74 protein-coding genes and 9 pseudogenes (1 of these 83 running past the window's edge) are annotated in these 115,343 nt (G+C 70.2%); 42 read left to right on the plus strand and 41 right to left on the minus strand.

The window, feature by feature from the left end; translation table 11 throughout:
• The 3 genes from araB to araD form a co-directional block, all read left to right on the plus strand.
• Positions 1–1,033 carry the 3' portion of a ribulokinase gene (araB, locus tag OG514_RS30395; RefSeq protein ID WP_266900174.1) on the plus strand. It extends 674 nt beyond the left edge of the window, so the window shows 1,033 of its 1,707 coding nt (coding positions 675–1,707); its start codon lies off the left edge, out of view; its stop codon occupies positions 1,031–1,033.
• 65 nt (positions 1,034–1,098) lie between these two features.
• Positions 1,099–2,607 (plus strand): L-arabinose isomerase, encoded by a 1,509-nt coding sequence (araA, locus tag OG514_RS30400; protein ID WP_266900175.1) that lies wholly within the window; start codon positions 1,099–1,101, stop codon positions 2,605–2,607.
• Between the two features lie 76 nt (positions 2,608–2,683).
• Complete coding sequence (gene araD, locus OG514_RS30405) at positions 2,684–3,397, plus strand: L-ribulose-5-phosphate 4-epimerase AraD (RefSeq protein ID WP_266900176.1); 714 nt, start codon at positions 2,684–2,686, stop codon at positions 3,395–3,397.
• Between the two features lie 54 nt (positions 3,398–3,451).
• Here araD and OG514_RS30410 read toward each other — a convergent pair whose 3' ends face one another.
• The 4 genes from OG514_RS30410 to OG514_RS30425 form a co-directional block, all read right to left on the minus strand.
• On the minus strand, positions 3,452–4,906 hold the full coding sequence (locus OG514_RS30410) for an endo-1,4-beta-xylanase (RefSeq protein WP_266900177.1): 1,455 nt from the start codon (positions 4,904–4,906) through the stop codon (positions 3,452–3,454).
• A gap of 286 nt (positions 4,907–5,192) precedes the next feature.
• Positions 5,193–6,662: a glycoside hydrolase family 43 protein gene (locus OG514_RS30415; RefSeq protein WP_266900178.1), complete on the minus strand. Its 1,470-nt coding sequence runs from the start codon at positions 6,660–6,662 to the stop codon at positions 5,193–5,195.
• On the minus strand, positions 6,659–8,878 hold the full coding sequence (locus tag OG514_RS30420; protein ID WP_266900179.1) for a glycoside hydrolase family 3 N-terminal domain-containing protein: 2,220 nt from the start codon (positions 8,876–8,878) through the stop codon (positions 6,659–6,661). The genes OG514_RS30415 and OG514_RS30420 overlap by 4 nt, the downstream gene beginning before the upstream one ends.
• A gap of 9 nt (positions 8,879–8,887) precedes the next feature.
• The gene (locus OG514_RS30425) at positions 8,888–9,901 is read right to left on the minus strand and encodes a LacI family DNA-binding transcriptional regulator (protein ID WP_266900180.1); all 1,014 of its coding nucleotides are present in this window, start codon (positions 9,899–9,901) and stop codon (positions 8,888–8,890) included.
• Between the two features lie 234 nt (positions 9,902–10,135).
• On the opposite strand from OG514_RS30425, the gene OG514_RS30430 reads away from it, so the two are divergent.
• The 9 genes from OG514_RS30430 (at position 10,136) to OG514_RS30470 (ending at position 19,888) form a co-directional block, all read left to right on the plus strand.
• Positions 10,136–11,428 (plus strand): extracellular solute-binding protein, encoded by a 1,293-nt coding sequence (locus OG514_RS30430; RefSeq protein WP_266900181.1) that lies wholly within the window; start codon positions 10,136–10,138, stop codon positions 11,426–11,428.
• Positions 11,429–11,555: 127 nt separating this feature from the next.
• Positions 11,556–12,461, plus strand: coding sequence for a carbohydrate ABC transporter permease (locus OG514_RS30435; RefSeq protein WP_266901016.1), 906 nt, complete (start codon positions 11,556–11,558; stop codon positions 12,459–12,461).
• Complete coding sequence (locus OG514_RS30440) at positions 12,458–13,288, plus strand: carbohydrate ABC transporter permease (protein ID WP_266900183.1); 831 nt, start codon at positions 12,458–12,460, stop codon at positions 13,286–13,288. The genes OG514_RS30435 and OG514_RS30440 overlap by 4 nt, the downstream gene beginning before the upstream one ends.
• Before the next feature lie 68 nt (positions 13,289–13,356).
• Complete coding sequence (locus tag OG514_RS30445; protein WP_266900185.1) at positions 13,357–14,742, plus strand: glycoside hydrolase; 1,386 nt, start codon at positions 13,357–13,359, stop codon at positions 14,740–14,742.
• Positions 14,743–14,768: 26 nt separating this feature from the next.
• Positions 14,769–15,827, plus strand: a complete 1,059-nt coding sequence (locus OG514_RS30450; RefSeq protein WP_266900187.1) for an endo-1,4-beta-xylanase — start codon at positions 14,769–14,771, stop codon at positions 15,825–15,827.
• Entirely contained in the window at positions 15,824–16,828 is a 1,005-nt protein-coding gene (locus OG514_RS30455; protein WP_266900189.1) for a Gfo/Idh/MocA family protein, read from the plus strand. Before OG514_RS30450 ends, OG514_RS30455 begins: the two co-directional genes overlap by 4 nt.
• On the plus strand, positions 16,825–17,685 hold the full coding sequence (locus OG514_RS30460) for a PmoA family protein (RefSeq protein ID WP_266900191.1): 861 nt from the start codon (positions 16,825–16,827) through the stop codon (positions 17,683–17,685). Before OG514_RS30455 ends, OG514_RS30460 begins: the two co-directional genes overlap by 4 nt.
• A complete protein-coding gene (locus OG514_RS30465) occupies positions 17,637–18,416 on the plus strand; it encodes a cupin domain-containing protein (RefSeq protein ID WP_266900193.1) in 780 nt (259 codons plus the stop codon). Before OG514_RS30460 ends, OG514_RS30465 begins: the two co-directional genes overlap by 49 nt.
• On the plus strand, positions 18,416–19,888 hold the full coding sequence (locus tag OG514_RS30470) for a non-reducing end alpha-L-arabinofuranosidase family hydrolase (RefSeq protein WP_266900195.1): 1,473 nt from the start codon (positions 18,416–18,418) through the stop codon (positions 19,886–19,888). Before OG514_RS30465 ends, OG514_RS30470 begins: the two co-directional genes overlap by 1 nt.
• Positions 19,889–20,055: 167 nt before the next feature.
• Here the strand turns inward: OG514_RS30470 and OG514_RS30475 are convergent, their stop codons facing one another.
• A complete protein-coding gene (locus OG514_RS30475; protein WP_323181637.1) occupies positions 20,056–20,439 on the minus strand; it encodes a beta-galactosidase trimerization domain-containing protein in 384 nt (127 codons plus the stop codon).
• A pseudogene (locus tag OG514_RS30480) lies at positions 20,388–20,609 on the minus strand (beta-galactosidase); the annotation flags it as partial. The pseudogene OG514_RS30480 and the gene OG514_RS30475, both read right to left, overlap by 52 nt.
• Between OG514_RS30480 and OG514_RS30485 the strand changes: the two are divergent.
• Positions 20,502–20,846, plus strand: a complete 345-nt coding sequence (locus tag OG514_RS30485; RefSeq protein WP_266900199.1) for a hypothetical protein — start codon at positions 20,502–20,504, stop codon at positions 20,844–20,846. The pseudogene OG514_RS30480 and the gene OG514_RS30485 overlap by 108 nt on opposite strands.
• 383 nt (positions 20,847–21,229) lie before the next feature.
• The gene (locus OG514_RS30490; RefSeq protein WP_266900201.1) at positions 21,230–24,721 is read left to right on the plus strand and encodes a ricin-type beta-trefoil lectin domain protein; all 3,492 of its coding nucleotides are present in this window, start codon (positions 21,230–21,232) and stop codon (positions 24,719–24,721) included.
• A 348-nt stretch (positions 24,722–25,069) separates the two neighbouring features.
• Here OG514_RS30490 and OG514_RS30495 read toward each other — a convergent pair whose 3' ends face one another.
• From OG514_RS30495 to OG514_RS30505, 3 genes are all read right to left on the minus strand, one after another.
• Positions 25,070–25,840 (minus strand): hypothetical protein, encoded by a 771-nt coding sequence (locus OG514_RS30495; protein WP_266900203.1) that lies wholly within the window; start codon positions 25,838–25,840, stop codon positions 25,070–25,072.
• A gap of 359 nt (positions 25,841–26,199) precedes the next feature.
• Positions 26,200–26,817: a response regulator transcription factor gene (locus OG514_RS30500; protein WP_323181639.1), complete on the minus strand. Its 618-nt coding sequence runs from the start codon at positions 26,815–26,817 to the stop codon at positions 26,200–26,202.
• A 34-nt stretch (positions 26,818–26,851) separates the two neighbouring features.
• Positions 26,852–27,994 (minus strand): sensor histidine kinase, encoded by a 1,143-nt coding sequence (locus OG514_RS30505; RefSeq protein ID WP_266900205.1) that lies wholly within the window; start codon positions 27,992–27,994, stop codon positions 26,852–26,854.
• A gap of 162 nt (positions 27,995–28,156) precedes the next feature.
• Between OG514_RS30505 and OG514_RS30510 the strand changes: the two genes are divergently transcribed.
• Positions 28,157–28,648 (plus strand): DUF6326 family protein, encoded by a 492-nt coding sequence (locus OG514_RS30510; RefSeq protein WP_266900207.1) that lies wholly within the window; start codon positions 28,157–28,159, stop codon positions 28,646–28,648.
• A 769-nt stretch (positions 28,649–29,417) separates the two neighbouring features.
• Here the strand turns inward: OG514_RS30510 and OG514_RS30515 are convergent.
• On the minus strand, positions 29,418–30,539 hold the full coding sequence (locus OG514_RS30515) for an MFS transporter (RefSeq protein ID WP_266901017.1): 1,122 nt from the start codon (positions 30,537–30,539) through the stop codon (positions 29,418–29,420).
• Here OG514_RS30515 and OG514_RS30520 point away from each other — a divergent pair.
• Complete coding sequence (locus tag OG514_RS30520; protein ID WP_266901036.1) at positions 30,436–30,654, plus strand: hypothetical protein; 219 nt, start codon at positions 30,436–30,438, stop codon at positions 30,652–30,654. The two genes, OG514_RS30515 and OG514_RS30520, sit on opposite strands and share 104 nt — an antisense overlap.
• A gap of 192 nt (positions 30,655–30,846) precedes the next feature.
• Here the strand turns inward: OG514_RS30520 and OG514_RS30525 are convergent.
• A pseudogene (locus tag OG514_RS30525) lies at positions 30,847–31,341 on the minus strand (transposase); the annotation flags it as partial.
• A gap of 200 nt (positions 31,342–31,541) precedes the next feature.
• Between OG514_RS30525 and OG514_RS30530 the strand changes: the two are divergent.
• The 8 genes and pseudogenes from OG514_RS30530 to OG514_RS30565 all read left to right on the plus strand — a co-directional run bounded on the left by OG514_RS30530 (position 31,542) and on the right by OG514_RS30565 (position 53,589).
• Entirely contained in the window at positions 31,542–31,874 is a 333-nt protein-coding gene (locus tag OG514_RS30530) for a hypothetical protein (protein ID WP_266900209.1), read from the plus strand.
• Positions 31,875–31,990: 116 nt separating this feature from the next.
• Positions 31,991–32,137 (plus strand): annotated as a pseudogene (locus OG514_RS30535) (IS110 family transposase); the annotation flags it as partial.
• Positions 32,138–33,204: 1,067 nt separating this feature from the next.
• Complete coding sequence (locus tag OG514_RS30540; RefSeq protein WP_266900211.1) at positions 33,205–33,525, plus strand: hypothetical protein; 321 nt, start codon at positions 33,205–33,207, stop codon at positions 33,523–33,525.
• Between the two features lie 65 nt (positions 33,526–33,590).
• Complete coding sequence (locus tag OG514_RS30545; RefSeq protein WP_266900213.1) at positions 33,591–36,809, plus strand: hypothetical protein; 3,219 nt, start codon at positions 33,591–33,593, stop codon at positions 36,807–36,809.
• Positions 36,806–40,327, plus strand: a complete 3,522-nt coding sequence (locus tag OG514_RS30550) for a hypothetical protein (RefSeq protein WP_266900215.1) — start codon at positions 36,806–36,808, stop codon at positions 40,325–40,327. The genes OG514_RS30545 and OG514_RS30550 overlap by 4 nt, the downstream gene beginning before the upstream one ends.
• Positions 40,324–41,361 carry a hypothetical protein gene (locus tag OG514_RS30555; protein ID WP_266900217.1) on the plus strand — a complete coding sequence of 346 codons (1,038 nt, stop codon included), beginning with the start codon at positions 40,324–40,326 and terminating at the stop codon, positions 41,359–41,361. The genes OG514_RS30550 and OG514_RS30555 overlap by 4 nt, the downstream gene beginning before the upstream one ends.
• A gap of 8 nt (positions 41,362–41,369) precedes the next feature.
• Complete coding sequence (locus OG514_RS30560; RefSeq protein WP_266900219.1) at positions 41,370–52,781, plus strand: LysM domain-containing protein; 11,412 nt, start codon at positions 41,370–41,372, stop codon at positions 52,779–52,781.
• Between the two features lie 67 nt (positions 52,782–52,848).
• Complete coding sequence (locus tag OG514_RS30565) at positions 52,849–53,589, plus strand: G1 family glutamic endopeptidase (protein ID WP_266900221.1); 741 nt, start codon at positions 52,849–52,851, stop codon at positions 53,587–53,589.
• A gap of 277 nt (positions 53,590–53,866) precedes the next feature.
• Here the strand turns inward: OG514_RS30565 and OG514_RS30570 are convergent, their stop codons facing one another.
• The 6 genes and pseudogenes from OG514_RS30570 to OG514_RS30595 form a co-directional block, all read right to left on the minus strand.
• Positions 53,867–54,421 carry an HNH endonuclease signature motif containing protein gene (locus OG514_RS30570; protein ID WP_323181640.1) on the minus strand — a complete coding sequence of 185 codons (555 nt, stop codon included), beginning with the start codon at positions 54,419–54,421 and terminating at the stop codon, positions 53,867–53,869.
• 438 nt (positions 54,422–54,859) lie between these two features.
• Positions 54,860–55,023 (minus strand): annotated as a pseudogene (locus OG514_RS30575) (SARP family transcriptional regulator); the annotation flags it as partial.
• Positions 55,024–55,030: 7 nt separating this feature from the next.
• Positions 55,031–55,906, minus strand: coding sequence for a hypothetical protein (locus tag OG514_RS30580; protein ID WP_266901037.1), 876 nt, complete (start codon positions 55,904–55,906; stop codon positions 55,031–55,033).
• An 879-nt stretch (positions 55,907–56,785) separates the two neighbouring features.
• The gene (locus OG514_RS30585; protein ID WP_266900223.1) at positions 56,786–57,865 is read right to left on the minus strand and encodes a ferritin-like protein; all 1,080 of its coding nucleotides are present in this window, start codon (positions 57,863–57,865) and stop codon (positions 56,786–56,788) included.
• A 56-nt stretch (positions 57,866–57,921) separates the two neighbouring features.
• Positions 57,922–58,077: a hypothetical protein gene (locus OG514_RS30590; RefSeq protein WP_266900225.1), complete on the minus strand. Its 156-nt coding sequence runs from the start codon at positions 58,075–58,077 to the stop codon at positions 57,922–57,924.
• Positions 58,078–59,044: 967 nt separating this feature from the next.
• Entirely contained in the window at positions 59,045–59,503 is a 459-nt protein-coding gene (locus OG514_RS30595; RefSeq protein ID WP_266900227.1) for a hypothetical protein, read from the minus strand.
• Between the two features lie 70 nt (positions 59,504–59,573).
• Between OG514_RS30595 and OG514_RS30600 the strand changes: the two are divergent.
• Positions 59,574–60,470 (plus strand): annotated as a pseudogene (locus OG514_RS30600) (protein kinase family protein); the annotation flags it as partial.
• Between the two features lie 78 nt (positions 60,471–60,548).
• On the opposite strand, the gene OG514_RS30605 reads toward OG514_RS30600, so the two are convergent.
• Together OG514_RS30605 and OG514_RS30610 are read right to left on the minus strand one after the other, a co-directional pair.
• A complete protein-coding gene (locus OG514_RS30605) occupies positions 60,549–60,803 on the minus strand; it encodes a hypothetical protein (RefSeq protein ID WP_266900229.1) in 255 nt (84 codons plus the stop codon).
• A gap of 584 nt (positions 60,804–61,387) precedes the next feature.
• Positions 61,388–62,710, minus strand: a complete 1,323-nt coding sequence (locus OG514_RS30610) for a DUF2254 domain-containing protein (RefSeq protein ID WP_266900231.1) — start codon at positions 62,708–62,710, stop codon at positions 61,388–61,390.
• Between the two features lie 318 nt (positions 62,711–63,028).
• Here OG514_RS30610 and OG514_RS30615 point away from each other — a divergent pair, with 318 nt between their 5' ends.
• Positions 63,029–63,904 carry a universal stress protein gene (locus tag OG514_RS30615; RefSeq protein ID WP_266900233.1) on the plus strand — a complete coding sequence of 292 codons (876 nt, stop codon included), beginning with the start codon at positions 63,029–63,031 and terminating at the stop codon, positions 63,902–63,904.
• A gap of 88 nt (positions 63,905–63,992) precedes the next feature.
• The gene (locus OG514_RS30620; RefSeq protein WP_266900235.1) at positions 63,993–64,835 is read left to right on the plus strand and encodes a hypothetical protein; all 843 of its coding nucleotides are present in this window, start codon (positions 63,993–63,995) and stop codon (positions 64,833–64,835) included.
• A 26-nt stretch (positions 64,836–64,861) separates the two neighbouring features.
• On the opposite strand, the pseudogene OG514_RS30625 reads toward OG514_RS30620, so the two are convergent.
• Both OG514_RS30625 and OG514_RS30630 read right to left on the minus strand, forming a co-directional pair.
• Positions 64,862–65,181 (minus strand): annotated as a pseudogene (locus OG514_RS30625) (hypothetical protein); the annotation flags it as partial.
• 33 nt (positions 65,182–65,214) lie between these two features.
• A complete protein-coding gene (locus OG514_RS30630) occupies positions 65,215–65,787 on the minus strand; it encodes a potassium channel family protein (protein WP_266900237.1) in 573 nt (190 codons plus the stop codon).
• A 743-nt stretch (positions 65,788–66,530) separates the two neighbouring features.
• Here OG514_RS30630 and OG514_RS30635 point away from each other — a divergent pair.
• Complete coding sequence (locus tag OG514_RS30635) at positions 66,531–68,381, plus strand: glycoside hydrolase family 15 protein (RefSeq protein WP_266900239.1); 1,851 nt, start codon at positions 66,531–66,533, stop codon at positions 68,379–68,381.
• 12 nt (positions 68,382–68,393) lie between these two features.
• On the opposite strand, the gene OG514_RS30640 is transcribed toward OG514_RS30635, so the two are convergent.
• From OG514_RS30640 to OG514_RS30675, 8 genes are all read right to left on the minus strand, one after another.
• On the minus strand, positions 68,394–70,169 hold the full coding sequence (locus OG514_RS30640; RefSeq protein ID WP_266900241.1) for a sodium:proton antiporter: 1,776 nt from the start codon (positions 70,167–70,169) through the stop codon (positions 68,394–68,396).
• Positions 70,170–70,230: 61 nt separating this feature from the next.
• Positions 70,231–71,289: a cytochrome d ubiquinol oxidase subunit II gene (locus tag OG514_RS30645; protein WP_266900243.1), complete on the minus strand. Its 1,059-nt coding sequence runs from the start codon at positions 71,287–71,289 to the stop codon at positions 70,231–70,233.
• Positions 71,286–72,764 carry a cytochrome ubiquinol oxidase subunit I gene (locus tag OG514_RS30650; protein WP_266900245.1) on the minus strand — a complete coding sequence of 493 codons (1,479 nt, stop codon included), beginning with the start codon at positions 72,762–72,764 and terminating at the stop codon, positions 71,286–71,288. The genes OG514_RS30645 and OG514_RS30650 overlap by 4 nt, the downstream gene beginning before the upstream one ends.
• A gap of 42 nt (positions 72,765–72,806) precedes the next feature.
• Positions 72,807–73,646 carry an SDR family oxidoreductase gene (locus OG514_RS30655; protein ID WP_266900247.1) on the minus strand — a complete coding sequence of 280 codons (840 nt, stop codon included), beginning with the start codon at positions 73,644–73,646 and terminating at the stop codon, positions 72,807–72,809.
• Positions 73,647–73,812: 166 nt separating this feature from the next.
• Positions 73,813–75,393 (minus strand): GMC oxidoreductase, encoded by a 1,581-nt coding sequence (locus tag OG514_RS30660; RefSeq protein ID WP_266900249.1) that lies wholly within the window; start codon positions 75,391–75,393, stop codon positions 73,813–73,815.
• A 187-nt stretch (positions 75,394–75,580) separates the two neighbouring features.
• The gene (locus OG514_RS30665; protein ID WP_266900251.1) at positions 75,581–76,498 is read right to left on the minus strand and encodes a cyclase family protein; all 918 of its coding nucleotides are present in this window, start codon (positions 76,496–76,498) and stop codon (positions 75,581–75,583) included.
• A gap of 32 nt (positions 76,499–76,530) precedes the next feature.
• Positions 76,531–78,060, minus strand: coding sequence for a gluconokinase, GntK/IdnK-type (locus OG514_RS30670; RefSeq protein WP_266900253.1), 1,530 nt, complete (start codon positions 78,058–78,060; stop codon positions 76,531–76,533).
• 365 nt (positions 78,061–78,425) lie between these two features.
• Entirely contained in the window at positions 78,426–79,739 is a 1,314-nt protein-coding gene (locus tag OG514_RS30675; protein WP_266900255.1) for a sodium:proton antiporter, read from the minus strand.
• A 290-nt stretch (positions 79,740–80,029) separates the two neighbouring features.
• On the opposite strand from OG514_RS30675, the gene OG514_RS30680 reads away from it, so the two are divergent.
• Entirely contained in the window at positions 80,030–80,218 is a 189-nt protein-coding gene (locus tag OG514_RS30680; RefSeq protein ID WP_266900257.1) for a hypothetical protein, read from the plus strand.
• A 28-nt stretch (positions 80,219–80,246) separates the two neighbouring features.
• Here the strand turns inward: OG514_RS30680 and OG514_RS30685 are convergent, their stop codons facing one another.
• The 3 genes from OG514_RS30685 to OG514_RS30695 all read right to left on the minus strand — a co-directional run bounded on the left by OG514_RS30685 (position 80,247) and on the right by OG514_RS30695 (position 83,275).
• Positions 80,247–81,683, minus strand: a complete 1,437-nt coding sequence (locus OG514_RS30685; RefSeq protein WP_266900259.1) for a DUF2252 domain-containing protein — start codon at positions 81,681–81,683, stop codon at positions 80,247–80,249.
• A 321-nt stretch (positions 81,684–82,004) separates the two neighbouring features.
• Positions 82,005–82,247 carry a hypothetical protein gene (locus OG514_RS30690; RefSeq protein WP_266900261.1) on the minus strand — a complete coding sequence of 81 codons (243 nt, stop codon included), beginning with the start codon at positions 82,245–82,247 and terminating at the stop codon, positions 82,005–82,007.
• A 53-nt stretch (positions 82,248–82,300) separates the two neighbouring features.
• Positions 82,301–83,275 carry a hypothetical protein gene (locus tag OG514_RS30695; protein ID WP_266900263.1) on the minus strand — a complete coding sequence of 325 codons (975 nt, stop codon included), beginning with the start codon at positions 83,273–83,275 and terminating at the stop codon, positions 82,301–82,303.
• A 476-nt stretch (positions 83,276–83,751) separates the two neighbouring features.
• On the opposite strand from OG514_RS30695, the gene OG514_RS30700 reads away from it, so the two are divergent.
• Complete coding sequence (locus OG514_RS30700) at positions 83,752–84,081, plus strand: hypothetical protein (RefSeq protein WP_266900265.1); 330 nt, start codon at positions 83,752–83,754, stop codon at positions 84,079–84,081.
• 200 nt (positions 84,082–84,281) lie between these two features.
• On the opposite strand, the gene OG514_RS30705 is transcribed toward OG514_RS30700, so the two are convergent.
• Positions 84,282–85,640: a chloride channel protein gene (locus OG514_RS30705; RefSeq protein ID WP_266900267.1), complete on the minus strand. Its 1,359-nt coding sequence runs from the start codon at positions 85,638–85,640 to the stop codon at positions 84,282–84,284.
• Between the two features lie 652 nt (positions 85,641–86,292).
• Here OG514_RS30705 and OG514_RS30710 point away from each other — a divergent pair.
• The 6 genes from OG514_RS30710 (at position 86,293) to OG514_RS30735 (ending at position 96,956) form a co-directional block, all read left to right on the plus strand.
• Positions 86,293–90,027 (plus strand): S8 family serine peptidase, encoded by a 3,735-nt coding sequence (locus OG514_RS30710; protein WP_266900269.1) that lies wholly within the window; start codon positions 86,293–86,295, stop codon positions 90,025–90,027.
• Positions 90,028–90,164: 137 nt separating this feature from the next.
• Positions 90,165–91,163, plus strand: a complete 999-nt coding sequence (locus OG514_RS30715) for a helix-turn-helix domain-containing protein (RefSeq protein WP_266900271.1) — start codon at positions 90,165–90,167, stop codon at positions 91,161–91,163.
• Between the two features lie 422 nt (positions 91,164–91,585).
• A complete protein-coding gene (locus OG514_RS30720) occupies positions 91,586–92,935 on the plus strand; it encodes an MFS transporter (protein ID WP_266900273.1) in 1,350 nt (449 codons plus the stop codon).
• 51 nt (positions 92,936–92,986) lie between these two features.
• A complete protein-coding gene (locus tag OG514_RS30725) occupies positions 92,987–94,318 on the plus strand; it encodes a hydantoinase/oxoprolinase family protein (RefSeq protein ID WP_266900275.1) in 1,332 nt (443 codons plus the stop codon).
• The gene (locus OG514_RS30730; RefSeq protein WP_266900277.1) at positions 94,315–95,451 is read left to right on the plus strand and encodes a DUF917 domain-containing protein; all 1,137 of its coding nucleotides are present in this window, start codon (positions 94,315–94,317) and stop codon (positions 95,449–95,451) included. The genes OG514_RS30725 and OG514_RS30730 overlap by 4 nt, the downstream gene beginning before the upstream one ends.
• On the plus strand, positions 95,448–96,956 hold the full coding sequence (locus OG514_RS30735) for a CdaR family transcriptional regulator (protein ID WP_266900279.1): 1,509 nt from the start codon (positions 95,448–95,450) through the stop codon (positions 96,954–96,956). The genes OG514_RS30730 and OG514_RS30735 overlap by 4 nt, the downstream gene beginning before the upstream one ends.
• A gap of 102 nt (positions 96,957–97,058) precedes the next feature.
• Here OG514_RS30735 and OG514_RS30740 read toward each other — a convergent pair whose 3' ends face one another.
• From OG514_RS30740 to OG514_RS30750, 3 genes are all read right to left on the minus strand, one after another.
• Complete coding sequence (locus OG514_RS30740) at positions 97,059–98,753, minus strand: hydantoinase B/oxoprolinase family protein (protein WP_266900281.1); 1,695 nt, start codon at positions 98,751–98,753, stop codon at positions 97,059–97,061.
• Entirely contained in the window at positions 98,750–100,774 is a 2,025-nt protein-coding gene (locus OG514_RS30745; protein WP_266900283.1) for a hydantoinase/oxoprolinase family protein, read from the minus strand. The genes OG514_RS30740 and OG514_RS30745 overlap by 4 nt, the downstream gene beginning before the upstream one ends.
• 128 nt (positions 100,775–100,902) lie before the next feature.
• On the minus strand, positions 100,903–101,379 hold the full coding sequence (locus OG514_RS30750) for a DUF4440 domain-containing protein (RefSeq protein WP_266900285.1): 477 nt from the start codon (positions 101,377–101,379) through the stop codon (positions 100,903–100,905).
• Between the two features lie 980 nt (positions 101,380–102,359).
• Here OG514_RS30750 and OG514_RS39415 point away from each other — a divergent pair.
• Positions 102,360–102,740: pseudogene (locus OG514_RS39415) on the plus strand (IS630 family transposase); the annotation flags it as partial.
• A gap of 10 nt (positions 102,741–102,750) precedes the next feature.
• Here OG514_RS39415 and OG514_RS30755 read toward each other — a convergent pair.
• Positions 102,751–103,263: a DinB family protein gene (locus OG514_RS30755; protein ID WP_266900287.1), complete on the minus strand. Its 513-nt coding sequence runs from the start codon at positions 103,261–103,263 to the stop codon at positions 102,751–102,753.
• A gap of 80 nt (positions 103,264–103,343) precedes the next feature.
• Between OG514_RS30755 and OG514_RS39480 the strand changes: the two genes are divergently transcribed.
• Entirely contained in the window at positions 103,344–103,610 is a 267-nt protein-coding gene (locus tag OG514_RS39480; protein WP_353962710.1) for a WbqC family protein, read from the plus strand.
• Positions 103,611–104,432: 822 nt separating this feature from the next.
• Positions 104,433–104,550: pseudogene (locus OG514_RS30760) on the plus strand (TIGR03842 family LLM class F420-dependent oxidoreductase); the annotation flags it as partial.
• A 558-nt stretch (positions 104,551–105,108) separates the two neighbouring features.
• On the opposite strand, the gene OG514_RS30765 reads toward OG514_RS30760, so the two are convergent.
• Both OG514_RS30765 and OG514_RS30770 read right to left on the minus strand, forming a co-directional pair.
• Positions 105,109–106,470, minus strand: a complete 1,362-nt coding sequence (locus tag OG514_RS30765) for an erythromycin esterase family protein (RefSeq protein WP_266900289.1) — start codon at positions 106,468–106,470, stop codon at positions 105,109–105,111.
• 372 nt (positions 106,471–106,842) lie between these two features.
• The gene (locus OG514_RS30770; protein ID WP_266900291.1) at positions 106,843–109,080 is read right to left on the minus strand and encodes an MMPL family transporter; all 2,238 of its coding nucleotides are present in this window, start codon (positions 109,078–109,080) and stop codon (positions 106,843–106,845) included.
• A gap of 263 nt (positions 109,081–109,343) precedes the next feature.
• Here OG514_RS30770 and OG514_RS30775 point away from each other — a divergent pair, with 263 nt between their 5' ends.
• The gene (locus OG514_RS30775) at positions 109,344–110,585 is read left to right on the plus strand and encodes a sensor histidine kinase (RefSeq protein ID WP_266900293.1); all 1,242 of its coding nucleotides are present in this window, start codon (positions 109,344–109,346) and stop codon (positions 110,583–110,585) included.
• Between the two features lie 38 nt (positions 110,586–110,623).
• Positions 110,624–111,310, plus strand: a complete 687-nt coding sequence (locus OG514_RS30780; protein ID WP_266901019.1) for a response regulator transcription factor — start codon at positions 110,624–110,626, stop codon at positions 111,308–111,310.
• Positions 111,311–111,789: 479 nt separating this feature from the next.
• Here OG514_RS30780 and OG514_RS30785 read toward each other — a convergent pair whose 3' ends face one another.
• Positions 111,790–113,037 carry a triacylglycerol lipase gene (locus OG514_RS30785; protein ID WP_266900295.1) on the minus strand — a complete coding sequence of 416 codons (1,248 nt, stop codon included), beginning with the start codon at positions 113,035–113,037 and terminating at the stop codon, positions 111,790–111,792.
• 693 nt (positions 113,038–113,730) lie between these two features.
• Between OG514_RS30785 and OG514_RS39485 the strand changes: the two are divergent.
• A pseudogene (locus tag OG514_RS39485) lies at positions 113,731–113,829 on the plus strand (hypothetical protein); the annotation flags it as partial.
• Positions 113,830–114,101: 272 nt separating this feature from the next.
• Here OG514_RS39485 and OG514_RS30790 read toward each other — a convergent pair.
• Positions 114,102–115,298, minus strand: a complete 1,197-nt coding sequence (locus OG514_RS30790) for a hypothetical protein (RefSeq protein ID WP_266900297.1) — start codon at positions 115,296–115,298, stop codon at positions 114,102–114,104.
• Positions 115,299–115,343 lie beyond the last annotated feature (45 nt).

A 115,343-nucleotide genomic window follows, 5' to 3' on the forward strand; every position in this document is an offset into this window, starting at 1 on the left:
CGGCGCCTACCCCTCGCCAGGCTTCCTCGCCGGACTCCACCCGGAATTCGCCGACTTCCCCGCCACGCGCCTGGAGCACCCCCTGTCACCCCTGGGCTCCCGTGCCGGTGGACTGAGCGGCCGGGCCGCGCACTGGACCGGCCTCCCCGAGGGCATCGCCGTCGCCGTCGGCAACGTCGACGCCCACGTGGCCGCGCCCGCGGCGGGCGCCGTCGAGAACGGCCGGATGCTCGCCATCATGGGCACCTCCACCTGCCACGTCCTCAACGGCGCCACCCTCGCCGAGGTCCCCGGCATCTGCGGGGTCGTCGACGGAGGCATCGTCAAGGGTGCCTACGGCTACGAGGCCGGCCAGAGCGCGGTCGGTGACATCTTCGCCTGGTGGCTCCGCCAGGGCGTCCCGGACCCTTACCGCGTCGAGGCGGAGGCGGCGGGCGAGGACCTGCACCAACTCCTGACCCGCAAGGCCGCCGACCAGCCGGTCGGCGCGCACGGTCTGGTCGCCCTGGACTGGATGAACGGCAACCGTTCCCCTCTGGTCGACCACCACCTCTCCGGAGTCATCGCGGGCCTCACCCTCGACACCCGCCCCGAGGACGTCTACCGGGCCCTGCTCGAATCCACCGCCTACGGCACCCGGATGATCGTCGAGACCTTCGAGGACGGCGGCATCCCCGTCGAGGAGTTCATCGTCACCGGGGGCCTGAAGAAGAACGCGCTGCTCATGCAGATATACGCCGACGTGCTCCGCCGCCCCGTCTCCCTCGGCACATCCGAGCAGGGGCCGGCGCTCGGATCGGCCATCCACGCCGCCGTCGCCGCAGGCGCCTACCCCGACGTCCGCTCCGCCGCCTCCGTCATGGGAAGCGTCCAGCGCCACGCATACGTGCCCGACCCCGCACGGGCCGACGCCTACGACGCGCTGTTCCACGAGTACCGCGCCCTCCACGAGCACTTCGGCACAGGCGCGGACCTCCTCCTGCACCGCCTGCGACGGATGCGCAACACCGCACGCGCCGCCAGCACCGACTGACCGGGCCCGCCTCCCTCCCCGTAAGGCCCGACCTCTCCCCAGCACCTCCGAGGAGCACACCCGACATGACGCTCGCCCAGCCCGACCGCGAGATCTGGTTTCTCACCGGCAGCCAGGCCCTCTACGGCGACGACACCCTGGCCCAGGTCGCCGACCAGTCCCGCGCCATCCGCGACACCCTCGCCGACCAGCCCCAGATGACCGTCCGCCTCGTGTGGAAGCCGGTCCTCACCGACGCGGCCGCCATCCGCGCGGTCTGCCTGGAGGCCAACGCCGACGACCGCTGCATCGGCCTGATCGCCTGGATGCACACCTTCTCCCCGGCCAAGATGTGGATCGCCGGCCTCGACGCCCTGAGCAAGCCCTTGCTGCACCTGCATACCCAGTCCAACCTCCGACTGCCCTGGTCCACCATCGACATGGACTTCATGAACCTGAACCAGGCCGCCCACGGCGACCGCGAGTTCGGCTTCGTCCAGACCCGGCTCGGTGTCCCGCGCAAGACCGTGGCCGGCCATGTCTCCACCTCCGACGTCGTCGACCGCATCGCCGGATGGGCCCGCGCCGCCGTCGGCCGATCCGAACTCACCACCCTCAAACTCGCGCGGTTCGGCGACAACATGCGCGACGTGGCCGTCACCGAAGGCGACAAGGTCGAGGCACAGCTGCGGTTCGGGGTCTCGGTCAACACCTACGGCGTCAACGACCTCGTCGCCGCGGTCGACGCCGCCCCCGACGACACCGTCACCGCCCTCGTCAAGGAGTACCAGGACCTCTACGCCCTCGCGCCCGAGCTGCGGCCCGGCGGCGAGCGCCACGACTCCCTGCGCTACGCCGCTCGCATCGAAGCCGGCCTGCGTACCTTCCTCACGGAAGGCGGGTTCCGCGCCTTCACCACCAACTTCGAGGACCTCGGCGGCCTGCGCCAGCTGCCCGGCCTCGCCGTGCAGCGACTGATGGCGGACGGCTACGGCTTCGGCGGCGAAGGGGACTGGAAGACCTCCACCCTGCTGCGCACACTGAAGGCGATGGCCCACGGGCTGCCCGGCGGCACCTCCTTCATGGAGGACTACACCTACGACCTCACGCCCGGCCAGGAGCTCATCCTCGGCGCCCACATGCTCGAGGTCTGCCCCTCCCTCACGACGGCCGCGCCCACCTGCGAGATCCATCCGCTCGGCATCGGCGGACGCGAGGACCCGGTCCGCCTCGTCTTCGACGCGGACCCCGGTCCGGCCGTCGTCGTCGGTCTCGCCGACATGGGCGACCGGTTCCGCCTCGTCGCCAACCACATCGACGTCGTCGCCCCGCCCGAGCCGCTTCCCCGGCTTCCCGTCGCCCGCGCCGTCTGGCGACCCCGCCCCGACCTCCGTACCTCCACCGAGGCCTGGCTGACGGCCGGAGCACCGCACCACACCGTCCTGACCACCGCTCTCGGCGGGGAGGAGCTCGAAGACCTCGCCGAGATGCTGCGGACCGAACTCGCCGTCATCGACGAGGACACCACCATCCGGCGCTTCACGCGCGAGCTGCGCTGGAACCAGGCCTACCACCGTCTGGCCCAGAGCCTGTGAACACCCCGACCGCCACCGCCTCAGCCCGGCAAGGGCGCCCGTGACCGCCTCCACTCCCACCAGGACGGAGTCCTCCGTGAGCACGACCGTTTCCAAGGAACTGCGCCGGGAGGTACTGGAGGCCAACCTCCGCATCCCCCGAGCCGGGCTCGCCACCCTCACCTGGGGCAACGTGAGCGGTGTGGACCGACAAGCCGGCGTCTTCGTCATCAAGCCCTCGGGTGTGGCCTACGACGTCCTGAGGGAGGAGGACCTGGTCGTCGTCTCCCTGTCCGACGGGAGCGTCGTGGACGGCCACCTGCGTCCGTCCACCGACACGGAGACGCACCGCAGTCTCTACCTGGCCTTCCCCTCCATAGGAGGCGTGACCCACACGCATTCCACCCACGCCGTCGCCTTCGCCCAGGCCCGGCGTGCGATACCGGTGCTCGGTACGACCCACGCGGACACCTTCAACGGCCCCGTCCCCGTCACCGCGGCCCTCACCCCCCAGCAGTGCGCCACGGACTACGAGTACAACACCGGCCAGGTCATCGTGGACCTGCTGGGCCATGACGACACCCTGGCCAGGGAAGTCCCCGGCGCCCTGGTCGCCCATCACGGCCCCTTCACCTGGGGCATCGACGCCACCACGTCCCTGGAGCACGCCATCATCTGCGAGGCGGTGGCCGAGATGGCTCTCCACACCATCGCCCTGGGCACGGTCGAACCCCCGCAGCACGTCCTGGACCGCCACTTCACCCGGAAGCACGGCCCGGACGCGTACTACGGCAACGGTCCCTCCGCCTGACGCGTCGGAGGGGAGCCAGGATCATCCTGGCTCCCCTCCGTCAACGGTACGAGGTCAGCTGCGGGTCCAGCGCTGGTTGGTGCCGTTCCAGCAGGTGTAGAGCTGGATCAGGGTGCCGTTGGCGGTGCCGTTGGCTGCGGCGTCGAGGCAGAGGCCGGACTGGACGCCGACGATGGATCCGTCGGAGTCGAGGCGCCACTTCTGGTTGTCGGCTCCCCAGCAGCTGTAGATCTGGACCTTGGCGCCGTTGCCGGTTCCGGCCGCGTCCAGGCACTTGTCGCCGTAGACCCTGAGTTCACCGGCGGCGGTGTAGGTCCACTGCTGGTTGGTGCGGTTGTTGCAGTCCCACAGCTGGACCTGGGTGCCGTCGGTCGTGCTGGACGCCGGCACGTCCAGGCAGCGGCCCGAGGCCACTCCCTTGATCGGTCCGGAGCCGGGGGAGGGGGTCGGAGTGGGCGTGGGCGTGGGCGTCGGGGAGGCGGCGTTGAGTGCGTTGAGTACGGAGGTATAGGCGGGCTTCTTGCTGCCGTCGCCGTTGAAGAGCAGCGGCGTGTGCTCCGCTCGCCACGAATCGGTGTCGCGCACCCCCCACACGGTGATGCCGAGGCAGCGCGGGACGGCCAGGCAGTCGTTGGTCACGTTGGCGTAGGTCGTGGCCGAGGCGCCCTGGATGTCGAGTTCGGTGATGGCCACATCGACGCCGAGGGAGGCGAAGTTCTGGAGGGTGGTGCGGAAGTTGCTGTTGTAGGGGCTGTCGCTGTTGAAGTGCGACTGGAAGCCGACGCAGTCGATGGGCACGCCGCGCTGCTTGAAGTCCCGGACCATGGCGTACATGGCCTGGGTCTTGGCCCAGGTCCAGTTCTCGACGTTGTAGTCGTTGTAGCAGAGCTTGGCGGCCGGGTCGGCGGCGCGTGCGGCGCGGAAGGCGACCTCGATCCAGTCGTTGCCGGTGCGCTGCAGGTTGGAGTCGCGCCGGGCTCCTGAACTGCCGTCGACGAAGGCCTCGTTCACGACGTCCCACTGGCCGATCTTGCCCTTGTAGTGGGCCATCACGCCGTCGATGTGGTTGGTCATCGCCTGGCGCAGCGCGCTCCCGCTGAGGCTCTGCATCCAGCCGGGCTGCTGGGAGTGCCAGGCCAGGGTGTGGCCGCGCACCTGCTTGCCGTTCTGCACCGCCCAGTTGTAGACGCGGTCGGCGGCGGTGAAGTTGAACTGTCCCTGCTGCGGTTCGGTGGCGTCGATCTTCATCTCGTTCTCGGCCGTCACCGAATTGAACTCGCGGCCGGCGATCGTCGTATACGCCGAGTCGTTGAGCCTGCCCGAGGCGATGGCGGTGCCGAAGTACCGGCCGCTCTGCTTCGCCGCGCTGCCGAGCGTGCTCTCGGCGGCTTGTGACGTCAGTGGCGCCACCAGCACGGTGGCGGAACCGAGGACGCCGACGATCAGCGCCGCGCAGAGGCCGCCGATTTTCCGGCGGACCGTGGACGGGGGAATGGCGGGTGAATGCATTACTGAACCTCCAGGATGGAAATCGCGGAAGGAAGTGAGGGCGGCAGAACGAATCCGCGTCGGTGACGTATCTGTCGAATCGACAAATGACGCGCGCCATCAGGGCTTACCGGAAAGGGGAGACGCCGCCTCGGGATTCAGTGTGGAAAAGCGACAGGTACATGTCAAGAGTTTCGAAACGATTTCGATAATGCGGTCCGCGTCGAAATTCTTTCGATGCGGACCGCCCTTGATCTGCGTCTATCGTCGAGCGTCGAGCGTCGAGCGTCGAGGCGAAAGCCTGCACTCACGGCGAGAAATCCGGGCCTGGCGCGGATGTACGCGGATACGCGAGGTCGAACCACGTGAAAAGGGCCTGGTTGGTGGACGGGCGACCGTTGGAGGTGGCGTAGAGGCCGAGCTGGACGCTGGTGAACTGAGGGGTGAGAAAGGCCGCTTCGACGGTGGTCAGCTCCTGCCAGGCACCGCCGGGTGCCGCGTGGGCGAAGGTGTGGCGGAAACCGCGGATACGGACGCCCAGGCGGATCGGGCCCGGGGGAACGGGTACGCCGGCCAGGACCTCGGGTCCGTGACGGAGGCTGAGCCCTTCCGCGGTGCGAAGGAGGAGGAGGTGCCTGTCGTCGTCGAGGACCACGGCGAGGCCCGCCTCCTCACCCCGCGCCGCGGGAGTGAAGTGCAGCTCGGTGGAGACGTCGCAGTCGGGCTGCTCCTGAGGGCGGGCCACGAGGGACGGGGAGGTGCGCTCGCCGAGGCGTTCGGGGCGGAGCCGGAGGCGGAGCCCGTCGCCGGTGGTCCAGAAACGCGCGGGTGGGGTGCGCAGGGTGCTCCAGTCGGCGGAGAGGGTGGCGAAGTCGTCGTGGAGAGGGCCGTGACGCCCGGTGTGGACGACGGGGGTGAAGACCGGCCAGCCGTCGTCCCAGATGATTCGGCAGAGGAACGTCTCGCGGCCGATGGCGGAGCCCGGACGGACGCCCAGCAGGACGGCCCGCCAGTCGCCGTCCGGGGTCTGGACGAGGTCGGCGTGCCCGGTGCAGGTGACCGGGCCCTCGGCGGGTGGGAGCACCGGGTTGCCGGGGGCGCCCTTGTAGGGGCCGGTCACGAGGTCGGCGCGGGCGGCCACCACGCTGTGGTCCACATCGGTGCCGCCCTCGGCGGTGAGCAGAAGATAGGTGCCGTCGATCTTGTAGAGGTGCGGAGCTTCCGGCCATCGGGCGCCCGGACGGCTTCCCGACCACAGGACGTGCTCGGGTCCGGTGAGCCGTCGTTCACGGGGAAGGTACTCACGCATCCAGATCTCGGTGCGACCGGCGGCCTCGTCCAGTACGCGGGCGGCGGTGAACCAGGCCCGGCCGTCGCCGTCGTCCGGCGCGTCGTCGAAGAACAGCGACGGGTCGAAGCCCTCGCCGTCCAGCCAGTGCGGCTCCGACCACGGCCCCGCCGGGTCGGTCGCCGTGACGACGAAATGGCCGGGGCCGTCCATCAGCGTGCAGACGAGATGGAAGACCCCGTCATGGTGCCGGATCGTCGGTGCGAACAGGCCCCGTGAGGGCCCGCACCCGTCGAGGTCGAGCTGAGACGCCCGGTCGAGCGCGGAGCCGAGGCGCCGCCAGTTCACCAGATCGCGGCTGTGGAACACGGGAAGGCCCGGGAACCATTCGAAGCTGGACGTCACCAAGTAGTAGTCCGCTCCCACTCGGCAGACGGACGGGTCGGGCCGGAACCCCGGCAGCACGGGATCGCCGAACCACGCGGTCATGGCACGGGGACGATCTCGACCGGCACGGACAGCACTCGGTCGGTCCCCGGGTGACGTACGGGGCCGCGCAGAGTGAAGGAGCCCCGAAGCGGAAGATCGCCGCTGGACCGTCCGACGGCCACGCCGATCTCCCCGGGCTCCACTCTCCTCCGCAGGTCGATCCCGGTGAAAGAGGTCCGGTCGGCATGGACGGAGAAGGTGATCCGGGCGGCCGCGCCCGGCTCCAGCTCGACCCTGCCGAATCCGGCGAGCCACCGCTCCGGCCGGACGACGGACGCCTCGGGGTCCGAGAGGTACAGCTGCACCACCTCCGTTCCGGCCACCTCGCCGACGTTCCGTACGGTGACCGAGACGAAGACGGCTCCGTCCGTCGCGGCGACGGGATCCACCGAGAGTTCCGAGCAGGTGAAGCTGGTCCAGCTCAGCCCGTGTCCGAAGGGGAACAACGGCGTCGGGTCCACCGAGCTCCAGTCGGTGCGCCCGCCGAGCCTGGAGTGCAGATAGGTCCCGGGCTGGCCGCCGGCCTGGCGGGGAAGGGAGACGGGCAGTCGCCCGGAGGGTTCCGCGGCTCCGCTGATGATCCGGGCAAGCGCCGTCCCGCCTTCCTCGCCCGGGAAGAAGGCCTGCACCACGGCCGATGCGCGCTCCGCCAGTGTGCCGAGCGCGTACGGCCGTCCGGAGACGAGGACCAGGACGGTCGGCACCCCGGAGTCCAGGACGGCGGAGGCGAGTGCGGCCTGGTCGCCCGGCAGGTCGAGAGTCTCGGCGTCGCAGCCCTCTCCGGAGGTGCCCCGGCCGAACATGCCGGCCCGGTCCCCGAGGACCAGCACGTTCACGTCCGGATCGTCGGCGGTGACCGTGAACCCGGCAGCGGTGAGCGCCTCGCCGAGCGTCGGGATCTCCAGCCCGAGGTCGCCGGGCAGGGCGACGTGGTTGGGGAAGGAGTAGCAGCCGAGGAAGGACTGGGGGTCGTCGGCGTACGGCCCGCTGACCGCGACCCGGCACGGCCGCAGCGGCAGGGTGCCGTCGTTGGCGAGCAGCACGGTGGACCGTTCGGCCAGGAGCCTGGCCAGAGCCCGGTTCTCCGGCGGGTCGAGGTCGACCGGCTCGGGCTTGACGGGCTCCCAGCCGGGGTCGAGCAGGCCGAGTTCGGCCTTCTGCAGCAGGACCCGCTCCGCGGCCCGGTCGATGAGCTCCTCCGGTACGGTTCCTGCCCGTACGAGTTCGGTCAGCGGCTCGCCGTAGCAGCGGGCCGTGGGCAGCTCGACGTCGATTCCGGCGGTCAGTGCCAGCGCGCCGGCCGCGCCGCGCGATCCGGCGACGCCGTGCCGGGTCTCCAGGAAGGAGACGGCGTAGTAGTCGGCGACGACCACACCGCTGAAACCGAGCTCACCTCTGAGCAGTTCGGTCAGCAGCCGTTCGTCGGCGGCCACCGGGACACCGTCCACGTCGGTGTAGCTGTTCATCACCGACCGTGCACCCCCTTCTCGCAGTGCCCCTACGAAAGGCTCGACCAGCACGTCGGCGAACTCGCGCGGCCCCGAGGAGACGGGAGCCATGTTCCGGCCGCCGCGCGAGGCCGAGTACCCGGCGAAGTGCTTGAGCGTCGCCACGATCCCGGCGCCTTCCAAGCCCTGCACATAGGCGGTACCGATCGTTCCGACGAGATAGGGATCCTCGCCGATGCACTCCTCGGTCCTGCCCCACCGGTAGTCCCGGACCACGTCGAGCACCGGAGCCAGCCCTTGGTGGACGCCGACCCGCCGCATCCCCGCGCCGATGGCGGCGGCCATCCGGCGCACGAGCCCGGGATCGAAGGACGCACCCCAGGCGAGCGGCCCGGGGAAGACCGTCGCCCCGAACGTCATGAACCCCGTCAGGCACTCCTCGTGAGCGACCGCCGGGATCCCGAACCGGCCGGATCCGGTCACCTGCCGCTGGAGCGAGGCGAGCCGCTCCATCCCGGCTTCGGCGGTGATCGGCGCGGTGCCGTACACCCGGGTGAGCTGGCCGAGCCCGTGGGCCACGATGTCGCCGAAGCCGGGCGCGGACTCGCCGGAATCGTCCTCCATCGGCGCGACAGGCGCTCCCGGATTCGAGGGCAGCGCCCAGAAGCCGGCGAGCTGCCCCGCCTTCTCCTCCACCGTCATCCGTTTCAGCAGATCGGAGACTCGCACGGACGCGGGCAGGAGGGGGTCACGCCAGGGCTCGGTCAAGGGGTTCTCCTAAGAGCGGGGCGGGGCGGTGGAGAGGCGGACCTTGAGCTCGGTCGCGAGCTCCATCCGGGGGCTGACCAGGGGCTGGTCCTCCAGAAGCTGGAACAGTGTGCGGGCGGCGAGCCGGCCCATCTCCTCCAGCGGTTGACGGACCGTCGTCAGCGGCGGCGACAGCCAGTCGCACATCGGCAGGTCGTCGAAGCCGACCACGCTGAGGTCCTCCGGGATGCTCAACCCGGCCTGCCGGGCGGCTTCGTAGACGCCCATCGCCTGCTGGTCACTACCGGCGAAGACGGCCGTCGGCGGGTCGGGGAGGGCGAGCAGTTCCTGGGCGCGCCGGAACCCGCCCTCGTGCTGGAAGTCGCCGAACCGGATCAGGTCGCGGTCGACCTCGACCCCGGCCCGCTCCAGCGCTGCCCGGTACCCGTCGATCCGGGCCTGGCTGCAGAGCATCTCCCTGCGCCCGCCGATCGCGGCGATCCGGCGGTGCCCCATATCCAGCAGGTGCTCGGTGGCGGCGAGGCCGCCGGCCCAGTTGGTCGCGCCGATGCTCGGCACACCGTTGCCCGGCAGGTCGATCGGGTCGATGACGACCAGCGCCACCCCGGCCCGTTCGACCTGGGCGCGCTGGGCCTGGGTGACCGAGGCGGTGACGAGGATGACGCCGTCGCTGTGGTGCAGGACCGGCAGTGCGGCCCAGCTCGACGGTGTGGCCTCGCCCGGCGGGACGAGCGACACGACGGTGCCGACGCCCCGCTGGGCGCACTCGGCCTCGACGCCGCGCAGTATCTCCACCGCCCACGCGCTGTCCAGACCGCCGATGATCAAATCGACCAGGCCCGACCTGCGGGCACGGCCCTGCCGGCCGGGGGGAAGGTAGTTGTGGGATCGCAGCAGGGCTTCGATCCGCTCGCGTGTCGACGGCGCGACATCGGAGCGACCGTTGATCACCTTGGACACAGTGGCCTGGGAGACGCCTGCCTCCGCGGCGATGACGGCCAGGGTCGGGCGCTGCTCGCTCAACTTCTCTCCTCTGCGCGGACGCCACCGGCCGGCGACACGTACCGCAAACGTTTCGAAGAGTTTCGGATCCGTGTGACCGGCTTGTCAACCCTGTAAATCGCCGTTGTTTCAAGCAAGTTCGGCGAGAAGTCTTGACCGGGAAGCCGCACGTTCCTAGTTTGTGGCAGCACAGAATTCGAGAGTTTTACGAAAAGTTTTCGGGCTCGAATCGGCATTCCTCACCCCGGAGGTCCCATGGCCAGCATCCCCCCGAGCCGACGAAGCTTCCTTGCCCTCTCGGGCCTGACGGCACTGTCCGTCTCGCTGACCGCGGCCTGCGGCGGTGGCGACTCCGGCGGCGGGCCGGCGGCCGACGGCAAGGTGACGTTCGCGTGGTGGAACATCGCCACGACGGAACCGGGCAAGTCCCTCTTCCCGCAGATCGCCTCGGCGTTCATGGCCGCTCACCCGAACATCAGGATCGAGACGACCTCGTTGGAGAACGAGGCGTTCAAGTCCAAGCTGACCGCCACCACCTCGTCCGGCAAGCTCCCCGACGTCTTCCAGACCTGGGGCGGCGGAGTGCTGCGGCAGCAGGTCGACGCGGGTCTTGTCGAAGACCTCACCGACGCGTTGGGCTGGTCGTCCGAGCTCACCCCGGTGTCGCTGCAGGCCTATCAGATCGAGGGCCGGACCTACGGCGTTCCTTACGACATCGGAATGGTCGGCTTCTGGTACAACAAGAAGCTCTTCGCCAAGGCCGGGGTCACCGCGCCGCCGGCCACCTGGGCCGGGTTCCTCGATGTCGTCAAGAAGCTCAAGGCGGCCGGCGTCACCCCGATCGCCCTCGCGGGCAAGGAGAAGTGGCCGGGCCACTACTACTGGGCCTACCTCGCGATGCGCGTCGCCGGCCTCCCTGCCCTGCAACAGGCCGCGACCAGTAAGGACTTCACCGGCCCCGGCTTCGTCCAGGCCGGTGTCCACCTCAAGGAGCTGGTGGACCTCCAGCCGTTCCAGGAGGCCTTCCTCGGGGCCGGTTACGCCACCCCGGGCGGTCAGGCCGCGACCATGGGCAACGGCAAGGCCGCCATGGAGTTGATGGGGCAGTGGGCGCCGTCCGTGCAGAAGGACGCGGGCGCCGACCTCGGCGCGGACCTGGGCTTCTTCCCCTTCCCGACGGTCGACGGCGGAGTCGGCAAGGCCGGCGAGGTGTTCGGCGGCGGCGGCGGCTTCGCGCTGCGCAAGGGCGCCCCGAAGGAGGCGCTGGACTTCCTGAAGTTCTTCGTTCTGGAGAACGAGTCCAAGCTGCTAGCGTCCAACGGCTACCTGCCGGTGGTCAAGGGTGCGGAGAGCCGGCTCACCGACGCCAACAAGAAGGTGGTGGCCGGCAGTCTGGTCAAGGCGACGGGCTTCCAGCTCTTCCTCGACCAGGCCTATCCGCCGGCGGTCGGCCAGGAGGTCAACGACAGCGTCGCCGACCTCATCGCGGGCAAGAAGACGCCCGAGCAGGTCACCCAGTCGATCACCGAGGCTGCGAAGGGTGCCTAGCTCCGTGGCTACCACGACCAAGGGCCGGGGCAAGGGCCCGGGCGAGGACCGGGCCGACGAGCGGACGGGGGGCGAGCGGGCGGCGGACGCCGTACCGGTGCGCCCGCCCACCCCGGCCCGGTCGCTCCTGCACGGGCTGGGCTCCTGGGCGTCGATCGCCTGGTTCCTCGTCCCGGCTCTGGTCCTCTTCCTCGTCTTCGTCCTCGCCCCGATCGTCGTCGCCGTCCACACCAGCTTCTTCAAGTGGGGCGGGGTCGGCCCCATGGACGACTTCGTCGGCTTCGACAACTACGTCAGGCTCTTCGCCGATCAGGTCTTCCTCGGCGACATGGGGCGCGGGCTGTACCTGATCATCCTGTCGGTCACGGTGCAGCTGCCCTTCGCGCTGTTCACCGCGGTCCTGCTCAACCAGAAGCTGCGCGGCCGGGCCGTCTACCGAATGCTGTTCTTCGCGCCGTACATCCTGTCCGAGGTGGTCACGGCGGTCCTCTTCACCATGATCTTCCTTCCCGGCGACGGCATGGCCGACCATCTCGCCGGCGCCCTCGGCCTGGAGGGCCTGGAGGGCAAGTGGCTCGCCGACCCCTCGACGGTCATGCCGACCCTGTTCGTGGTCATGACCTGGAAGTACTTCGGCTTCCACATGATGCTCTTCCTCGCCGGGCTGCAGAGCATCCCGCGTGAGATCCTCGATGCCGCCGCCATCGACGGCGCCGGCGCCTGGCAGCGCTTCCGGTACGTGACGCTGCCGCTGCTCGGCCCGACGATCCGGATCAGCGTCTTCCTTTCGGTCATCGGGGCCATCCAGCTCTTCGACCTCGTCTGGGTCATGACCGCGGGCGGCCCCAACCACTCCTCCGAGACGATGGCGATCTCGATGTTCCAGTTCGGGTTCAAGCGATACCAGGTCGGCTACGCCAGTGCGATCAGCGTGGTGCTGTTCATGATCAGCCTGGTCTTCTCCCTCTTCTACCAGCGCTACGTGCTCCGCCGCGACCTGAGCGGGGCCGTCACCACGGGAGGTGGTCGATGAACGCCCGCAGGGCGGCACGTGGCCTGTCGCTGCACGCCGTGGTCTGGCTGATCGGCGCGTTCGTCGTCGTACCGCTGATCTACGCGGTGATCTCCGGGTTCAAGAGCACCGGCGAGCTGACGACCAATCCGTTCGGGCTGCCTGAGCACTGGAAGACCGGCAACTACACCGGCATCCTCGGCGACGGAATGTTCTGGCGGCAGATCGCCAACAGCGCCGGCATCGCGATCGGCACGACGATCTGCACGGTGGCGGCCTCCGCCATGGCGGCGTTCGCGCTGGCTCGCTACGCCTTCCGGGGCAGGGAGCTGTTCTACATGCTCTTCACGATCGGGCTGATGTTCCCGTTCGCGGTGGCGGTCCTGCCGCTGTTCCTGCTGCTGCGCACCTTCGACCTGCTCGACAACCCGCTGGGGGTGATCCTCCCGCAGGCCGCCTTCGGGCTCCCCATGACGATCATCATTCTCCGCGGATTCTTCCGGACCATCCCGGCGGAGGTCGAGGAGGCGGCCATCATGGACGGCTGCGGCAAGTTCCGCTTCTTCTGGAAGATCCTGCTGCCGATGGCGCGCCCGGCGCTCGGTACGGTCTCGGTGCTGGCGATCGTCGCGAGCTGGAACAACTTCTTCCTGCCGCTGCTGGTGTTCAACGATCCGAAATGGCAGACGATCCCGGTCGGCGTCCAGCAGTTCCAGGGCCAGTACTCGACCGACTACGCGCTCGTCCTCGCCTACATCGTGCTCGCCATGGTCCCCGCCCTGGCCTTCTACGCCGTTGCCGAGCGCCAGCTGATCGGCGGCCTCACCGCGGGCGCCACCAAGGGCTGACCCGCCCCGCGTTACGTCCATCCCGAGGAGACCCTGTGAAACGCCTGACCGCACTGACAGCCGTCATGATGTTAGCGCTCACATCGCACGCCGCGGCCGACCCTCCGCGACCCGCGGCCGACCCTCCGCGACCCGCGGCCGCCCCCGAACGACCCGTCATCGACTTCCGCACCGCCCTCCAGCCGATCGACGGATTCGGCTTCTCGATGGCCTTCCAGCGGGCCGACCTGCTGCACGGCGCGCGCGGCCTCAGCCCGGCCAAGCAGCGCGAGGTGCTCGACCTGCTGCTCAGCAAGGAGAAGGGCGCGGGGCTCTCGATCCTGCGCCTGGGCATCGGGTCGTCGACCGACAGGGTCTACGACCACATGCCGACGATCCTGCCGGCCGATCCCGGCGGCCCGGACGCCACGCCGACGTACTCCTGGGACGGCTGGGACGGCGGCCAGGTCTGGCTCGCCAAGGAGGCCAAGGCCTATGGCGTCAAACGGTTCTTCGCCGACGCGTGGAGCGCCCCGGCCTTCATGAAGACCAACGGAAGCGAGAACGACGGCGGCGAGCTCCGGCCCGAATGGTGTCAGGCCTACGCGAACTACCTCGTCCAGTACGCGAAGTTCTACCGGCAGGAAGGCATCGGGATCACCGACCTGGGGTTCACCAACGAACCCGACTGGACGGCGACCTACGCCTCGATGCGGTTCACCCCGCAGCAGGCCGTCGACTTCCTCAAGGTGCTCGGGCCGACCGTCCGCGCAGCCGGATTGAAGACCGGAGTGGTCTGCTGCGACGCCGCCGGCTGGGACCGCCAGGTCGCCTACACCCGGGCCATCGAGGCGGACCCCGCGGCCGACAAGGCCGTACGGACCATCACCGGCCACCGCTACAGCGGTCCGACCGATGTCCCGCAGCCGACCGACAAGCGCGTGTGGATGTCGGAATGGTCACCGGACGGCTCCACCTGGAACGAGAACTGGGACGACGGCAGCGGCTACGACGGTCTCACCGTCGCGGCCGACATCCAGAACACCCTGACCGTCGGCAACGCCAACGCCTACGTCTACTGGACCGGCGCGTCCCTCGGCGCGACCCGAGGGCTCATCCAGCTCGCCAACCCCGGCGACGACTACCGGGTGTCCAAGCGCTACTGGGCGCTGGCCGCCTTCAGCCGGTTCATCCGCCCCGGCGCGGTCCGCGTGCCGGTCACGAACGCCGACCCGGCACTGCGGATCACCGCTTTCCGGAACACCGACGGCAGTCGCGTGATCGAGATCCTCAACACCGCGACCACCGAAAGCTCCGCCGCCTTCACCCTTCGCGGCGGGCACGACCGGCACCCCGGCGCCTACGTCACCGACGAGACCCGCTCGATCACCCCGGCCGACATCGTGTCCACCCACGGCACGACCCTCACCGCCAAGCTCGCCCCGCGCGCGCTCACCACGATCGTCCTCGACTGAACCGCCCATCCCACGAGGAGTCCGCCATGTCCAAGTCCCGGATTCTCACCGCGTCCAGGGTTCTCACCGCCCTGTCCGCGGCCGCCTGCCTCGCGGCCGGCCTCGCCGCCGCGCCCGCCGCCGCCGACCCCCGCCCCAGGACGCTCGGCGAACTGGCCAAGAAGCACCACAAGTACTTCGGCTCCGCCACCGACAACCCCGAGTTCACCGACGCTGCCTATCTGAAGCTCCTCGGCAGCGAGTTCGGGCAGACCACCCCCGGCAACGCCATGAAGTGGTACGCCACCGAGCCCGAGCGCGGCGTCTTCGACTTCACCGCCGCCGACGAGGTCGTCTCCTTCGCCAAGGCCCACCACCAGAAGGTCCGCGGCCACACGCTCCTCTGGCACAACCAGCTCCCAGCCTGGCTCACCGAGGGCACCTGGACCGCCGACGAGCTGCGCGCCATCCTCAAGAACCACATCCAGACGGTGGTCCGACACTTCAAGGGCCAGGTGATCCACTGGGACGTCGTCAACGAGGCCTTCAACGAGGACGGTACCTATCGCGAGTCGCTCTTCTACAAGACGCTCGGCCCCGGCTACATCGCCGACGCCCTGCGCTGGGCGCACGAGGCCGACCGCCACGCCAAGCTGTACCTCAACGACTACAACGTCGACGGGATCGGCCCCAAGAGCGATGCCTACTACACCCTGATCAAGCAGCTGAAGGCGGACGGCGTCCCGGTGGAGGGCTTCGGCATCCAGGGCCACCTGGCGCTCCAGTACGGCTTCCCCGCCGACGTCCAGCAGAACATGCAGCGCTTCGCCGACCTCGGGGTCGAGGTCGCGGTCACCGAGCTCGACATCCGGATGACCCTCCCCGCGACCCCGGAGCAGCTCGCCACCCAGGCCACCTGGTACGCGGACTACGTCAAGGCCTGCCTGGCGGTCGAGAAGTGCGTCGGCATCACCATCTGGGACTACACGGACAAGTACTCGTGGATCCCCTCCGTCTTCCCCGGTGAGGGCGCGGCGCTGCCTTACGACGAGAACCTGCGGCCCAAGCCGGCCTATCACTCGATCAGGGCGGTGCTGGGCGGATGATCCGAACGGCGATCGTCGGTGCGGGCGGGATCGCGGGGATCTGCCACGTTCCCGCCCTCCGAGCCCAGGCACACCGGGCCGAGATCGTGGCGGCCGTCGACGTGGACGCCGCGCGCGCCCAGGCGTTCGCGGCCGAGCACGGCATTCCCGAGGTCTACACCGACCTCCACACGATGCTCGACGAGCAGAGGCCGGACCTGGTGCACCTGTGCACACCTCCGTTCCTCCACGCCGACCAGGCGGTGGCCTGCCTGGGGGCGGGGGCGTGGGTGTGGTGCGAGAAGCCGGTGGCGCTTTCGCTGGCCGAGCTCGACCGGATCCGTGCCGCCGAGGGGCGCGCCGTCGCGGGCGCGGTGTTCCAGCACCGGTACGGCACGGGGGCCCGGTACCTGCGCGACCGGATCGCGGCCGGGACGCTGGGCCGCCCGCTGGTCGCGCAGTGCGTCACGGCGTGGTACCGCGACGACGCCTACTACGACGTGCCCTGGCGCGGCACATGGGAGAGCGAGGGCGGGGGTCCGACGCTGGGCCACGGCATCCATCAGATGGACCTGATGCTCGCGGTGCTCGGCGAATGGTCCGAGGTACGCGCGATGGCAGGCCGCCTGGAGCGCGATGTCCAGACCGAGGACGTGTCCACGGCCCTGGTCCGGTTCGAGAACGGAGCCATCGCCACCGTCGTCAACAGCGTCCTCTCCCCACGCGAGGAGAGCTACCTGCGGTTCGATCTCACCGAGGCCACGGTGGAGCTGCGTCATCTGTACGGCTACTCCAACGCGGACTGGACGTTCACCACCAGGTCGCACACCGCCCAGCTCGCGGACTTCCTCGACGGCTACGAGGCGGGTATCCGGCCCGACCTCGGCAGGTCCACCATGGAACTGGTGACCGCCCTGTACAAGGCCGCGATCACCGGACTGCCGGTCCGGCGCGGGGAGATCGACGCGGCCGACCCGTTCTACGGCGCGCTCAACGGAGGGCTGCCGGGGGTGTTCCGATGACGTTCGAACTCCTTGAGAACGAGGACTCGTTGATCGTCCACGCCCGCGGCATCGACCTCTTCCGGTACGTGCACCGGCCGGTCATGGACCCCTTCGAGGCGCCGAAGCCCTATCTGCATCCGGTACGCACGCTCGCCGGCGACGTGGTCACCGGGTACCGGCCGCACGACCACCGCTGGCACAAGGGGCTCCAGATCACGGCGTCGTGGGTGTCGGGGCAGAACTTCTGGGGCGGCGGCACCTATCTGCGCGGCCAGGGCTACGTCGACCTGCCGAACCTCGGCACGATGCGCAGCCTCGCCGTATCCGCCGGAACGGGCCATGGCCGCGCCGTGATCACCGAGGACCTGGCCTGGCACACGATGGCGGGGGAGCACTGGATCGACGAGCGCCGCACGCTGACCGCGCGCGACGTCGAGTCCGACTCCTGGACCCTGGACGTCACCACCGCACTGACCAACGTCCACGACACCACCTTGATGTTCGGCAGCCCGGGCACACAGGGCAGAGAGCTCGCCGGGTACTCCGGCCTCTTCTGGCGTGGCCCGCGCGACTTCACCGGCGGCGATGTGATCGGCCCCGCGATGGGGGAGAAGGGCGACTGGCTGGCCTTCGTCGGCAGGCACGACGAGGTCGACCGTTCCTCCACGCTCCTGTTCCTGGACGATCCGGAGGCCCCCTGCCACTGGTTCGTCCGCAGGGAGCCCTTCCCCGCCGTCAACCCTTCCCTGGCGTTCGACGAGGAACTGCCGCTGGCCCCGGGCGACACCCTGTCGCGCCGCTACCGGATCACCGTCGCCGACGGCGCATGGACCCCCGAGCGTCTCTCCCGCCACGTCGAGGAACACCCGTGGTGACTCCGTTCCCCGGTGGCGTGGGGATCTCCGGAGTGACCGTTTACGACGAAGAGACCGCCGACGGACTGTGCGGGGGAACACCCCACATGCACCTCGTCTGCTCGGAGGCGTACGTCGTCATCGGCGGCGCGGGCAGCGTCCAGACCCTCACCACCACCGGCTTCGCCGAGACCCCGCTGCACCCCGGCGACGTTGTCTGGTTCACTCCCGGCACGATCCACCGCCTCGTCAACGCCGGCGGCCTGCGCCTCGTGGTGCTCATGGCGAACAGCGGACTCCCCGAGGCGGGCGACGCCGTCTTCACCTTCCCCGCTCCCGTCCTTGCCGACCCACAGGCCTACCAGGCGGCGGCCGCTCTGACCGGCGACCATGCCGTGGCGGCGCGCCGCCGCCGCGACCTGGCGCTCCAGGGATTCCTGGCCTTGCGGGAAGGCGGGCTGCGGGAGTTCCACATCGCGGCCCAGCGCCTGAAGAGCGAGCTCCTGGACGACTGGGAGATCCGCTGGCGTGACGGCCCCTTGGCCGCGGCCCTCACGACCGGCCGCCAGCTGGAACGGCTGAAGGCGGGAGACCTCTCCCACCTCGGTCACGGCGAAGTGTCGCGACTGGAGCGCCCGGAGCACCCGATCTTCGGCATGTGCGGCCACCTTCACCCTTACCCCCTCCCGACCAGGCCGCTCGGCGGCCCGTCGGGGTCACTCCACCTCCCTCCCCCGAAGGAACTCTCCTGATGCGCTTCCGTCATCCACCTCTGGTCCTGAGTCTCGTACTCGCGGTCCTGTCGTCCTTGCTGCTCGGCGCTACGATCCTTGGTGCCCCGCCCGCCGCCGCGGCGACCGTCGACCCCGGCGCCGCGTATGTGCTGGTCAATCGCAGCAGCGGCAAGGCCCTCGACGTGTACAACCTGTCGACCAACGACGGCGCCCGCATCACCCAGTGGGCCAGGAACGACCAGAACCAGCAGCAGTGGCAGTTCGTCGACTCCGGCGGCGGCTACTACCGCGTCATGTCCCGCCACTCCGGCAAGGTGCTGGACGTCCAGGGCGGGTCGACCGCCAACGGCGGCCCGATCGTCCAGTGGGCCGACGCGAACAGCACCAACCAGCAGTGGCGGCTCGCCGACAGCCCCGACGGACACGTGCGGCTCATCGCGCGCCACAGCAACAAGGCCCTCGAAGTGCAGGGCGCTTCCACGGCCGACGGCGCGAACATCGTCCAGTACGACGACTGGGGCGGTGCCAACCAGCAGTGGCAGCTCGTCAAGGTCAGCGGCGGCACCCCCGGCACGTGCGCGCTTCCGTCGACGTACCGCTGGACCTCGACGGGCGCGCTGGCGCAGCCCAAGGCGGGATGGGCCTCGCTCAAGGACTTCACGATCGCCCCGTACAACGGCAAGCATCTCGTCTACGCGACGACGCACGGCGCCGCGGGAACGGGAGTGGGATGGGGTTCGATGAACTTCACCCCGTTCACCAACTGGTCGGAGATGGCCTCGACCGGCCAGAACACGATGTCGAGTTCCGTCGTCGCACCCACGCTCTTCTTCTTCGCGCCGAAGAACATCTGGGTGCTCGCCTACCAGTGGGGCAGGACCGCCTTCTCGTACCGGACCTCGACCGACCCCACCAACCCGAACGGCTGGTCCGCGGAGCAGGAGCTCTTCTCCGGCAGCATCGCCGGCTCCGGAACCGGCCCCATCGACCAGACGCTCATCGGTGACGGGACGAACATGTACCTGTTCTTCGCCGGTGACAACGGCAAGATCTACCGGGCCGGCATGCCGATCGGGAACTTCCCGGGCAGTTTCGGCACGGCCTCGACCGTCGTGATGAGCGACACGACGAACAACCTGTTCGAAGCCCCGCAGGTCTACAAGCTCCAGGGCCAGGACCGCTACCTCATGATCGTCGAGGCGATCGGCTCACAGGGTCGGTACTTCCGCTCGTTCACGGCTACCAGCCTGAACGGCGCATGGACACCCCAGGCCGCGACCGAGAGCAACCCCTTCGCAGGCAAGGCCAACAGCGGTGCCACCTGGACCAACGACATCAGCCATGGCGAACTGATCCGCGCCACCTCCGACCAGACCATGACCGTCGATCCGTGCAACCTGCGGTTCCTCTACCAGGGGCGCGACCCCAACTCCGGCGGTGACTACGGCCAGTGGCCCTACCGGCCGGGTCTGCTGACGCTGCAGCGCTGACAAAGTGACACCGGATGATCTCCTCATCCCGCCGCAGCGGGCGGTACTCCTCGACCCGAATGCCCAAGGCCTCACGGAGCGGCGCGGCAGGGTAGCCGCCGAGCCTGGCGTGGAGGCGCTCGTCGACGGTGCCGCTGAACGGCTGGACGAGGAGGTTCCGCCGTCGGCTACGTAGCGGCACAGGTTCGTGGCGCCCGCGTCGGAGAGCAGGGACAGGGCCGGGGCGAGGACGAGCCGGTAGCGGCCCAGGTCGTGCTCGGGGTGGGGAAGTCGACCGTGACGCCGGCGTCCCACAGGGCCCGGTAGGCGCGGCGCAGCGTGGAGTGATAGTCGAGTCCGGCCGAGGGCAGCCCGTCGACTTCAAGGGCCCACCAGACGTCGGAGTCGTGCAGGACGGCGACCTCGAACGGACGGTGGAGCCCGCGAGCTCGCCGAGGAGGGCGATGTTCTCCCCGACGGTCGTGACCTCCCGGAAGAGGCGGGAGTCCGGGCCGGCGTGCGGGACCATCGCCGAGTGCCACTGCTCCGCGCCCGCCCGGGACTGGCGCCACTGGAAGAACAAGGTGCCGTCCGCGCCGCGGGCGATGTGCCCCAGGGTCCCAGCGCGTGGTCCATGGACTTCCGGCTGACGTTCCGCACTCTGGAGGGCAAGCCGGTCTTCGGCATGCTGGTCGCCGCCGACAACAAACGCTCCGACGAGCGCGAGGAACGCCTCACCCAGGCGAGCGCGATCATTCCCGGCACCATCTTCTGGTTCCTGCTCGCCGCCCTCTTCATCACTGTGATGAGCCCTCGGCATCTGCCTGCTCCGGAGGAACAACCGCGGCCAGCTGGTCACCCTGGCGGTGATCACCGCATTGCCGACGACGATGTCGGTCATCATCCGGGACGTCGACCGGCCCTTCGGCGGCATCATCGACGTGGAGCCGACCGCGAACAGCGAGGCCATGGGGCGTAGTCGGCGCGGCGAGAACCTGCTGCACCGGGCCGAACCGGGGAGCTGGCCGAACAGCCCAAGTGTGGGGTCCTTAGCGGAGATCTCCCGGCCATAGGTAGGCGCGAATCAGGCAACTTTCATACTGCAACTATCATTTGTGTTCACTACGCACCAATGTTGCGTGGCTGGCTCACCATTCCGGCACATACGAGTTCGCTATATGCCTTCAACTGTCAGAAGGAAAAATGGCTTTAACTAGTTCACGGTCTCTGCCGCACGACGGCGGACGTCGGACTCCTCTCAGAGATCTCGCACTGGTCGTGACCTGCGCACTGCTGGCTTCCTTAGCCCCCCTGCTCACCGCAGGGCAAGCGCAGGCGGCGCCCAAGGCTGATCTCCGCGCGGTGACATGGAACGCCCAGGGTGGAAACAAGTGGGAGCACGTCAGGTCCTACCTTCTCAAGGACGCCGACATTCTGGCCCTGCAGGAAGTCAACACCCCGCCCGTGGACTTCGTCACGCACGATGAGATGACACGGCTGAGTAATACGGGCGACACCTCCACGACACCCGGCGGTCTGCCAAGCCTCAAGTACAGGGTCTTCACCAAGAGCTATGCCTCGGGCGGCACCGCCGGCAACGTCGTCGGCCAGATGTTCTACGTGGACATCCTCGACAAGAACCTGTGGGGCTCCGGAGGCACCGGGGACGACGAGGACCCGGACACTCAGAAGAACACCCAGAAGTCCATGGCCGTGTGGGTGAACAAGGACGTAGCCGCGGACTTCGACGCACTCAAGGACATCAAGATCGTCACCCCTCGCGCGCGCGAGGACAACGACAAGTGGATACGCTCCCGTCCGGCCGTGGGAGTGCGCGTCAAGGGCACCTGGTACTTCAACATCCACGCCGCGTCCATCCGTTCCGGTTCGAAACCCAACCCGCACGCGAAGGCGCTGACACAGGCGGTCGCCGAAGCCGTGGGCAACGAACCGTGGCGGATCCTGGGAGACTTCAACTCCGATGCCCAGACCTTCCGCAGCCAGGTCAGGGACAGCACCTACTACGCGACCCGGAACGGCAAGCCGGACGGAATCCCCGTGCCGACCCAACAGTCCGGGTACTGGCTCGACTTCATTACCTCCAGCGAGAAGCTGACCGACCTCGCCGTGTCCATCAGCAGCCGGGGCGGATCTGACCACTGGCCTGTGAGGTTCGCGCCCGCGGGCATGCGCGAGTGCATGTCCGGCTGGGACAGCCGGACCGTCTACAACCTCACCACTCTGGCCGCCCGAGCGGTGCAGGACGGTGACGTGTGCGTCGGCAACGACGCGGTGGTCTCCATGGGTGACAGCTACATCTCCGGTGAGGGAGGGCGCTGGCAGGGCAACGGCGCCGGCGAGCTGTCCTACCGCAGCCGCCAGGGCTCCGCCTTCGGCACCGACCGGGCGGCGTACGACTGCACCGGCACCGGCAAGGACGAGGTCTGCGAGCACGAACCGAAGCGGGTATACGGCGAGACCGCGTCCGGCAAGGAGATGTGCCACCGCTCCGATCTCGCCCCGATCAAGAGCATCGGCGACGTGCTCGGCATCCCGGCCGAGCGCCGGTTCAACATCGCCTGCTCGGGGGCGACCACGACGGACGTCACGGACAACACCTTCAAGGGTGAAGAGCCCCAGGTGAAACAGCTCGCCAAGATCGCGGCCGAGAACAACGTGAAGTACGTGGTGCTCTCGATCGGCGGCAACGACCTCGGATTCTCCGACATCGGCTTCAACTGCGTCGTGGGTTACGTCGGCAACAAGCCGTGCAGCACCGATGGCCGGGGCGACGTCTACAAGAAGACGGCGACCATCCGGGAGAAGGTCAGCAACACGATCGCGAAGATCAGGGCCACCATGAGCGAGGCGGGGCAGGAGAACCCGAAGATCATCCTGCAGGCGTATCCGAATCCGGTGTCCTCGGTGGAGAACAACCGGTACCCGTCCAAGGCGCTGAGCTGGGCCCGCATGATGACCGGCGGATGCGCTCTGCTGGACCCGGACGTCGACTGGCTGCACTACGAGGTCGTCCCGCGCCTGAACGAGGCCCTCGCCGACGCGGCGCACGAGCAGGAGGCCATCTTCCTCAACACCCAGAACGCCTTCGCGGGCCACGAGCTGTGCGCCAAGGCGTCCTCCCAGGCATCCGAACTCAACTCGCTGGGCAACCCGCCGCAGGCCAAGAGCTCCGAATGGGTACGCTGGATTCCCGGCCTCGCCAACTGGCTCCCCTACACCCAGGGGGACAAGCAGGAAGCCATCCACCCCAACGCCTTTGGCCAGCAGGCGCTGGGCACCTGTGTGGCGAAGACCATCGCGGCCACCAGCTGGCAGTCGCAGGGCTACTTCACCTGCGCCGGATCGGCCGGTGCCACCCCCGAGCAGATGGAGGTCACCCAGAAGGGGGAGGACTCCCTCTGGCCGGGCGGCTCGACGGGCCCGGTGAGTAGGAACATGCAGCTGCGCAACGCGTCCTCCGGCGACCTGGCCGACGCCGACTGGGGCGGCGACGGAGCCTGGGGCAAAGCGACGGGCGCGGACGGTTCCGCCCGCCAGCTGTGGCACGTGGACGACTCCCAGAAGCTGGACGGAGACCTGGTCCCGGCCCTTCCGGTCCGCGCGGTCGCCACGATCAAATACGGTGACAACTTCCTGCACACGGACGACGGCCCCAACTGGGCGAAGATCGTCTCGGGGAGGAGCGGAAAGCCCGTGTCCTGGGCGGTGGCCCACACGCTGTACAACGGCTCCTCGCAGCTCGTCGCGTACGAGAGCAACGGGAAGGGCGGGTACGACATCACCGGGTGTCTGACCCAGAACCCGGGCCGGATCGGCAAGGACCACCAGAGCTGGCTGAGCGTCGAGACCTGCACCAACATCATGTACCAGCAGTGGTGGTTCGAAGACCCCGGCACCGTGGGGGCGCAGCCCAACGCGGACGGCTGGGCCGCCCTTTCGACCGGACAGCTCATGTCGTCCGCCGCCCAGACCTGCGTCAGCGGTGGCCAGGTGGACCAGGTCGGGCTCGCGCAGTGCGGGGACGGCAAGGAGCAGCAGTGGCAGGCCCGCGCATCGGTGACCGCCCCCTCCAGCGGTATGTCCGCGTCATCGGCCGCCGCGACGGCTGTGCCGGGCAGCCATGCCGCCGCTGTCCGCAGCGGCCGGGTAAGCCTCGCGTCCGATCCGGCCGGAGACCCCCATGGGGCGTTCTTCTTCGTCAACCAGAGTTCCGGGCAGTGCCTGGACTACGACCGGACGAACGACGAAGTCCTGCAGTGGGAGTGCAACGGCGGAGACAACCAGCAGTGGTACCACTACGGTGACACCCTGCGCTCCGTCTACAACGGACAGTGCCTGAAGCCGGGCGAGAACGACACCCTGGTCGCGACCGAGTGCTCCACCGCTCCCGAGGAGTGGGAGGGCGGCATCGAGCCCAAGGACAACGACCGTGTGTCCCTCCAGTCCGCGACAGGGCTGGCCATGGACCTGACCGCCGGGGACACTTCAGCCGGAACCAAGATCCTCGGCTGGACGCCCTGCAGGTGCAAGAACAACCAGATCTGGGATCTGCACGCCGATGCCCAGGGCATCTGGCGGATGGCCCCCATGGCGCTCGACTCCCGGCACGTGTCCTACGACGCGCAGGACAGGACCGTCACCCTGATGGACGCGGTTGCCGACAACAAGGGCGAGCAGTGGCGCCTCGAAGCGGTCGGAGGCGGCTGGTACCGCATCGTCAGCACTCTGGACGGAGCGATGGTGACCGCCATCGAGGAAGGCGCGCCACTGGCACTCAGGGAGCCGTCGAACGACCTGGGCCAGCTCTGGAAGATCACACTGAACAACCGGTAAGCACGACACACCCCTGACACCACGGTGCTTACCAAGCCGTAACCGCTCTACCGGGTCCCCCTCGCGCTGAGGGGGACCCGGTAGTCCAACAGACATCACCGACTACGGATCGTCGGAATACTGCCGGACCGTCAAGGCCGGCCAGCGAACCCGGGGCAGCCCGCGCGAAGGCAGGTGGCGTGAGCGGCGGACCGGACCGAGTTCGCCACGTGGGCGGCGACAACCCTGCCACCCACCTCGTCGGCGCGCGCCGCCTGCTGCCGTGTCCAGCCCCCGCCGCTGGAGGGGGCTCTCCTGCAGGCCATCGAGTGCTGCCCCTCCTCCGTCCAGCCCGGCCCCTCCTTGGGATCAGGCCGGGTACGTGATCGAGCCCAGCGGAGGGCAGGGGGCGAGGAGGGACGACCCGGCGCTGGGGCGTTCGACGAAGGCCCGGGCCTGGGCGGCCCGCTGGCGCCGGGTGTCCGACGCGTCGGCGTGCCAGGCGTCGAACCTGGCCCTGGGGTGGTCCCATGAGCCGTCGATGAGATCGAGGCTGGTGTTGCCGGAGCTGCGCTGGAACTCCGCCTTCAGGGCGGCCCGCTGGAGCGCGGTCTGGAGCGCGGCGAGATCGACGCGGGTGGCCAGGACGCCTTGGGTGTGCGGCTCGCGGGTGGGCAGCGGGGCCTGGGGGAGCGGGGACACCCCGGTGTCGAGGCGCCCGATGTTGTCGACCGTCGCGTCCTGCGCCTCCCTCACCGCGGTCCGCATCTCCTGGTGCAGCCAGATCAGTTCGTCGAAGTCGTCCTGGGTGATGCGCATGCGCTGGTAGAGGGCCCGGAAGCGGGGACCCTGGTGCAGCGGGAGCGAGGGGCCGGCGTGCAGCGCCACGCAGTCGTTGTAGCCGGCCGCCACTGCGGCTTCGAGGTGGGCGACCGCACGGTCCGCCTGCCCGCCCAAGAGGGCCATGCCGCTGAGGTTCGCGTGACCCGCGGCGACGATCCACGCCCCGTCGGGTCCGAGCGCCGCGCCCCGCGCCACGACGTCGTGGAGGCCAGGGGCGATGTCGGCGCCCCCGTCCGTCAGGTGCGTCACGAGCAGCTCGTGAAGGCGGGCGATCAGCGAGTGGACGGTGTCGGCCATGGATCTCCTCGGACCTGGACGGTGAGAGCGGAGGCGGCCGCCACGTCGGTGCGGGAGCGGCCCGTCGAGAGATGACGGGCGGATGGGAGGAACGGTTCCTTCCGGCTTCGGTGGTGTGCCGCCGGTGCTGGTGAAGGGGCGGTATTCCGACCTTGCACAATTCCCAGCCGGGGTTCGTCTGCGTGAGGCTGTGCCTTTGCCGGTTCAGGGTGCGGGACTTGGTCGGGTCGTAGCTTTGTGTGCGTGTTGCCCACGCCGCGACCCCGTGTGTGGTCGCCTGGGCGGCCAGGGTCAGTCCGAGGACCGCGTACGGGGCCGGTCGGGTTTGCGTGGCCAACTAGAGCGCGGTGGATCCAGGTTCAGGACCCCACCCGGCCGGTGTCGTACGCCCACATCGCGATCTCGACCCTGTTTCGGGCGCCGATTTTGGTCAGCAGGCTGGCGACGTGGGTCTTGGCGGTCGTCAAGCCGATGAACAGCTCGGCGGCGATCTCGGCGTTCGTGCGGCCATGGGCGACCAGCGTCAGCACCTCCTCCTCGCGTTCGGTGAGCGGCTCGATCGGTTGGGTCCGTCGGCTCGACGGTTCCCTGGCGGCGAGGGTGGCCAGCAGCCGCCGGGTGATGTTCGGCGCGATCAGGGCATCGCCGACGGCGGCGGCATGGACGGCCTGGACGAGCAGCGCCGGCCCGGCGTCCTTGAGCAGAAAGCCTCGGGCGCCGGCCCGGAGCGCGCCGTGGACGTACTCGTCGAGGTCGAATGTCGTGATCACCACCACCGCGATCGGGTCCGGGACGCCCCGACCTGCGAGGAGCTTGGTCACCTCGATGCCGTCGAGCCCGGGCATCTGGATGTCGACCAGGCACACGTCGGGGCGTAGCCGATGCGCCAGCTCGACGGCGGCGTGGCCGTCGGCGGCCTGGCCGACGACCTCGATGTCGGGCTGCGCGTCAAGGATCATCGACAGGCCGGTGCGCACCAGATCTTGGTCGTCGCCACCAGCACGCGTACCGTCATCGGCGTACCTTCGTCGGCATCTCGGCGTCGACCGTCCACCCGCCCTCGGGCGCCGGCCCGGCACGCAGCGTGCCGCCGAGCAGCTGCACGCGCTCGGTCATCCCCAGCAGCCCGAAGCCGTGGTTCACCGACCGTGCCGGGTCGATCTGTCCGTCGTCGGTCACGCGTAGTCGCAGCCTTCCCGCGCCCTCTACGACCCGGATCTCCACACGCGAGGCGTTACGGGCGTGCCGCAGGGCGTTGGTCAGCGCCTCTTGCGCCAGCCGGTAGACCGCCGCGTCGACCTGGGGCGGAAGTTCGTCCATGTCATCTGGCAACTCTACGTCGATGACCGGGACCGGGGCGCGTCGGGCGAGGGACACCAGGTCGGCAACGCCGGGCTGGGGGGCGCACTCCGCCGGCGCTCCGTCGCGCAGCACCCGGACCATCGCCCGCATCTCCGCGAGCGTCCGCGACGCTTCCCCTTCGATGACCACCAGCGCCTCGAGTGCCGCTTCAGGTCGCTGCCCGGCCATCGCCCGGCCCGCCTGCGCCTGCACAGCGATCGCCGAGACGTGGTGGCCGACGATGTCGTGCAGCTCGCGCGCGAGGCCGACCCGCTCCTGGCTGCGGCTCTGGTCCAACGCCCGGCGCCAGCTCTCGGCGCGGTAGCGGAACGCCGCTCCGCCCGCCGCCGCCGCCGCCAGGACGGCGAACCCGCCGATGACGTTCGCCGGCCCGGTGTAGTCGGCGACCGTACCGATTCCCGCAGCGACCGACACCACCGCCAACCCGATCACGATCTCGCGCCCTGAGCCCCAGCGGACCAGCGCGTAGACGAGCACCAGGAAGTAGAACATCGTGTCGAGGCCCACGCTCGGGGCCCCGCCCAGCAGGCGAGCCAGTCCCAACGCCATCGCGGTGCCGAAGGCCACCACGACACAGGCCAACGGGTGGGTACGCCGCCACAGCAGCACCGGCGCAAGTCCGACCGCCACGATCGTCGCAAACGGCCGCCAGGCGACGTCGTCCCGGAGGACTCCTTCCAGCAGCGCCGTCACCATCAACACCCCGACCAGCACCCAGTCGCGCCGCACCCGTTCGGGAGCGTCCGTGGCGCGGGGCTCGGCCCGCAGCGAGCTCAGGGCGTTGGTGGTCACACACCCAGCCTACGGACCGCCGAGGCGTCGGGGACCGACCGAAAGAACGACCCGCCGCTCCTCCCAACGACCGAGGCGGGTCCGGCCTCGACGTCGATGTGCCCGCCGCCGGGCCCAGCGATCGTGGGCCTACCAGTCCTCACCACAACAACGGAGCCTACGATGAGAACGCGTCGACCCACCACGACCGCACTGGAAAACCAGCGGATCCCGGTGAGAGCCAAGCTCGCCGCAGCGTGGACAAGCTTCATGTTCCTGTACGTCTACGTGGACATTCTCGCCTTCTTCAAGCCCGGCGTCATCGATGACATCGAGGGCGGCATCGTCTGGGAGTTCAACATCAGCCAGACGTTGTTGACCGCCTTCCTCGCGCTCATGGCGATCCCGATCCTCATGGTCGTGCTGTCTATGGCGCTGCCCGCCCGGGCGAACCGCATCACGAACCTCATCGTGGCCTCGGTACAGGTCCCCTTCGCGGCATTCAACGCGGTGGGCGAGTCCTGGACGTACTTCTACGGCCTTGGCGTCGCACTGGAGGTGATCGTTCTCGCCCTCATCCTGCGGTGGGCCTGGACCTGGCCCCGCACCACACCGTCGGCGACCATGGCGACCAGCCCGGACCGTGAAACCGTTCGCGCTCAGCAGCAAGCGTGAACCCAAGAGCAGTCCCGGTCCTGTTCGGAGCCATCTGCCTCGGTGCCGCGTGGGGGCCGCCTGGCGGCGGGACACCAACTACCACGGGCACGTCGCGTAGGGGCCTTCCCGAGGCCCCTACCGGCAGGTCAGGTCATCGGATGCGCACACAGGCCCACCGCATCGTCGACACGCGACGACGAGCCGACGTATCAGGTCCGCCAGTCCCCACCGAACACCCCGGTCATGATCCAGGCGCACCAGCTCACCAAGCGCTACGGCGACAAGACCACCGCTTCTGGTCTGTCGCGTCGGCGTACGGGTTCAAGGACGCGGACGTAGAGGAGCTGACCGCCGGCCGGGACTGGTGAGCGAGAACTGGGAGTCGAAGTGCATGACGCAGATCGCTGTTGATCGGAGCGCCATAGGGCGCCTGCCAGGCGAACTCCCGGGTCAGGCGCCCTGTTTCGTGCTGCGAGAAGAAGCCGATCTTCTTCGGCGAGTAAGACACCAGCAGGTGTTTCGTGTGCTGGTGGTACAGCAGTTGCACCCGGGCTGACCAGTGAAACGACAGTTGGTGCGTTTCTTTGGCCTGGCTTGGACCGGAAAGGGTCCGGATCGTGGTCCGAGCATCCTGACACGGAGGGGATGGGAGGGGGCGAGGTGGTCCGCGTGAGGGAGGTGGAGGCACCGCTTGCCGGGTCGGCCCACGGGTGCGGGCGCGGCCGGGCGAGAGGGGGAAACGGTGGGGCGGGCGCCGAGGCGGACGGCCGCCCCGGTCACGGCGGGGCTAGGAGGCCTTCGGCCACGTGAGCCTTCCCGCCCAGTGGGCCCAGGCCACGAGGGCCATGAAGACGGCTGCCAGCCCGCCCAGCACCATGACGGTGGAGGGCGAGGAACGGTCGAGGACGGCTCCTCCGACCAGGGCCCCGATGGAGATGGTGGCCTGGAAGGAAGCGGTGAAGAGGACGGAGGACGCCTCGGGGGAGTCGGGGGCGGCCTTGGAGAACCATGTCTGGGAGCAGACCGGGACGGCACCGTAGGCGACGCCCCAGACGACCAGCAGCGCCACCGCGCCGGCGTCCGACTGTCCCAGGACGGGCAGAAGCAGGGTCGCGGCGGCGATCAGGGCCGCCGCCGCGGCGAAGGTGGACCGCGGATGGCGACCCACCATGGATCCGCCGAGGAAGTTGCCGGCGATGCCGGCCGCTCCGTAGATGAGCAGGTAGACCGTGATGAGACCCGAGCTGATGTGGGTCACCTGCTCAAGGAAGGGGGTGACGTACGTGTACGCGCCGAAGTGGGCGAGCACGACGAGGAAAGTCATGACCAGGGCGAAGCGGGTGTTGACCCTCCGGAGCATGCTGCCGAGGACATCGAGGCGCGTCGCCTGGTCCGAAGGGAGGGGCGGGACGACTGCGAGAAGCAGCACGAGGACGGCCAGCGTGAAGCCGCCCATGACGAGGAACGCCGTCCGCCAGCCTGCGATGTCACCGATGAACGTGCCCAGCGGTACTCCGAGTACGGAGCCGAGCGGTACGGCGGAGAAGATCACCGCGGTCGCGCGGCCCACGGACTTCGCGGGAACCAGCTGACCGGCGAGTCCGGCCCCGATGGACCAGAAGCCGCCGATGGTGACGCCCACCATGACGCGGGAGATCAGGACCAGCCAGTAGCTCGACGCGGCGGAGGCAAGGAAGTTGGCCAGCGACAGCAGAAGGATGAACACGCCCAGCATGACCCGCCGGTCGATACGTCCTGTGGCCACCGTGACGACAGGGGCCGAGACCGCGGCGAGGAATCCTGGCATGGTCATCATGAGACCAGCCATTCCGTCCGAAATGGTGAAACTCGATCCGATCGAAGTGAGAAGGCCGATCGGAAGAATTTCGGTCGTGACGATGGAGAAGATTCCCAGCATTACCGAAATGACGGCCAGCCAGGAGATGAAGGGCGAGCGGTCAGGCGATGCGGGAGATTGGACAGAAGGGGTGGTTGCTGTGGACATGAATCCCGTCCTGAGTTGAACATCACATGGAGAGTGTGACCTCTAGTGCAGCAGGACCGGGCGCCATCTTCTGGCAGATTCCCGACGTCAACAACCGACCCCATGCCATGCCGAGAGCGGCCAGGGCGCGCACGCGGAGTCACCTAAGGGCTGTCCCGTAAATGATCTCCGGGTCGCCCTGGCAGGGCTGACCGCCGTGCCTCCTGCTCGCCTATCCGGCGAGGGCGAGTTTGTGTATCCGGGCGATGCCGAGCATGGCGTGGTGGACGCCATCGCCTTTGAGGCGGCAGTCTCGGAGGATTTTCCAGGTCTTCATGCGGGCGAAGACGTGCTCGACGCGGGCTCGTACCTGCTTGTGGGACTTGTTGTGTTCCTCTTTCCAGGCCGGGAGTTCGGTCTGGCCTCGCTCGCGGCGGTGTGGGATGTCGAGTCCGGTGCCCGGGTAGCCGCCGTCGGCGATCGTTGGGGTCTTGCCGACGGCGGCCTTGGCGCCGGACTCCTCCCACGCCTTGCAGTCATTGCGGTTGCCGGCGAGCGGCCGGCCGACCACGACGACCAGGCGGGTATCGGCATCGATGACGACCTGGTGGTTGGTGGAGTACCGATAGTTCTTCGACCGCTCGGCGATGACGTGGTCGCGGGTGGGGACCAGGGTGCCGTCGACGATGGGCACGGTGTCCTTGGCGAACCGCTTGCGGGGCTGGAGCCGCACCTGTCCGTCGCCTACACCACCGCCGGCGCCGAGCACGTCGACCCCATCGCGCTCAAGGCGGCCCTGGCCGACATCGACCGCCCGCTCTCCGCAACCGTCCTCGCCGACCGGGTCCACCTCGTCGAGCAATGGCACGACGGCGCGCACATTCGGTGGGAACCGATCGCCGAGGTGCCGCTGAAGGGAGCAGGGGCATGAGCGGATTCCCCGGACCGCGCCCGATTCACGGTGACGCCGTCCATAACACCGTCGGCACCGACCTTCTGATCTTCGGTGGGAAGATCAGCACCCGGGGCATCCTGTGGGACGGCCAGGGCTACGCGGAGCTCGTCCTGCCGTACGCCGACCCACAGCAGTGGCGCGACCTGGAGCGCGCGGGGCGCTACGCGTACACGCTGTACTTCGACGGCGAAGAGCGCTACGTCTCGCCGGGACTGGTCCTCCGCGAGATCCGGCGGGACGGCGACGGCACCCCCAGCACTGCACGGTCTCCGGTCCACTGCGCGATCCCGGCCCGGAGTAGGTAGCCGTCGGCGAGGTCACTGCCGCCGCCGGCTACAGGTGTCGTCGTAGGGGCGCTCACCGTGACCGTTCAGACCTTCGTCGTCTAAAAGCCTGATGCCCTGCCCAAGGTGCATTCCTCCAGCTGGAAGCTGCATGCACCGCCGCCGGCAGCCTCGCCCAGTCGCTCGAGGAGGCCTTTTCCCAGCACGAGGACGCCGAGGTCATCCTCAGCTTCTCCGGACTCGGCTGCCAGCTCGGCGCCCGGGTCCTGGCCGAGATCACCGATGGGTGGAGATCCTGGAGCGGCACTTCCCACCTCACCTGCCGGACCCCGACGACGTGGCCGAGTAGCCCGGCCCTCACCACAAGACATCCTGCACGCCGCGATCCGCCCCGAGAGAGGCTCGGATGCGGGCCTGCTGCCGCCCGGTGAAGCAGCGGGCTGCCGCTCGTTGACCAGACGCTGGGCCAGCGCAGCTCCCCGACGGCGCCCGCCCTTGAGGTAGACGCGCGCACGCCGACGGGTGTCGTCGGACCACGACGCTAGCGACATCAGGTGCTCGACAACGATGCTGGCGGCCGTGAACGGGTCTGCCAGGTATGGCACGATCACGTCGCGATGCCGGGTCGGTCGCAGCGGCTCCTCACGTACCCGCACCACTGTCCAACCGGGCCGGTGATGTTCTACGGCCTCCGCCTTGAGCCGGTCCCGCTCTTCAGCGTCGCGATGATCGACCGCGCGGATGAGAGTACCGCCGTGGACAAACTTCGAGACGAAGCACTCCGCGGGCGCCCCGCGTTGTGGATCCGCTGGCACGGAGCGCTTCGTGCCGAGGTCCCGGCCGGTGCAGCCCGTCTCCACCTGCCTACGCGGTCCACCAAATCGCCTCTCCGGTACTCGCTGGCCCCAGTGGCTGGCACCGAGGCGATCACCCTCGGTCCAACCGTCACACCGGACGCCCGAGCGGGCGCTCTGCGGCGAGACCAGCAGCGGATCGCGGACGAGAAACGCGCCGCTGCCCGCCCTCAGGAACCAGGCCCCACTCGCTGCTACGGATGAACCCCGGCCTTCACGATGAGCAAGCCGAGATGAGATGACTACGTTGCGTGATCTTGCCTGGCGGCTCGGTGCCGGGGGGTGGTGAAGTGTGGCGGGGGAGCTGCAGCCAGGCGGGGATGGCGCGAGGCCAGTCTTCGAGAACATTCCGGAGCCGGCCTCGCCTCCGGTGGTGGTCACCGCTCCGCAGGGCGCTCGCGTACGCACCCGCTGCCCCGCACGGGTGCGCGCACCGCCGACCGCCCCCTTGACCAGGTTCGTCCCGGTGGGATTCGTAGCCATGGCGCGCACTATGAGTGCAGCAGATCAAGGTGAAGACGGCCGAGAAGATCGCCAAGATCCAGGACCCGGAACAGCAGAAGGCCCTTGCCGCTGAGGAGTTGCGCAAGGCCCAGGAGCCGAAGGTCCCGAGGAAGCGCGCAGCCGACAGGCCGCCGAGCCCTCAGGCGGAACCCGACGGTTTCCGTCCCTGCCCCGCCGTTGCCCCAGCCGGGCGGACTGCGCCGCCGGTTGCGCGAAACGGCATGTCGTCGAAGTGGGTCGCCTGCGTGGTGCTGGTACAACGGCCTTCCGACCAGAGCTGGGGCGACGTCGCTCAGGGTGTTCTTCGCCGGTGAGGGCCCTCGGCCGCGTCCACGGCCGGTGCGTGCCCGCTGCCGGCGTTGGCGGACGGAGGCGGTTCATGGGTGGATCGGGCGGCACGCAGGTGAGCACAGGGCCGGTGATCAGGCGGCTGGAATACGACGGCGGCGTCCTGACCGTTTTCTGGGACGGGCCCGTGGACCCGACTTCCCCGCCGAAATACGCGGTGAACGTGTCGAGCGGCAACCTCGATGTCGGAAAGGTCTGGGCCGGGGCGGAGACCAGCACCTCACTGATCCTCGACGTGACGCCCGATCAGGTCCACCGCGTCCGAATCGCCATGTACACCGCCGGTCCCCTACCGACGTACTCCCCGAAGGTCGCCGTCGTCACCGGCACCTCCACGGTCGAGCAGGCCGGGAGGGACCCGGTGAGCGGTGCCCTGACATTGTCCTGGAAAGCCGCGGACACCGATGAGTTCCTGCTCCGGCTCGTGGTCAACGGCGCCGCGCCGGATCCGGAGGTCCTGGTCTCCGGCGGATCGTTCGTCTTCGAGCAGCCACCGGAGACGGGCTCGATCGTGGCGGCCACGCTCACCCGCGTCCGGACCGACGGGGACGTGATGTCCATCGGTCCGGTCGGTCCCGGGTTCGCGGTACCGACGGAACGGCCCGAGTTGCTCGACGTCGCGTACGACTCCGGCCTGCTCTCGACGGCCTGGACCGCCGTCCCCGCCGCGGACGCCTACCGGATCAGCGTGCTGGGGGACGACGGGGTGTTCTCCCCGGCCGTCGAGGTGCCCGCGCCCGCGACGACGGTCGATCTGGACCCCGGCATCACTGACAACGGCACGTACCGCGTCGTCGTCCAGGCCGTCACCGAGGCCGGCTCCGGGCCGCCGTCGGCTCCGCTCCCGCTCCGGCTCACGTCGCCGGAGGTCACACAGGTGACGTCGGACGGCGTGGCGGTCCTGATCGACGTGGTCCCGCCGGATGACACACCCACCGCGTACGACGCCGTGCTGTTCCGCGAGGGTGTCCCGGTTCGCCGGGAGACCGTGAGCCCCGCACCGACGCTGTCGCTCGCCGTTCCCGAGCCGCCGCTGCGCGGCGCGGCGTACACGGTGTCGGTCCGCGGGCGGGCCGGGCGCTCGGCCGGCCCGACAGTGACGGCCCCAGTCGTGCCGGCGACGCCGACCGTCACGTCGGTGGTCTGCGACGCGGACCTCGTCGTGGCCGCGAGGGCAGGCGAGCTGCCCGAGGGGGTACCGATCGAGGCGTTGCTGTACGTGGACGGGGTCCCGGGCGCACCCCAGCAGGTGGACTCGGACGGTACGGCCGTGTTCGACGTGCCGGACGGCGCCGTCGCCGTCGCTGTCCGCGGGGTCGACGGCGTGGCGACCGGGCCGTGGTCCGTGCCACTCCCGGTGCTCACCGAGCCGGCCGAGCTCACCCTCGCCCGCGCCGACGGCGGACGGGTCTCCCTCGCCTGGGGCGGGCCGTCGGACGGGACGTTCCGTGCCGCTGTCGGCGATACCGCTCTCCTGGTGCACGGCCGGGCCGCCGACCTGCCGCTCACCGCCGGCATCGCCACGGTCACCCAGATCGCTGGCGTGGTGACGGGTCCGGTGACCTCGCTCGACCTGGTCACGGCCGGTCCACGGCTCACGGGGGTGACCGTCGGCACCGGTCGGACGGTGTCCCTCGTCTGGACGTCGCCGCGGTCACCGTCGCTGACCGGCGTTCAGCCCGTGGTGCGCTGGGACGGCACCGAGGTCGAGTTCGAGGTCCAGCCGGCCGCCGACGAACCGATCGTCCTGACGCTGCCGGACAGCACGCCCGCCACCGCCACGATCGCCCTGCGGGGACTGGCCGGGGCCGCCGTCGGTCCACCCGGCGAAGCCGCCGTACTGCTCACTGCCGCACCGACCGGGGTCAGAGTGGACTACGACGGCGCCGACCTGCGGGTGTCCTGGGACGCGCTGCCCTCCCCGCTCGTCGACGGGTACCGGGTCGGCACGGTGGTCGACGGGACGCTGACCCCACTCGGGGACGCGGCGGCGACCTCGGGCTGCTGGCAGGTGGAGATCGCGGACGCCTCCACCACGGTCGTCGTCCGAGCGCTCGCGGGTCCGGCGGTCGGTGCACCGTCGGAGCCCGTCCCGGTCTTCACCGAAGCCCTGTTCGTCGGCCCTTCGTACGTCGCGCCGCAGCGGGGCCCCGTCCTGACGGCGACCGACATCACCCTCGGCCTGCCGGAGCTGTTCACGACCCCCCAGACCGACGGGGCCGACCTGCCGCTCGGCCTCATCCTGTCGCAGACCGACGGCGGGCCGTACGCGTACACGTTGCTGATCCCGGCGACCAGCCCGGTGTGGAGCTTCACCGACCGCACCGACGTGATCGCCGAGTGGGCCGCGCTGCTCGCCCGACTGCAGCCGCTCGGCATCACCCCCTACGGTGTCGCGGCACTCACCGAGGCGGTGTCGCGGTCGATGCCGCAGACGTTCGACGAAACGCTGTACTTCGCGTACGGGCTGCGGTTCGACCGCGGCTACTTCGACCTGCGCCCCGGCATCGTGCTGCGCGTCGAGTACGAGGGCTACCAGATTGCGCCGGGCGCCCAGGGCAGCCCTCTGTCCGGGTTCGTCACGGCGGGCGTCGCCGACTACGAGGTGGCGTCCTACGACAACTCCGGCACCTGGACCAACAGCCCGGACGCGTTCCTCGCAGGGCTCACGCAGCGCAACGGCGTCGACGTGCCGAACCCGTCGGGCCCGGACAAAGGGCAGTTGTACGGGGGTGGAGGCGTGTTCGACCTGTTCGCGAAGGCACTGCGGTTGCCGTACGCGCGCCTTGTCTACCCGAGGGCGCTGCTGCCGACGACCACGCCGGGTTCGGTGTGGCCCCAGCAGAACGCCGTCCTGCTGGCGGCCGCCACGCTCGGTGCGCTGGACGCGGCCACCGAGAACGTCCGCCGGCAGGACCCGCCGGGCGGTGGCGTCGCCGCCGCCTACCTGCGCGGTCGCGCGGTGGTCCGCGCGATGGTGCGGATCAGTGTGAACGGCGCATCCCGCCTGGTGCCGGTGGGGACGACGCTCGGCAACGTACTCGCGGGCGAGGGCCGTCGGCCTGCGGCCGTCGCCGTGCCGCTGAGCGGCGTGCGGATGCACCGGCCCCGGACGGCGGCGGCGTCCTTCGACGGGCCGCCCGGCGACCGGCCGGTCGTGCCGGGCTGGAACCCGCGCGACCCGGCCGCGCTCGACCTGCCCCTTCTGCACGGCGATCGCATCGACCTCGCCACTGGCCCAGGTCGATGACCGAGCCCACGTTCACCCGCGCCGGGGACACGCCGCTCTACTGGACGGATCCGGCGGACCGCGTGGCGGCCTTCCTCGCCTCCGACCCGGGAGCGCTCGGCGACCGGCCGACGCTGACGGAGACATGGGCGGACGACCGCGGCGCCTACGTCTTCCTCGGGGTACCGGCCGCGGACTCGGCGGAGTTCCTGGCAGCGCTGCGGACCTGGATCGACCACTACGCGCCCGAGGGCCCACCGCGCTTCCTCTGGGTCCCCGAACCGACGGCGCCGCCGACCGCGTGGGTGACGACCGTGCTGATCTGCCGGAGGGACCCGGGCGGGGCGTGGGTGGCGGACGGGGCGACCTTCCTGCTCGCCGACTACGAGCTCGTGACGGCCGGGGGCGGGGTGATCGCTCCCGCCGGCACCGAGGCGGGCTGGGGCTTCGCCGTCGCCGACGGCGCCGACCGGTCCGCCGCCACGTTGTACTCGCCGTCCGCCAGGTTCCCCGCGCGACGTACGACCACGCTGCTGGGCATGGAGGCGGGACACACCGGTGCGTGGCGGTTCGTCATCGACGCACCGGCCGGCGACGGCGACGTGTTCGCCGGGCTCGGCGCCGGGATGCGCTTCTTCACAGCAGGGGACGACGGCGTCGTCAGGACCGTCCGGTTCGGCGTCGTCCGCCAGCCGGAGGACGTCGGCCTGGAGTTCCACGCGCAGATCGATCCGCTGCGGCCGCTGGACGGTGAGCGCACCTCGCTGGGCTTCTTCGCCTGCACGACGGGCGAGGGCGATCCTCCGGCGCTGCCCTCCGGGTACGCCACGGTGCTCGGCCACGGCGTGGACCTGCGTCCGCTCAGCGCCGGAGGGAACACCGCGAGCCCGGCCCGGCTCGTGTTCGGCCTTGCGCCGTACTTCTGCCACGAGGAGGCGAACGCCGGCTACCACCTCGTCCCGGACGGGCCGTTCGCCGTCGAGGGAGCCACCGGGGCGCCCCGCGTCATCTGCGGCATGTCCGGTCTGGAATACCTCGGCCTGCCCGCCGAGGGCTGCACGCTGACGTTCCTGCCCGGACAGCCGGCCTACGCGCCGCTCGGCCCGGAACGGACCGGTACCGCCTCGCTCACGCCGCACGGGACCACGTCGTGGGTCTCGGTCGGGCCTGGCGCGGAGACCGGCGCCGTCACGTACTACAGCCAGCCGGAGGACGCACCGCTCTACACGGCCGGGGAGGCGACGGCGGCCGGCGGTGTCGACCTGCTGGACTTCTGCGAGGTGCCGGCCGCGACACCGGCCCGAACGCCCTTCCCGATGGCGCCGTTCCACGCACTCGCCGAAGGCGCGGTCGCGGCCGCGACCGAGGTCGAGCAACTGGCGATCGCGCCGACCCGACGTGCGCTGCTGCTACCGGGGGAGCGCAGCGTGCCGGCGGCGGACGCGGGGGAGACCGTCGCCGTGACGCCGCAGGGACTGGCCGTCGGGCTGGCACCCGACTCCAGCTGGAGCTGGCTCGGCATCGGCCACGACGGCGACGCGGCAGCCAGGCCGGACCTGCGGTTCACCGGGGTCACCGGTCCGTTCCGGCAGGCAATGCAGACCAACAACCTCTTCCTGGTCCTCGGCGACCCGGAGGAGTTCAACCGGTTCGGCTCGGTCGCGTACGAGCTCACCACGGCGACGCTCGGCGTCATCGCCACCATCCCCGCGGATCAGGGCGGCGTGCCGGAGAACGTCCTCGACGCGGTACGCGACGCGATGCACGACACCGAGTACGACACGCGAGCCGGGTTCGCCGCCGCGCTGGTCGAGGCGTGCCCCGGAATCACCGACGCGGAGCGGCGAGTCTTCCTCCGGTACGGTGGCCGGCTCACCCCGGTCGCCGGGGGCTGGCCGTTCCGGCTCTCCCCGGACAACTGGCGGGAGTCGACCTTCCTCATCGTCAAGTTCGCGCTGGGCCGCAGCATCGCCGAGCTGGCCGCGGACGTGTCGACCTGGGCGTGGCCCTCGGCCGCCTCGCGCACCGGCCGGCCGGCCGACGCCCAGGCGGCGATCCGCGGCGTCGTCGAGGAGGCACGCAAGGCGCCGGCCGGGTCGCCCTACGCGTCGTTCCTCCAGGTCGTGGACGACCCGGACTGGACCGGAGTGCTGGCCCTGTCGGCGGAGGTCCCGCTCGACCAGCTCCCCGACGAGCTCCAGGTGCTCGCGTCCGGCATCGACCCGGCGCGGTTCGCCGCGCACCACTTCGGACTGACGCTCACACCGTTCCGGTGCGAGGACGGGCGGCTGCTCTTCGAACGCTCGGCGATGTTCGGGCTGATCGACTACCAGAACCCCGAGGACCAGTACTCCAGCGAGAACATCCCCTACGCCTTCCGCGTCCTGCAGTTGACGGTAGGCGTGCGCAACTCCGTCGTCACGACGTTCACCAGCAGGGCCGAACTGCTCGTCAACCGCCTGTTCGGTGCGCCCGCCCAGTTGCTGCCGACCACCCACGGGAACAACATCCTCCTCGACGGCGCGCTCCAGCGCCAGCAGCTGCCCGACGGCACGACGCACGACACGTACGTGTTCTCGACGGCCGAGCAGAACACCTTCCTGCTCGACGGACCGGTGCTCGGGAGCGTCGAGCTGCTGTCGACCCAGCTCGTCACCGCGAGGGCGTCCGACCCGGGGTCGGGCAGGGCGACCGTCGACGCCGTCTTCCGGCTGGCGGGCAACCTGCGGTTCTACGAGCCGGAGCGGTTCGACCCGTTCTGCTGGGGCGTGGACGCGGCGGGGCAGGACGGCTACCTGCGTTTCGGTGGCCTGGCGATCACCATGTCGTTCGACCTCGGCGATCCGGCCGGGACGACCCGGTTCGCACTGCAGGACGGCAACCTGTCGTTCGACGCGGCGAACAGCAGGCCGCGCGACCGGTCGCTGGCCGCCCGCTTCCCGATCCGGCTGAACGGACTCGTCGCCACACCCGATCCGGAACTCGTCACGGGCGCGCCGCCACTGCCGCAGACGCCCGCCGACCTGGGGTACGTCTCCGCCACCGCGCCGCTCGACCAGGCGGTACTCGCCCAGCCCTGGTACGGCCTGGACTACACCGTCGACCTCGGCACACTCGGCGCGCTCGCCGGGAGCAGGGCGCTCGCCGTCCAGGTTCTCGTCGCCTGGAGCCCGGGTGCCGGCGACACCGCTCCGGGTCTCTATCTGGGTGTGCGGCTGCCCGGTGCCGACGGGCTGCTCGGGGCCGGCCTGTCGTTGCAGGGCGTCGTCACCATGGGCTTCCGCTCGGTCGAGTTCCTCGTCGCCGAGGAGCCGGACGAGCGGACGTACACGCTCCGGCTGCGGGACTTCGCGCTGCGGCTGTTCGGTCTGGCGTTCCCGCCCGGGCACAACGACGTGATCCTGTTCGGGAACCCCGACCAGGGCGGCGCCTCGAAGGTCGGCTGGTACCTCGCGTACGCGTCGGCCGCCGACCCGAAGCGCCCGCCGCCACCGCCGGTCCGGGCGGAGCTGCGCGCCGGCGGGAAGGGACGACCATGAGGATGCCATCGCTGGCAGAGGTCCAGAATCCCCTGACCGTGGTGCAGCTGCTGTGGTGCGGCCAGGGGATGACCGCGCTGATCGAGATCTACAACGACGGCGTGGCGAAGGCGGAGGCCGACTTCCTCGGGCTGGTCAACTGCGGCGGTGACAGCGTGGACGCGCAACAGGCGCTGGACTACATCACCGCCAAGGTCGCGGCCAGGCACCTCCGGCTTCTCAACCTCGTCGTCCTCACACGGCTGGACGCGTCCCACATCAGCCTGCTCGGCGAGCTCGGCGACCGCCTGCAGAGCATCGGTGCCCGGGTGATGGACGTCTTCAGCGCCGGAGGCAGGAACGACATTCCGGACTCCGTCAGGAAGTTCCTCGCGAGTCTCAGGTACCAGCCGCAGGGTGTCGCGTTCGTCTCCGAGGGGCAGTCCAGCTACAGCAGACCGGGCCTTCTCAGCTGGATCTCCGAGCACAACGGCACCTACTTCCGCATCCTGGCATCGAACCGGGACTCGTTCGTACTGGTCGTGGAGACCTACAGGTTCTCCGTCGTCATGCCGGGTGAACTGACGCCCGGAATCATGGAGGACACCAGGAAGCTCGGCAGCCTGAAGGGCCTCCTGCCGCCGGTCGTGGCCCTCGTGCTCCCGCAGGACACGGCGCTCGCCACCGCGGTCAGGAACCACCTGTCGAGCGGGTCCGCGGCGGGCGATGCCGAGTGGGAACTCATCACGTGGTTCGCGGGAGAGATCAGCCCGGCCAACATCGGGGTGAGCGCCGGCCCGCAGAACGCCTTCCACCATCCGATCGCGCAAGTCATCGAGCTGTTCTCGGCCAACCTCCAGAAGGAAGCGCCGCACACCTACGTGACGTACGTCCTGCCGACGCGGGGCGACAGCGCGAAGAACTTCTCCGGGTGGATCGCCAAGCCGACGGAGTACGGGATCAGGAGCACCGTCGCGGAGCTCGGGGGGCAGGCCACCTACCTCCCGATCGAGTACAAGTTCACGCTGCGTCCGGCGCCGATCGAGGAAGCGTAGGAGGTGCCGTGTCCGTCGAGGAGATCCATCGCGCGTTCCAGGCCGCCGTGTCGGACGGAGCGCTCAGGAGCGCCGCGCCGCCCCCCGGGCTCGCCGACCTGCTGCACTCGCTCGGCGTCGACAGCCTCGCGGTCCGCGACGGCACCGCGTCCCTCGGGCCGCAGAGCGCGCTGCTCACCGGGGCCACGACCTACCTCCGCACCCCGTGGACGATGCGGCTCACCGGCACTCCGCAGGCCGGCACCGACCGGGCGACGCTGGTGCTGGAGCTCGGCAGTACGGCGCCGACCGCGTCGTGGACGTTCCAGCAGGCGTTCGGCACACTGCCGGACAGCAGGCGCCAGGACGAGGGCGGACGCGACGGGCTCGTCGTCGGGCCCAGTGTCGTCGGCCCGCTCGTCCTCGACCAGCCCACCGTCACGGCCGGCAACGAGCCGGCCGGCACACCGCCCCGGCTGTCCGGCACCCTGCTGATGCTCGGCAGTCGCACGGAGGCCGGCAGCGACATCCTCGCCCCGTACGCGGACTTCCTCGGCGACCGCCTCCTTGTCGACGGGCCCCTCGCGTTTCCGGCGGACGCGCCCCCGGTCATCGAGCTCCGCGCCGTCGCGCCGGGCGTGCGTCTGAAACTCGCGGAGCTGGAGGTCTCGGAGGTCGGTCTCCTGCTGACCACCGACCACCCGGACCCGTACGCGCTGCCCGAGGCGGGCGCACGCCGTTCGGCCGTCCTGCTGTTCGCCGAGGCGACACTGCCGACCGAACCCCAGGAGACGGTCACCATCAGCGGGCCCCTGCTGACCGGGGACTCCGTATGGCCGATGGCCGTCGCACTGGATCCCCCGCTCGGCCTCGCGGGCGCGGGCCGGGCGCTGAGCGCGATGACCGGTGGAACGGCGGGCGACTTCACCCTGCCGAACGGCATCGCGGCGATCGACCGCTTCCGCCTCCAGGACCTCGGATTCGGCATCGTTCCGGTCGCTCTCGGCGGGCCGGCGGTGTCGTACGTCGAGGTCGGGATCGTGTCGAGCGAGCCCTGGGATCCACCGGTGCCCTACCTGACCCTCGACCAGGTCGGCACCCGCTGGATGTTCAGTTCCGGCCAGGACGGCTCCACGCTGGTCACCGGGACGGTCTTCGGGACCATGCGGTTCGGTCGGAAGACCGCGTCCTCCCTCGGCTCCCACGCACCGGTCGCCCACCGCGCCGAACGGGGACCGCTGCCGCGTTCCGGCGCCGACGACGTCCTCGTGACGGTCCGGCTGTCCCTGCCCGGCCTCGGATTCTCGGCTTTCACCCAGGCGCCGTTCGCCCTTCCGATCTCGGAGGCGTTCCGGGCGTTCTTCGGGGGCGCCGCCCCGCCCGTCGGCACCGGTCTGACCTGTGAGTCGTTGAACATCGACGCCTCCCTGCTGCAGAAGGAACTCGCGGCCGGTCTGACCGTGAGCGGCTCGTGGTCCATCCGGGCCGGGCTCGTCACCCTCGCGCTGACCGGGCTGCAGATGCAGGCACAGGTCTCGCAGAGCAGCGTCTCCGGTCTGCTGATCGGCAAGGGCGAGATCGCGGTTCCGGGCTCCGCCCCGATCGAGCTGCTCGCGCAGGCACAGTACCCGGGCACAGGCGCATGGGAGTTCGCGGCGATCATGGCCGGTTCGCTGGACCTGCCACGGCTGGTCTACGGCCTGACGGGTGAACCGCCGCCGGCCTGGGTGAACAAGAGCGCCATCGAACTCGCCGACCTGAGGGTCCGGTTCAGCACGGCTCCCGGGAACCCGTACTCCGCCGCCGGCACCCTGCGGCTCCGGGTCGGCGAGGAGCTCCTGGGGGTGAAAGTCCAGTTGACGCTCACCGCGACCATCGAACGGGCGCTGCGCAGCACGCCCGCCGAGGAACACCTGGCGGTCGCGCTGCGCGACACCACGCAGGTGGAGCCCTTGACGGTGCTGACCGGCAGCCTGTCCGGCAGCTTCGTGATCAACAGCTTCGAGGTCGGTGCGTCGGTCTCGGTCACCGACGCCGGCAAGGACTACACCTTCCGGATCGCCTACCGCGACGTCTCCCTGAGCGCGGCGACGTCCTGGACCGGCCAGGGCGCCGACCGGCACCAGGTCCTCACCGTCCGTCTCACCGGCACCCTCGGTGAGCTGATCACCTCCCTCGTCGCGCTGGTCAACCCGAACGCGACCTTCCGGCTCGACCCCCCGTGGGACTTCCTCGGCGGCATCGACCTCACCGGTCTCGAGCTGACCGTCGACCCGACCGGCCTGACGGTCACCGTCAGACACGACCTGAAGCTGGACCTCGGATTCGTCAAGATCCGTGCCGTGGGACTGAGTTACGACCGTTCGGCCGGCAGCCCGGCGGTGAACATCGTGCTCGACGCCCAGATGCTCGGGGACAGCACCGGCAAACCGCTCGCCTGGGACCCGGTCACCCAGGCGCCGCCTCAACCCGCCGGCCTGGGACAGAAGTTGTTCTCCCTGCGCTACCTCGGCGTGGGGCAGCACGTCTCGGTGAAGGGCCTCACCCGGTACACGAGCATCTCCGACGTCGTCGACGCGATGGTCGCGGCGATGCGCCCGGTCGATCCCGCCCTCGGGCGGCCGCCGATCGACCCGGCGACGATGGTGTTCGACGCGGCCGGCCAATGGCTGTTCGGCGTCGACGCGACGTTCATGGGCACGGTCGCGGTCAAGCTGGTGATGCACGACCCCGACCTCTACGGTGTCCTGCTGGCGCTGGGCGGGCCGCGGGCGGGCTCGCTCGCCGGGCTCAACGTCGAGCTGCTCTACAAGAAGGTCACCGACGACATCGGGGTGTTCCACGCCCGTCTCCAGATCCCCGACGCCTACCGGAAGCTGCAGTTCGGAGCGGTGGCCGTGACGCTCGGCGTGATCACCGTCGACATCTTCACCAACGGCAACTTCCGGGTCGACCTCGGGTTCCCGAAGGGCCGCGACTTCACCGACTCGTTCGCGATCGAGGCAGGTATCTTCAACGGGCGGGGCGGCCTCTACTTCGGCGTCCTGAACGGCGCGACCTCCACCCGGGTTCCGCGCATCACCGACGGGACGTTCAGCCCGGTCCTCGAACTCGGCGTCGGTCTGTCCATCGGTGTCGGACGCACCTTCCAACGCGGCCCGCTCAAGGCCGAGATGCTCGTCAACCTCGTGGTGATCTTCGAGGGCGCACTGGCCTGGTTCCACCCCGACGAGGAGGGTCGGAACACCGAGCTCTACTACGCCTGCCGGGGCACGGTGGGCATCGTCGGGCGACTGAACGCGATCGTCGACTTCAAGGTCGTCCGTATCGACCTCGACCTGCAGATCTCCGCGATGGCGACCGTCGAGCTGGCCGCGTACCGGGCGACCGTCGTGTCACTGAACCTCTCGGTGCGAGCCAACGCCAGCGTGAAGATCCTGTTCGTCAAGGTGTCGTTCTCGTTCTCGCTGACGCTGGAGACCTCGTTCACGATCGGCACCGACAGCACGCCGCCGTGGCGGATCGCCCCCGGCGCCGCCCGCCGCGGCCTCACGGCCCCGCGCGCACGCACGGCGGCCGCGCAAGCGGAACAGCCCTCGTACCGGCTGCACTTCGACCCGGGCGCGCACGTCTTCCCCGACGGCCGGGCACGGACGGTGCACCTCACACTGATCCCCGCCTACACGATCGCGAACGTGCCCGTCGACTGGAGCGGTCGGACGCCGCCACGGAATGACGAGCCCGACCACCGCCTGGTCGTCATGCTGCTCGCCGACAACGCCGTCCCGGTCGACGCCGTCACCATCGCCCGGACCGAGCGGCCCGACGTGTCGCGCAACCCGCACGCCGGCGAACCCGCCGACACGTCGTTCAACCGGCTGGCCGAAGGCCTGCTGCGCTGGTCCCTCGACGCGCTCGGCGTCACCTCGCCGACCGTCACGGCCGGCGAACTGCTGCAACTGGTCGAACAGCTGGCCCTGGACGAGGCCGAGACCGCGGGCTTCACCTGGGACAACATCCAGGGCTTCCTGACCAACAACCTCCACCTCGTGGTCAGCGGCACCCCGACCGGCGACGACGACACGCTCGACGACGTCTCCGGGACCCCGTTCCCGATGCTCCCGGTACTGAAGTGGACCTCGACCGGCCTGCCGGACCCGGCGGACCGGGACCGCGACTTCGCGACCTACCGGCAGATCGACGCGACGTACGAAGCCGAGGCGATCGCGTACTTCGCCGAACTGGACCAGGCCCCTCCGGTCTGCCGCCCCTCATCCCACGCCGCGACGGACGAGCCCAGCGAGTCCATGGCGACGTTCGTCCTGCGCGACTACCTGCGGATGGTCGCACGCGCCACCGCGCAGGCCGCCGTGAACCTGCTGACCGCGTACCCCCACGAGGTGACGGACTCGGATTCGCTCCGGTCCGTCGCGGAAGGCTTCGGGACGACCACCACACCGTACGAGGTCGTCCCCCGGGACACCGTGGACCACCTAGCCTCCTCCCTCGGCCTCTCGGCGGCCGAGCTGCTGGCGCTGAACCCCGGCCTGCCGGACCTGCTGACCGCCGCCCGGGCCGGCGACACCCTCACGGTCTCGCTCGGCGTCACGCCCCAGTCGATCGCCGTCGCCAACCCCGACTGGCCCGTCGCCGACGACACCCCGGTCACCCTGGGCACGCTGCCGGTGCAGCTCGGCGCCGGCCAGTCGCTCGGTCGGCTGGCCGACGACTACCGGACCGACCGGTCGGCCCTCCTGGACCACCTGCGCGACACCACCCCGCTGCTGCGCGCCGGCGCGACCGTGCCGCTGCCCGGGTTCACGCACCCGGGGCTGTCCGTCGACGACACGGCGGCGGTCTTCTACGTCCGGCTCGCGCTGGCGCAGCCGATCGAGGTGCCGTTCGCCGACTGGTACCAGCAGGCGATCGACCGGCTCAACGACAACCCGGGGTACCCGCTGCCCGCCACCCTCCTGGTGCCCGACGGCTACCAGAGCGCCACCACCGTCACCTGGACCACCCTGCCGGGCGACACCGTCCTCGACGTCGCCGCGTACACGGCGCTGGTCCAGAACGTCGTCCCCGGCACGCCCTTCGCCGACTGGCTCGAAGCGGTGCGTGAGGCGAACGAGCAGCTGGACCCGGAGGGCGTCCGTCTTCCGGCCGACGCCGCGGCCGTGGTCCTGCCGAACGACACGCTCCGCTCGCTCCAGGACCGGCTCCTGCTTTCCGTGCAGCGGTTCGACGCCTACGCCGCCGCAGCGGACGCGCTCGTCCCGCTGATCACCGTCGAGGTGCCGGGCGCGCTGGGCACGACGGCCTCCGGACTCACCCTGCTGACGCTCGCCCAGAAGTACGGGCTCGGGATCGAGGACCTCGCCGGGAGGATCGCCGACGACGCGGGAGTGCTGGCCACCGGGCCCGGACTGGTCGTGCCCGACGTGCCCGCGACGGCACTGGCCGGACTTGTCGCCGCGCTGCACGAGGGCCCGGCGATCGCGACCGTGAGCGGCCAGGTCGCGCGCTTCATGCTGGGCGGACTGCGCCTGCCCGCGCCGGTCCCGGTCGACGGCGTGTACCACGCGACCGGCCCGATGACCGGCGTCTACGAGCTGATCGGCCAGCAGGTCACCGGACCACCGCCGACTCCGGCCGGAGCCGACGACCCGGTCGTGACCATCACCGTCGGCAAGGCACTGCCCGCCGACTGGCTGACCTTCGCCGAGGCGGAGGTGCGCGACGGTGCGATCCGGCTCACAGCCGCCGACGCCGCCGACGCCGCCGACGCCGCCGACGCCGACGACGCCGACGACGCCGACGACGCCGACGACGCGGTCGTCGCGATCACCGCCGCCGACCTGCGGGACAACTACCCCGCCACCGGCCTGACGCCGGTCGTCCAGAGCTCGCTCGCGGCCCTGTCGCCGGCGCACGACGTCGGCGCGCGCCACCCCGTCACCCAGGTCGTCCCGTGGCAGACGACCACGGACGTCCGGCTGCCCACCGTCCCCTCGGGCCCGCCCTCGCTGTGGCCGCTGCCTGGCGAACTGATCGAGCGGGCCGGATCGGACCGCAGCACCTCGGAGTTCCTGCTGGAGCAGACGACACCGCAGACCGGCGCGGACGCCCGCTACAGCGAGCTCGGCTGCTACGCGTGGGCGACGCTGGTCTCCTTCGCCGTGCGCCGCATCCCGGGCCTCCCGAGGACGGTCGAGGTACTGGGCGCGGACTCCACCGACCGGCAGCGGATCGCGCAGATCCTGGAGTACCTGCGGACCGTCCCCGGAACATCCGCGACCACCGACTACCCGCCGTCGCCACCCGGCGAGAGCCCGCTGCTCACCCTGCTCTGGAAACTGCCGCCGTCACCAGGCCTCACCCCGGGCCTGACCTCGACGGCCCTCGACGTCGACCGTACGTTCCTCGTCCGGAGCAACCTGTCCACCGGGACGCGCAGCGGCCCCGGGCCCCAGGACGTCACAGCGGGGCAGCACTTCGCGGCCATCGCCGACTGCGAACGATTCCTCACGCTGCTGTGGGAGTGCAGCGTGGTGGGCGGGGACGGCTACTGGATGCAGTACTGCGGCGAGGTGTCCGATCAGATCTTCGACCAGGACGGACTCGCCCGGCTGTCGCTGCTGGTCCAGCTCCCGTCCCAGTGCGGTACGGAGCCCGACCGGCACCTGCACGCGTTCACCAACGTCGCCGTGATCGGCGACGGCGTCGACCCGGCCTCGACCGCGCTCGCCGCACGCGCCGTCGACCCGCCCGAGCTACGGCCGGTCGCCTCGGTCGACCCCGGTCAGGTCGGTTTCAGCGCGCGGTTCGCCAACCCGCTGGCCGACGACACCCCCCAGGGCCGCCTTCGCCGCCTGTACGGGCTGCTCGGATTCCAGCTGGACGCGACGACGGGCTTCCGCGGCAGCGTCGAGGGCCGGCCGGTGTCACCGAAGCCGGCCGACGCGGCGGACGAACTCGGCCTCCTGGTACCGGACGAGGCCGCCGAGCAGATCTGGGACCTCACCCGGATCGTCGACATCAACCGCTTCGCCCTGGAACGCACCGAGGCCGTCCCCACCGCCCCGCCCCCCGACGCCGACCCCTACGCCGGCATCGCCGCGGGCGCGCGGGCCCAGGTCTCGGTCTGGTTCCAGGACGTGTTCGGCAACCGGTCGGACACCCCGGAGCAGACCGCCGTGCCCGTCCGGTACACCGACCCGGTCATCGGCGTCGGCGCCTGGCCGTCGACCACCCTGCGCTACGCCGTGGAGCCGGCCGGAGACCTGGCGGACCTGACCGTCACCGTCGACTTCCAGACCGTCGCCTACCAGCCGGGAGCGGCCGAGGCCGGCGCGTCGGCCGCCGCAGCGGCCGAGCGGGACCGTCACCGCCTGGTGCCGGTGTATTACCAGGTCGGCCGACCCGATGTCGGGGCCGCGCTGCTCACCTCGCTGCAACAGGAGCCCGGCGCGGACCCCACCCCGCTCGCCGTCGATGTGAACGTGCTGCGCCGTTACGTGCTCGGCGCCCACGCGCTGCTCGGCTCGCTCGCGGCGATCGGCTCCGCACCGGCCACCGGCGCCGCCACCCTCGACGCCGTCTGCACCACGTACGGGGTCGGGTTCGACGAACTGGGCGGCGCGAACTCCGACACGGCGATCGGCGCCATGCTCGACACCGACGAACTCGCCGTCCCGGTGAGCGCCGCGTTCCGTAACGGCGACACGGTCGCCGCGCTCTGCCGGGCCGCCGACCCTTCGCTCGACCCGGAGGAGGTGCTGCTCGACGAGGACAACACCGTGCTGCCGCTGAACCCGGCCGTCGAGCTCACCACCCCGGCGCGCGAGACGGCGGTGCCTCCCGGCTCCCCGCCGGCCCGCGAGCTGGCAGCGGCGCTGCACTGTTCCCTCCGGTCGCTCGTGACGGCCAACCAGGACCGCGCGGAGCTGCTCGCCCCCGGGTTCGTCTTCGAGTGCAACGGTGTCGAGGTCCGGGTCGCGGACCCGTCGGCCGGCGACGAGACCCTCGCGGACGTCGCGGCGGCCTTCCAGGAGGCGGGGGTCCCGTTCGACGCGGTCCAGGTGGTGTCGTTGAACCTGGACCGGCCCGGCATGTTCCGTCCGGGCGCCTCCCTCGTCGTCACCGGCTGCCTTGTCGAGAGCGGTGACACCCTGGAGCACAATCGGGGCGGCTGGACGCCCGAGCAGCTGGCGCCGCTGAACACCACCACTGCCGACCTCTTCGCCCCGGGCACCCCGGTGTTCCTCACCACGATCGCGACACCGGTGCCGACGGATGACCCCCTCGGGTACTTCGCCGCGGTCCACGGCACCACCCCGGGCGCGCTGCTGCGGCACAACGGCTCGACCGTCCTCTCGACCGACTCGCCTCCGGTCGTTCCCGGTATGTGGGCGTGGCCTCCGGATCCCGACGTCCTCCGGGTGCCGTACACCGTGCGCGGGGGCGACTCGCTCGCCGGCATCGCCGAGCACTTCCCCGGCGCCGACCTGGTCGTGACCAACGCCGGGATGCCGGGGACCATCGCGTCCGGTGTCACCGTCACCGTCGACGACGTGTCGGTGACGACGACCGCATCCGTCTCGTTCACCGAGCTCCGCGCACTGTTCGGCCCGCCGGTCGACCTCGCCGCGCTCACCGCCGTCATCGCCGACCGGACCGACGTGCTCGCGACCGGTGCGCTGCTGCTCTGCCCGCCCGGCGTACTCCCCGGGCAGTCCGCGGAGCCCGGTGTGACACCGCGGGAGGCCGCCCGGCCGTTCGGTGTCACCCCCGTCGCTCTGCTCGCCGCGAACGCCAGCACGCCCGACCTGCTGCTGTCCGGGCAGGTGCTGCGCGCACGCCAGTCCGGCCCGGACGCCACAGTGCCCACCGAGACGACCGTCGCGTCCGACACCCTCACCGCCGTGGTCGAGCGGTTCCGCCGGCACGGCGTGGTGACCGGCATCGAGGCCGTCGTGGCGGCCAACGCCGACACCGGGTTCCTGCGGGCCGGAGCGCGCGTGGTCGTCCCGCCGGCCGCCGCACCGCTCACCGGCGGCCTGGGGGAACCGACGGCGGACGGCGGCGTGCGGTGGTCGTTCCCCGACCCCGTCTTCCCGGTCACCGTGGCGCTGGAACTGTCCCGCGACCCCGCGCTCGTCGACCCGGCACTCGCAGCGACGGCGACCCGCGGCCGGACCACCGTCGCCGCCGGCCGGAGCACCGACGCGGCCCAGGACGGCGCGCTCACCCTCGCGCCGTTCGCCGAGCAGGTCCAGCACGCGGTGCCGGTCCTGCGGTTGGCGACGGCGCCGGGCCGGACCTCCGACACCGACGTCTGGGCGGTCGTCTTCGACACCGACGGCATCGAGAGCGTCAGCATCGAGCCCCCCTGCGAGATCGCCGGCACCCGGCAACCGCGCACCTTCGCACTGCGGCCGCTGAGCACGGTGCTCACGGCACGGCGGCAGGTGGCCACGCCCGGTTTCGACGCCCTGACCGGTCTGCTGACGGGTGACCGGACCCGCGACTACCAGGGCATCGACCTGGAGGTGTGGGCCCGGTCCTTCCTCACCGACGTCGAGCTGCTGCTCTCGGCCGGCTACCTCCAAGGTGCGTACGCGCTGGGCCGGAACGAGCTCGACGCCGTCATCGACGTCAAGAAGACGCTGGCCGGGGCCGTCGCGGAGGGCCTGGACCACGTCCTGGCCGGGCAGGCGCCCGACGGCGCCGACCCCGCGCGGGCGGCGGCCGTCGAGCGGCTGCGGCAGGAGTTGCTCGTCTCGCTGACCCGCGGATACGCGACCTCGGCCGTCCTGCAGTACGACACCGCCGTGTCGTCCCCGTGGCCCGGCCCGTACGCACGGCTGTCCGGCACTCCGGTCGTCGACTACGGCGACGTGCCCGCGCACCTGCGGACCGCGACCCTGTCGAACGGCAAGGTGCCGCTCACCGACGGCGACGCACAGGTCAGCTTCCTGCTCACCGTGCCCGACGTGGCCGCGCACGCCGCGCTCGACCTCACGCTCGGCTTCGGCGGTGTCGAGCTCGAGTTCTGCATCAGACCGGAAACCGAGGAGTACGAACGGTCCGACTGGCTCACCTTCCTCACTCCGCTCGCCTCGGGTTCGCCGACGGCCGTCGACTTCGGCCTCGGTGCTCCGCGCGTGCCGATCCCGCTGCGCGCCTACCCGCCGATGCCGATCCTGCTCGACCACCACGCCGTGGTCCCGCACGCCGTCTCGCGGCTCGACGAGGCCCTGCGCTGGCGGTACCGGTGCGCGGTGCAGCACCAGTCGGCCGGGCAGGACACCGTCGAACTGCACGTCACGTACAACCAGCAGGCCCCCGAGCCCACCGCCGCACCGGCCGACGACCTGTTCACGGCCCTGGCGCGGTACACCGCGGTGTCCGCGCCCCTCCTCGGGCTGCTCGCCGGACTGCCCGACTGGGGGCGCGCCGATGCCGACCGGCGCACCGCCCTGGCCAACGCCCTGGGCACGTACCGGACGCTCGCCGTCGCCGTCGCGGACGCCTGGGCCCTGTGGTGGGGGAGCGATCCCGCCCCTTCGCCGTCGCCCGACGCCGCGCCCGCCGGTGGGCCGGTTCCGGACGTCTACCGCTACGAGTTCGGCCTCGACTCCCAGGACGGCTGGTACACGACCTTGCGACTGGACGGTACGGCGGTGTCGGGGGCCGGTACGGTGGGCCGACCGGAACGGGTGGACGTCGTCACGGCCGCCGGTGAGCGCCACCAGCTCGTACCCGACGAAACCGGCGACTGCGGGTGCACCGGCACCGAGCACTGCTGGTGCTACGTCTTCCCGCTCCGGACGGTCGAGGCGTTCACGTTGCTGACGTTCGAGTTGACCTTCCCGCCCGTGCACGTCGCCACCCATCAGAACGCGTCGGCCACCGCGCGAGTGACCCGCAACGCGCGGCTGCTCGGCGAGGACTGGCCGGACACCGCGTCCGCCTTCGTGTACCGGACGCCGGAGGTCGGCTACCCCGAGCCGGTCGTGCCGTTCATCGACATCACCGGCGCCGTCGCCGTCGGCCCCTGGGACCTGCCCGACCGCAATCCGCTCACGGCGGTCTTCGACGCCGTCTTCGACGGCGACCCGGCCGGTCGGACGATCGCGATCGGCGCGCGGTACGCGTACACCCTGGTCGCCGGAGACCCGCCGGTGTCGGCGCTGCTGCCGGTCGTCCAGTCGACGGTGGGAGCGTACGACGACGAGACGGTGCCCGCGCTCACTCGGGTGCTCGACGAGTGGACCGAGCGCGAGCAACCCGAGACCAAGGGCGGTGCCTGGGCCTTCCGGGTGAGTCTCCACTCGTCCGTCGACGCGTCACTGCGACGCCCCGTGCTGCAGCTCAGGCACCTGTCGTCCGCTCTTGTCACCACCGGTTGCCGACCCGCCACCGAGCGGCTTGCATGAAGAGGATTCTCGCTGCCGCCGAGTCGGTGACAGTGTCGACGCCGCCCGACACCCAGCAGGGGCACGTATGTCCGAACGACGCCGCTTCGCACCTGTCACCTCGGATGCCGTGGCACCGGCCCTCGTCAGTGAGACACCCGCGCTCGCCGTCCACTCCCAGCCCGAGCCCCTGGTCCCGAGCCGGAACTGGGCCGGTTACGTCGTCTACCGCGGTGGCCCTTTCAGGCAGGTGCGCGCCGCGTGGGTTCATCCGAGCGTGGCGTGCACCGGCCCCGTGCACTCGGCTGTGGCCATCTGGGTCGGCCTGGGCGGCATCGAGACCAGTCCGACGCTCGAGCAGACCGGCACCCTTGCATCGTGCCAGGACGGTAAGGCTCGTCACGCTAACTGGTACGAGATGGTGCCGGCGGACGTGGTCTTCTACAACGACCCGGTGAGGGCCGGTGACGAACTCTGGGCCCAGGTCACGTTCCTCGGTCAGGACACGTTCGAGCTCCTCCTCCAGAACTTCACAGCGGGATGGATGGAGCTCACTTACGCGCAGCACCCAGACGGGCCGAAGCCCGATCGGATGAGCGCCGAGGTGATCGTCGAGGCTCCGAACGGGCCAAGCGGATACTCGCCGTTGGCCGACTTCGGCGCGCTTTCGCTCACCAGCTGCATGGTCGACGGGCAGAGCATCGGGAGTTACGCCGCGAGGGGTGACCTCAAGGTGTACGACATGGAGCGGGACGGCATCCGCCTGGCCACCCCGTCGCGCCTGACCGGTGGCGGGACCGCCTTCGACGTGACTTGGGAGAACCCCTGAACACGGATCGGGGAGCCGGCCACCGTCGCCTGACGGCACGATGTCGGGCGCAACCTCCTGTCTTCGCGAGAGCTCCTGGATGTGCTGCCTGCCGAGACCACCGTCCCCGGGAGACCGTCCGAGCTCGGGAATCAGTGGCCTCCCCAAGCGCTCGTGGCCCGTGGCGGGATCACCGCCGGTACGTCTCACCGTCCCGCCTTCCCGTTCAGGACCCCGCCGCCGACGAGGCCTCGGGCTGGGCGGCTCGGCGTCTCACGGCTTACCGTGCACGAGCTCGTCAGTCGATCGGGTGCGCGTCCCGCAGCCCTCTGACCAGATCGCGGCCATCCGCCGTAAATCGAAAGGTCACGTCACCAGCAACAATCCCTCTGCCGCAGTCATCGCCGTGCTTCACTACCGCCTCGATCATCCGGTCGTGAATGAGGCACCAGAGATCCAGCTCACGCCCTCGAGGCAGGACGAAGTACGGTCCATCAGTGAAGGTGTCGATGTCGCCCTGATCGACGCCGAACACCGTCAACACCCGTTGCTCGTAGTCCCCATAGCGAGAGTTCAAGAGCCCGAGGTTCGACTTGTACTGCCTGAGCGATTTCCTGTCGATCTGACCTGCCTTCTCAAGGTCATGGCAGTAGCCGCACAGGGGTACCAAGTTATGAAACTCGTGCATCCGAACCTTCGCCCATGGCTCGATATGGGTAATCTGCACCGGACTGCGACGACAAGTCGGGATGGCGCAGCGGTGCCCTGCTTCGACAAGGACAGCTCGGAGTTGCACGAGTTCGGGATTCCGTAGTCGAGGGCCCATCAAGCGACGCCAAAGATCAGAAGTCATCCCGTATGCCCCTGATCGCACGACAGGTCAGCTTTATGGATCTTGAATTGGTCGCCCCGGAGTGTAGGGTGGATCCACGTGGATTTCAGCAGGCCCGGGGGGGGGCTCGTGCGGCCTGTATCGCAACTCATGCGAGTGTTGACGCTCGCCGTGCAACTATCGCTCAGATGCGCACGATCCCCCTCGGCTTGGGTGAAATCAAAGGAAGCCGTCTGCCTGTCTTTGAGGTTGGCCCCATGCGGGCGGTGCCTATTCATATGACTAGGAGGGGGACCCTGCGCGATGGTTGGGTGCCCATCTCTATTTCTGTGCGATGAACCAACCGGCAATCTCGATACCTCAACTGCCGCGCTCCGTCAGTTCGACGATCTGGTTGCTCCGGGAAGACGGAAGCGCGTTCAGCACCGGTCTCTTCCGGACGACTTCCAACTTTCGAGGTTCGGCGCGAAACGCGGAGACCACCGCCCGATGGGCGTCTCGCGGAGCGGTTCGATGCGGATGCTCGCCAGTGCCGCCTCCAGAGCGAGGGCGGTTCGGTCCTGCCGCGCCAGCCACTCCGCGAGTGTGTCGAGGGCGTGCAGACGCAGTTGGCGCAGCCGTTCGTGTCCTTCACCACTGGTACATGTACTGGTGCCACGTGCCGTGCCAGCCGGTGCCGTAATACGTCGATGTGTCGGAGTCGAACAGCACCACGTGGCCGCCCCAGTACACGCTCTCGTCGAGCTGGAAGACAGCCCACCATCCGGTGTTCGGCGTCGGCGTGTAGCTTGTGCGAACCGCCTTGGACTTGAACCAGGACCACATGTTCCGTGCTCGGATGGGCCGGCGGGCGTATGTGTAGCACCGGGCTTTGATATGAGGGTTGGGGTCGGAGAGTTCCGTGTACCCGGCGCGGATGAACGCGTCCGAGAGGAAGTGGGCGCAGTTGTTGGTGAAGGCATCGCCGGCGATGCAGCTGTTCGTCCAGCAACTTCCGACGGTGGAGAGGGACGGGGCAAGCACCTGGGGTTGGCCTGCCTGTGCCGGTCCCATGCCCGCTGCAGCGTAGCGCGGTGCGCCCGGCACGTCGATGGCCGGTGGAGGAGCCAGGTGCTCCATCGCTTCGGCGTCCGTGGGTCCGGCCGACCTGCCGGCTGGCCTCGGCTCTCCCGGCATTCTGGGGCTCGTCGGCGGTGCGATGTTCTCCATGGCGACCATGAAGGCGTCCTGCGGTTCGCCGGCGTGCATCCGGGCCAGGCGGAATGACGTGGCACCCTCCCGCACATACACCCTGATCCGGTTCTCGCCGATGGTCTCCCGGTCCATGATGTCGGACTTGGCGAAGGAATACACACAGTCGCTGGACTCAACGATCAGGATGTTTCCCGGGATGTTTCCGTCATCGCGGCTATAGCCCTCGAAGGAGACGGTGGAGTCGCGTTTCGACGCCCGCTCCATGAGCGAACTCAGGTCGTTCTGTTGACCTTTCATGATGTTCTCGGCCATGACGTTCGCCTCCTGTGTGCGGGCGTGCGGCCGTGGGCATCCCCTCTTTCAGCGTGCACCCTGGGGCCCCGCTTGCGCCACTCCTGGCGGTGTGCGCAGCGTGCCCGACCGCGTCGGCGAAAGCAGTCACGGTCACTTCACCGGACGCCGTTCCCGGTGGCGAGGCGCGCGGCTGCTGCGAGGATCGCGTCCTCGCGGGGCCGCGCTTGGCCTCAGGGGAGCGGGTGCGTACAGCCGACGCCCACAGAGCGCCCCGTGGGAGTTTCGGCGTAAATGCGACCCCTTCCCGCAGAAGGCGAGCGAGAGGCATCTGGCGGGCGAAAGCCCAGGTCAGGCGCCTCCTTTCGTGCCTCTGGAAGGAGCCGAGCGGTGATCTCTTGGCTACAGCTCATGCCGAGCTGTGTGGTCGTCACGTTCTGGGTCTCGTTTTCCACGCGCAGGACCGTGTCGGCCAGGATGCGGGCGTCGCCGCTGACGGAGTCGTCGAGGGCGATCGCGTGCCTGCAGCGGACGACCACCGCACGGCGTGTGCCTCGGTGGCGTCCGGCCACAGCGTCCCGGCGAGACGTTCCGGCTGAACCACGAGCGCAGTCCGACGATGGCCGGCAGCCGTTGCGCGGCGCCGCACGGAGGGACGGCTTCGGTGCCGTACAGCAGCCGGAACGGGCCGAGCAGGCCGAGACGGGAGGAGAGCCGTTCCGGGCGGTACATCGTCCCTCTCCAAGAGTCGGAGGGGGCGACGTGGAGCCGTGGCCGCCCGTCTCCTCCAATCCTAGGAATCCGGAGCCCGGCCCGCTCGTCGTACCGCCACCGCCAAGGGCATCGCCACGGCCAGCGCCACCGCCAAGGTCACCGCCGTCGCCACCGCCATCGGCACCGTCACGCGGACACGAAGCGGAACTCTGGCCCATAGGTTTTGCCGCTTCCGTCGGGGAGCGGGATGGCCATGAGGTCTTGCGCGGGTATCTGCAGCCCGAACATCGCGACGACGGCTTCGTTCAGGGTGTCCAGTGCCTGGGAGCCATCGTCCTCCTTCCAGGCGTCCTGCAGGAGGCCTAGCAGCTTGCTGAAGGCGCGATTGAACTCGTCGAGGAGCTGTACCGTCGCGGGGGCGGGTGCGGAGGGTCCCGTCCGCGGCCAGCCGCCGGCGGGCACGACGCCCATGGGCAGGGCGTGGGGCATCGGCACCTCCGGGCCCTGGAAGTCCCACTTGTTGGGGTAGCCAGGCGGGTGCACCAGCTTGCGCCCGTGCTGGATCTCCAGGAACGCGAAGTAGTGGGCGAGCTCGCCCTGCGTGCCCGGGAACGGGTTCTCGGGCGACGCCGACGTGCCTTCGCCCTGCTCCTTGATCACCTCGATGGCCGACTCGACCTTGGCGAGCGAGGTGAGGGCCACCAGGCTGTTCCCCGCCCCGTGGCTGGACATGTCCATCTCGATCTGCCGGGCGCCGATGATCAGCTCCGGGCTCGCACGCAGGGCTTCCAGGATCGCGGTGTAGAAGGCGCCGATCGAGGTGTGCGGCGTCTCCTGGCGTTCCGTCACCGGGTCGTCGGGCTTCTCGATCTCCGCGTACATCGTCACCGACTCCTTGGTCAGCCCGCTGAGGGAGACGGTGAGTTTCGGCCGGACGCCGCCGGGCAGCGGACCGGGGTACGTGGGCACCAGTGCTGCGTCGGCGAGCTGGGGAGTCCCGCCGATCGTGGTGAGCAGATTGCACGCCAGGCCCAGGTGCGACATCTCGTCGAAGATGATTGTCCTCAGCGTGTCGAATACCTGGCCGTCCCCGCTGTCGTCGATGGACCACTTGCCGCAGAGGTATGGGGGGAGAGTGGCGAGTTCCAGCAGGATGGCCTGCTGCGCCGCGTCCCTTACCCACGGGACGTCCCGCCGCTCGGCGGGCTGCCGCATCAACTCGACTATCCGCTGATTCCGGCTCGTGGCGTGGAGAATCGCGTCCATGTCCGGCCTCCTTCCGAACGAGTACCCCCACTCTTCAGCGGCGTCCGCGCCCACCGTCACTCCGCCGTCAACGCCTCCACGGCGCGTGGCACCCTCCGTGCGAACCCGAGGGACGGCTCGACCCTGAACTCCGCGTGCAGCAGGCGACGGTACGCACCGTGGTGCCGGAGCGGTTCGACCAGACCGCCCTCGGCGAGGTGCGCCGCGACCACCGTCCTGCGGGTCCTCCCGGAGCGGTTCTCGTGTGGATGCTCGCATCGCGGCTTCCAGGGCGAGCGCGGGCATGCCCCGCCGGGCCAGCCCCTGCGACAGCCTGTCGAGCGTCTGCAGACGCAACTGGCGCAGCCGCTGCCGTTCCAGGACGACCCGGTCGTCGTCCCAGTCGGGCAGGAGGTCGCCACGGTCCAGAAGCCCCATCAGGACGGGGCGTCGAGGGACTCCGGGGCCCCGGAGGATGCCGAGCGCGGTCGTCGCCGGCGCGTGGGCGTCGACCAGGACGTCGCCGGCGATCACGAGAGACTCCCGCGTGCAGCGGATGAGTCCCTGCCCATCCCGGGGCATCTTCCACAGCGCCGTCCGCAGACTGCCGCGCGCGTGCGCCTCGGACGCCTCCGGCCACAGCGTCCCGGCGACCCCCTGCAGACCCTGGCCGCCGCAGGCCGACGAAGGCGAGCAGACGCTGGGCGTTGCCGGGCAGCGCGACGGCCTTACCGTCGACCGACAGCCGGAACCGCCCGAGCAGCCGGAGTCCGAACCGCCGGTGGGTGAAGCGGGGGAGGGGTTCATGCGTCTTGTGGGGAGTCTCTTCCGCACCCACCCATCGTAGGACGGGGTTCCGGCCCGTGCCCCCTCGGCGCTGCCCTGTGGCTTGCGATCTCGGCCACCTGACGCAGCCACTTTTGGTACGCCTCGTCGAGGACGCTCAGAAGAAGCCGAGCTTCTTCGGCAGTAGGACACCAGCAGGTTCTTCGTCTGCTGGTGGTACAGCACCCGCACCCATGCTGACCTGGTGAAATGGCGGCAGGCGTGGCTCTCTGGTGGGGGCTGGTCCGGAATTGGTCCGGATCTTGGTCCTGCTGGTCCCTGGCGGAGAAGCTGGCGTGAGATGGGAGTTCTGGGAGTGATCCATCTGCTGCACGTCTGCTGCGTTCGCCAGCTGGGACCGAAGCTGTGGTCGTCCTACCGCCAAGGTGCCTGGGCGCGCTGTGCCTGTTGTTGTGCGGAGGCGGCGTCTGCGCGTGCCATGAACAGGAGGTGAGGGAGCCGCCCGGCTGCTTGGGTGTTCCACCAGCAGTGGGCGTCGGGCGAGAACGCGCCCTTGGGGACGTTGTCAATGGCTTCTTGGTACACGGTGGGCGAGTCGTGCCATTCGGTGTCGCCGATCACTCGCAGGGAGTGGCGCGAGAGACCGTCGAGGAGGGTGAAGAGCCGGGGGACTGCCGTCAGGCGGTGTCGGCTGGGGCCGGCTTGGCGGGCACCGCCTGGATATTGGGCCCAGAGGAGGTACTGCGCCGGCCACGGCAGATCGATCCCCTCGCGTCCGTCATAGGCCACGACCACCGGGTCGGCCGTGGAAGCGGCTATGCCGGTCACCATTCCGCGGCCCGCATGGTGCAGTTGATCGGCCAGCCTGACCATCCACGGTTCATCCTGTAGGTCGCCGCTTGATCGCCTGCTCCAGGGCGTCGTATGCGCGCGCCCATCGTGCCGGGTCCCTTTGACGGACATCGAGCTACGGCTGGAGAACGTGCGGTCGACGGCGAATCTCTTCGGGCTGCCGATGTTCTACCAGTACGGAGTGGGGTCGGCCGGGTTCGGAGCCTGGCGCGAGCTGGCCGTGCACACCATGACCACCCATTGGGTCCTCGGAAACGAGTACGAGGGCTTTCCGCTGATGTACCACTGGCGGGTCCTGCCCGACTCCCCTCCAGAGAGGTTCGCCGACGAGTTCGGGGGCATCGACGGAGCGGTCGCGCACTGGGAGGACTCACAGGCCGTGCGCGAGCGGCTGGAGGCCATCGGCCGATCCTCCCACAGTCTGGTTCTCTTCCTGGAACACGTGCCACAGACCCTCGCCACGTGGCTGGCTGACCAGCGAGAATCCGGCCCGCGGAGTGGGGACGGCTCGCCCTACCCATGGGTGGAGGAAGCTCTGGCACGCGGGACCGCCTTCATGAGCTCTCAGGGGCTCGTCCACTTCGACGCCCACTTCCGCAACATCCTGACTGACGGACGACGGCTCTACTTCGCGGACTTCGGACTCGCCCTGAGCTCCAGCTTTCAACTCGCTGCAGATGAGGTCGAGTTCCTCTCTCAGCACCTCGCCTACGACCGCTGCTACACCCCGAGCCACCTGCTCCGCCACCACTTGCCCGACGGAATACGCGTCGACACGGACCACGAGGCGTTCCTCCGTGAATGGATCGCGGGCCGAAAGCCCGATGGCGTTACGCCTGAGATCGCCGCGATCATCGAACGAAACGCTCGGACTGCCGTCGTCCTGGACGCGTTTCACCGCCGTCTTCTCACGGAGAGCAAGCGGACGCCGTTTCCGGCCTTCGAGATCGAGCGAGCCCTGAGCACTGCGGCTCCGGCGCCCCGCTGAGGCCTGACCCCCTATGAGATCGGGCATCAGGCGGTCTCGGGGCCTGCAGTCCGACGGGCGCCGAGACGGCATCGCAGTTCAAGGTTCTCGTCTGTGCGGTTTCGAGGGCTTGCCGCCGGGCGGGGCGTGCTCGGCGACGCCGCGTACGAAGCGTCGGCGGCGGTGGCCCTGGTCGGCATCGCGCTGAACGACGACGATCGCGAGTTCATCGAGCACTGCTGCATCGAGGTAGGTATGAGGGCCGCGGCCGGGAGCCAGTTGCTTGGGCTCGCCGGTCTGTGCCTGGGCCACACGGCCCGCAGGTTCGGGCGCCTCAGCGAGCGAGCGGCGCATGTCAGGGGGCTGGAAGGCCGCGCAAGTGGGGAAGGGGCTGTTCGACCCGCGGCCCAAGCGTCCGTGGGACGACGAGGGAGGACACATCCATGGCACAGGCCCACCAGCCGACCGGCACCGACTCCGGGGCCCGTTCACCGGAAACGTGCCCGGACACCCAGCGGGCTCCGCGTCCCCGTGGCCGCCGCTCCGTCTGATCGAGCAGTCCATGGAGGAACGGGATTGCGTCAGTCGGGGTGCCACCCCCTCAGCCGGACCGGACTCGGGCCGGAAATAGACCGGAAGAGCTGGTCAAGAGTGGGATGACAGTGGGGGCAACTGGGAGTTGCACCGCATGACCCTTCTCGCGCTGGCCGACGCGACCGATGGGCGCCTGCCTGGGCAAAATCCAAGGTCAGGCGTCCTTTTGTGCCCCTAGGGGGTGTCTTGTCGATCAGGCCGGGCTCGCGGCGTGATCGACAAGACACCCCCTAGAAGGACCCGAGCTTCTTCGGCGAGTACGACACGAGAAGATTCTTGGCCTGCTGGCGGTACGGCATCGGCAGGTGTCTGATCAGCGGAAGCGATGGTCACCGGGCATGAAGTCAGCCAGGTGGTCCGGGAATGGTCCGGCGTCCGGTCGCGGCAGGGTGATTCCCGCCGATGCCTTGGTGGTCGGCCTGCTCCGCGACGGCTCGGCGGGCGGAGTCGGTGAATTCGCGCTCGATCGCCTCCTGTAGGAGGAGCAACTGCGTGCGCACGGCGGGGTGCTGCGATGGCGGCAGGGCGTCGAGCAGGCCGTCGAGCATGGCCCGGAGCCTCCGGCAGATCTGTACGGACGAACCGCCGTATTCACGGATCTCGCAGACGGCGAGCTCGAGGTAGTTGTCCCAGTCCCGGCCCGGGAGCACGAGCCGCGCGTCCCCGTCACGATCGGCCAGGACGTAACGTCCGGGCAGCCGCGTGTTGCCGACCGTGTGCAGGAACCACTCGATGTAGTTGATGACCTGCACCGCGGTCGTGGGGTCGTTCACCGCGGGAGAGAGGGCCCTGATCGCGACGTCGACGAGGACTCTGAGCGCGAAGGCGGGGTCCTGTTCGATCGTACGCTCGGCTCCGAGGGCGACATGACGGTTCACCCGCTCCGGGTCGGGTCTGGACGTGCCTCCATGAACCTCCACCAGCACGGTTCCGGGCGGTACGAAGTCCCCGATCAGCCGGGTCACGACGAAGACGCACTCGTGGCGGGCCGCCTCCGCGATCAGACCGGGCACGTCGAAGGCCTGGATGGCTCCGCCTCGCCCGGTACGGATCTGCAGCACCGAACCGTCGGACGGTACGGCTCCGTCTCCGCGGGGCGCGGCACCGCGGATCGCCGCGGCGCCGTCGGTGAAGACGGTCTCTCCCATGCGGGCGACCAGCTCCGCGATGGCCACCGGTCGGAGGCTGTGGGTGAACCGGTTGAGGTAGATGAGCAGGAGTATCAGGCTCACGGCCACCGCCGCGCCGGCCAGGGTGACCCCGAGGTCGGGGACCGATGCGGATTCGACGCTCCGCAGCAGGGAGAAGGCGAACGCGAACGTCCCCGTGAAGGTCGCCAGAACCGCTTTCTGCAGCCGGTCCCGGTACCACAGGCGCATGTACCGGGGGGAGAGGGTTCCCGTGGCCTGCTGCACCACCAGCACGCCGATGGTGACGACGAAGCCGAGCAGCGCCACCATCGCGCCCACGATGGCGGTGAGCACGCCGCTCGCGGTCGTGGCGGAGTAGTGCCAGCCGCTCGGCGGCCAGTCCGCGCTGTCGACGGCGAGGGCGGCCTCGGCGAGAAGGGCGCCGAGGACGAGACCGATCATCGGCACGATCCACAGGCTGGCCTTGACGTACTGCCGCAACCTGAACCTGTCCGCCCAGGACGTCATGACACCCATGCCAAGGCCCTTCGCGGGAGGAGGAGGTGCGCTCGAGGCACGACCGACGCCGGGTTCCCTCGACGGGTTCCCTCCCTCTCACGGTAGGGCGATTCCCGGCCCCGCGCGCAGCGGACACGGAAAGCCGTAGACCCGCTTGCACCGTTCGCAGACGCTGGACTGCGAAAGGACGGGCGGAGCAGTGGCATCCGCCAGACGGGGCACTTCGTCAGCGTCGCCGAACGCTCCAGGCACCATCGATTGAGCGACTCGGTAGCTTCGTGACCAGGTGCCCTCGCACGCGGATGCCCTTAGGCGCCCCTGCGAGGCCGTTCGACGATGGTCCGAGGCGAGGAGAGCAGCGTGTCCCTACCTGTCACTGTGGGAGTGGACGGCTCTGAAGGAAGCACGGCGGCGGTGGACTGGGCCGCCGCCGAGGCGGAGCTGCGCGACGGTGGTCTACGGCTGGTGTACGCCACACGGTGGGCGGAGCATCAGCTGGGGGCGATGAAGGTGTCGCACGAAGACCGTGCCGGCGCGGCGGAGGGCGTGCTCGCCGTTACCGGGCGACACGTCGTTTCTCGGCATCCGGACCTCGCCCTGACCGCCGACGAGATCGAGGACGCCCCCGTCAGCGTGTTGCTCGCCGCCGCCGCCGAGGCGGAGCTGCTCGTCGTGGGCTCTCACGGGTTGGGTAGCGTCCGCGGTTTCATCATCGGTTCCGTGGGACAGGAAGTCGTCGCCGAAGCAGAGCGCCCGGTGGTTCTCGTTCGCCCCGGAAGCGAGCAGGACGGCTCCGCCGCACCCGGGGGGAACAGCCGCCGGAAGGTGGTCCTGGGCCTGGATGTGAACGAGGTCAAGGACGAGGTACTGCACTTCGCGTTCGATTTCGCCGGGCGGCACCACGTCCCGCTGGAGATCGTGCACACGTGGCATGACTCGTTCGTCCACCACTCCAGCGCCGCCGCCGAGGAGGAGAGGGCGTCAGCGCTCGCCGACGCGGTTCGACCCTTCCGGGACGAATTTCCGGCGACGGAGGTGGTGGAGGTGACGGCTTCGGGACGGGCGGCCGAGCATCTCATCGAAGCCGCGTCGGACGCGCGCCTGCTGGTCGTCGGCCGGCGCAGGGCGGCCAGGGGCTCTCATATCGGATCCATCACCCACGCCGTCATCCACCACGCCTCCTGTCCTGTGGCCGTCGTGCCGCACACCTGACAGCCCGGGACACCGGTCATCCAGGGGACGGCACAACGTCCACGTTTCGCTGGCCCCGGGGCAGCGGAGCTGGAACTAGGCTCGTGACGTGGAACCGCCCCAGCGCCGCGCCGAAGGCGCGGGACCGTTCACCACCCGGCTCACCTGGCACCGCCCCGAAGGGGGGACGGTGGTATGGGAGTCGCGGCTCGCGCGCAAGCGGGGGGCCCTGTCCGTCCACGGCCCCGGGGGCACGGTCGCCACGCCCCCGACCGCCGACACCCAGGCCCTGGACCGACTTCGCAGGCTCAATTCCGTCGCGTCGGTGGCGTTCTTCCTCGGCGGAATCCTCTTCGCTCTCGGCGCCGGGGTCGCCCAGTTCGGTTCGGGCGACCCGGTCGAGAGCGCCTCGATCTACTTCGTGGGCGGGCTGTTCTTCAACACCGGGGGCTACACCTCGCTCCTGCAGGTCCTGAACGCGCCTCGTCACTCCCCAGGCAGCGGCGCACTGACCACGGCCGGCTGGCGGTGGTGGGGGTACGAACCGATGCGTCTGGACTGGCTCAGCGCGTTCGTGCTGTTCACCGGGACGCTTGTGTTCGGAGTCAACCTGCTCGACTCCTTCCTGCAGGGACTCTCCGTCGAGCAGACCAACCGGCTGATCTGGACTCCCGACGTGATCGGATGCGTGCTCTTCCTGGTCTCGGGTCACCTTGCGTTCGCCGAGATCTGCCATCGCTCCCGCCCCTGCCTCCGCTCGCGCAGCCTCGGCTGGTGGGTGGTCGCGGTGAATCAGTTCGGGTCGATTCTCTTCATGGTCTCCGCCTTGGCCGCCTTCACCCGGCCCGCCACCCAGAGCCCGGTCAACGCCGACATCGCCAACTGGGGGACGTTGTGCGGTGCGCTTTGCTTCTCGCTCGGTGGTGCACTGCAGGCCTTCGAACGACCCTAGGTTCTGAGCCGCGGCCCTTCGGCGCGGGTGGTGACCGGCGTGCCCTTGCGGTCGATCCGGTCACGGAAGTGGCCGAAGATGATGCCACCGAGCTGTCGGGACGGGAAGCCGACCCAGAAGGTCGCGAAGGAGGCGAGCACGCCCCGCGGCCGGCGACACCCCATCACGTGTTCGAGCTCTTGGCGAGGAACCAGAAGGCAGCCAGGGAGATGGGGACGCCGATGAGCGCGCTGAACACCAGGACCTTGCGATAGGCGGGCTTCCGCAGGAGGTCCCGCAATCGGTCGGCCTCCACGGACTCCACGGGCTCTTCGGAGGGGGCCGCGCCGGCTTGCGACACCGTCATGGATTCCGTCCTTCCGGAACTGGGGCACGGAGGTCACGGTTCGGGATCCTCCGGTGCCGAGGAGGACTGGCGTCGCTCCAGGCCGATCCGGGCCGCTCCGACGATGACCTTCGCGATCACACCTACGAGGATGAGATCGGCCACCATCTGGCCCGTGGTCAGCACCCGAGCGGTCTGCGACACCGGCACGATGTCGCCGAAGCCGACGGTGGCGAAGACGGTCACCGTGAAGTAGAGAGCGTCGTTCCTGCTGAGCGGTTCGGAGAAGGATGGTTCTCCCTGCCCTCGCGCGTAGAGGTAGTAGGTGGCCGAGAACAGCAGCAGAAACAGGGGGACCGCGGTGGACAGGGCTTCCACGGCGCGCAGCCGCGGGTACGGCGATCCGATGATGCTGACGGCTTGAAGGGCCAGCAGCGCGCCGATCGCCATGATCCCCAGGACCAGCACGGTGCCCGTGTGTTGGTCGAGGTCTCTGTCGAGGGGCAGCAGGAAGTAGGCCGTGGTGGCCGCCGTCACCACGACCGCCGAACGCAGGAGGGGCAGGAGCAGGCGAACGCGCCGGGGACGGATCCGGCGGCCCTGTCCGCCTTCCCGCGGTGCGCTCACGGGGACCGAGGCTCCTTCCCAGCGACGAACCCGGCCACGGCGAGCGTCGTTGGCACCGGCCAGGGCTGGGCTTCCATACGGATCTCCTGCAGAGCGGTCCGCGGGTGGCCGCGAGCGGCGGAGCGTCCGTCGCCCGTCCAGCAAAGGCGCTCTCGCCGGGTCTCGCGACCGGAGCGACGCCGCATGTCCTCGTCCGGCGGCCGATGCGTCGTGGCGCCACCGAAGGACTTCGGCCCGATCGCGCTTGAGGATCTTGCCCGTGGCGTTGGTGGGCCGGACATCGAGGAATTCCGCCGGACGGGGTACCTGTAGCCCGCCGTCCGCTCCTTGCGCCGGCCGGTCAGCTCGTCCTTGGACGGCGTCGTTCCCAGAGCGAGCACCAGCATCACGACGTGCCGGGTCGCCGGTGCGGAACCAGCCGTCGCCGTCGTCGCGGAATGGTGCCCGCCACTGGGCGGCCAGCCCGTGCTGTCGGCGGTGAGGGCGAGCTCGGCGAGAAGGGTGCCGAGGACGAGACCGATCATCGGCACGATGCACAGGCCGGCCCTGACGTTTTGCCTCGCAGCCACGTGAATCTGGCTTCCCGAGCCGGCGCAGCGGCGGTCCCCGCCGGCTCGGGCGGCGCCCTCGCCAGGACGGGCAGACACGGTCGGCCTAAGCTGATCGGGTGCCGCTCCGGTCCACTCCGTCCGGGGCGTGACGGCGCCCCGATTGTGGCCGACGGGGGCTGAAAGGGGTCCACCATGGACGACTATCCCCTGATCGAGGACCACGGTCTCATCGGTGATCTGCAGACCGCGGCCCTCGTGACGACCGATGCGACGATCGACTGGTTCTGCTGTCCGCGGTTCGACTCGCCCAGCGTTTTCGGCTCCTTGCTCGACCGGAACAAGGGCGGCCACTTCACCGTGCGGCCTGCCGCGGACACGTACACGACCAAGCAGCTCTATCATCCGGACACCGCCGTCCTGGTGACGCGCTTCATGACCGAGGCCGGGGCGGGGGAGGTCGTGGACTTCATGCCGGTGACCGGAACCACCGCGACCGACCGGCACCGCATCGTCCGCATGCTCCGCTGCGTACGGGGCAGCATGACGTTCGAAGGGGAGATCGCCCCGCGCTTCGACTACGGCCGTAAGCCGCACGAACTGCACATCTCCGAGCGCGGCGCCCTGTTCCGCTCGGAGGACCTGGACCTGGCCGTCCACGCCGTCCGTGAGCCGGAGGACGAGCGGCTGCTGGCCATCCTCCCGGGCGACAACGACGACCTGCGCTTCTCCTTGAGCCTGCGGGCGGGGCAGCAGCGCGGCCTGGTCATGGAATCCGCCCCCGACGGGCCTCCGCGCGAGGTGCGCCTGGAGGAGTTCGAGCGCCTCTTCCACGAGACGGTCCGCTTCTGGCGCTCCTGGCTGGGACAGTCCACCTACTCCGGCCGTTGGCGGGAGGCGGTGGAACGGTCGGCCATCACGCTGAAGCTCATGACCTACGCGCCGACCGGCGCCCTGGTCGCCGCACCCACGGCGGGGCTCCCCGAGCAACTGGGCGGGGAGCGCAACTGGGACTACCGGTTCACCTGGATCCGGGACGCCTCGTTCTCGGTGTACGCCCTGCTGGGGATGGGATTCAAGGAAGAGGCGTCCGCGTTCATCAACTGGCTGCACGCGCGGGTGAAGCAGGAGGTCGGCCAGGAGAACGGTTCCGGGCCGCTGAACATCATGTACCGGGTCGACGGCTCCGCCGACCTGTTCGAGGAGACCCTCGGCCACTGGGAGGGGTACCGCGGCTCCGCTCCGGTCCGCATCGGCAACGGAGCGGCGACGCAGCTCCAGTTGGACATCTACGGCGAGGCCCTCGACAGCATCTACTTCGCGCACGAGCACGGCATGCACCTCGACCGCGGTGGCTGGAAGGCCCTGCACACCCTGCTCGACTGGCTGGTCGACCACTGGGACCAGCCCGGCGAAGGGCTCTGGGAGACGCGCGGGGGCCGGAAGGACTTCACCTACGGTCGCGTGATGTCCTGGGTGGCCTTCGACCGCGCCCTGCGGATCGCCTACGACGACGGCCGTCCCGCGGCCGGCGGACGCTGGGTCGACGCACGGGACGAGATCTACGCGCAGGTGTACGACCGCGGCTGGGACCCGGGGAAGCAGGCCTTCGTCCAGCACTACGGCGACGACGTGCTCGACTCGTCGCTGCTGCGCATGCCGACGGTCGGCTTCATCACCCCCGACGACCCGATGTGGAAGTCCACTCTGGACGCGATGGAAGCCGAACTGGTCAGCGACAGCCTCGTCTACCGCTACAACCCCGAGGCGTCGCCCGACGGGCTGCGCGGCTCCGAGGGAACCTTCTCCCTGTGCACCTTCATGTACGTCGACGCCCTGGCCCGGGCCGGACGCACCGACATGGCCAGGCTGGTGCTGGAGAAGATGCTCACCTACGCCAACCACCTGGGGTTGTACTCCGAGGAGATCGACCTGACGGGACGGCAGTTGGGCAACTTCCCGCAGGCCTTCACCCATCTGGCCCTCATCGACGCCGCGATCACCCTGGACTCGATGCTCCAAGAGCCGCGGCGCGCCGGACCGTAGGCCGCGAGGCCCTCAGAGCGATGCGGCGGTCGTCGCGGGCCCGAGGAGGACGACGGTGTCACCCTCCTGCGGCACGGTCTCCCGTCTCTCCGTTACGGGATCCAGCCGGTGGTCGGCCCGCACCACGAAGAGCGTGTCGTACTCCGGCGGCAGCGGGGCGGCGGCCGGCTGCACCACGAACCGGGCACCCCGTCCGTAGCGTTCCGCGAGGACGTGCCGGACCAGGGAGCGGCCGAAGAGGATGTCGCCGCCGGTGTAGGGAGCGACCACGCCGTGGCTGTCGTGCGGTGGCCCCACCCGGTAGACGGGACCCTCGACGTTGTCCTGCATCACGATCGAGGCGAGCGCGTTGAAGTCGTCGTCGTCGGTGGCCAGGAAGACGGCCGTCACGCCCTCCAGACGAGCCCCGGGGTTGATGGCCGTGGCCAGCAGATCGCCCTTGGCGAGGTCGAGGCCCGCCTGTTTGATCTCCTCGCGTTCTTCGTCGACTCCCGCCCACATCAGCACGTCGAGGCCGGCGGATCTCAGGGCCCTGCCCAGGTCGACCACCCACGGCTCGCCACCCACCAGGAGGACGCGCGTGCCCTCCGCTCTGACGACGCCCAGACGTCTGGCCACCGGGGCCGCCGTCAGCGCGTACAGCAGAACGGTTCCCACGATCACCAGGAAGGTGACGGGAAGGATCTCCGCGGCCCCGGCGACCCCCCGCTGTACCAGGCCGGCGGAGAAGGCCGAGGCCGTCGCTGCCGCGACGATGCCGCGTGGGTCCATCCACCCGACGAAGGCGCGCTCCCCCCGTGAGAGGTCCGTGCGCGCCGCGGCGCCGAAGGCCACGATCGGCCGGACGACCAGGACGAGGATCGCGATCAGTCCGAGCCCGGGGAGGAGTACCGGCACCAGGGACGCCGGGGACACGGTGGAGGAGATGGAGATGAACAGCAGTCCGATGATCAGCTGGACCAGAGTCTCCAGGAAGGGCCGGCGCGAGGGCATGTCGAAGCCGCGGATGTTGGAGACGGCCAGTCCCGCCAGGATGGCGGCGATGAGCCCGGTGTCGTCCCGCACGACGTCACAGCCCGCCGATACGCCGATCACGATGGCGAGCTGTGCCAGCGTTCCGAGGGTCTCGCCGAGTCGCAGGGTGCGCAGGGTGAACCACAGCAGCGCGGTTCCCACGACTCCGCCCACCATCCCGACGGCGAGGCTGAGTGCGAACTGACCCAGCTGGTAACCCCGACCGATGTCGATGTGGTGTGACGAGGCGACCGCGTGGAAGGTGAGGGCGCCGAGGATGGCGCCGATCGGGTCGGTCAGCGTCCCTTCCCAGATCAGGATGCGCCGTACCTTGTCGCTCGGCCGCACGAAGTCGAGGATCGGCCCCACGACCGTGGGGCCGGAGACGACGAGGATCATGCCGAGCATCGCGGCCACGCGCAGGGGCATGTCGAACATCGCCGGTGCCACCGCGCTGGTGACGAAGAAGGTGAGCAGCACGCCGTACACGAGCAGCCTGCCCACGATCCCTCGGGTGTGGTGGGCCAGCTTGCGCAGGTCGAGTCCCAGACCGGCGTCGTAGAGGATCACCGCGACGGACAGCGACACGAGGGCGGAGAAGTCCGGACCCAGCAGTCTGTCCGGGTGGATGACGTCGGTGATCGCGCCGGCGGCGAATCCGACGGGAAGCAGGATGATCAGGGCGGGGACGCGCAGCTTGCTGGCCAGGATCTGCGATCCGGTGGCGAGCACCACCGTCAGGGCGAGTCCGAGAAGGATCTCGTCGTCGGTCACAGCGGCTTCCTTCCTCGGAGTCCGGGCGTGAGGGGCGTCCAGGACGCGTGCGAACGGGCGATCAGAGGTCGGGTGCCGCGTCGTCACCCGTGGTGCCGCTCCCCTTGCGCAGCTCGGCGTCGGTGAGCTCTTCGAGCTCACCGTGGGTGTCGAGCCAGTAGAGGAGGACCACGGCCGGTACGACGAGCACCAGGGCCACCAGGGTGACGATCGCCAGCCACGTCAGCGTGGCGGGCGCGCCCGCGGCGTCGGCCACGGTCAGCGAGGTCGGCAGCAGATAGGGGCGCTGGGCCATACCCCAGGCGACGACGGCCGACGCGACGACGCCGATCGCCGTGACACGCATCCAGGTGCTCGGAGGCCGTAGGAGCATCACCAGGGTGGCGAGGGCGGCTGCTCCGGCCACGACGACGAAGAACAACCCCAGGCCGTGGGTGAGTCCGTGCCACACATAGGGGGCGTCCTCGTGGGTGACGAACGCGGTGACCACCGCCAGCACGGTGAGTACGGCGAGACTGCACAGCGCCCGTCGCCTGAAGTAGTCGACCAGATCGGGCGCGTCGAACCTGCGGGCGTCCCCGGTCAGGAACACCGCGCCGAGGAAGGCCGTGGTCGCGACGGCGACGAGCCCGAACACGAGGGAGGTGGGGCTGGTCCAGATGTCGGCCGAGGCCTCGGTGCCGGGAGCCACGCGTTCCGACGCGACCCCGCCGACGGCGGCACCGAGGAAGAACGGCGTGACGAGCGAGGCCACGGCGAACACGGCGCCGTACAGACGCCGGCCTGCGAGCCGTCGGGTCGGCTTGCGGAAGGCGAATCCGGCGCCACGCAGGACCATGCCCACGACGGCCAGGGCCAGCGGGAGCCACATCGCGGAGAACACGGTCTGGAACAGGACGGGGAAACCGGTCCACATGATGACGAGAACGAAGATCAGCCAGACGTTGTTGACCTCCCATACGGGAGCCATGGCATGGTCGATGAGCCACCGGGGCCGCTGGCCGCGCGCCGTCCCACCGGCCGTCAGGTCCCAGAAGCCGGCCCCGTAGTCGGTACCACCGGCGCAGGCGTACGCGGTCACGGCCAGGAGCAGGACCACGGCGATGAGGTCGGCTGTCACGAGCGGTCACCCCCGGGCCGCCCGGCTCCGTCTCCGCTGGGAGGGGCGTCTCCCACGGGAAGGGGGGCTCGCGGCCCGTAGGGGAGGTCGTCCTCCGGCGGACGGCCCGTCCCTGCGGCGGCCTGCCGGTCGGCGAGGCGCCACCGGGTGCGCATCTTCAGCAGGATGACGAGGAACGAGCCGAAGAGGAACACGTACACCGCCATCACCACACCGAGCATGATCCACAGGCTGGTGGAGCGGGTCGACGTCACCGCCTCGGCGACCCGCATGTTCTGGTACACGATCCAGGGCTGGCGTCCGACCTCGGTGGCGATCCAGCCGCACTCGACGGCCACCACGGAGGCGACGCCCGCGCAGGCCGCCGAGCGGTAGAACCAGGTAGAGGCGGGCAGTCGGCGGTGCCGCAACCAGACGAACCCGTACCAGAGGGCGAGCAGCACCAGCACGGATCCGATCAGGACCATGAGGTCGAAGGCCCAGTGGGCGATGGTCGCCTGTGTGGCCGTGGGGCGTTGGTCCGCCGGGACGGAGGTCAGTCCCACCACCTCGGTGTCCGGGCTGAACCCGGCCAGCACCGAGTCGAGCAAGGGGATCTTGATGCCGCCCGAGACGGTGCCGTTCTCGTTCAGACGTCCGAAGAGGTACTCCGGCACCCTGGTGTCGGTCTTCCAGACGATCTCCATCGCGGCGAACTTCACCGGTTGCTTGTGGAACACCGACCGGGCGATGGAATCGCCGAGGACGAACTGCACCGGGGCGGCGACGGCGGCGATGGTGAACGGAACGGCGAAGCCGAGCCGGTGGTAGTGGTCCCGGCGGCCGCGCAGCCAGCCGACGGCATAGACCCCGGCCACCATGAAGCCCGCGGTGAGGACCATCGCCACGACGAAGTGCCAGTACTGCGGTCCGAACATCGGCGTGAAGATCGCCTTCCAGACGTTCACGTCGACCGGGTTGCCCCCGGAGTCGAGCGAGAAGCCCTGTGGCGTGTTCATCCAGGAGTTGGCGGCCAGGATGCCGAACGCTCCGAGCAGTGCGGCGAACGGCAGGGGCAGGCCCAGGAGGAAGTGCGTCCGCGGCTTCAGCCGCCGCCATCCGTACAGGTAGATGGCGATGAGCACGGCCTCCAGGAAGAAGGCCCAGGCCTCGACGCCGAATCCGATGCCGAAGACATCACCCCACCGCCCCATCAGGCCGGGCCAGAGCAGACCGAACTCGAACGAGAGCACCGTGCCGGTGACGATGCCGAGCGCGAACTGCACCGCCATGACGGCCGACCAGCGTCGTGCCAGGAGCAGTGCCGTGGCGTCCTTGTGGCGCAGCCCGCGGTAGTGCATGACAAGGGTGATGAAGGGGAAGGCGACGCCGAGCGGTACCAGGATGATGTGGGAGGCCAGAGTGAAGGCCATGAGTTCCCGGGCCGGCAGCAGTTGGGCCGGAGCATCCGCCAGCAGGTGGAGCGACGTGGACATGCAAGCCTTCGCTGTTCGTGGACGTGACAGGCCGGGAGACGGTCACCCGCCTGTGGCGAATCCCGGGAAGAGGGTCATGCCGCCGTCGACGTACAGGGTGGTTCCCACCACGTAGTCCATGAGGTCGGAGGCGAGCGCGACGACGGCGTTCGCGATGTCCTCGGGGTCACCGATGCGGTCGTACGGAATGAGCCGCAGGAGGTCCTCCCGCGCTTCCTGCGTCTCCCAGGCGGCGCGGTTGATCGGCGTCCTGATCGCTCCCGGGGCGACCGCGTTCACGCGGATCTTCTCGGGTGCGAGCTCCTGGGCCAGGGTCTGCATCATCATCTGCACGCCGCCCTTGGACGACGCGTAGTTGACGTGGCCCGACCAGGGGATGATCTGGTGCACGGAACTCATGCAGATGATCTTCCCGGCGGAGCGGGACACCTCGGGGACCACGCCCCGGCGCCGGAACTCCTTGGTCGCCTCCCGGGCGCACAGGAACTGACCGGTGAGATTGACGTCGATGACCTTCTGCCACTGAGCGAGCGTCATATCCGTGAGCCGGGCGTCCCGCTGCAGTCCCGCGTTGGCCACGAGAACGTCGATGGTGCCGAACTCCCGGACCATCCGGTCCATCATGGCGACGACCTGGTCCTCCTGGGACACGTCGGCCTCGTACGCCGCGGCGCGGACCCCGAACGAGGCGATCTCCGCGACCACCTCCTCGGCGGCCTCGCGCCCCGCCACGTAGTTCACGACCACGTCGGCACCGGCTCGGCCCAGGCCGATGGCTGTGGCCTTGCCGATGCCCGAATTGGCCCCGGTGACCAGAGCCTTCTGGCCGTGCAGCAAACGCGCCGGGATCACATCCTGCGGTGCCTCCACAGTGGAATCCATTCCCTGCCTCCTCGCTGCGCGGTCGCCTGGGCCCGGGGCCGGGGCGGCCGGGCAGCTCACGCAATCACCCGATGAGGCGGTCGGCATCTCCTCCGCATCGTCTTTGGGCCGTTGAGCCCAGCGTCTTCGTCCGGACGGACCACCTACGGGCCCGGCCGCGCCGATCTCATCCCAGCCGGGCCACGAGGTGATCCCCGACCCGCAGGGCGTTGGCGATGGCCGTCAAGGACGGGTTGACCGCGCCGATGCTAGGGAAGAAGCTCGTGTCGACGACGTACAGGTTGTCGAGGTCGTGCGCCTTGCAGTTCACGTCCAACGCGGAGGCGGCGGGATCGGTGCCGAAGCGAACGGTGCCCGCCTGGTGCGCCGTCGCGCCGATCGGCATGCCCTTGTGCAGGTAGATGCTGCGGGACAGCAGGTGATGCTCGTGCATGCCGAGGTGGCCCAGCATTCCCTGCAGTTTGTGCCTCAACCGCTTCAGGCCTTCGACGTTGTTCTTCTCGTCGAGAGTGAGACGGATACGGGCGTCGCCGTCGAGAGTGACCCGGTTGTCGGGCAGGGGCAGATCCTCACCGCACAGCCAGAAGTCGACGGCGTGATGCGCCAGCACCTCGAACGGCATGTCGGGTGTCACCGCACCGGCCCATCGGGGGGCCTCGCCGTGGATCTGCTCGGCGTCCGACTTGCCCAGCATCTGGATGCCACCCAGTGGGAAGTCCCAGTCGTCGGCGCCGAGGTACCAGTCGTTGACGGCGAGGGTCTTCTGGAACCGGGTGTCATTGGGCTCCTTCGACACCGCCATCAGAGCGAGGTTGTTGTGCCGCATGTAGAACCGGCCGACCACGTCCGAGCTGTTGGCGAGGCCACGGGGATGATGTTCGTTCGCCGAGGCCAGCAGCAGCGCCGCGGAGTTGACCGCCCCGCAGGAGACGACCACCACGTCCGCCGTGTACCGGACCTCGGAACCGTCCGCCAGCCGGCCGACGACCGCGCTGACCCGGCGTCCCCCGTCATCCGTCTCCAGCCGCACCACCTGGGTGTGCGTGACCATCTCGACGTTGGGGTGCTCCAGAGCCGGTTCCACACAGATCACCTCGGCGTCGGACTTCCCGCGCACCAGGCACGGAAAGCCGTCGACCCGGTCGCACCGGATGCATACGCTGGTGTGGGTGGCCCGCCCGCCGTTCTCCTGGATCAGGTTGACGCCGATCGGCAGGTGGAACGGGTGCAGGCCGCGCTTCTCCAGATCGTCGCTCAGCTGCTGGATGCGCGGCTCGTGCTCCACCGGCGGATGGGCGTACTGCGCGCTCACCGGGCCTTCGCCGGGATCCTCGCCGTGCCGTCCGTGGACGAGGTAGAGGTGCTCGGCCTGCGTGTAGTACGGCTCCAGGTCCTCGTACCGGATCGGCCAGGCCGGGGAGATACCGCCGTGATGACGGATCTCGCCGAAGTCCTCCGGACGCAGCCGGAAGAGGGCGGCCCCGTAGAACTTGGTGTTGCCGCCGACGTAGTAGTTGACCTCGGGCGGGAACTCGTCGCCGTTCCTGTCCAGCCAGAACTCCGGCGCACGGTACTTGCCCCTGACGAACACCGCCGTCGAGTCCCAGTTGTCCCGCTCACGCGGAAGGTAGCCGCCGCGTTCGACGAGGAGGACGCGCTTGCCGGACGGGGCGAGCCGATGGGCGAGAGTGCCTCCGCCGGCGCCGGTGCCGATGATGATGACGTCATAGTGAGGGGCGTCGCCCATGGCGACCACCGTCCTTGGAATCATGGCCCCGACCCGATGTCAGGCGCCTGGCGCCCCGAGGGGCGAGGGTCCGGCGGCCCCACCTCTCTCGAAGGTAGCTGCCCTCCTCGTGGACGGCGACCGGAGTGGCGTTCCCTGGCGGGCAAGGCCTTCTCGCGGCACCGCGACGGTCCCCGACGCCAGGCCGTCACAGCACCGCGACCGGGTTCACGGGCGACCCCGTGGCTCCGGTCAGCCGCAGGGGGGCCACCACACAGAGGAAACTCCAGCGCCCGGCCCGAGTGCAGACCGGGACGAGGTCCTCGAACCCCAGGTAGTCCATGAGAGGGACCCCCATGGCGTGGATGGCCAGGACGTGTACGGGGAAGGCGATGTCCTCCACCACGCTGGGCGCGGTGTCGTTGTTGCCGTCTCCGCCCAGGACGGAGACCTCGCGCTCGGCCAGGAACTCCACGGCGGTCGGGTGCAGACCCACCCGCGCCCCGGCCGAGTCCCACGGCCCGAGTTCGGTGCGCCGAAGACGATGCCCCACCCTGACGAACAGCAGGTCGCCCGGTCCGACACGGACTCCCTGCGCGGCCTCGGCGGCCGTCAGGTCGCCCGAGGTCACGACGTCGCCCGGTTCCAGCCAGGGCACGCCACGCAGCCGCGGGATGTCCAGCAGGACACCCCGGCCGACGATGCCGTCGCCGAGCAGGTCGACGGAGAGCCGACCGGCCCCCGCGTCGGTCAGGGTGCTCGCGGGCACCCCGCCGTAGAGTTCCCCGTCGAACACCACATGGCAGAGGGCGTCGAGATGGCTGTCCGCGTCGCCGTGCACGTTCATGGCGAAGCGGTCGGTGGCGAAGTGGAGCGCGTCGGAGCTGAGATCGCGCGGGCTCGGGCCGGTCATGCGGTGCACCGCGGGCTCAGGGTCGTCGGGACCCGGTACGGTCTCGATCGGAGCCGCCATCGACACGGTGCGACCGAGCCGGACCTCCGAGGCGGCCGCCACCACCCGCTCAGGTGTGAGATGGCGGAGCGCACCACACCGGCCGTTCACCGCCGGCGGCGCCGCCCGGCTCCGGAGCCGCTCGTAGAGCGCCCGGAAATCGTGCGCGGTCATGTCGCCCGTCCTCGACGGCTCGACGGACGGTGTCACGCGTACCCCCAGGGAATCAGCCCCCAGCGGAGCACGTGGGTCGCGCCCGGCTGCAGGACGGTGAGGTCCGTGCCGCTCCGGAAGGCGTCCGGTGGACAGGACATCGCCTCCACGGCGACTCCCCGTCGCCGGCGCTCGGGTTCGGCCAGGGTGTCGCCCGTGTACACCTGCACCCAGCGAGTGCCCTCGCCCAGCCACAGATCGACGCCCCGCCGCCCGGAGGGGTGCGCCAGCCGCACGATCGCCCGCCCGTCGGGATCGCGGTCGAGTCCGGTGAAGGCGGTGTCCAGCCGCAGGTCGCCGATGGGGCGGGCGGTGCGGAAGTCGTACGGGGTGCCCTCGACGGGCTCCTGGCCGATCGGCAGGCCCCTGTCGTCGGTACGCAGCAGGGTCCGGGCCGGAACGGTCAGCACGGCGCTGTCGACGAGTTCGGTGCCGACCGTGAGATAGGGATGCTGGCCCACACCGTAAGGCACGGGATCGGTACCGGTGTTGGTGGCCCGGACCGCCGTCCTGAGCCCGTCGGCCCCCAGCCGGTACTCGACACGGACATCGAGGAGGAACGGATATCCGGGCTGGGGACAGAGCGTCGTGCCCAGTATCACCGAGTCAGCGGTGCGGGCGAGCAGTTCCCACAGGGTCCAGCGAAGCAGTCCGTGGATCGCGTTGTCCTTCTCCACCTCGGTCAGGGGGAGTTGCAGATCCCTGCCGTCGAAGCGGTAGCGTCCGCCGCCCACGCGGTTCGGCCAGGGGACGAGCAGTTGCCCGCGCCCGCCCGTGACGGTGGACCCCGTGGAGAACCCGTCGAGCAGGTGTCGGCCGTTCACGACGTAGTCGCGCAGGGCGCCGCCCAGCTGGACCACTTCCGCGCTCTGCTCTTCCCGGACCAACCGCCACGACGCGCCCGTGAGGCTGGGGGACGCGGAAGAACTCTCGCGTACGACGGCGTGGACGGCCCGCTCCGGGCCCGGCCCGTCCGCCTGAACCCCGACACCGTAGTCCCGGCGCATCAGCGACAGCACGGCTGTGACGACGGCCTCCGGAGGCTGGTCGATCTCCACCACCACCGGGTGCTCATCGGGCTCCGGCTCCTGGAGGACCGCGAGCTGGCTGTCCAGCAGGGCCGCCGGGAAGAAATGACCGTGCCGCGAGGCCAGCCGGGACTCCAGCAGCTCGCGCGAGCCGTGCAGGTACACCAGAACAGTGTCGGGCCGCCCTGCCAGCAGCTTGTCCCGGTAGTGACGCTTGAGCGCCGAGCAGGTGACGACGGCCCGCTGACCGGTCGCGGTCGCCCGGTCCATCCACTCCCCGATCGCTTCGAGCCACGGCTCCCGGTCGCTGTCCGTGAGGGCATGGCCGGCAGCCATCTTGGCGCGGTCGGCCTCGGAGTGGAACGCGTCCGCGTCCCGGTACGCCCAACCCAGCCGCTCGGCGAGAAGACGCCCCACCGTCGACTTGCCCGACCCGGCGACGCCGACGACGAGAACCAGTCGCGGCGACTCATCTGTCGTTTCTTCGCGAGCCATGGTCTGACAGGCTCCTCCATGTCGTCTGCCCGCCGAGACGTCTCCGTCCGGCGGGTCGGATATCTCCAATCTGACCCCCGTCGTCCCCCGGCGCATGTCGGTACCCGCGACCTGCCACGTCCTTCCGCCCGGAATCGCGCGGTTCACGACTGACAAGCCTTTGCCGAGCGAGCGTGACCTCGCCCGGATCGACGCCCGCTACTATGCGGCGGCGGGCGGCCGGCTCGCGGAAGGCTGGCCCGCCCGGAGGGAGTCCTTCGGCGCCTACGACTCCCGCCGGCAGAACTACATGACGTGGAACGTGCAGGCCTGGGCCTTCGCCGGCGACACCAGGCCGGGCTCGCGGACGGACGGATGCCGCTGTCTCAGGTCTCCGACTGGTCCGGCCGACCGAGCCTGCCGCGTGCCGGAGTGTCGAGTACGGGGGTGCCCTCGCGCAGGTCACGAGATGCGGCTGCGGCCTTCTCGTGCCAGTGGCCGTAGCGCTCGGCGAGGGACACGGCCGAGACGCCGTGCAGGAGGACGCTGAGACCGACGGTGATCGCGACGACGTTCCCCAGCAGTTCCACCCCGGGGACGGGATCCTCCACCACCAGCAGCGCCAGGACCACGGAGGCCAGACCACGCGGCCCGAACCAGCCGATGTACGCCACGGTCGGCAGCCGCAGCCCGCTCCCGGCGAGTGAGAGAGCCACCGGCAGCATCCTGACCACGGTGAGGCTGAGCACCGCGTACAGGACGATCCGCCAGCTCAAGTGCTCCAGCGCGGGGCCGAGCAGCACAGCCCCGAAGACGAGAAGACTGATCGCGGCCAGGAGTTCGCCGAGGTTCTCGGTGAATTCGGCCGTGTGGTCGGAGACCTTCTTGTCGACTCTGGTCGAGTGCTGCCGCATGGCGAACCCACAGGCGAACCCGGCGACCCACGCGGCGATGAAGCCGCTGCCGTCCGTCACCACGGCAAGTTCGTACGCCCCGGCCGCCACGGCCGGCAGATAGAGGTGACGCCATGCCCGAGTGATCCATCCCTTGGCCCTGGACCACTGCAGGAGTGTGCCGCCCAGCCACCCGACCAGCAATCCCAGCGCGGTGCTCAGGACCAGAGCCTGCCAGAAGACGCCGACCACTCCTTCCTCCGCGTACTGAGTGCCGGGGATGGCTGCCAGGAACAGGAGGAAGAAGGGCAGGACCATGCCGTCGTTCAGGCCGCTCTCGACATTCAGTCCGTGACGTACGAGCGCCGGAACGCGAGGGTGGGTGATCGCTGTCTTGCCGAGAGCGGCGTCGGTCGGGGCGAGGATGGCACCGACAAGGCCGAGTTCCCACAGAGTCAGCCCCGGCAACAGAGGCCAGGCAAGCAGCCAGCCGGCTCCGATACTCAGCAGAAGCCCGATGCCCAGCAGGCGGCCGGGGAGGAATCCGCCGGCCCGAAGGTCCCGCCTGCGGACCGTCATGGCATCGGTGAACAGCACGAGCGCCAGGGTGATTTCGAGGAGGGCGACGATCGGCGCGGCGTCGTGCGCCACGTCGATGACGTCCAGCACGGCAGGCCCGATGACGATGCCGGCACCGACGAACACCATCGCCGACGAGATCGGCGTGGTGGACAGCCGACGCGAGCCCAGCGCGTACGCGGCGGTGATGGTGGCGACTGCGGCGCCTGCCCAAGCACCACTACTCATGTCCCAGACCTCCGGATGATCGCCCGTGGGCCCCCTTCTACAGGTCGGCGAGCCCCGCTCTGCCGACGTCGACGGGGACACGCCGGACAGCGCCGTGCGGAACGACGGGTCGACGTCGGCCCCGTAGACATGTGCGAGCACGGCGTAGCCAAGACTCGCCGGTACGGTCCGCCCGGGCGTGCCGTCTCCCGGTGGAGCATGTCGATGACCACGGAGGGTACTTCTCCTCGGCCCTCTGGCCGACCAGAGCGATCTGTCCTCCCCCTGCACGTGGAAGGAGAGCTCCGACCGTGCCAAGTGCGACGGCCTGGAACACCGGCGACAACTTCAGCCCCGCCGCGTCCGGGGCCACCGCCGAGACCACTCGCCAGTGGAACGGCTTCAAGGCCGAACTGCGCACCACCTACCCGGACCACCGACGCGGCGAGCAGATGATCTGCGCCCTCGTCCACGACAACCCGGCTTCGAGCTGCCCCTGAGCGACAGGGCGCGGCTGCCATCCGCGGCTCAGGACGCCGGCAGTTCCTCCGCGGGCAGCCGGCCCGCGCGCACCGCGTCCACCAGGGCCTGGTGGTCTCGCTCGTTCTGGTCGGCGTACGCCTCCGCGAAGGTGGCGAGGGCTCGGTCGAACGAGTCGCCGCCGCCCAGATACGCGGCGATCGCGATGCGGTCGCCGGACCGCGCGTGCGCACGAGCCAGCGTGACCCCGCACAGTTCGCCGAACGCCTGCATGTCCTTCGGCCGCATCCTCTCCGGCATGGCTATGCCTTTCCAGTCGCGCAACTGGCGGACGTAGAAGTCGCGCTTCTTGCCGTCGAGCCCGTCCACGCGTTCCCAGCCGAGGAAGACGTCACTCGTGGCCTGCATCAGCCGCTGGCCCGACACCACCCGCTCGCCCTGGTTGCGGTACCGGCTCGCGCCGACGTGTGCGGCCAGCACGGAGGTGTCGGCCTCCTTGGCCTGGAGGAAGAGCGGGTCCTGGTCGTCCCGGCCGAGCAGGAGGAAGATCCAGCACCGGGTGCCGACGCTGCCGACGCCGACCACCTTGCGGGCGACGTCCGCCAGTCGGTAGTCCTCCAGGAGGGTGCGCCGGTCGGAAGCGAGAGTGCGGCCGTACCGCTCGATCAGGCCGCGGAACTGGCGCTCGAGCGTGGCGCGCTCGACGTCCGGCAGCAGGTCGCCGACCGGGACGAGCAGCGGGGGGTCCGCCGCGATCCTGGGCCGATCGTCGACCGTCTCGGTGAGCTTGTCGAAAGCCTGCAGGCTGTCGCGGGTACGGGCCTTCGCCAGCGCGTGGGCCAGGTTCCTCCGACCGTGCTTCGTCGCATGGAGCTGGCCCGCTGCCAGGGACTCGAGGAGATCCGCATCGATCTTCGCGTACCAGACGTCGATGGTGCGCATCCCTGCGAAGCGGATCATGGCCTCGCGATACGAACGAACCGTCGAACGGACGATTCGGGCACGCTCGGTGTCGTCGAAGTCGTTCGCCCGCCCCGCGATGACGAAGCTCGCGGAGAGCCGCTTGACGTCCCATTCCCAGGGGCCCGGCAGTGTCTCGTCGAAGTCGTTGATGTCGAACATCAGCTGCCGCTCCGGTGAGGCGAGCAGGCGGAAGTTCAGAAGGTGGGCGTCCCCGCACAGCTGGGCCGTGAGTCCCGAGCGCGGGGTGCCGGCCAGGTCGGAGGCCATGATCGCGGCAGCCCCCCGGTAGAAGCGGAACGGGGATTCCGTCATCCGGCCGTAGCGGATCGGCACGAGTTCGGGCACTCGTGCCGCGGACTGCGCCTCCAGGATCGCCAGGGGATCCGTCCTCCCGGGAGACGGCTTGTACGCGGCGTGGCCCGACCGCGGCGAGTGGCGCCGGGCCTTCCTGCCGAGGGTCGCGCGTTCCTTGGGTGTGGCGTGGGCAGCCGCGCGCATCGCAGAGGTCGGGTTCTGAGGCATTGAGGACTCTCCTGCCTGGTGCTGTGGCTGTCCGGGATGTCCGGCACAGGGCAAGCGGGGGCCTGAACGGCTCGGCAGCCTCCTCCGACGTCGGGCCGCGCCGGGCGTCGATGCCGGGCGGGCCGTCCGCTCTCAGCCCGGGCCTCGATCTCGGCATCCGCGATGGCGACGGCGAGTGCCGTGGCGGAACTCCCTTCAACCCTAGGTCGCATCCCGGCCTCTCGCCTGGGAGGCACGGCAGCGGGCTCGCTCTGTGGTCCGGCGGCGGCCCCCCTGCCACCGCAGCTTGGTCGCCCCGCCGACGGTGCGGCCGGTGGCCAGTCAGTGCAGGGTGGGCGCGGACGTAGTCCAGAACGCGCAGGTGCAGGGTGTCGTACAGGGTTCGGAGGCGCTGTGCCGGTCGCCGAGCCGGGCCGTGATGAGGGCACGTAGCAGTTCGATGCCCGGCCGGCCTGCCGCTTCCATCCTGTCCATGGAAGAGGGGGCGGGGCGGGCCTGGTGACGGGCGATGCGCCGTAGGCAAGTGGCGTTGAGGTCGGCGAGCGGGTCCTCCGTCTCGTACACGCTGACCGACCCGGACTCGGTCAGCGGGAGCCTGTACGAGGGGCGCCTGCCCGTCAGGGGCAGGCGCTGGCAGGGTCGTCGTGGACGAGAGCGCAGATCATCTGGGCTCCGCGCCGGTGATCGGGGTACGTCTTGAGCAGGTCGGCCTTGAAATCGTTCCACTGGCGCGTGATCTCGGCGGTGGCTCCGGCCGTGGAGTGCCGGAAGTTGTCGTCCGTCTTGGAGCGGGCTGATGTGGCGGTGTCCTTGTTCAGCGCGCGGTTGTGGGAGACGCGGCCGTCGCAGTCGGCGGGTTTGACACCCGTCGAATCGACATCGGTGTAGCAGCCTGTGGTGAGGTCGAGGGGAATGAGGGCGCGCGCGTCCCGGGTCCAGTCGGCGTCCTTCATGGCGCTGTAGCGGCCCATGGCGAGGAACGGCGCGACCTCGGTGCGCTCCAGTCCGGGTGGGTTTTCGAGCCCGACCTGACCAGGGGCGGCCCGATCCGTCCAGTTGGAGTGAGAGTAGAAGTCCTCGATCTGGTGCCAGCCGCGGCCGAGCTGTTCGAGGACGTCGCACTTGGCCCGTTGGGGTTTCTTGTCCCATGTGCAGTGCGAGGACAGGTCACTCTGGTCGGCGCGCACCTTGCCGTGGGCGTCGACGAGGCCGTCGGCGGCCTCGACCGCGTTGCGGAAGCGGGTTACGGAGGTACGGATGCACGCGAGGAGCTCGGTGGTCGCCTCGTCCCGAGTGCGGGGGTAGGCGGGGGCGTAGCGGGGCTCGAGGTAGTCGGCGTTGTCGCAGTGCAGGGGGCCGACATCGAAGTATGGAGGGTGGTCGTTGGCGTTGATCGCCCCGTCGCGGGCATCGGCCATCTCGGTCAGCGTCATGGGCTGCCAGGGCAGCGCGGCCCTGGTGATGTCCTCGTGGTTGCCGCCGGTGAAGGCATGGGCGGGGCCGGTCGGCACGGTGGCCAGAACGGCCGTCAGGATGGCCGCGAGCGTTGCGCAGGCCGTTCGGGGCAGGCCGGGCGGCAGACGGTGGGACATACGGGCTCCAGGCGTACTGAGGGCGTGGGCCGGCCGGGGAGCGTAGGCGAAGCGGCCCAGGCCGCAGGGTGGGGCAGCGCTGTCCCCGAGATCCTTCGTGGATGCGGGGCGAACGCGGTGGCGGCGTCGGTCCAGGCGCGGATGGGTTCCGAAGCTCTCCTGGTCGGCGCCTGCGAGAGGGCCACTTGATCGGGATCCCGGTCATGGTCGGGTGCGCTGGGCACGCAGGCCGTCGAACGGCTCCCCGGGAGCGGGAGTACAGCCATGCCTCCATGCTGCGCGTCCGCCCTCAGCCCCGCGACGCCGGCGCCCTCCTGCGCTCGGCGACGGTGGTGCGGTCGGTGGGGAGGGGTGGCGTAGCGGGTGAGGATCACGGTGACGACCGGGGGAGCGGGATCCAGGGCTGACGCCGCCACCACCCGGTGCCACGATGGAGGGGCAGAGGCTTTGCTGCCGGGCGCTTCAGGGAGGCAACCATGAGCCGCGAGTATCACTTTCATTGCGAGCACGCCGGCTGCTCGGTCACCGTGGGCCTGCGGATGGGTGGCACGCGGGAGCTGGAGCTCCTCGTGGACGGGAAACAGGTCGCCGCCGCCCGCGCCCATGGTCACCACGCCCAGACGACGGTGCTGACCACGATCCTGCCCACCGACCCGCCTCGCGGCATCGATGTCGAGGTGACGCTCCCGGGCATGCTCGGCGGCGATCCGGCCAGCACGCTGCTCGCCGGTGGCGAGCGCAGGCCCATGCCCGCCCGGGAGGTGCCCCGGCGGGCGCGGGCGACGGAGGCCGACTGGTACTCCTGACCGTGTCGGGGCGCCCCGGCTCGGCCGGGGTGGGCTCGCCGCAGGCACCTCTGCAAGCCGGGGTCTGGGCAGGGGGGCCAAGCCCCTTTCCGGCTGGACTGATCGGTGCCAGGAAGGCACGCTGAGTGTGCGCTGCGGATTGTGTCAATCCCCGGGAAGTCTTGCGAATCGCGCGGGCCCATGGTGTACCTGACGGTAGATCACCGCGCCGGCGCTCCTTCGTGAGCGGGAGCCTGCGCCCCGCCGGTCGGTGGCGGGCTGAGTCGCTTCGACACGACATAGGCGACGACGACGGTGACGATGACGAGCGGCATGACGGTGAGGCCCTGCGATCCCAGCAGCAGGGTGGCCAACAGCACCGAGGTCAGAGGGAGCCCGAGCATGGTGACCGACATGGCTCCGATCCCCATCGCGAACGCAGGGGTGAGCCCCAGCCCAGGAAGGTGTGACAGCGCGATACCGCCTGCCGCACCCAGGAACATCGCCGGGAAGATCGGACCTCCCCTGAACGCGCTCAGTGAGGCGCAGTACGCCAGTCCCTTGCACGCGACGAGCAGGGTCAACGTACCGACGGAGTATTCCGCGCTGTTCGCGATCAGCGGGCCGAGGGCGGTCTGCCCCGAGTACAGCACCTCGGTCGCGGCTTTCCCCGTGCCTTCGGCGTAGGCGATGGCGAGCCCTGCGACCACCAGCCCCATCAGGACGGTGGCGGTCACCCGGCGCCGCTCGACACGGGGCTGCGCCAGGAGGGCGAGCCGCCGGATGCCCGTGCCGACGAGGGCCGCCACCAGTCCGATGACGAGTGCCCAGCCGAACTCGGCGACATCGGGCGTGTCGGCGTGCGGGACCTCCGGAAGTGCCAGGGAGTACGTGCCGAGACCGGTCCAGTTGTCCAGGCCGGTGAAGACGAGCGAGCCGATGCCGGCGGCGAGCAGGCCCGGCACCAGGACGACCCCGAGCATCGGCCCGCCGATTCCCGACGCCTCCATGAGGAGGAACGCCCCGGTGATGGGTGACCCGAGCAGGGTGCTGACCGCGGCGAAGCTTCCGGCCGCGCCGACCACGGCCCCGCCCCGCTCCGGCAGGTCCGGCTTGACCAGGCGTACGAGCCAGACGGCCGCGCCGCTGCCGAGGGCGATGAGCGGTGCCTCGGGGCCGATGACGGCACCGAGGGCCAACGAGGCCACGGCGGCGAGGAAGATGCCGGGAAGTTCGAGCGGCTTCGGTGCGCCGGCCATCGACAGCCCCTCCGCGGGCTTGTGACCGCCGATTCCGGGCAGGTATCGGATGGTCGCTCCGACCAGCAGGCCTGCGACACCCAGCAGCGGCAGGGGCCACCAGGGAGGGGTTGCCTGGAAGCCCAGCGCCTTGGGCAGGTCGGTGTAGGTCCACGGCTGGAGTTCGTCGACCAATGCGAGGAAGCCGTACGCGGCTGCGGAGATCGGCACTCCGAGCGCCGCCGCCATGACCAGGAGCCCGACGTAACCGCGGGTCCTGACCAGGGCGAAGGGATCCGGCGGCGGCTTGCCCGGTGCTCCGACGGGACTGTCGGCCGACATGCGCATCAGCTCCTTGGCTCGACATTCGTCGGGATCGCGGCGATTCACCGGCGTCTTCCTGACGTGGTATCACGTGGCGGGCACCGCACCGAGCGGGCTCACCGCCTTTGTGCGGCGGTGGAGTGACGGTCGTTCAGGCGGACCGAGGTCCTCGTCGGGCGGCTCACCCGATGGGGCCTGCGCCGTCGGTGAGCCGGTTCCGCCCCGGGGATGGGGGTACGCGGCGGGTCGAGGCCCACGCGGACAGCACCCAGGATGACGTGCGCGGTACGGCGGTAACGCAACACACTCCACCCCTTGCGGGTTCCCCGTGGCGCGTCCGCGACCGGTTCTCTCAAGAACCCTCGCCGTACCCTGTCATGGGGTTTGAACATGTTCAAGTCTCAGCCGTCGAGGCCCCTCGCCGTTGCGGCGACTCTGTCACGTTCCGTTCGCGCACGATCGCGAGCCCGCAGTCGTAGGGGACGTTCAACGTCTTGTGGGCGTCCGTCGCCAGGTCGGCGGCATGGAGGGGCACCGCAGGACGCCCGCCCGGGGCTCGTCATGCTTCGTCCGGAATCCCACGATTCACGGCTGGCAAGCCTTTGCCATGGCGAGGACTTGCCGTCGTGAGGCCTTCACGACGGCGTTCACGGGTCGATAGACCCATGGCATGTCTTCCCCCTCTCATGCTTCCGCCTTCCGGCGCGGCCGCTGGCGGCTGATCTCGGTTGCCACCGCGGTGCCGCTGCTGGCGTCGGGGCTTGCGGTCCTGCAAGCGCCCGCACAAGCCACTCCGAGCAAGCCCACCGTTCCTGCCAAGCCCTCGGTGACCCACAAGGTCACCCTGGTCACAGGCGACGTCGTCACCGTCACCACGACGGCCGACGGCAGGCAGATCGCCGAGGTCGACCGGCCCGACAGCGCCGTCGGCGGCGTGAAGCTCCAGGAGATCAAGGGCGACCTCTTCGTCATCCCGGACGAGGCGGCGCCGCTGCTGGACACGGACACGCTGGACCGACGGCTGTTCAACGTCACCGACCTGATCGAGATGGGCTACGACGACGCGAAATCGGCTGAGGTACCGCTGATCGCGACGTACACCCAGCCGAAGTCCCGCGCGGCCGTCGAGCCCACGGCTCCCCGGGGCAGCAGGCTGACCCGAAAGCTCAAGGGCATCCGAGGCGCCGCGCTCAGCACGGAGAAGCGGCAGACCCGCACCTTCTGGAACACCGTCGCGCCGCAGGGCAGCCCGTCGCTGGGCGCGGGCGTGGCGAAGCTGTGGCTCGACGGTCGCGTGAAGGCCAGTCTGAAGGAGAGCGTGCCGCTGATCGGCGCGCCCGAGGCCTGGGCGGCCGGCTACGACGGCAAAGGCGTCAAGGTCGCGGTGCTCGACACCGGCATCGACGTCAACCACCCCGACTTCGCCGGCCTGATCGACGGCACGGCGAGCTTCGTGCCGGGTGAGGCCGTCACCGACGTCAACGGGCACGGCTCCCATGTCGCCGGCACGATCGTCGGTTCGGGCGCCGCCTCCGGGGGCGACTACAAGGGCGTCGCCCCCGGCGCCGACCTGTACATCGGCAAGGTGCTCGGCGGCGCCGAGGGCTACGGTCAGGACTCCTGGGTCATGGCCGGCATGCAGTGGGCTGCCGAATCCGGCGCGGACGTCGTCAACATGAGCCTCGGCGACTCCTACCCGACGGACGGCAGCGACCCCATGTCGCAGTCGGTCGACGCGCTGTCCGCCCAGTACGGCACGCTGTTCGTCATAGCCGCCGGCAACTCCGGCCCGGAGAGCATCTCCGCCCCGGGCGCGGCCGCCTCGGCGCTGACCGTGGCCGCCACGGACAAGCAGGACCGGCTCGCGTCCTTCTCCAGCACCGGCCCGCTGGCCTACTCCGGCGGTATGAAGCCGGACATCGCGGCGCCCGGCGTGGACATCACCGCGGCCCGCTCGCAGGAGATGACCGGCGGTGGTGAGGGCCTCTACCGCACCATCAGCGGCACCTCGATGGCCACTCCGCATGTGGTCGGTGCGGCGGCGATCCTGGCCCAGCAGCACCCGGACTGGACCGGCGCGCAGCTCAAGGAACACCTGATGAGCACCGCCAAGGGCCTGGACGGAGGCTACTCGCCGTACGAGGTCGGCACCGGCCGTCTCGACGTGGCCGCCGCCGTGCGCACCACGGTCCGCGGCACCGGATCGCTCTTCTTCGGCAACCACACGTGGCCGCACGAGCCGAGCGACGGCGCCGTCACCAAGGACCTGACCTTCACCAACACCGGCTCCGCCGACGTCACGCTGAACCTGGCGCTGAGCGACGACGGCGGCCCGTTCACGCTGGGAGCCACGACGGTCACCGTCCCGGCGGGCGGCACCGCCGCCGTCCCGGTGACCGGTGACCCGCAGGCCGCCTCGGCCGGCCGGCACGTCGGCTATGTGACGGCCACCGACGCGGCCACCGGGCAGCCGGTGACCCGCACGTCCGTGGCGCTGCTCAAGGAGGAGGAGCGCTACGACCTGAACATCAAGCTGCTCGGGCGGGACGGCAAGCCCGGCGCCGGCTGGGTCACGATCAACCTGGCCGGCGACTTCTGGCCGTGGCAGGTCTACGTCGACGGCTCGACCACCATGCGCATGGCACCCGGCCTGTACACCGTCGCGGGGTACCTCGACGTGACCGGCGAGAAGGCGGACCGCTCGGGTCTGGCCGTGCTGGTCGACCCGGAGACCGTGCTCAAGGACGGCGCCGCGGACGTGGTGCTCGACGCGAGCAAGGCACGCCTGCTGCAGACCGAGGCGCCGCAGCGCACCGAGGACCGCCAGCGCAAGGTCGACTTCAACGTCCACTACAAGGACCTGGACCCGTTCATGGACTACCGCAGCGCGTACGTGCTGCCGCCGACGTACGACGACGTCTACGTCGCGCCGACGGAGCCGATGAAGCAGGGCACGTTCATGCTGACCACCCGTTGGCGCAAGGGCGAGCCACAGCTCAGCCTGAGCACGAAGGGCGGTCGACTCCGGTTCGAGGCCCTGGTACAGGCGGGAAGCGCCCTGGGCACCGCCACGGACACGCTGGACGCCGTCTACGCGGGCAACGGTGCGCCGGCCGCGTACGAGCGGGTCAAGGGCAGGGGCAAGGCCGTCGTCATCGAGCGCAGCGACGAGGTCTCGCCCCAGGAGCGCACCGAGGCCGCGGTCGCGGCCGGGGCGAAGGCGCTGATCGTGGTCAACGACGGTGTCGGTCCCCTGATGGAGTACGCCGGCGAGTCGGCCATCCCGGTCGCCACCGTGCACCGTGACGCGGGCAAGACCCTCGTCACCATGGCCAAGGCCGGCATGTTCAAGCTGACCGTGAAGCAGACCGAGTACACGCCGTTCGTCTACGACCTCACCCGGGAGTACCCCGGCCAGGTTCCGGACCGTGCCCTGGTCTACAAGCCGACAAAGGACGACCTCGCCCGGATCGACGCCCGCTACTACTCGGCCACGGCCGGCGGGCAGGCGGAGGGCTACCGGTCCGACTTCACCCTCAGCCCGTCCTTCAACTTCCCCGAGCGCGAGTGGCACCCGGGCACCCGCACCGAATGGGTGACTCCGGGCCAGGTCTGGAGGGAGTTCCACGCGCAGGGCGTCGACGGCGGCCTGCCGTGGGTGATGGTGTCGGGGGACAACACGTACACCAAGGGCAGCACCACCCGACTGGACTGGTTCGCTCCGGTGACCAGGCCCGGCCAGAGCGAGTCGTTCGGCGTGTACAACTCCCGCTGGCAGAACTACATGACCTGGAACGTGCAGGCGTGGGCCTCGTCCAGCGACACCATGCGGCTGGGCGGCTTCCTGCAGTGGGGTGAGACGCCGACCCACCTGCAGGTCTTCCAGGGCGACACGCTGATCCACGACAACCCGAACAGCACGGACATGCAGTGGGTGGAGGTGCCGGCGGGCAACCTGCCCTACCGCGCCGTCCTGGACGCGGAGCGGCCCGCTGACGTCTTCCGGCTCTCGACGCGCACCCATACCGAGTGGACGTTCATGTCCGACACCGTCGATTCGGACTTCTTCGAGCCGTTTCCGGTGCTGAACCTGGACTACAAGCTGGAGTCGGACCTGCACGGCGACGTCAAGGCCAACGCGACCCAGCGGATCGCGCTCAAGCCGGTGTCGATGGGCCGAGGCACCGTGCCGGGCACCGTCACCACGGTGAAGCTGGACGTCTCGTACGACGACGGTGCCACCTGGCGGAAGGTATCCGTGACAAAGGGCCCTGACGGCTACTGGACGGGTTCGTTCAGGACGGCCACGAAGCCCGGCGGCTTCGTCTCGGTCCGCGCGAGCGCCGAGACGGGCAGGGGCTTCAGCGTCAAGAACGAGATCATCCGGGCGTACGGCCTGCGATGAACCGTACTGTTGGGCCCCGGGGCGGAGACTCCCCGGGGCCCTTCCCCTCGCACCTGCTCCCATCAGGGACTATCCAGAATCTGCCGCCGTGGCACATACTCTCCCCGCTGCGGCAAGCGGAGGAGAGACGGTCGCCGATGTTGGATGTCCTGGGCCTCGAACCCGATGACGAGCGCGTCTACCGGGCGCTGCTCGGACGCCCGAACTCCACCGCGATCGTGTTGTCCGACCAGCTCGACCTGCCGCACGCGCACGTCGACAAGGCGTTGTCCCGCCTGGTCGAGTGGGGACTCGTGACCAGGTCGGCGGACGAGCGGTTCACCGCCGCACCGCCGGCCATGGCGCTCGGCGCTCTCATCAGCCAGCGCCGGGACGGGCTGCGGATGGCCGAGCACGCCCTGGTGACCTTCGCCGAGGAACACCGGGCGGCGATGACCGGGAGCAGCATCAGCGACCTGATCGAGGTCGTCACGGGCGTCGATGCCATCCGCCATCGCTTCCTCCAGGTGCAGCAGGCAGCCCGCACGCAGGTCCGCTCCTTCATCACCGCACCGTTCGTCGCCCTGCCGCCCGACGAGAACACGGCCGAACCCATGGCCATCGGCCGCGGCGTACGGTTCAGGGCGGTACTGGACCGGGCCGTGCTGGCTGAGCCGGGCATCCTCGACGACGCGATCGATTCCCTGCGCAGGGGAGTGCAACTGCGCGTCGCCGACCAGCTGCCGATGAAGCTCGTGCTGGCCGACGCCGACCTCGGCCTCGTCCCGCTCGCGGTCACACCGGACGGGGAGCCCGGCGCCGCGCTGCTGCACCGCAGCGGACTGCTGGACGCGCTGGACGCTCTGTTCGAGACGGTATGGCGCACTGCCGACCCGCTCGCGCTGTCGGCCACGGTCGGAGAGTCCGAACCCACGGTCGAGGTCGGTCCGCACGGCCCGACCGAGCTCGACCGCAGGATTCTCGCGCTGCTCCTGGCCGGCCTGACGGACCTGGCGGCAGCGACACAACTCGGTCTGTCACCGCGCACGCTCCACCGGCGCCTGCGCCATCTCATGGACCTGGCCGGAGTCCGGACCCGGATGCAGCTCGGGGCCTGCGCGGTGCGAAACGGCTGGGCGGAGCCCCTTCGGGCGTGATGGGCAAGCGCCGGCGCACCGCGGCAGCCGTGCGGGCCGACGTGGTCGTCCCGACCACTCCGTGACCAGGGATGCGTTGTCGCGCCGGGCGGCCCGGCGTGGCGAGCCGTGCGGGCGTGGCGGGCGGCCGTGCCCGTTGCACCGGAACGCCTGATGCACGAGCTCGGCATCGCCCGAGCGGTTGACAGGCCCCGTGGCAGACCGGGAAGGGGTGCTCGAGCCGTACCGACAGACACCCGTGGACGTCCAGGTGACCTACCGAGGCGCGTGCCGCTGGCTCGTAGCTGTGCGCCGGGCACACTCATCACCGGGGTGGCTGTGCTCGCAGCATGGTTCCGGCCGTGATGGCCTGTTTATGGTGCCTCGCATTCACACCGAACCCGATGGTGTGCGTCTCGGTACCAGTGCCAGGAGGGCAGCCGATGAGCGCAGTCTCAGTACAGTCCGGAACCGCCGGAGTCCCGGACGGGGTCGGCGGTCCGCAGCCCGTGGGTGCCTATTTCGAACGCATGCCGTTCGGGAGGGCCCATGTGTTGATCGCCCTCGCGCTGTTCATGGCCTTCGTCATCGAATCGTGGGAGCAGCTCGCTCTCGTCTACGTCTCCGCCGACCTCGGCGAGGCCTTCGCCCTCGACGCCGGACGGATCGGGTGGGTTCTCTCGGCCGTGGCCCTCGGCATGATCCCCGGTGCGCTCGTCTGGGGGCCGGTCGCCGACCGCATCGGACGCCGGGCCGTGTGCTTGTGGAGCCTCGGTTCGTACGGGGCCGTGGCGTTGGCCAGTGCCTTCTCGCCGAACTTCACCACGCTGATGATCACCCGGGTGCTCTCGGGGATGGCCCTGGCCGGCATCTACACCGTCACCTTCCCCTACTTCCTCGAACTGCTCCCGGTCAGGTTGCGTGGCCGGGCCGCCGTCTACCTGTCGATCGGCTGGCCGATCGGCGTGCTCGCCGCCGTGGGGGTGACCCAGGCGCTGTCCGGGATGGGCTGGCACGTCGTGGCCGTGGCCAGCGCGCTGGCGGCCCTGTGGGTGTTCGCGATCCGGGCCTGGGTGCCCGAGTCCCCGTACTGGCTGGCCGCCCGTGGCCGGCACGCCGAAGCCCGTGCAGTGCTACGGAAGCTCGGCGCCGAGGTTCCCGAGGGCACCCGCTTCACCGTCGTCGAGCCCGAGCGGGCCGGCAACCCCCTCGCCCTGCTGCGCGGACGGCTGCTCCGCATCACCGTGCTCATGCTGATCGTGAACTTCGCGTTCAACTGGGGCTACTGGGGCCTGCAGACCTGGCTGCCCACGCTGCTCATGGAGAAGGGGCTGAGCATGTCCAGCAGCCTCGGCTTCGTCGCACTGAGCGCCCTCTTCATGATCCCCGGCTATGTCTCGGCGTCGTACCTGACCGGGCGCTTCGGCCGCAAGAAGGTCTTCCTGCCGTACGTGACGGCCGCCGCGCTCAGCGGCGTGCTGTTCGCCTACTCCGGCAGCCTGACCGAGCTGTACGCCGCCAACTTCGCCCTGTCGTTCTTCAGCCTCGGCGCCTGGGGCGTCTGGAACACCTGGAACGGCGAGTTCTACCCGACCGCACTGCGCGCCACCGGCTACTCCTGGGCCACCGCGGCTCAGCTGATCTCCACCTCGGTCGCTCCGTCGGCCGTCGGGTACCTGCTGGCGCGTGCCACCGGGTTCTCCTCCACCGTGCTGTTCATCACCGCGTTCCTGGTGGTGGCGCTGATCGTGGCCGTGCCGCTGCCGGAGACCGAGGGCCGCGATCTGGAGTGATAGATAGGGGCGAATGGTGACAGGATCATGTGGGTGAGGCTGGGAGTGGACGTGGGACGCGTCACCACCGTCGCCGTGCTGGTCGGACCGGGCGGTCAGACGGTGGCGCGCGCGGTGGTGGACAGCGTTCCCGGCCTCGGTGAGTGTCTGCGCGCGGTGCTCGCCGCGCTGCCCGGGGACCGGATCGGTGAGGTGGACGCCGTCGGCCTCACCACAGACCTGGAGCGCCGTCCGTCGCGGCTGCGACCGGTAGCCGCATTGCGGATCGCCCCGCCCAGCCATCCGTCGCTCGGGCCGCTCGCGGACTGGCCTCCGCAGGCCGCCCGCGAAGTAGGGCCGCTCCACGCGGTCGTCCCGGGCGGATCCGCGCTCACCGGGCGGCAACTGGCCCCGCTCGACCGGACAGCAGTCGCGGACTTCGCGCGGCGGGCCGCCGACGCCGGTGTCACCGCCTTCTCGGTCGCGGCGGCCGGCGCGCTGACCCGCCCCGACCCGGAGCTTGCCGCCGCCGAGGTCATCGCCGAAGCCGTGCCCGGCGCGGAGATCACCTTGTCGCACGAGCTCGGGCGGTCGGGGCTGCGGGAACGTGAGAACACCGGCGTCCTCAACGCCGCCCTGCGGCCGTGGGCGGCACGTGTGAGCGATACGGCTGAACGCGCGCTGCGCGTCGGCGGTCTCCGGGCGCCGTTGCACCTGGCCCGCAATACCGGCGGACTCGTTTCCGTCGCGTACTTCCGCCGCTACCCGGTCCTCGCCATCGCCTCGACCACGGCGAGCGCCGTGCGGGGTGCCGCGCTCGCAGCCGGGGCGGACCGCGCCGTGGTCGTCGACGCCGGGGCCTTGGAATTCCGGTGCGCGAGCGTCACCGACGGCGAAGCGGAAAGCTCCGACGCCGGCCCCGGGCTCGGCGGCGTCGACCTGGACCTGGCCCGCATCCGCACCGACGTGTTGCCTCGCGCCGACCTGGTCCTGACCGGCACCGAGCAGGTCGCCGAACTGGTGGCCAGAGTCCGGCGACGGGCCCCCGGCGGTGTGCTCCTCGCGGCGGGCGGCGACTGCGGGCTGGTGCCCGTCCGCGCCCAGGATCCGGCGGCCGCCATCGCCGCCGCGGCCTACGGAGCCGCCCGCTCGGACATCGTCGCCGAAGTCGATCAGGTCGCCGTCGCCGAGGGCCGCGACGAACTCGACCGGCTCCTCGGGCTCGCCGGTGACCAGGCCCTGGCCAGGGTCGTCGCCGCCGGTGCCGCCCCGGCGACCGCCCGCGTCGCGTTCGCCGCCCACACCCCCGTGTCCTACCTGCCCGAGGGCGTTCACCGCCTCCGCGTCCGCGCCGTCGGATCCCCCTCGGGGAATCCCGTCATGACCCGTGGTCGCCGCACATGACGCCCGGGGAGGAGACCGCGCTGGACGCCACACGGCTGGAGGATCTCGCCCAGGGGGCGCTGGTACTCGCAGCCGGCGCAGAGCATTCCTCGTACCGGGCGAGCCTCGACTGGGCGCGGGCGTCCATCGCGGAGCACGGGCCGGTGCCACTGATCCGCCCCGGCGACCTGGGATCCGAGCGGATGTGCGTCACGGTCAGCCTGCTCGGCTCCTCGGCCGCGCTCGCCGAGCAGCTGCCCACGGGCGAGGAGCCGCGCCGGGCGGTCCGGGCGCTGGAGCGCCGCCTGGGCAGGACGGCGGACGCCGTCGTGCCGCTCAACACCGCGGCCGAGAACGCCCTGCTCGCAGTCGTCACAGCGGCGTCCTGCGGGCTGCCGTTGGTGGACGGGGACGGCTGTGGACGAGTGCTCCCCCTGCTGGAACAGACCACGTTCACCATCGCGGGGGTCGATGTCGCCCCGGTCGCCCTGGCCACGCCCGCCGGGGACGTGGTCGTCGTGGAGGCCGCCGGCAGTCGTGTGGAGGAGCTCGTACGGCCGCTCGTCCTCGCGGCCGGAGGCTGGGCGGTCGCCGCCTGCTACGCCATGGACGGCGCACGACTCGCGGCCGCCGTGGTTCCCGGCACCGTGAGCCGGGCCCTGGCGGCGGGGCGCCCGAGCCATGGTGACCCCTTCGCGCTGTGGCAGCCGAAGCCACGTCGACTGGGCATCGGGCGGATCACCGCCGTGGAGCACCCGGCGACGCCGGGACCGGACACCGCCGGGGGCACGGCGCTGCCCTCCCGGCCGACCAGTGTGGTCGTCTCCGAGACCGAGGGCCTGCACAGACGGTTCCGCCTGGAAGCACACAACGAGGTGCTGCTGGTCCTCGCCGACGGCGCACCGGCCGCGGCCGCGCCGGACCAGATCCTGATGCTGTCGGCAGCCGACCAGCGGGTGCTGGACGTCGAACGTGCCATTCCCGGCGTCGAGGTGGAGATCGTCGTGATCCCCGCCGCGCCCGCCTGGCACTCCCCGCAAGGCCGCCGACTGGCGGCTGCCGGTGGGCTCATCCTGCTGAGCCCGGATCTTGAACCGGATGCGCGGCGGGTGAAACACCCGGACGCGGAACGACCCGAGGAGACCCGGTGGTGAGACGTCCCGACCTGTCCGCGCCCATGACCGTCGCGGAGCTGGTGCAGTACGGTCCGTTGCCCGGCGTACGCATACTCGGCACGAGGGGGCGCGACGCCCAGGTCCTGGACGTACGCATCGTCGACCGGCGTGATGCCCTCGACAACCTGCGTCCGCACACCGCGGTCGTCCTCACCGAAGCGCCGGCCCGGTCGGGATGGATCGTGGAGATGGCCCTGCGCAAGGCCTGGGAGCAGGCGGCCGCCTGCGTGGTCGTACCCGAGACGGCGGTGGCCGTGCATCCGCCGGGCGCACTCGCGGACCGCCTCGGCGTTCCGCTGTTGTTGATCGGCGGCGACGCGCTGGAAGGTGCCGTAAGGATCGCCTCCGCCGTGTCCCGGCCCGACGCCGGCCGGACCGCACTGCTGGCCGACGCCGCTCAGCGCCTCGCCGCCGCCGGCCCGCACGTCGAGCGCGTACTGGCCGCGCTGCACGCGGCGCTGCCCTCGACATCCCTGGCCCTCACGGATCCGGTGGGCGGGATGCTGGCCGGGCGGCGGGCCGCAGTCGACTCCGAGCACCCGGTGCGGCTGGACGTGCCGGGGCCCGACGGGCACCCGCTCGCGGTTCTCGTAGCCGACTCCCGCTCCAAGGAGGCGGGTTGGGCAGCGACCGTCGAATCAGTCCTGCGGATGGCGGTACCCCCGCTGACCGCATGGGCCGCCACTCGCCGCCTCGCGGAGGAACAGCTGGACCGCCGCAGTGAGTTGCTGCTGCACCAGCTGACACACCCCTCCGAGGACGAACAGGCCAGTGCCCACGTCCGGGCCGAGGCCGCGGCGCTCGGCTGGCCGCTGGCCGGGCCTCTGATCGCGTTCGCCCTGCGACCGGCCGTCGCCGCGGACGCCGGCGCCGCGCCCCTGCCGGGACCCGCGCTGCGTGCGCTCTGGAGCAGGTACGGCATCGGTGGACCGCTCATCGCGTACGAGGACTGCTGGGTGTCATGGCGTTCTGCGGCAGCCGGCAGTCCGACCTCTGACACGGAAGTGTGGCTGCGACAGGGCGAGGCACAGCTGCGTACGGCCGTTCGGGCGATCGGTGACCAGCTCCCGCTCGCCGGGGGAGTGGCCGGTCCGGCCGGTGACACCGGCACGCTGGGCGTGGCGCTCGCCGACGCCAGGGCCGCTGCGGCCGTCGCCGCCGTACCCGGGTCGGTGGTCCGCGCCGACCGTATGGGGCCGGCCCAACTGCTGTCCGCGTTGCCCGCGGAGGCGCTACGGCGGCCTGCCGAGGTCGTACTGGCCCCGCTGCTCGCCGCGGACCGGGACGGAACGCTGCTGCGGACGCTGGCGATCGTCCTGGACCAGGGTGCCGCCCCCTCGGCCGCGGCGGAGATCCTCGGTGTCCACCGGAACACGGTCGCGGCGCGACTGGAACGCATCCGCTCGCTCGGCTTCGACCCCGAGGACCCCGCCCAGCGACTCGCCCTGCACCTGGCCTGCCGTGTCCTGCTGACCGAGTCCTGAGTGGGAAGCGGCGACGAACGCGCCACCACACGGGGAGGGCCCGGTCGCCGAGGGGGATTCGGCAACCGGGCCCGGTTCAGGGGGAGTCGGCGCGGTGGGAGGTCAGGACTTCACGCCGTAGGCGGACGCTGCCCGCTCCCGGCTCAGCAGGCCCTGCCGCTGGTCTTCCCGCACCGCCTCGGCGGGGCGCTCCGCGACGGGACCGAAGCCGCCGCCTCCGCCGCTCTCGCAGCGCAGCACGTCGCCCTGGCGCACGGCCAGCGCGTTCACCTTGAGCAGTTCGCGCTCGCCGTCCCGGCCGGGGTTGAGGACGACGCGGGGCGCCGCGCCGGTGCCGCCGCCGAAGACACCCCACGCGGGGGTCACGGAACGCTCCCACCACAGCGACAGGTTCTGGTCGGCCTCGAACGTGTACTGGCGCACCACGCCGTTGCCGCCGCGGGTACGGCCCGCCCCGCCGGAGTCGGTACGGATCGCGTACTCCGTGACTCGTACGGGGAACAGCGTCTCCAGCACCTCGACGGGCATGTCCCGCAGAGAGCCGTTGACGTTGTTGATCAGGCAGGACTCGCCGTCGTCGGTCTGCCAGGCGCCCCAGCCGCCGACCGTCGCCTCCTGCGAGACGAAGAGCCTGCCGTTGCGCGGGTCGGTCCCGGTGAACTGCACGATCATCGAGTCGCCGTAGCTGGCGGCGGCCGCTCGCGCGGGCACCGCCGGCGCCAGCGCCTTGACCACCAGGTCGATGACGAGGCCGAGGTGGGAGTAGTAGTACTGGCAGGCCGCCGGCTCGACGGCGGCGAGCATGGTGCCCGGCCGTGTGATCACCTTCAGCGGCCGGAAAGAACCGCCGTTGAGTGGGACGTCACCGCTGACCAGCAGCTTGTAGCCGACCCGGCAGGCGGCGACGGTCTGCGCCGCACCGCAGTTGACCGGCCCGGTGGCCTGGTCGGCGCAGTCGGTGACGTCCATCGTCATCCGGTCGCCGTCGATCTCGACACGCACGGTGACGTGGAGCGGAGTGCCCAGGTCGATGCCGTCGTTGTCCAAGTGGCCGGTCGCCTCGTAGACACCGTCGGGAATGGCGGCGATCTGCTCCCGTTCCAGCCGCTCGGTCTGCGCGAAGATGGCGTCCCGCGCGGCGAGGACGGTCCGCAGCCCCCAGCGGCGGACGATCTCCGCGAAGCGCCTCGCGCCGGTACGGGCGCAGGCCACCTGGGCGCGCATGTCCCCGAGGGTGGGCTGCGGGAAGCGGACGTTGCGGGCGATCAACGCGTGCGCCTGCTCGCAGGGTTCGCCGCCCTCGTAGATCTTCAACGGGCCCATCCGCAGGCCCTCCTGGTAGATCGAGGTGGAGTCCATCGAACCGCCGGGGTCCTTGGAGCCCATGTCGATCCAGTGCGCACGGGACGCGGCGAAGCCGATCAGCTCACCGTCGGCGGTGTCCTCGGTGAAGATCGGTGCGTAGACGGTGACGTCGTTGAGGTGGGTCCCGCCGATGTAGGAGTCGTTGAGGACCCAGACGTCGCCGGGCTTCCAGGCATCCGCTCCGTACGTCTCCTCGGTGGCCCGGGTGCACACCTCAAGGTTGCCCAGGAAGATCGGCAGGCCCGAGGACTGGCCGAGCACGTTGTGGTCCCGGTCGAGGAGGGCGACCGCGCAGTCCTTCGCCTCGTAGATGGTGGGCGTGTAGGAGGACCGGATGAGGGTGGTGTTCATGTCCTCCGCGGCCTGCAGCAGCGCGCAGCGGATGATCTCGGTGGTGACCGGGTCGACGACCCGGCTGCCGGTGTCGGTCATGCCGTGGCTCCAACCTTGATGACGAGGAAGCCGTTCTCGTCGACGGTGACCGACGAGTCCGGGGGGACGACGGTGGTGGAGGTGGCCTCCACGATGACCGCGGGACCGACGAGGCGCTGCCCGGGTGCGAGCCGCTCGCGGCGGAGAACGGTGGTGTCGTACGAGCGGCCGCCGAAGACGACCGGCCGCTGCCGGACGGTGTCGGAGGCGGCCTCCTCGGCGGCGTACGGCACCGGTGCGGCCTCGGGCAGCGCGCCGAGCGCGGTGCTGCGCAGGGTGACGAACTCGACGGGTGCCTCGGGCGTGGCGTGACCGTAGCGGCGTTCGTGGAGGGCGGCGAAGCGCGCGGCGGCGGTGGCGAGGAAGCCCTCGCCGGCCGGTTCGGTGGCGGCGAGCAGCGGAACGGCGAGGGTGTAGTCCTGGCCCTCGTACCGCATCTCGACGACGTGTTCGACCCGCTGCCGCCCCACGGGGACGCCCTGCTCGGCGAGTGCGGCCAGCGACTCGTCCTCCAGGCCGGCCAGCGCGCGGGCCATGGCCTCACCGTCCAGGTCGGCGCCCGGGGTGAAGAACTGGCGGGTGAGGTCGCGGCGGACCTCGGTGCCGAGCATGCCCCAGGCGGAGAACGCGCCCGGGAAGCGCGGCACGACGACCTCGCCGATACCGAGTTCGCGGGCGATCTCCACGGCGTGCATCGGGCCTGCGCCGCCGAACGCGAGCAGGGCGAACTCGCCTGGTTCCAGGCCGTGTTCGACCGTGAGCGTACGGATCGCCTGGGCCATCTTGGCGTTGGCGACGTCGCAGATCCCGCTCGCCAGTTCCACCGGCTCCAGACCGAGCTCACCGGCGAGCGTGGCGACGGCCTGCTGGGCCGCGGCCACGTCGAGCGTCATGTGGCCGCCGGCGAACCAGTCCGGGTCGACGCGTCCGAGCACCGCGTTGGCGTCGGTCACGGTGGCCTGGGTGCCGCCACGCCCGTAGCAAGCAGGGCCGGGGAGGGCCCCGGCGGACTCCGGTCCCACCCTCAGGCCACCGGCCTCCGCATAGGCGAGGGAGCCGCCGCCGGCGCCGATCGTCTGCAGGTTGACCAGTGGCATCAGGACCGGGAAGCCGTCCGCCGAGCCCTCGTTGGAGACGTCGGGACGGCCGTCGAGGACCAGCGACACATCGAAGGAGGTGCCGCCCATGTCCACGCAGATCGCGTTGCGCCGGCCCAGCAGGCCCGCGGCCGCCGCACCGCCCATGGTTCCGCCGACCGGCCCGGACAGCAGGGTCTGCAAGGGGTGGCGGCGGGCGTAGGCGGCGTTCACGACGCCGCCAGAGGACTGCATCACCTGGACCGGGACGGTCAGGCCGTGCTCCGCGAACCGCCCCTCGATCCGGCCCAGATAGCGGCGCACCACAGGGCCCGTGTACGCCTCCAGGACGGCCGAGGACGTCCGCTCGTACTCGCGCCACTCGCCCGCCACCTGGTGCGACAGCACCACGACGACGTCCTCGCCGAGTTCCTGCTCCAGGATCTTCCCGGCCAGCAGCTCGTGGTCCGGGTTGACGTACGAGAAGAGGAACGAGACGGCGACCGCGTCGAATCCCTCGTCCTTCGCACGTCGGGCGGCGGCCCGTACAGCGTCCTCGTCGAGGGGTTCGAGCTCGGTGCCGCGCCAGTCGAAACGGCCGCCCGCCTCCGTCGTGTCGCAGCGCTCGACCAGCGGCTTCGGCTTGCGGTAGTGCAGGTCGAACATCCGGTCCCGGTTGCCGCGGGCGATGTGGTAGACGTCCCGCATCCCGGCCGACGTGAGCAGCAGGACGCGGGCGCCCTTGCGCTCCAGCAGGGCGTTGAGGCCCTGTGTGGTGCCGTGCACGAAGAAGGAGATGTCGCCGGGCGAGTCCACCGCCCGGCCCAGCGAGGCGAAGACTCCCTCGGCCAGGTCGCCCGGGGTCGTGGGTGCCTTGGCCGCGAAGTAGGTACCGCTGTGTTCGTCATAGGCGACGACGTCGGTGAAGGTTCCACCGATGTCCATGGCCACCCGGTATGTCATTGCGCCTCCCGGCTTTCTCAGGGGATCGCCGAGGACGCTAGCCCGAGCCTTCCGGGGAGGGCTGTGCGCGGCGCACGGGCGGCGGGCCGCCACAGTGCGGCGTGCCTGGTTCAGTGATCGCCGAGAGGGAGGCCGCCCGGCTGCTGCACGTCCTCGTGCAGGTGGACGATGCGCCACCCCGCGTCGACGCCCTGCCGCAAGACCGCGGTGTTGCGGACCAGCTCGGGGCACAGCTCCCCGGCCGAGGGGTCGGGCGCGAAGTCCACCCGCAGCCAGAAACGCAGCACCGCGATGTCACCGAAGACGTCCACGACCTGCCCGTACGGCTCCAGCCTGATCTCCACCGGCCCCACCCCACCGGTGGGGCGCCCCTCGCGCACCCGGTCCAGGTCCGGCTTCCCGAAGAGCAGCCCGGCGGTCCCGGAATCCCACACGGTCGCCTCCGGATCCAGACAGGCGTCGATCCGCGCACGGTCTCCGGCCGAGTAGGCCTCGTACATGGTGGTGATCACCCGCCAGACGGCGGCTGCCGTCTCAGGGACCGCGCCGGGGCGGGCACCGGCGGGGGACGAGGGGGACACGGGCATGGCGGGGCCTCCGGAGCTGTGGGAGAGAGGTCGCGCCTCCGAACGGGACAGCGACGGGCAGTCAACCTACACACCCGGGTAGCCCATCACGCGCGCCCATGCGCCCTTCACGGCACGTCGATGGGCGCGTGGTCGATGCCCGGGCTCCCGTCGGAATCCTGGCCCGACATCTGGATCGTGACTGGTCCGGGACGGCGGCCAGACAGACGTCAGCGAAGTGCGGGGCGCCTCGGTGACGGTGTGGGCCGCTCGGGGCGGCTGTCGGGGTCCGTGGTCTCACCGGTGGCCTGGAGTTCGGTGCGGGCTCGGGACGCCCATGGCTGGGCTTCGAGTTCGTCGAATGTCTCCAGGGCGGTGCGAAGGTGGTTGCGGGCGTCGTTGCGGCGTCTTTCACGGCGGAGTCATTCCCCGTACAGCGGCTCGGTGCGGGCTCGTTCGACGGCTGGGTGGTGCCCTCGTCGTGCAGGTGCAGGGCGTCCGTGAAGTGCCGCTCGGCCTGGTCGTCCGTGCCGGTCAGGGCCTGACAGCGGCGTGAAAGGGCGAGTGCCGCGGGCGTGCGGCCTGCGCCCGTTGCGCCGGCAGCGCCGCGGGATCGGTCAGGCGCTCTCGCTGCCCGGCCCGGATCGCGGCCTTCACCAGGTCGGGGAGGAGGAAGGCCGCGCGAGCGGGGTGCCCCACGCGGGACCTTGCGGTTCCAGGTGGGTGAGCGCGTTCGCGGCATCGCCGTACTCCGGTGCCGCTGTGCTCAGGATCGGTGCACTGCTGCTGTCCGCCTTGCAGGGCGAGCAGGTGCAGCGCGGTGTGGAGCCAGCCGACCACGTCCTGGGCCCGGCGGTCGCGTACGCAGGCGATGGCGGTATCGAGGGTGGTGCGGTGATCGGCGAAGAGCCGGCTGTACGTCCCTGCCAGGACCCTTTCGGTGAACCCTGCCTCCCCGTCCCCGGCCTGCGCATGCCTGATGGTGTCCCTGACCGTGTCTGGAGGGCGTCCCCTTTCAACGCCTGAAGACCTGGAGAACCTCCCGTGATCCGGACTACGCGGCCAAGAAGGCCCGCGTCGAGCACCTTTACGCGATCGCTGACGACGAGGTCATACTCAGCGCACTCAATTCCTGGAGTTCTGCCGCTACCTGCGCACGCTCAACCCAACGGAGGTGGGGATCGCCATCGTCTGTGACAATTTCTCTCCGCACCTGACCACGAAGAAGTGCCAGCGGGTCGGCACCTGGGCGGCGGCGAACAACGTCGAAGTCGCCTGCACCCCGACGAACTCCTCCTGGCTGAACCGGATCGAGGCCCGGTTCACGGCCCGCCGACGACCGGTTCCTCCGCGCCGTTGTCGACCGGGCCAACACTGCCTGATCCGGAAGCGCTATACGCCGGTGGTGCCGTCGATGCGTTCCCGGAGCAGGTCGGCGTGGCCGTTGTGGCGGGCGTACTCCTCGATCATGTGGACGTAGATCCAGCGGAGGCTGACGTCCTGCTCCATGAAGCGGCCGGTGTCGGTCAGAGCGCGGTCGGCGCAGTGCTCGCGGGCGCGGGCGGTCTCCGCGTGCCAGGTGGCCAGAGCGTCGCGCAGGGTGGCGCCCTCGGCCAGTTCGAAGCCGCCGTCGGGGGCATCGGGGTCGGCCTGCGGGTCGTAGACGGGCGGGGCCTGTTCTCCGGCGAACACTCGGCGGAACCAGTTCCGCTCCACCTCCGCCCTGTGCTGGACGAGGCCGGTCAGTGTGAAGGCGGACGGGGGCACGGATGCGACGGCGGCCTTCTCATCGTCCAGGCCCTCGCACTTCATGGCGAGGGTGGTGCGATGAAAGTCGAGCCAGCTTTCGAGCGTGGTGCGCTCGTCGGTGTTCAGGGGCCGCATAGGGCGTTCGATGATGGCCATCAGCCGATTACCGCCAGCGGCCGAATCCGTCGACAGGCAGGATTTCATAGCGGGGCGAACGTTGCCTGATGCGGCGCTAGATCGTCCTCGACGACGTCCAGTTCGCCCGCCGCGACTTCCAACACCGCGCCCGGCCGGCCGTCATGTCCGGCTCGGCGAGGCGCCGGTGGCTCTCGCTCCCCACTCATCTGCCCAATGGGCGGTCGACCCTGATCAGAGACGCGGTTCTTGTGGACCACGAACGATCCCGCCGACGCGTCGCTTCCATGTTGCCCAGTTCTACGGGGCAAGCCCCGACCGGCCACTGCTGCGCCCTGAATGGACTCCGTGCTTGCTCGGATTCATGATCGGGCCGGCACCGCCGATGTGGCGGAGGAATCGACGAGAGCCTTGCTCAACCTCTTGGGCTGGAAGAGGCGCATCTTGCGGAGCAGCCAACCGACTCATCGAGCAGTCCATGGAGGAGTGGAACCGCGTCAGCCGAGGTGAGGCCCCTGCGGGCTGAGCCGGAGTTTTGGTCCGTGACTGGTCCGGAAGCGCTGGTCAGGAGTGGGACACCGGTGGGAGGAACTGGGAGTTTCGACGCAAACTCGGCTTCGCCCTGGGAGGCGCGAGCGAGAGGCGCCTGACGGGTAAAAGCCCAGTTCAGGCGCCTCTCTTTGTGTCCCTAGAAGAAGCCGAGCCGCTTCGGCGAGTAGGACACCAGCAGATTCTTCGAGTGCTGGTGGTACACGCCTCGCGTGGCCGCTGACCTGCGGTAACGGCCACGATTCGGCCAAGCCGCAGATGGCTTGTCCGAGTATGGCCCGGATCTTGGTCGGTACGGGCGGGCCCATTGCCCGGTGGCCCGAAGCGACGGCGAGCTGGCATGCAAACGAGGGGCGGGCCGACAGGTCTCCACTTGTCCGAACTCGCCACTGCCCGACGGCACGTCGATCCCGTAGCACTACTTGTTCACGCCACAGCATGGGAAGCCACAGCCACGCAAGCGGCGGCACTTCCCGGCTGACCACCTCCCGCTCTTGCGCATCGCGCGACAGGCACCGGGGACGTTCCGGGAGGCGCAGGCAGCCTGACGCGGCACGAGGTCACACAAGATCCGATGCCGCTTTCGCCGACCGGTGACCTCCTGCGGCGTGCTGCCCGGTACCGCGTCTCCGATCAGCTGTGGGCAGAAGGCCGACGCGTTCATCCTCCAGCTGTACCTGACGGAGTGGATGGTGAAGGCGGTGCGGCCCGCTGCGGAGGATGTCAGCGCCCCACGCCGTAGTCACGATCTGCGTAGCCGTGTCGGCACCGCATGACGCCTCTTGCGTTGATCGGTACGGCTACCGGGCGCCTGCTGGGCGAAAACCCAGGTCAGGCGCCCTGCGAGGCTCATACCGATGCCAGGGTCCGCCCTGGCCGACAGAGGGGGCGTGGGTCACGGAGAGGGCCGGAGAACCGCTGACCGCGCAGGGCGAGCTGCGGTGAATGCAGCGGGCACGGCTGTCGATCAGGCCGGCCGTCCTTCTGAGGGCTCCTTCTCCGGCCGGACCTGCGGCATGCCCGGAAGCAAGGATGAGCACCGGCCCGGCGGGCGTGTCAGCGCCCGCCGGGCCGGTGCCGGTCTCTCCCGCTACGGTGCGTCGGCCTTCGAACCGGCCTTCGGGCGCGCTGCGGCGATGGGACTGCGGAGGCCGTTCAATGCGCCGGCCGGCCGGGCTGGGGCAGGGGTGTTCGTGACGGCCCCCCAGCGGGCGGGGTCGGTTCCGCCTGGGCGGATGAGAGCGTTGCGGGCTGTGGACGGTGAGTCGTTGACCAGCCTCTGCTCGCGACTCGTCCGGGCGGAGCGCGGCGCGGTCGTCACGGCTTCATCTTTTCGGCCTCCCGGATTTCGTGGAGGTGGATGAGAATGTCGAAGGACTTGGCGATCGTGATGTCGCGGGGCTTCTCTGGGAATTGCGTGCCGATGTTGAGCGTGGGTCGGGCGACGTTCAGCCAGGCGCGCGCGGCGGCCGGGGCCTTGCGGACGTCGAGGTAGAAGTCCCGGTAACGGACCTGGTCGAGGGTGTGCTCATTCCTGCCGGGCTCGGCGGCGCCCACGGTGAACTTCTTCCACTCGCCGCCGAGGGCGGCGTCCTTCGACAGGAACGAGCCCTGGTTGAAGGTGAAGCCGATGGGCAGGTAGTTCTTGCCGATGGTGTCGCGCAGGAACGACCCCTGCGTCTTGGAGTACAGCTCGGGGTTGTCGGAGACGTAGCCGACGTGGTTGTTCTGCGCCGACATCAGGATCTTGTCGCCGGTGTGCTTCTGCCACCACGTGACGTTCTGGGCCATGACCTCGTCGCGGAAGCGCTGAAGGCTGTTCAGGGACTCCCGGTCGGCGGGGTTCAAGGTGAAGAACTTGGCGGTCTGGGCGATTGAGCGGGCGTTCTGCTCGGCCCAGTCGAAAGCGTCTCCGCCGGAGCCCTTATGGCTGCTGACCAGTTCTAGGGCTTGCTGCGCCTTGGCGGCGAGCTGCTGCCGCTCCGCGAGCGGCTTGGCCAGGTAGGCGAAGGCGTCGTCGATGGGCCGCAGGCCGGTGTAGAGCTCGTTGAGCCGCGGCAGCGCCTCGGGGTGGTTCTTCTTCGCATAGCCGGTCACTCGTTCGAAGAACGCGTCATTCAACGAGGGGGCGCCGATGTCGTCGCCCATGAAGTGCACGGGACGATCGGGGTGGTTGCGGTTGTAGTCGCGCATCCACTCGATGAGACTCACGAACTCTTCGCGTTCCCAAGGAGAGTTGGCCAGCGTCTGTGCGGCGATCTCGCGGGCGTCGCCCTTGCCGGTCTGGAGGTAGTCGTCGATCTGGAGTCCCGCGGACCAGCTCAGCTCCAGGGCGAAGGTGGTGAAGCCCTTCTTTTCCACCAGGTGGCGGAAGACCCGCTCCTTCAGGGTGAAGAACTCGTGGGAGCCGTGGGTTGCCTCGCCGAGGCCGACCACCTTGGCATCGCCGATCATCGCGGACAGGGCTCGCAGGTCGGCCGTGCTTCCACCCGGCTCGGTCGCACGCAGCGGATGAGCGGCCCGCTCCAGTACGTGTACGGGGTCCTGCTTCCCCCTGGCCGTGGGGACCGTGTCGACGGTGGCCGCCTTGACCGCCGCGGGAGCAAGGACCGCCCCTGCCGCGATCGCCACCGCCACGAGGAGCCGCGGGCGGCTGATCCGCTTCTTGTGAGTAGCCATCTGCTTGTACCTTTCGATCAACGTGCGTTTGGGTTTTTGAGAAATGAAGGCCCGGGGTCCCGTTGCCGCACGCTGAGGGCAGCCGCCGGACTCTTCCGGGGGCAGCCCCAGAAGGTGGACGAGACCTGGTGCCGTGTGTGGCCGTCCGAGCGCTTGATCGGGCGGAGGTTGAGAAGTCGGGCGTTCACCGCCGAGGCCGCGACCCACACACGCGGGGCAGCGCCGACCCCGGTGGATGCGGCATTCACCGCCGAAGCCGGGGTGATCGCCGACGGTGGTGGCGGCTTGTGCCGGCAGTCACGCTCGCGGTGCTCGCTCGCGCCTTCTTCGCGGTGGTGGTCGTGCGGGAGTGCGAAGGCGGCGGCGCGGCGTTCAGTTCGTGCTGACGCGGTCGTACGGGACCGCAGTGGGACCCGGCTCGCCGGCCCGCCGCCCGGGCTCGTACGGCGAGGGCTGCCTGGCGGTACGGCGTGGCCGGACGGGCCACCACAGGGAGCGGCCGAGCAGGGCGGCGAGCGCCGGGATCAGCGCGACGGACAGGACGAACGCCGACAGCAAGATGCCGAGGGCAGTCGCGAAGCCGATCTGCTGGGTGGACGGGGCGGGGTTCGCCGCGAGGCTGCCGAAGGAACCGGCAAGCACCAGTCCGGCGGTGGCGATGGCCGGTGCCGTATGCCGTACGGCGCGGGCCACCGCCGAGCGGGCCGGGCCCGGGCGCTCCATCTCCTCCCTGATGCGGTCGCTCATCAGGATGTTGTAGTCCGTGCCCAGGGCGACCACGAACAGGAAGAGCACCAGCGGCAGGGTGAAGTTGACGCCCGCTTCGCCGCGCACATGCTGGAACACCAGGGCGGAGGCGCCGAGCGTGGCGGCGAAGCCGAGCCCGACGGAGACCATGAGCACCACCGGTGCCAGGACGCTGCGAAGCAGGACGAGCAGGATCAGCGCGATGAGCGCGGCGGCCATGGGAAAGACCAGCTCCAGGTCCCCGGAGACGGCGGTGGAGATGTCCGCGAAGATCGCTGCCGTGCCGCCGACGTGTGCCTCGGCGCCCGTGGGTGTGTGCTGCGCGACGGTCGCCCGCACCGGGCCGGACACCAGGTCGCGTGCCTTCTGGCTCTGTGGGTCGGCAGTCAGGTAGAGGCCGATCCGGGCGGCGTCGCCCACCTTGTCGTAGACGACCGGAGTCACCTGGCCCACGCCCTGAGTGCGGCTGAGCGCCTTGACCATGACGTCGACGGCGTGCCGGTCGAGGGCGCCGCCGTCGCCGCTGGTGACGTAGACCTCGGTAGGGTCGGACACCCCCGCGGGCAGGGCGCCGGAGATCTCCGCGGCGGTGGCCGCGGCCGGTGTGCCAGTGCCGCCGCTGCCGGCGCTGTAGTCCATCTTCATGCCGGCCATCCCGGCGGCCAGCGCACCCAGCAGAACGATCGCGCCGACCGTGACGGCGAGCGGTCGCCGGGCGACGGTGTCGCCGAAGCGTCCGGCCGAACCCTCGCGCGGCGCGCGCTTCAGGGCTTGGGAGGGCCAGAACATCCTGCGTCCGGTGACCGCCAGCAGGGCGGGCATGAAGGTCAGGCTGGCCAGCAGCATCACCATCACGGAGATCGCGACGGCCGGGCCGAGCACCCGGAACTGCCCGAAGCTGGCGACACCGAGAGTGGCGAAGGCGGCGACGATGGTGAGCGCCGCCGAGGTGATCGCGGAGCCCACCCGCGCCGTCACCTCACCCGCGATGTCGCGGGTGTCGCGCTGCGGCTGCGCGCGCAGCCGCTCACGGAAGCGGAACAGCAGGAACAGGAAGTAGTCGATCCCGATGCCGAGCAGCACCACGCTGATCAGCTGCGGTGTGCTCGGGTCCAGTTTGATCCCGGTGAGCAGCGCCGTGCCGACCACCGCACCCGCGGCGGCCCCGCCGACGAGGCTGACGGCCAGGAGCGGCAGGAGAGCCGCCAGGGCACTGCGGAACACCAGCATGTTCAGCAGCACGATCAGGCCGATGGTCAGTGCCCCGGCCACTGTGCTCGTGGTCTTCTCCGCCTCGCGGCTGTCGACGAGGTCGGCCAGACCGCCGGCGAATCCGGTGCGCAGTCCGTCCTGCGCGTACCTGCCGGAAGCGGTATTCCGGAATTCCTTGAATACATTCTGCAGACCGGGGTCGGTCGAATTACCGGAAAGGCCGACAGAAAAGAGAACGAAAGCGCGGTGGGGTGCGACCGTGCCGAGCGTCACCTTCGGCGTCTGGGAATAGTCCTTCGCCAGGAAGTCGGGGGCGTCCTCGGACTTCGGCATGGCCACCCGCTGCCTGCCGAGCGCCGCTGCCGCTGCCTCTGCGCGCTGCTGGTCGGCCGCGCCGAGCGGCTTCCCGTCGGCCCGCTTCACCAGCATGGTCACCGCATTGGCGTCCGGCTTGATCCCGAACTTGTCCTCGGCGACCTTCAGTGCCGCCGCCGAGTCGTACTTCTCGGGCAGGAAGTCACCGAGCTGGCTCTCGGTGACCCGGTACATCAGTGCCTGACCCACTATGGCCAGTCCTACTCCCAGCAGCACCCAGAGGGTGATGACTTTCCATGGATTCCTCGTGGAGAATCCGGCCAGGGTGCGAATCACGGGGACTCCGGTTCGAAAGCTATCTCGGACAGTTCCCTTCCAGCACATCACCGGAGTTCGCGCAGATCGTCGGCGTGCGGAACGAGAAGCCGTACGGGGCCCTGGACCTGGCCGTCCACCGGACCAGGACCCTGGTCCTGGTCCGATCTCGGCCGAGGGGCGGAGCCGGCGCTGCGGCACGCAGGGACAATGGCATCAGCCAGGTACCGATGCCGGGCGGGCCGTCCGGCATCACGGCGGAGAACAGCGAAGAAGGGACCAACATGGCGACGCGTCGCAGCGCCTTGCCGTCGCGCCAGGAACTACGCGGGCGCCTCTTCCCGCCGGACGCCGACACGTTGCCGTGGACCCGCAACGACGCCCTGCTGACCGTCGGAGCGGCCGTCGTGGACCTCGTCGGATATACCGCGTTCTCACAGGTCGCAGGCGTGCCCATGTCGAGTGTCGGCATCCTGCTACTGGCGGTGTCCGCGCTGCCGCTGCTCATGAGGCGCCGCTTCCCGCTCACCGTCATGACCGTCAGCCTGGTGCTCGTTGCGCTGCTGAACCTGACGACGTCCATAAGCCATCACTTCGGCGTCACCCTCGCGGTCGCCCTCTACTCGGCTGCCCGGACGGGCCGTCCGTGGGCGACGGCCGCCCTGACGATCGGGGCGATAGGCGTCACCCTGCTCACCCCGGACCTCGCCGCCCCGCATGGGTTCGGGAACGTGACCAGCGCCTCCCTCGCCGCCTGCCTCGTTGCCGCCACCGGCCTCGCGGTCAACCGGTGGCACCAGGAGACGGAGGCCAACCGCCGGCTCCTCGCCGACCGGGCGCTTGCCGAGGAACGCCGCCGCATCGCCAGGGAGCTGCATGACATCGTCGCCCACCGCATCACCATCATGCAGCTGATGGCGGGCGGTGCCCGCGCCAACCTCGACCACGACCCCGGTGTCGCCCGCGATGCCCTGGTCACCTTGGAGGAGTCGGGGCGGCTGGCCCTGCGTGAGATGCGGCAGCTCCTCGACGTCCTGCGGACCGACGAGGACACGGCGACCGACCGGCATGGCACCCCGGAGGCGCCGCAGCCTGGCCTGGCCGACCTCGACCGCCTGATCAAGGAATCTCGGCAGGCCGGACAGCCCACCGAGCTGACCGTGGATGGCGAGCCCGGACGACTGCCGCCGGTGGTCGGTCTCACCCTCTACCGGGTCGTCCAGGAAGCACTGACCAATGCCCGCAAGCATGCAGGGCCCAACGTCCCGGTGAAGGTCCGCCTCACATGTCTACCCGAGCGCGTCCGCGTGTCCGTCACCGACCAGGGCGCGATGGACGCGGCAGAGTTTCCTTTGGCCCCCGGCATCAGGCATGGCGCCGGACACGGTCTGGTCGGCATGCGTGAACGGATCGCCCTGCACGGCGGCGTGCTGGAGGCCGGTCCGCTGTCCGAGGCCGGCTTCCGGGTCGTGGCCAGCCTGCCGCTGGAAGCTCCGACGGGCGAGGAAGAGGAGACTGACCGGTGAGCTGGACAGACGTCGAAAACGAGGCCGCGGGCGAGCGGATGATCCGGGTACTGATCGCGGACGACCAGCCGCTTGTGCGGCGCGGGCTGGCCCTGATCCTCGGCCCCTCTCCGGGCATCACCGTGGTTGCGGAGGCCGAAAACGGCGAGCAGGCTCTTGTGCTCGCCCGCGAGCACCGTCCCGACGTCGTGGTGATGGACATCCGGATGCCCGTCCTCGACGGGGTGGCCGCCACCGAGCGACTGGCTCGTGACCTTCCCGAGTGCCGGGTGCTCGCCCTCAGCACCTTCGACATGGACGAGTACGTGGTCGCCGCACTGCGCGCCGGCGCATACGGTTTCCTGCCCAAGGACAGCTCGCCCGAGGACCTCGTGGCCGCGATCCGCACCGTCCGTGCGGGCGAGGCCGCCGTCGCTCCCCGTCTGCTGACCCGGCTGATCTCCGCCTATGTCAGGAACGAGCAGGTTGCGCCCCCGAACCGTCGGCGGCCCGCCGCAGAGAACACCCCCGGTCTCACCCCGCGCGAGGTGGAGGTCTGGCGCCTGGTGGCCACCGGCCTGGACAACAACCAGATCGCACACACCATGGAGATCAGTGTCTCTACCGTCAAGAACTACATCACCAGCATTTTTGACAAACTCGGCGTCCGTGACCGGGCGCAGGCTGTGATTGCGGCCTACGAGTCGGGCCTGGTGGCAGCCCGACGGGCCGCCGACCCGGACTGAACCGAGCCCTTCGGGCCGGGACGACGTCCTGCCGTGTCATCTGTTGCCCCGCCTCAGGCCAGAGTCGACGGCGCTGGGTACGGTGCCGGAGTCAGCCCGCACCGCGATCCGGCACCGGACTTCATGGCCGGCCCGCCTGCCTGCCGTCAGCGCAAGCGTGGGTTCGGGCTTGGTCGACCCGCGGATGCCGAAGACCAGCCCGGCTCTGCCGCTCCCCACGGCCAGGAAGGGGGACAGGGCCCGAAGCTGTCGGACGGCTGCCCGCGATGACTCCGGCGTTCTCGTGCCCGAGCTTCACCGAGAAGCGTGGGAACAGGCCGTTCACTGAGGGTCGTTGAGCGCGCCGACGTGTGAGCGGCACAGGCCGGCGGCCTTGATGTCGACAACGACCACATAGGAAACAGGTGGGGGTCACCCTCGTCGGGCCCGGGACGGCAGGTCCCGGGCCCGACACCCGCCGAGGGTGCGTTGGCTGGTGGTTACGCCTCCTGGAGCTTGCCCACGATCCACTCGCCGAGTTCTCGGGTCATGACGGTGTGGCCTTCGTTGGTGGTGGCGCAGAGGAAGTCGTGAAGATCGCTTTCCTCGGCGTCGACCTTGCTGTAGAGGGCGTTGTGGTCATCGATGCGGGCCGATGCCACGGCGCTGACGGTGGGGACGAAGGTGGAGGCGTTGTGGGCGAGTTCCGCCGGGACGCCGTTGACAACCCCGGCCAGCATGGCGGCCATGCCGAAGTTGGCGGCGTCTTCCAGGAGCGGGGCCTTGGGGAAGAGGCCTCCGGGGGCGCCGTCGAGTTCGGGGAAGCCGGTGGTGCGGATCGAGACCCGGTCCTGGCCGGGCTTCTCCATCCACGCGACGGTCTGCGATCCCTTGCCCTGGGTGCGGAGCTCGCCGGCCACCTCCGGCCCGTCGGCGGTCAACGCGGTGTCGCCGGCGGGGATGGCGTTCCCGTCACCGGTGCCCGTTCCGTTGGCGACACCGAGGAGGCGGGGGATCTGGGGCCAGCTGCCCACCCGCTCCAGGGCGTTCAGGAAGTCGGTCCGCTCCTGGTCCTGGCCGCCGGCGACGTCGAGGGTCGTGTCGGCGCCGGTTTCGAGGTGCCAGCGCAGCATCTGGCGAGCGGCCGGGCTGTTGACGAGGTCGGAGTAGAGGCTGAGGAGCGGGTTGGTGTCGCCCCAGTACTCCTTCACGAAGTGGGCGAATGCCTGGACTCCGAGGGGCAGCCACGCGCCGCGGTGCGGGGTGTCGTAGGAGAGGTAGGTGGAGGTCTCGTGCTGCTCCTTCTGCCTTTCCATCTTGGCCAGGGCGTAGCGCGTGACCAGTCCTCCCATGCTGAAGCCGCCCACCGTCAGCGGGGCGTTTCCTTCGCGGTCGGCGACCGTCCTCCTGATGCACTCGATCGCGACGGCGGCGTTGTCGAGGATGGACGCGGAGCGGTCGGCGAAGCCCAGGAGGACGACGTCGAAGCCGTTGTCGCGCAGCGTGGAGATGAACGGGTAGTCCCCGTTCTCCAAGCCCGCGTACAGCAGGCGGCCGTTGCTCGCTCCCGAGGCGAAGCCGTCGGCGAGGATCACCGGCCGCTTGACGTGCGTCTGGCCGGACGAGCTGTGGAAGACCCAGGCGGTTCCGTTGCGGAGCTCCCACTCGGTGTCCCAGGGGGCCGCTTGCGTGGCTGCGGGCTCAGCCCCCGGAGAGGTGCCCCAGATGTTGACGACAGGCTTGGACATGCTTCGACGTCTCCTTGGTATCGCGGCTGATCATGCCGAACACGGCCATCGTCTCGACGCGAGCACCCACCCCCCGACCGACTGCAGCAAGATCACTCTTCCGGGGACGGAATGGCCTATAGCGCTCCCTCTCTCGCGCCTCGCGTACGCGGGGCGCGCCCTCTGGCCGATGAGAACGCGGTGGTACCGGGATTCTGAGTCGGGGGGCATGCCCAGGTGTGACAGGTCCGGGTTGGCCCCGCGGGTTGCGGCACAGAGGTGTGCACGTCTGGTGAGCAGCTGTGCGCGGAGGGCCGCCGGCAGCAGCGCCAGCTCGCCGGAGTGCTCGCCGGTACGGCCGCCGCCCTGGCCGCCGAACTGTGCCTACGTTCCGCCCTGCGGGCGACGCCGTGCTCCGGATGCCGCGACACCGGCACGTGCACGCCTTGACGGTCGGCATGTCCCCATGGGACGGGCCGGTGTCCTGTGCAGAGCGTTGTGCACCCCTGGGTGGTGACGAGAGGGTCAGTGGGCAGGGCGGCGGTTCGCCACGGAGCGCACGCCGAGGTAGAGCACGGCGGCGATGGCGCTGTCGCGGCTGTCCGAGGCCTCGTTCGGCCAGACGGGGAAGGCGGGGACAAGTGGACCCGCCGCCTGGGTTCTTTGGGGTTGGCGGTGTTGTACACCGTGATCTCTATCGGTGTGGTGCAGACGGTGCTGGCCGGTGGTTCCTCCGGGGGCCGCCCCGGTGACGAGACGTCGAAGGAGTACACCGCGAGAGTGCTGAACTGGCCGGGCGGGCGGGTACTCGTCGGCGCGTTCGGAGCTGTCCTGGTCATCGTGGGCGTGGTGATACTGGTGCGCGGCCTGATGCGGAAGTTCGAGAAGAATCTCCGGACGGACGAGATGAGCCCGGCGCCGCGGCGGGTCGTCGCGGCGCTGACCACCCGCCGGCTCCGCACGACCGGAACCGCGACGGTCGCCACCGTGAGCCCGACCGTCACGTCCTTCGCTCGCGACTGCGACGGGCCTGGGCCACGTGGCGGGGGTCTTGCCGCTCACCGTACGGAACGCGCACGCGACAGTTACTGCTTGCTGGGGTGCTTGGCCGGCTCGGCGTTGCGGCCGGTGGCCGCCAGCAGTGCGAGTACGGCGAGTACGGCGAGGAGGATGAGCACCAGGAGCAGGACGGTGAGCACCGTGGGGTGGTTCCAGAAGGCGAAGACCAGCGCCAGGATGAGCAGCACTCCGATGGTGAGCCACCGGCGGTAGGTGTTCACCCAGGTGCCCACCTTTCCGGTGTGCATTCCGTGGGCGCCGCCCCAGCGCGCGGCCGAGTCGGCCGTACGGTCGGCTGCGCCGCGCACGGCGCGCGGCATGCGGCCGGCACCGGACAGATACGCGCCGAGCGCCACGAGGATCCCGAGGACGATGGCGGTGCGGATGCTGACCCGCAGGAAGCGGAGCAGCGTGTCGAAGATCGCCGCGGCGGCGTCCGGTGACTGCACCTGCTCGGGCAGGTGGTCGAGGTAGTAGTTACGTGCGATGACCAGGCCGATGGCGAGGACCAGGCAGGCCGCGGCCGCGCCGAGCATCGTGGTCACCAGGGCCCGGCGACGGCGGCGGGCGAGTACCACCCCGATCGCGCCGAGCACCACCGTGAGAATGGGCAGCCAGTTGCCGACGACGTCGAGCAGATGGACCCCGTCCCTGATCTTCTCCAGCTTGTCGGACTGGAAGAGCACCATCTGCTTGTTGACGTCCGGGATCTTCTCGGCCGGGGAGAGTCCGGCGTCCACGAGATCCTTCTTGACCTGCTCGACGGCGGCCCCCACGTCGAGGGTGACCGTGCCGCCGCTGACCTCCACGGAGCCCCGGCCCTCACCGGTGAGTGCGTGCACCACGGCCGCATGGGCGACCCGGTTGGCGCCGGTCCAGACGGTCTCGAACCGGTCGCTCTCGACGAAGCGGGTCGCCACCTTCGTGACGGCCTGGTCGACCGCCGAGTCCAGCTGCGGCCCCAGCGACTTGATCGCCTTACCGACCCGGGGCGGCAGCCCCTGGGACTCCAGCCATGCCGCGATGTCGGACGTGACCTGCGAGCCGTCGACCCTGGCGTCCGCGGCTGCGGCGATGCGGGTGACGGCAGCCGCCTCAATGGCCGGGTCCGACGCGAGGGGGGTGACCGTCGAGACGTACCGGTCGGTGTCCAGCACGATGTCGTGCACCCAGACGGTGATCAGGGACACCGGAACGAGGATGCAGGTGAGCGTGATCAGCACGGCCGAGACGGTGCTCATCGCGATCCGTCCGGCGCGTGAGCCCTT

Source organism: Streptomyces sp. NBC_00572 (assembly GCF_026341815.1).
Classification (GTDB): domain Bacteria; phylum Actinomycetota; class Actinomycetes; order Streptomycetales; family Streptomycetaceae; genus Streptomyces.

What these genes read in the sequence shown, in the direction of transcription:
- OG514_RS30675 (WP_266900255.1), bottom strand. Translation starts at nt 79,739, where the DNA reads ATGAGTAGTGGTGCTTGGGCAGGCGCCGCAGTCGCCACCATCACCGCC.
- OG514_RS30455 (WP_266900189.1), top strand. Translation starts at nt 15,824, where the DNA reads ATGATCCGAACGGCGATCGTCGGTGCGGGCGGGATCGCGGGGATCTGC.
- OG514_RS30415 (WP_266900178.1), bottom strand. Translation starts at nt 6,662, where the DNA reads ATGACCGCGTGGTTCGGCGATCCCGTGCTGCCGGGGTTCCGGCCCGAC.
- OG514_RS30755 (WP_266900287.1), bottom strand. Translation starts at nt 103,263, where the DNA reads ATGGCCATCATCGAACGCCCTATGCGGCCCCTGAACACCGACGAGCGC.
- OG514_RS30635 (WP_266900239.1), top strand. Translation starts at nt 66,531, where the DNA reads ATGGACGACTATCCCCTGATCGAGGACCACGGTCTCATCGGTGATCTG.
- OG514_RS30610 (WP_266900231.1), bottom strand. Translation starts at nt 62,710, where the DNA reads ATGGGTGTCATGACGTCCTGGGCGGACAGGTTCAGGTTGCGGCAGTAC.
- OG514_RS30410 (WP_266900177.1), bottom strand. Translation starts at nt 4,906, where the DNA reads ATGCATTCACCCGCCATTCCCCCGTCCACGGTCCGCCGGAAAATCGGC.
- OG514_RS30450 (WP_266900187.1), top strand. Translation starts at nt 14,769, where the DNA reads ATGTCCAAGTCCCGGATTCTCACCGCGTCCAGGGTTCTCACCGCCCTG.
- OG514_RS30765 (WP_266900289.1), bottom strand. Translation starts at nt 106,470, where the DNA reads ATGGCTACTCACAAGAAGCGGATCAGCCGCCCGCGGCTCCTCGTGGCG.
- OG514_RS30570 (WP_323181640.1), bottom strand. Translation starts at nt 54,421, where the DNA reads ATGACTTCTGATCTTTGGCGTCGCTTGATGGGCCCTCGACTACGGAAT.
- OG514_RS30685 (WP_266900259.1), bottom strand. Translation starts at nt 81,683, where the DNA reads ATGCCTCAGAACCCGACCTCTGCGATGCGCGCGGCTGCCCACGCCACA.
- OG514_RS30495 (WP_266900203.1), bottom strand. Translation starts at nt 25,840, where the DNA reads ATGGCCGACACCGTCCACTCGCTGATCGCCCGCCTTCACGAGCTGCTC.
- OG514_RS30510 (WP_266900207.1), top strand. Translation starts at nt 28,157, where the DNA reads ATGAGAACGCGTCGACCCACCACGACCGCACTGGAAAACCAGCGGATC.
- OG514_RS30605 (WP_266900229.1), bottom strand. Translation starts at nt 60,803, where the DNA reads ATGCGCCGCTCGCTCGCTGAGGCGCCCGAACCTGCGGGCCGTGTGGCC.
- OG514_RS30710 (WP_266900269.1), top strand. Translation starts at nt 86,293, where the DNA reads ATGTCTTCCCCCTCTCATGCTTCCGCCTTCCGGCGCGGCCGCTGGCGG.
- OG514_RS30550 (WP_266900215.1), top strand. Translation starts at nt 36,806, where the DNA reads ATGACCGAGCCCACGTTCACCCGCGCCGGGGACACGCCGCTCTACTGG.
- OG514_RS30530 (WP_266900209.1), top strand. Translation starts at nt 31,542, where the DNA reads ATGAGCGGATTCCCCGGACCGCGCCCGATTCACGGTGACGCCGTCCAT.
- OG514_RS30585 (WP_266900223.1), bottom strand. Translation starts at nt 57,865, where the DNA reads ATGGACGCGATTCTCCACGCCACGAGCCGGAATCAGCGGATAGTCGAG.
- OG514_RS30520 (WP_266901036.1), top strand. Translation starts at nt 30,436, where the DNA reads ATGGTCATCATGAGACCAGCCATTCCGTCCGAAATGGTGAAACTCGAT.
- OG514_RS30665 (WP_266900251.1), bottom strand. Translation starts at nt 76,498, where the DNA reads ATGACCGCGCACGATTTCCGGGCGCTCTACGAGCGGCTCCGGAGCCGG.
- OG514_RS30440 (WP_266900183.1), top strand. Translation starts at nt 12,458, where the DNA reads ATGAACGCCCGCAGGGCGGCACGTGGCCTGTCGCTGCACGCCGTGGTC.
- OG514_RS30720 (WP_266900273.1), top strand. Translation starts at nt 91,586, where the DNA reads ATGAGCGCAGTCTCAGTACAGTCCGGAACCGCCGGAGTCCCGGACGGG.
- OG514_RS30705 (WP_266900267.1), bottom strand. Translation starts at nt 85,640, where the DNA reads ATGTCGGCCGACAGTCCCGTCGGAGCACCGGGCAAGCCGCCGCCGGAT.
- OG514_RS30670 (WP_266900253.1), bottom strand. Translation starts at nt 78,060, where the DNA reads ATGGCTCGCGAAGAAACGACAGATGAGTCGCCGCGACTGGTTCTCGTC.
- OG514_RS30655 (WP_266900247.1), bottom strand. Translation starts at nt 73,646, where the DNA reads ATGGATTCCACTGTGGAGGCACCGCAGGATGTGATCCCGGCGCGTTTG.
- OG514_RS30745 (WP_266900283.1), bottom strand. Translation starts at nt 100,774, where the DNA reads ATGGACATCGGTGGAACCTTCACCGACGTCGTCGCCTATGACGAACAC.
- OG514_RS30740 (WP_266900281.1), bottom strand. Translation starts at nt 98,753, where the DNA reads ATGACCGACACCGGCAGCCGGGTCGTCGACCCGGTCACCACCGAGATC.
- OG514_RS30700 (WP_266900265.1), top strand. Translation starts at nt 83,752, where the DNA reads ATGAGCCGCGAGTATCACTTTCATTGCGAGCACGCCGGCTGCTCGGTC.
- OG514_RS30465 (WP_266900193.1), top strand. Translation starts at nt 17,637, where the DNA reads ATGGACCCCCGAGCGTCTCTCCCGCCACGTCGAGGAACACCCGTGGTG.
- OG514_RS30565 (WP_266900221.1), top strand. Translation starts at nt 52,849, where the DNA reads ATGTCCGAACGACGCCGCTTCGCACCTGTCACCTCGGATGCCGTGGCA.
- OG514_RS30545 (WP_266900213.1), top strand. Translation starts at nt 33,591, where the DNA reads ATGGGTGGATCGGGCGGCACGCAGGTGAGCACAGGGCCGGTGATCAGG.
- OG514_RS30715 (WP_266900271.1), top strand. Translation starts at nt 90,165, where the DNA reads ATGTTGGATGTCCTGGGCCTCGAACCCGATGACGAGCGCGTCTACCGG.
- OG514_RS30785 (WP_266900295.1), bottom strand. Translation starts at nt 113,037, where the DNA reads ATGTCCAAGCCTGTCGTCAACATCTGGGGCACCTCTCCGGGGGCTGAG.
- OG514_RS30445 (WP_266900185.1), top strand. Translation starts at nt 13,357, where the DNA reads ATGTTAGCGCTCACATCGCACGCCGCGGCCGACCCTCCGCGACCCGCG.
- OG514_RS30775 (WP_266900293.1), top strand. Translation starts at nt 109,344, where the DNA reads ATGGCGACGCGTCGCAGCGCCTTGCCGTCGCGCCAGGAACTACGCGGG.
- OG514_RS30615 (WP_266900233.1), top strand. Translation starts at nt 63,029, where the DNA reads ATGGTCCGAGGCGAGGAGAGCAGCGTGTCCCTACCTGTCACTGTGGGA.
- OG514_RS30650 (WP_266900245.1), bottom strand. Translation starts at nt 72,764, where the DNA reads ATGTCCACGTCGCTCCACCTGCTGGCGGATGCTCCGGCCCAACTGCTG.
- OG514_RS30485 (WP_266900199.1), top strand. Translation starts at nt 20,502, where the DNA reads ATGGACTTCCGGCTGACGTTCCGCACTCTGGAGGGCAAGCCGGTCTTC.
- araA (WP_266900175.1), top strand. Translation starts at nt 1,099, where the DNA reads ATGACGCTCGCCCAGCCCGACCGCGAGATCTGGTTTCTCACCGGCAGC.
- OG514_RS30460 (WP_266900191.1), top strand. Translation starts at nt 16,825, where the DNA reads ATGACGTTCGAACTCCTTGAGAACGAGGACTCGTTGATCGTCCACGCC.
- OG514_RS30470 (WP_266900195.1), top strand. Translation starts at nt 18,416, where the DNA reads ATGCGCTTCCGTCATCCACCTCTGGTCCTGAGTCTCGTACTCGCGGTC.
- OG514_RS30695 (WP_266900263.1), bottom strand. Translation starts at nt 83,275, where the DNA reads ATGTCCCACCGTCTGCCGCCCGGCCTGCCCCGAACGGCCTGCGCAACG.
- OG514_RS30660 (WP_266900249.1), bottom strand. Translation starts at nt 75,393, where the DNA reads ATGGGCGACGCCCCTCACTATGACGTCATCATCATCGGCACCGGCGCC.
- OG514_RS30430 (WP_266900181.1), top strand. Translation starts at nt 10,136, where the DNA reads ATGGCCAGCATCCCCCCGAGCCGACGAAGCTTCCTTGCCCTCTCGGGC.
- OG514_RS30750 (WP_266900285.1), bottom strand. Translation starts at nt 101,379, where the DNA reads ATGCCCGTGTCCCCCTCGTCCCCCGCCGGTGCCCGCCCCGGCGCGGTC.
- OG514_RS30555 (WP_266900217.1), top strand. Translation starts at nt 40,324, where the DNA reads ATGAGGATGCCATCGCTGGCAGAGGTCCAGAATCCCCTGACCGTGGTG.
- OG514_RS30595 (WP_266900227.1), bottom strand. Translation starts at nt 59,503, where the DNA reads ATGGTCAGGCTGGCCGATCAACTGCACCATGCGGGCCGCGGAATGGTG.
- OG514_RS30580 (WP_266901037.1), bottom strand. Translation starts at nt 55,906, where the DNA reads ATGGCCGAGAACATCATGAAAGGTCAACAGAACGACCTGAGTTCGCTC.
- OG514_RS30780 (WP_266901019.1), top strand. Translation starts at nt 110,624, where the DNA reads ATGATCCGGGTACTGATCGCGGACGACCAGCCGCTTGTGCGGCGCGGG.
- OG514_RS30730 (WP_266900277.1), top strand. Translation starts at nt 94,315, where the DNA reads ATGACGCCCGGGGAGGAGACCGCGCTGGACGCCACACGGCTGGAGGAT.